Genomic DNA, 111,229 nt, shown 5'->3' on the forward strand with positions numbered 1-111,229 from the left:
GGATAGAGATCGGCCTCGCCGAGATGCTCGCCCCGGCCCGCGGCCTCGCGCGCCTGATGGGCCGAGGCGATGTCCATGTCCGGGCTGATCAGGCGCAGCGCGTCGAGGCCGTCGCCGCCCTGGGCGACGACGGAGCCGACGAGCGCGGAGACGGTGTGCCGCGGAACCTGCAACCAGTCCGCCCAAGAGGCCCAGTAACGGTCGTCTTTCGTGAGGGTCTCCCCCACGTCGAACACAATGGTCTCGATCATCGTCCGACACTACGGCGTACCGCCTGCCGCACACGGGCGCCACTCGGCGGGCGGCGCGGAGCGACCCGATCAAGCCCTCTTTCGCACCCCGGGCCCGCGCGCCGGCCGTGGCATCCGTCACTTGCGGAGACAGCCCATACCCTTGGGCGGCCCGGCCCTCATAGGCTGGGCGGCATGATGGTCCCCGTCGCGCTGTTGCTGCTGGGCGCCCTGACCGCAGTGCTCGCCCCCCGGATGCTCGCGCGGGCCGACTGGCCGGAGCGCGAACCCGTGGTCGCGCTGTGGATGTGGCAGTGCGTGGTGGCGGGTGTCCTGCTCTGCTGCGCGCTCTCGATGGCGCTGAGCGCGGCCGCCGCGTGGCAGGCCGTGCGCGGCCACCTCTTCGCCCCGGCGCCGCACGCCGTGGTCGACGCGTACGCCCTCCAGGCCCCGGGCCCCTGGGCGGCGGCCACCGCCGTGACGCTGGCCTGCGGCGGCGTGTGGACCGCGGTGATGCTGACGCGCGAGATCGCCCAGGCGCGGGCGCGCCGCGCCGGCCGCCGCGCCGAACTCCTCGTGCGCGCCCCGCTGTTGCCCGGCGAGGAGCCGGGCGCCGACCGTCTCGTCGTCCTGGAGGGCGAGCGCCCGGACGCCTGGTGGCTGCCGGGCCAGGCGCCCCAACTGGTCATCACCACGGCCGCCTTGCGCCGCCTGAAGGGCCGCCAGCTCGACGCGGTGCTCGCCCATGAGCAGGGCCACGCGCAGGCGCGGCACGACTGGCTGCTGCACTGCTCGGGCGCGCTGGCCGTCGGCTTCCCCCAGGTACGGGTCTTCGCGGCGTTCCGCGACGAGATGCACCGCCTGGTGGAGCTGGCCGCCGACGACGTGGCCTCGCGCCGCTTCGGGCGGCTGACGATCGCGCTCGCCCTGGTCGAACTGAACGAGGACCGCGGCGTCTTCGGCCCCTGCCCCACACCGCACGCGCACGTCCCGCAACGCGTCCACCGGCTGCTCTCCGCCCGCCCCCGGCTCACCGCGGGCCGCAGGCTCCGCCTGACGGCGACCGCGGCGCTGGTACCGGTGATCCCGGTCCTGGTCACGTTCGTGCCGGGGTTGCGCGCGCTGGGCTAGGGCGTTCCGGCAGGGCGCGAGGTTTCGCGGGCCGGTGCGGGGAGGACCGCGGGGTGAGGGCGGTCCGCCAGCCATCCGGCCTGGCTGACGCCGACCCCTGCCCTCTTGCCCGAGCCCGGCCGGGCTTTCACACTGCGGGGCACGGGTGCGGGAGGGGGAGAACGATGGTGGTACGACGACGACGGCGGGGCGGGCGGTCGAGGAAGCGCGCGCGTACGCAGGCGAAGACGTGGGGCGGGGCGGCGGCGGTGGTCGCCGGGCTGTGGGTGGCGGGGAACTGGGCGGCGGTGTGGCCCGTCCTCGTGGCGGTGCTCGCCGTCGCGGCGGCGGGGGCGGCCGGGTGGGGGCTGTGGCGCGCGCACCGTCTCGCGGTGGCGCGGGACCGGCGGTGGCGGGCGGAGGAGGCGGCCAGGGCGAGGGAGTTGTCGATGGCGGAGGTCGACGCGCTCTCCTGGCAGGACTTCGAGCGCTACATCGCCGATCTGTGCCGCCGGGACGGTTGTACGCAGGTCGTCGTCAGCGGCAGGAGCGGCGACCTGGGCGCAGATGTCATCGGCTGCCTCCCCGACGGCCGCAGACTCGTCGTCCAGTGCAAGAAGTACGCCCCGCACCGCAGCGTGTCCTCGCAGGACATGCAGAAGTTCGTCGGCACCGCACGCCCCGAGCACCACGCGGACGTCGCCCTGTTCGTCACCACCTGCCGTACGTTCACGAAGGCAGCGCTGGGCCTGGCGGTACGGCAGGACATCGTCGCCCTGCACCGGGACCTGCTGGGCTCGTGGGTCAGCGGCGCGCACCTGGAGACGCTGATCCCGTTGAGCGGACGCGGCGACGGCGTACCGAGAAGGCGTTCACCCGCCTGACGTCGATGGCGCCGGGGGGCTCCTCGATGTGCTGCCCGTCGGCCCGCCCTGGCCATCGGGCATGATCGGGGGGACGAGGGAACGGCGCCGGGGGCACGTTTTCCGGCCCACGGACGGGGGGCAGCTCGGCATGGAGTGGGGAACGCTGGTCGCCACACTGGGCGGCGGTCTGATCGCGATAGCGGGCACGGTCCTGGCCGACCGCCTGCGCACCCGCCAGGAACACCGCCGCTCCCTTCAGGCGCGCCGCCGGGACGTCTACACGGAGTTCATCACGGCGGCGGGCGAGGCCCACACCCAGCTGCGCCGCCTCGCGCAGAACGGTGCCGGGGCGACCGACCTGGAGGAAGCGAGCCGCTCGGCGCTGACGAACGCCCGCGTCTACGAGGTGCGCGAGCGGCTCTTCCTCGGCGCCAGCAGCCGCGTCGCGGGCACGGGTCAGACCATGTTCGAACGCCTCCGCGCCCTCCGCAAGGTGGTCGCCTCGGGCGCCGGCATCTCGACCCCCGCGTTCCACGACATCTACCACCCGTACCTGGACGCCGTCTGGGCCTACCGCAAGGCCGTGCGCGACGAGCTGGACGGCCACGCCCTCACCCCGGCCGACTTCGGCTGGTCCGCGTGGGACGGCCGCGAACGCTGTCCGCACTGCACGGAACGCGCGGCGGACACGGCACCCGGACGGCGCTGACCCCGCCCCGGTCACCGGGCACGGCTCCGCGGCAGCGGCGCGTACCCCGTGGCAGCCGGGGCAGGCGTTCCGAGATCGCCTCAGGACCACTCCGTCAGCGAGGATCGCCACATGTACCCCGCGCCACTGGACTCCCCGACCCGACCGGCCGCCCACCGGGCGGCGCTCGCCGCCGTCCTGTTCGGCATCCCCTCGTTGCTGCTCCTCGTCCTGGTGGAGCTGGAGTGGGGGCCGCTGATGTCGCTGGACAAGGACATCGCGCGCACCACGCACCGCTGGGCGGTGGCCGACCCGGGCGTCACCCGGGCGAGCCGCGTCCTCACCGACTGGGTGTGGGACCCCTGGACGATGCGCGCGCTGTGCGCGGTGGTGGCGGTCTGGCTCGCCGTGCGCGGCGCCGGGCGGCTCGCGCTCTGGCTCGCGGGCACCTGCCTGCTGGCCTCCGTGGTGCAGCAGTCGCTGAAGGCCGCGGTGGACCGGCCCCGCCCGGTGTGGTCGGACCCGGTGGACTCCGCGCACTACGCGGCGTTCCCCTCGGGCCACGCGATGACGGCCGCGGTCGTCTGCGGCCTGCTGCTGTGGCTGCTGCGGGTGTACGGCGTGGGCCGGGCGCCGTGGCGGGCGGCCGTGGCCCTCGCGGTGCTCTCCGTGGCGGGCGTGGGCCTGACCCGGGTCTGGCTGGGCGTGCACTGGACCACGGACGTCCTCGGCGGCTGGCTGCTCGGCGCGCTGACGGTGGCGCTGGCCGTCATGACGTACGAGCGCGGACCCGGCAGCCGGGCGAGGCAGGAACCCACGTGACGCCCGGGCCTCACCCAGCCGGGCCTCTCGTTTGACGCCGCCGCACGGCACGGTGACGTCCGCTGTATCCACCCGCCGGCCGCGGATCACCGCGTAGACCTCGCCGAGCCGGGGGCCATGGCCGGGCCACCACCCGCGTCGACGGCCGCCCGCCACCGCCCTCGCACCCCGTCAGGCATCTGGCCGCCCCTGACAGCACGCCCCCACGACCCCCTGGATCGCCATCAAGCCACTCCCCCACCGCCGCCCCCAGCGGCACTTGACCGCCCCTCGGCCGCTCCCGGAGGATTCCGGGCCATGACGATCAAGGGCGTCCTCTTCGATTTCTCCGGAACGTTGTTCCGCGTCGAACCCACCGGGGCCTGGCTGCGTGCCGCGCTCGACGACCTCGAAGTGCCACTCGGCGACCTGGAGTCGGCGCGGGCCGCCGACGCCCTGGAGCGGGCGGGCGCACTGCCGGGCGGTGTCCCGCCGGTTGCCGTGCCCGCGCACCTCGCCGAGTTGTGGGCTGTCCGCGATCACTCCGCCGAGCTGCACCGCGCCGCGTACACCGGGCTGGCCCGCGAGGTGTCCTTGCCCGATCCACGGCTGTACGACGCGTTGTACGCACGGCACATGAGCCCCCAGGCGTGGCGTCCCTACGACGACGCGGCGGAGGTGCTCGCCGGGCTGCGCGAGCGGGGCGTCAAGGTCGGGGTGGTCAGCAACGTCGGATGGGACCTGCGGCCCGTCTTCCGTGCCCACGGCCTCGACCCGTACGTCGACACGTACGTCCTGTCCTACGAACACGGCGTCCAGAAGCCCGACCCGCGCCTGTTCGCGGTGGCCCTGGAGGCGCTCGGGACCGACCCCCGCGACGCCCTGATGGTCGGCGACGACCGGCGGGCCGACGGTGGCGCGGCGGACCTCGGGTGCGCGGTGCACTTCGTCGACCATCTGCCGGCCGACCGGCGCCCGGCGGCGCTGCGGCCCGTGCTCGGCCTGCTCGACGAACCGCATGAGCCACCTGTGAGCAGGCAACACTCCCCCGCGGTGTTGCCTGCCCCAGGCCGGCCCGGCCCGTGCGGGACCGCATGAAGGCCCCGTCACCGGTCCCACTGAGTATATTGGCTCAGAGCCAGTCAACGCAGGAGTTACAGAATGTCCCCGCGCAGCCCATCGGTCAATGAAGAGCTGCGCAGGCGTTCCCGCGAGCGGCTGTTGCAGGCCACGGTGGAACTGGTGGCCGAGCGCGGCTACGAAGCCACGACCCTCGGCGACATCGCCGACCGGGCGGGCGCCGCCCGCGGCCTGGTCTCGTACTACTTCCCCGGCAAGCGCCAGCTCCTCCAGTCGGCCGTGCACCGGCTGATGCACCGCACCCTGGCGGCCGCCCTGGAGCGGGAGCCGGGCCCCGCCGGGGAGACGGCCGGCGCGGAGCGGCTGGCGCGGGCCATCGACGCGATCCTCGGCCTGGCCCGCGACGAACCGCTGCTCATGCGTACGCACATGGCGGGCATCCTCCAGGCGGAGGGGTTCGTGCAGTGCCCCGAGCAGCAGCGCCTCGCCGAACTGCTGCGCGACACCGTGGCGCGGTACGGATCGTGCGACGTCGACCAGGACTACCCCCTGCTGCGCGCTCTGCTGATGGGCGCGGTGTTCGCCCTGCTCATCCCGGGCGCGCCGATGCCACAGGCGACGCTGCGGGCCGAGCTCTTCCAGCGGTACGACCTGGCCTGGGAGCTGGGTGTCCCGCCGAGCGGCAAGCCGCCCGACGGGACACCGTCGACGCCCGTGTGCCGGCTGCCCCGGACCCCTCAGTCGCGTCGGTTGAAGTAGTCGGGCTGCGTCTGGACGTTCAGCTCGCCCAGGTGGACCCGCCGCGCGGGCTGGGTCCGCTTGTCGTTGATCTTCAGGACGTCGAGGCCCTTGGCGATGTCGTTGGAGTAGACCAGGCCGTTGTAGTAGTACGCCGACCAGGAGCCGGCCGTCGTGATCTTGTCGGTGGTGTGCGGGCCGCGCTCGAAGTACCCGATCTCCTTGGGCCTGGTCGAGTCGGTGAAGTCCCAGACGGAGACACCGCCCTGGTACCAGGACTGGACCATCAGGTCCTTGCCCCTGACGGGGATCAGCGAGCCGTTGTGGGCCACGCAGTTCTCGGTGGTGGCCTGGTGGCGCGGGATCTTGAAGTAGCTCTTGAAGACCAGCTTGCGCTTGTCCCCCTTGCCCCTGATGTCGTAGATGCCGTTGGCGCCGCGCTCGGGCCCGGTGGCCTCGTCGCAGGTGGCGCCTGAGCCGCCGCCCAGCTCGTCGGTGAAGACGACCTTGTCGGCCCGCTGGTTGAAGGTCGCCGAGTGCCAGAACGCGAAGTTCTCGTTGTCCTGCACCTGGTCGATGATCCTCGGCTTCTCCGGGTCCTCGATGGAGAAGAGGATGCCGTCGCCCATGCACGCGCCCGCGGCGAGATCCTCGGAGGGCAGCACGGTGATGTCGTGACAGCCGGTGGTCTTGGAGACGCCGGGGTTGGTGGGCCCGCCCGGGTTGCCGCCGCCGTCGGGGCCCTCACCGGGGAAGAACACGGGGAAGTCGATGACCGCGGCCTTCTCCGGGGCCCTGCGCGGCACCTTGATGATCGAGATCCCGTCGTGCGGCGGCCGGCAGTCGGGGAAGCTCGCGCTCGGGGAGTACGAGGAGACGTACACGTAGACGTTGCGCCGTTCCGGCACCAGCGTGTGCGTGTGGGAACCGCAGGCCGTCTCGACGGCCGAGACGTACCGGGGGTTCGCCTTGTCGCTGATGTCGAAGATCTTCATGCCCTCCCAGGAGGACTTCTCCGTGGCGGGCTGCGAGGTGCTGTTGCAGGAGTTGTCGCTCCGCGAGGAGTCGGTGGACAGGAAGAGCAGGTTCCCCGAGACGGAGATGTCGTTCTGGCCTCCCGGGCATAGGACCTGCGAGACCGTCCGCGGCTTTTGCGGGTCGCTGATGTCGAAGACGCGGAAGCCGTCGTAGTTGCCGGCGAACGCGTACTTCCCCTGGAAGGCGATGTCCGTGTTCGTGCCGGGCAGGGCGTCCTTGGGGACGTTGGCCACGTGTTCGATGTTGGCCGAGTGGACCACCTCGCCCGGCGCCGGTATCTCGCCGCGCTCGATGGCCTTCCGGGCCTTCTCGGCATCGCTCTTGGAGACGCTCTTCGGAGCGGCGGGCGTGTCACCGGGGTCGGGTGTGGCTCCCGCGGGCGCCGCGGTCAGCAGCGCGGCGAGGAGTCCGGCCGCCGCGGCGCCAATTCCTAGGCGTCTGCGTCGAGTTCGGGATGTGTGCAACAGGGCCACTGCGTCCTCCCTTGTCGCCGTTCACAGTTGAACGGTTCACGGACACCCGCAGTATCGTGCTCATCATGCACAGATCAATAGGGGGCAACAGGTCGTTCGTCCTGGAAGTCGCCGCGCGCCGGTGCCCCCTCCGTGCTGGTACGGACCCCAACCCGCCCGTGTGTCGCAGGAGGTCGCTGTGCTGCTCCACCGTCGTACACCCACCCTCACCGCACTCATGACGGCCGCCGTTCTCGCACTCGGCGCCTGCGACTCCGGCGGCGGTTCGGCGTCCGACGACGCCGGGCGCGAGGTGTCGGAGGGCCCCTCCGTGATCGTCCCCGGCAAGCCGGGCGAGGCGGCGGAGACCATGTCGGCGAAGGAGGCGGCCGAGCGCAGAGGCGACGACGACACCCCCAACGCGGCCGACTTCACCTACACGCAGATGATGATCACGCACCACGGCCAGGCACTGACGATGAGCGCGCTCGCCCCGAAACGGGCCGCGTCGCAGAAGGTGAAGCGGCTCGCCTCCCGCATCGGCGCCGCGCAGCGGCCGGAGATCGGCGCCATGAAGCGCTGGCTGAAGAGCCACGGCGGACCGCGCGGGGGCGCCGGGCACGAGCACGCCGGGCACGACCACGCGGCGATGCCGGGGATGGCCACGAAAGCGCAGCTCAAGCAGTTGCGGGCCGCGAAGGGCAAGGCGTTCGACCAGCTCTTCCTGAAGCTGATGATCACGCACCACAGCGGGGCCGTCACGATGGCCACGGAGGTCCTGTCCGAGGGCAACAACATCCAGGTCGAGGAGATGGCGAACGACGTCGTGGCGCAGCAGACGAGTGAGATCGGCCGGATGCGGCAGATGGGCTGAGCCTCGCGGGGGCCATGCCCCTGGTACCCATGCGCCTTCCCCTCGGCGCACGCTCCTGACAGCGGGCACCGCGGGTGCGATCCTGAAACCGTCGGGGTCACCTCGCGGAGGGAGCACCACCGTGCTGCACGTCGCCGTCGTAGGTTCGGGTCCCAGCGGGGTGTACGCCGCGCAGTCCCTCGTCCAGCAGGACCAGGTGCCGGGGGTGTGGGTCGACGTACTCGACCGGCTCCCCTGCCCGTACGGCCTCGTGCGCTACGGCGTCGCGCCGGACCACGAGAAGATCAAGTCCCTCCAGTCCAGCCTGCGTACGGTCCTCGAACACGAGCGGGTCCGCTTCCTCGGGGCCGTCGAGATCGGCCCCGGCACGCTGCCCCCGGCCCGGCTCCTCGGCCTGTACCACGCGGTGGTCTACTGCGTCGGCGCGGCGGCGGACCGCAGGCTCGGGGTGCCGGGCGAGGAGTTGCCGGGCAGTCACTCGGCGACCGAGTTCGTCTCCTGGTACAGCGCGCATCCCGACGTCCTGACGGACGGTTTCGAACAGGACGGTTTCGTACGGGGCGTGGAGTCGGCCGTCGTCATCGGTGTGGGCAACGTCGCGGTGGACGTCGCCCGCATCCTGGCGCGCGGCGTCACCGAGCTGCTGCCCACCGACATGCCGGACGCCGCGCTCGGCGTGCTCGCGGGGAGCCGGGTGCGCGAGGTGCACATGGTGGGGCGGCGCGGGCCCTCGCAGGCCCGGTTCACCACCAAGGAGCTGCGGGAGCTGGGCTCGCTCCCGGACACCGAAGTCCTGGTGGACCCGGCGGAGTTGGCGCTCGACCCCGCGTACGTCGACCCCTCGGGTCTGCCCGCCGCGAGCCGCCGCAACGTCGAGGTGCTGCGCGGCTGGGCCGAGCGTCCCGCGCGGGGCCTCCCCCGGCGCATCCGGCTGCGGTTCTTCCTGCGCCCGGTCGCCCTGACGGCGGGAGCCACGGGCCGTGTCGGCGGGGCGCGGTTCGAGCGCACGTTGCCGGACGGTCGGGGCGGGGTGGCGGGTTCGGGGCGGTACGAGGACATCCCGGCCCAGCTGGTCCTGCGCTCGGTCGGCTACCGCGGGGTGCCGCTCGACGGGCTGCCGTTCGACCCCGAGCGCGGCACGGTGCCGCACGCGGCCGGGCGGGTGCTGCGCGACGGGGTGCCCTCGCCGGGCGAGTACGTCGCCGGGTGGATCAAGCGGGGCCCGACCGGCGTCATCGGCACGAACCGCCCGTGCGCCAAGGAGACGGTGCGGTCACTGCTCGACGACGCCCCCGCTCTTGTACGGAAGGAGCTTCCGGGAGATCCGCTGGCCGGGCTGCGCGCGGTGGGGCTGCGGCCGGTGGAGTGGCCGGGGTGGCTGGCGATCGAGCGCGCGGAGGCGGAGCTGGGGCGTTCGCTCGGGCGGGGCGTGGTGAAGATCCCGGACTGGGCGGGGCTGCGGCGGGCGGCGCAGGGCGCGGGGCAGTAGGCGGGGCGGCGGTCCGGGGGGCCGGGCGTCGCGGTCAGGTGTCCGCGCCGAGCCTTTCCGCCTCACGGGTGGCGGCGGCGAGGACGCTGTCGAGGAGGCCGGGGAAGAGCGTGTCCAGGTCGTCGCGGCGCAGCACGCTCAGTTTGGCCGTGCCGCGGTAGATCTGCCGGATCACGCCGCTCTCGCGCAGCACCCGGAAGTGGTGCGTGCTGGTCGACTTGGTGACGGGCAGGGCGAAGTACGAGCAGGAGAGTTCGGCGCCGTCCTCCCGGGCGAGGTCCCGGACCACCCGCATCCGCATGGGGTCGGCGAGGGCGTGCAGCACCGCCTCCAGCCGGATGTCGGCCGGGTCGGGGTGGGCGAGCGTCCTGCCGCTCGTGGTGGCGGTCGTCATGACGGCTCCCCTTCGTCCGGTATTTCTCTCGCGCCTTGGCGTTCTCTCGCGCCCAATCTCTGGCACTTGACCTCTCGCGCCTGATCTCTCGCGCCTGATCTCTCGCGTCATTGTACGAGAACCACCGTAGTTTGACAGGCGCCGTACTACGAGGACTATCGTACGACGAGTACACCAGCCGCGAGGAATGGAGCCCGCCGTGAGCGCGCTGTTCGAGCCGTACACCCTGCGATCGCTGACGATCCCGAACCGGGTCTGGATGCCGCCGATGTGCCAGTACTCGGCCCCGCCGGAGGGCCCTCAGGCGGGCGCCCCCCAGGACTGGCACTTCGCGCACTACGCGGCGCGGGCCACCGGCGGCACGGGCCTGATCATCGTCGAGGCCACCGCCGTCAGCCCCGAGGGCCGCATCAGCCCTTACGACCTGGGCATCTGGAACGACACCCAGGTGGAGGCGTTCCGCCGGATCACGGCGTTCCTCAAGAGCCAGGGCACCGTCCCCGGCATCCAGATCGGGCACGCCGGACGCAAGGCGTCGACCGACCGCCCCTGGAAGGGCGGCGCCCCGGTGGGCCCGGAGGAGCACGGCTGGCAGAGCGTCGCGCCGAGCCCCGTCGCCTTCGACGAGCGCCACCCGGTGCCGGCCGAGCTGTCCGTCGAGCAGATCCGCGAGATCGTCGGCCAGTTCGCCGACGCCGCGCGGCGCGCGGTGGCCGCCGGCTTCGATGTGGCCGAGATCCACGGCGCGCACGGCTATCTGATCGGCGAGTTCCTCTCCCCGCACAGCAACAAGCGCACCGACGCGTACGGCGGGTCGTACGAGAACCGCACGCGCTTCGCCCTCGAAGTGGTCGACGCCATGCGTGCCGTGTGGCCCGAGGACAAGCCGCTGTTCTTCCGCATCTCGGCCACCGACTGGCTCGACGACGCGGGCTGGACGGCCGACGACACCGTCCGCTTCGCCTCCGAGCTGAAGGAGCACGGCGTCGACCTGCTCGACGTCTCCACGGGCGGCAACGCGGCGGGCGTGCGCATACCCGTCGGGCCCGGCTACCAGGTGCCGTTCGCCGCGCAGGTGAAGGCCGAGACGGAGCTGCCGGTCGCGGCCGTCGGTCTGATCACCGAGGTGGAGCAGGCCGAGAAGATCGTCGCCAACGGCGAGGCGGACGCCGTCCTGTTGGGGCGGGAGCTGCTGCGGGACCCGTCATGGGCACGGCGGGCGGGACGCGAGCTGGGCGCCGACGTGCACGTGCCCGAGCAGTACCACCGGTCCGTCTGAACACCCGCTTGGCACGCGTGCCACCGGGGGGCGTCTCGGCGAGTGACCGTTCACCACTTCGGTCACTCGGGGATGGCCGCCAGCGTGAAGGAGTGACCCGCCGGGTCGGAGTACGTGCGCGTGTCCCGCGGCCCGCTGTTGTTCTTGGTCTCCACCGGGCGCGCCCCGAGGCCCACCGCCTCCCGCTCCGCCTCGTCCATGTCGTGGCGGGCGACCATGATCCTCAGGTGCGCCTGCTGCGAGTCCTCCGGGCGGGGCCAGCTCGGCGGGATGTAGTCGCGCTCCCGGTGCACGGCGAGGCAGACCCCGGCCTCGTTCGTGATCTCCACGTAGTCGGGGTCCTTGCTCAACCGGACCTCCGCGCCGAGGAGTCCGGCATAGAACTCGGCCAGAGCCTCGGGCTCCGAACAGTCCAGTACGAGCACGGCGTTCTTGTGGACGGTCATGGTGTCCGGGTCCCCCGTGCCGCCCCCGCCAAACGGGGCGCGGGCGGCGTCGGTCAACCGGCGGTTTCCGTTCCGGTCCCAGGGGCACCCGGGCGGCCATGGAATGGTTGCAGAGGGCTGCCTGCGTCGACGAGGACCCGGAACTCTTCTTTCCCGTCGGTACGACAGGCCCAGCGTTGAGGGATCTCGCCGCCGCCAAGAGCGTCTGCGCCCGCTGCCCGGTGCGGGGCGAGTGTCTGTCGTGGGCGCTCAGGACCGGCCAGGCGGCCGGTGTGTGGGGCGGCACCTGCGAGGAGGAACGCGCGGTCCTGCGCGGGGAGACGCGCAGGACCGCACGGCGGCACGCCGCCGCGGGCGTCACGGGTGTCACGGTCGAAGCGCAACTACGCTGACCTCACCGCTTGCCGCGGCTCACCTCATCCACTGGTCCTCGTACGTCGCGTACGTCCCGTCGTGCTTCGCGAGGTGCACGAACTGATCCACGTACTCCTTGAACTCCTCGTCGCCGCGCGGCATCGCGTACGCCTTCTCGGAGAAGGTGAAGGGCTTGTCGGGGTGGAGGGCGCAGAGTTCGGGGTGGATCTTCGACTGGTAGAGCGTCTCGCTCGCGTCCGTCATCATGACGTCCGCCCGCCCGTCGATGATCTCCTGGAAGACCGTGGTGTTCTCCGGGTGGAGCCTGATCATCGCGTGCTTGATGTGCGCCCTGGCGAACTCCTCGTTCGTGCCACCGGGGTTGACGACGACCCGCACGCCCGCCTTGTCGATGTCCTTCAGCGTCCCCGCGCCGAACCTTTCCTTGTCCGCACAGCGCGCGATCGGCGTCTTGCCGTCCTCGCGCGTGGGTTCACTGAAATAGACCTGGCGGGCGCGTGGCAGTGTGATGGAGACGCCGCCGACCCCGATGTCGCAGCGGCGCGCGGCGACGTCCTTGGTGAGGTTCGCCCACGTCGTCGCGGTGAACTTCGGCTTGGTGCCAAGGCTCTTGGCGAGGTCGCGCGCCATCTCGATGTCCACGCCGCTGTACGTCCTGTCCGCGGGGTCCAGCTTCGTGAAGGGCGCGTAGTCACCGGTCGTGCAGACCTTCAGGACGCCCTTCCTCGGCACGGCGTCCAGGAGGGTGCCCGGGTGGTGGCGTTCCGGGCGCGCGCCCGCGCCGGGGGACGCGGGCGCGGCGGCGGTGACGGCCAGCAGACAGACGAGGGCGGACAGGGTGACGGCACGCTTCACGGAGGGCTCCTTTGCACGGTGGGCGACGGCTCCGGGCTGATGAACGAACGAGCGGCCGACCGGGCAGCCGGGCGGCTCGAAGGGATCACCTTCGCAGACCCCTCCCTCCGGCTGAACCCCCTTCTCACCCGGCGAGCGGCGCCAGCACGACCGGCGTCAGGTCCGGCCCCTCACCACCGGCCGCACCCGTGTCGTACGCGTCCTCGTCGAAGGGGTAGAGCGGCCGCTCCACCCGGTGGTGCCCGAGGCGCGGCAGGTCCTGGTCGACTCCGCCGGGGGTGAGGGCGAGCAGCCAGTCGGCCGCCATGTCGTACAGCTCCGGCTCCAGGTAGCCGATCTTCACGGCCACGATGTCGTACGTACGCGGGTCGATGCCCAGGCCGCCCTCCCGCGGGCCCATGAAGTCGGCCAGGGTGTGGAACGGCTTGCGGCGTTCGACGAGGATGACGGTGAGGCCACCGGTGCGGACGGCCGCCATGTCGGTCCCGCGGTCGTACGCGCCGCCCTCCGCGCGGTCCTTGCGGTCGGTGGCGCGCTGCAACGCGACGACAGTGCCGGTGAGTTCGTACGGGCCGCCGTGGCGCGGGTCGACCTTGCCGCCGACGCTCAGCGTGACCTCCGCGCCGATGCCCGCCTCGAAGCAGCGGGCGACGGCCACCGGGTCGGTGATGCCGGGGTGGACCGCGGTGACCTGCCCGGAGCGGATCGCGTCGTGTGCGAGCAGCTTGCCCAGCATGTACGCGAGGTCGCCCGCGCCGCCCGCCGTCGGGTTGTCGCCGGAGTCGCTGATCAGGAAGGGCCGCTTGTCCGAGGCCACCGCCCGCGCGACGCACTCCTCGGCGGTGCCCGTGGGGCCGACGAAGGCGAAGTCGCGGCGCGCGTCCCAGTAGCGGCGCGCGAGCTTCGCGGCCTCGGCGGCGGCGCGTGCGGCGTCGTCTCCGGTGACGACGACCGCGGCCCGGCAGCGGGGCTCGTCGGCCCAGGCGTAGCCGACCCACAGCGCGGCGTCGAGGATGCCGGGCAGCCGTTCGATGTCGGCGAGGGAGGCGTAGAGGGACGTGGCGGGTTCCAGGCGGGTGCTGGTCTTCTCGCCGGGCAGGAGGACGGGGATCTGCACCCAGGCGCGGTGCGGGCGCGTGCCGTCGAGGAGGCAGCGCACGAGGTTGCGGGCGGCGCGCTCCCGGGTCCCCCAGGCGTCCTCGTGCGGGGCGAGGCGGTGGGCGGTGAGCAGGTCGACGGGCTCGGCGAAGCGGCGGGAGACGTTGCCGTGCAGGTCCATGGCGGCGGAGATCATGGGACGCCCGGTGCCGTCCGGGGTGCCGACGGAGTCGAGGGCCGCGCGGACCGCTTCGGTGAGGTCGGCCTCGGCGTCGGTGAGGCCGACGACGCTCATCGCGCCGTGGATGTCGTAGACCAGGCCGTCGAGGGGACCCGCTTCCCTGATGCGCGTGACGAGTTCGTCCTTGAGGGTCAGGTACGACTGCGCCTCCACCGGGCCGCCGGGCAGCGCGGTCGCGTGCAGCAGCGGCACCCATGCGACGGTGGCGGCCAGGTCGGAGTCCGCCCCCGTCCAGGTGTAGCGGTCGAGGAGTTCCTGGCCGCGCGTCCTGCGGAAGTCGTCCGTGGTGGAACGGTGCGGGCAGAACGTGGAGGACTCGATGCCGATGCCGCCGATGCCGATGCGCAGGCGGCGGTTGACGGGGGTGCTCGTCATGCGGGTGCGCTCTCTTCCTGGGGAGCCGGGGCGGGGGCGGGGAGGGCCGCGGGGGTGGTCGGCAGGTGCTCGCGCAACGCGGTGAGGCCCGCGCCGAGCAGGCCCGCGTCGACGCCCGTGACCGTGGTGGTGATCTCCAGATCGGCGGTGGCGAGGGGCAGGCACCGTTCGTAGAGCACCCCGCGCACGGCGGCGACCAGGGGCTCGGCGGTGGCGAGGGCGCCGCCGAGCGCCACGGCCTGCGGGTTGAAGAAGTTGACGACGACGGACAGGACGGTGCCGATGTGCCGTCCCGCGGTACGGACGAGGGTGGTGGCCCGCGGGTCGCCGTCCGCGACGAGACGCAGCAGGCCGGTGGTGCCGTCCACCTCGACGCCCTGGAGGGCGAGTTCGCGGATGAGGGCGGCGCCGCTGGCCACGGTCTCCAGGCAGCCGATGTTGCCGCAGCTGCACGGGCGGTCGCCCGCGGCGTCGACGCGGACGTGGCTGATGTCGCCGGCACTGCCGTTGGCCCCGTCGTGCGGGCGCCCGGCGGAGATGACGCCGCTGCCGATGCCGCGCCCGGCCTTGACGACGACGAGGTGGTCGAGTTCGGGGCGGGCGACGCGGTGCTCGCCGACGGCCATCATCGTGGCGTCGTTGTCGACGGTGACGGGGAGGCCGAGGCGTTCGGCGAGCACGTCGCGCAGGGCGTGGCGGTGCCAGCCGGGCATGCGGGAAGGGCTGAGGACGCGGCCGGTGCCGGGCTGGACGGGGCCGGGGAAGGCGACACCGAGCGCCCGCACCGTACGGCCCTCCTCGCGCTGGCGGGCGACGAGCCGGTCGACCTGGCCGCAGAGCCAGTCGACGGCGGAGTCGGGGCCCGCGGTGATGTCGTGCGGCAGGTCGACGGCGTCGCTGACGGTGCCGCCGACGTCGACGACGCCGAGCCGCGCGTGGTGGCTGCCGAGGTCCGCGGCGACGGCCACGCCTCCGTGCGAGGCGACCCGCAGCAGCCTGGGCCTGCGGCCGCCGCGGGAGGCGCCCTCGCCGGACTCGGTGAGGAGCCCGGCGTCGACGAGTTCCTGCACCCGCAGGGAGACCGTCGAGGCGGCGAGGCCGAGTTCGCGTACGAGGTCGGCCCGTGAGGAGGCAGCCCCCGAGGAGACCAGGTGGAGGATGTGCTGTGCCGATCCTGGTTCGCCGAGTGGTGTTCCGGCCATGCCGCCCCCAGTTGCTCATCTGTCGTACGGGCTGCCCCGCACTGTTCTCTCGCCCTGTACGTCCGCGGTGGTATGCGGCGACGTTACTTCGGGATGTTCCTTTGAACTGCGCCCGAACACTAGGCCTTACCAAACCAAGTCCGCGACCCCCAGCGGGTTTTGGCGTTCATTCCGAAGGAAGCTATTGACTTGTTTTTCCGGGGCGGCCTAGCGTTCGGGCGCCGCCCCGTCGTTCTGGTGCACGGTGGCCGGCCCGTCCCCTTGGAGGCCCATCGCCATGCGCTCACTCAGGTCCGCGGCGGCAGCCCTGATCCTCCTCGCGGCCGTCCCCACCGCCCTCACCGGTTGCGTTCGTGAGGGCGGCCGCATCGACATGGGTCCCACCGGTGGCACTCCGGTCGAGGGCGGCACGGCGACGATGGCGCTCCCACCGGCCGCCACGCCCAACTGGATCTTCCCGATCAGCCCGCCGGGCTACGGCGGTTCGTACAACTACGGCATCCAGTCCCTGCTGTTCACACCCGTCTACGACGCCGTGCAGGACAAGGAGAAGGGCGAGCTGACGACGCACGGGCCCGGCACACTGGGCCTGGAGCCGAGGTACGGCGACGGCAACACGACCGTGACGGTGCCGCTGCGCAAGGGCGTGACGTGGTCCGACGGCACGCCGGTCACCGCCCGCGACCTGGAGTTCTGGTTCCGCCTCGTCAAGGCCAACAAGGCCGCGTGGTCCGCCTATTCGGTCGGCACGATGCCGGACAACATCAAGCGGTTCGAGACGCTCGACGACCACACCGTGCGGCTCCACCTGACCCGCGCCTACAACCCGGACTGGTTCACCGCCAACCAGCTCACCCTGATGCGGGCCCTCCCCCAGCACACCTGGGACGCGCGGACCGACGGCGGCGAGATCGGCGACTGGGACCGCACCCCCGAGGGCGCCACGGCGGTCTTCGCGCGGCTCACGAAGCACGCGAAGAGCCTCGGCTCGTACGGCTCCGACCCGCTCTGGCGGACGGTCAACGGCCCCTGGAAGCTGGCCGGCTGGCGCGACAGCGGGCAGGTCACGATCGTGCCGAACGAGAAGTACACCGGCCCGCGGTCCGAGCGCCCCCACCTGGACAAGGTGGTCTTCAAGCCCTTCACCACGGCCGACTCCGAGTACAACGTGCTGCGCTCCGGCGGCGTCGACTACGGCTACATCCCGCCGTCGGTGATGGCACAGAAGGAGAAGTTCGAGGCCAAGGGGTACCACGTCGATCCGTGGGAGGGCTGGGCGGCGACGTACATCGTCTACAACTTCAACTCCACGCGCGGCGGCCCGCTGATGGACCAGCTCTACATCCGGCAGGCCATGCAGCACCTCGTCGACCAGAAGGCCATGAGCGAGGTCATCTGGCAGGGCGGCGCGACCCCGACGCTCGGCCCGGTGCCCGTGACGCCGAAGAGCCAGTACCTCTCCGAGGCCATGGAGAAGAACCACTACCCGTACGACGTCGGCAAGGCCCGGCGCCTGCTGGCCACGCACGGCTGGCGCGTCGAGGACGGCACCGCCCGCTGCGTACGCTCCGGAACCGGCGAGGACCAGTGCGGGAAGGGCATCGGGAAGAACACCCCGCTCGAACTGACCCTGCTCTCCCAGTCCGGCTCGACCGAGACGACGAACATGATGCAGGAGCTGAAGTCGTCGCTGTCGAAGGCCGGCATAGAGCTGACGGTCCGTCAACAGCCGCTCAACTCCGTGCTCGGCAACTCCGTGCCCTGCACGGCGAAGGACCCCGGCTGCGACTGGGACATGTCCTTCTTCGGCACCGCCGGCAGCTGGTACTACCCCCTCAACCCCAGCGGCGAGCAGCTCTTCTCCACCGGAGCCTCCGCCAACTTCGGCAACTACAGCGACAAGAAGGCCGACCGCGTCATCCGGGCGGTGCAGTACTCCCCCGACATGAAGGCCGTGCACGAGTACGGCGAGTACCTGGCCGAGCAGCTTCCGGTGATGTGGATGCCCAATCCGGCCTACCAGGTCTCCGTCATCCGCAACGACCTGCGCGGCGTCTCGCAGAACCCGACCGTCACCTTCGCGCCCCAGCACTGGTACTACGTCAAGAAAGACGACGAGAAGCACGGTGAGAGGCAGGTCGAGAGGCACGTCGAGGGGCGCGTCGAGAAGAAGGGAGCCGAGAAGTGACCGGCTTCACCGGCTTTCTGGTCAAGCGCTTCCTCCAGGCGCTCGTCGTCCTCTTCCTGGTCTCCGTCATCGTCTTCGTGCTCCTGCACCTCCTGCCGGGCGGCCCGGCCCGCGCCATCCTCGGCCCCAAGGGCACGCCGCAGCAGATCGAGCACTTCAACCACCAGCAGGGGTACGACCGTTCGCTGCCAACGCAGTACGCGATGTACCTGAAGCGACTGCTCACCGGCGACCTCGGCGAGTCCTTCAAGCTCAACTCGCCCGTCCTGGACCTGCTGAAGCAGCGCCTGCCGAAGACCCTGCTCCTGACCGTCCTGTCCACCGCGCTCGCCGTCGCCATCGCCGTCCCGCTCGGCCTGCTCCAGGCCGTGCGGCGCGGCAAGCCTGCCGACTACGCGCTGACGGGCCTCGCCTTCCTGCTGTACGCGACGCCGGTGTTCTTCCTCGGCCTCGTCATGATCATCCTGTTCGCGCAGGTCATGCCGGTCCTCCCGGCGGAGGCGCCACAGGGGGAGACGATCGGTGAACTCCTCGGCGACCTCGCCGGGTTGGTGCTCCCGGTGGTCACGCTGGCCTTCGCCGTCATCGCGATGTTCAGCCGCTACATGCGCTCGGCGGTCCTCGACAACCTCACCGAGGAATACGTCCGCACCGCGCTGGCCAAGGGCCAGTCGAGCCGCCGCGTCGTGGTGCGGCACGTCCTGCGCAACGCGCTCATCCCGCTCGCGACGCTCCTCGGCCTCTACCTGCCGACGCTGTTCAGCGGCGCCCTCGTCGTCGAGTCGATGTTCAACTACCCCGGCATGGGGCTGCTGTTCTGGAACGCGGCGCAGGGCTCCGACTTCCCCGTCCTCCTCGGCGTGACCCTCGTCATCGGCGTCGCCACCGTCGTCGGCTCCCTGCTCACCGACATCCTGTACGCCGTCCTCGACCCCCGGATACGGAGCGTGGCATGAGCACCCCCGCCGCCCCTGTCGTCGCCCCCGGCCAGGAGGAGGCGGCGCGCGCCACGCCCTCCCTCGCCCGCCGCACCCTGCGGGTCTTCACCGGCAACAAGCTCGCCCTGACCGGCATGGTGATCCTGGCCCTGCTGCTCGCGTTCAGCTATCTCGGCCCGCTCCTGCACCCCACCGAGCAGATCCACACCGACCTGTCGCGGGCGAACCTCCCGCCCGGCAGCCCCGGCCACCTCCTCGGCACCACCGACCTCGGCTACGACATGGTCGGCCGCCTGATGGTGGCCGGCCGGACCTCGCTGGAGATCGGCCTGGCGGCGGGGCTGCTGGCCACCCTCTTCGGCACGGTCTACGGCGCGGTCTCCGGGTACTTCGGCGGCTGGGTCGACGCCGTGCTGATGCGGATCACGGACGCGGCGCTCGCCATCCCCGCGATGTTCCTGCTCGTCGTGGTCGCCGCCATCATCACGCCCAGCGAGGGCGTCCTCGTCGTGATCATCGCGGCGGTCGCCTGGCTCTCCCCCGCCCGCCTGGTGCGCGGCGAGGCCCTCTCGCTGCGCGACCGCGAGTACGTCCAGGCCATGCGGATGATGGGCGGCGGCGGCACCCGGGCCGTCTTCCGGCACATCGTGCCGAACGCCATCGGCACGGTCATCGTCAACTGCACGTTCCAGATCGCCGACGCCATCCTCTACGTCAGCTACCTCGCCTTCCTCGGCCTGAGCATCCCGCCGCCCTCGGCCGACTGGGGCTCCATGCTGTCCGCCGGCATCACCTACACCCAGAACGGCTACTGGTGGCTGATCTTCCCGCCGGGCATCGCGATCGTGCTGGTCGTCGCCGCGTTCAACTTCATCGGCGACGGGCTGCGGGACGCGTTCGAAGTCCGGCTGCGGAGCTGAGAGGAAGACCCCACCGATGACCACCACCGAGCCCCTCCTCACTCTCGACGGCCTGCGCGTCGACATCACCTCGCGCGAGCGCACCGTCCACGCCCTCGACGGCGTCTCGCTGACCCTCGCCCCCGGCGAGGCGCTGGGCATCGTCGGCGAGTCCGGCTGCGGCAAGACCATGACCGCGCTCGCCGTGCTGGGCCTGCTGCCGCCGGGCGGCGCCATCACCGGCGGACGCGTCCTGTTCGACGGCCGTGACCTCGCCACCGCTGCCGCGCCCGTGCTGCAGGACGTACGCGGCAACACCGTCGGCATGGTCTTCCAGGACCCGCTGACCTCCCTCAACCCGACCATGACGATCGGCACGCAGGTCGCCGAGCCGCTGCTCCTGCACCGCCCGGGCATCGGCCGCAAGGAGGCCCGGACCCGCGCCGAGGAGATGCTCCGCCTGGTCGGCATGCCACAGCCCGCCGAACGCATGAAGGCCTACCCGCACCAGCTCTCGGGCGGCATGCGCCAGCGCGTGGCGATCGCCATGGCCCTGGTCTGCGAGCCGAAGCTGCTCATCGCGGACGAGCCGACCACCGCCCTGGACGTCACCACCCAGCACCAGATCCTGGAACTCGTCGACGACCTGCGCGCCCGCCTCGGCATGGCGATGATCCTCGTCACCCACGACCTGGGCGTCATCGCCCACCGCGTCGACCGGGTCGCGGTGATGTACGCGGGCAAGGTCGTCGAACAGTCCGGCGTACGGGACCTCTTCGCCCGCCCGCGCCACCGCTACACCGAGGCCCTCTTCGCCGCGCTGCCCGAACGCGCGGCCGCGGCCGGCACGGAGCTGCACACCATCCCCGGCCTGCCGCCGAACCTCACGACGCGGCCCACGGGCTGCCGGTTCGCGCCGCGCTGCGCCTTCGCCACGGACCAGTGCCGCGCCGAGGAGCCGCCGCTCGCCCACGACGAGAAGCGGGGCGCCGAGCACCGGTTCGCGTGCTTCCACCCGGTGCCGGTGGAGGCCGCGGCCAAGGACGAGGTGGTGACCCCGCCGCCCGTGCCCCCGGCCGCCGCCCCCGGTGACGTACTCCTCGAACTCGACGCGCTCACCAAGGAGTTCCCGCTCAAGGGCGGCCCCTTCTCGCGCGGCCGCGGCACGGTCAGCGCGGTCGGCGGGGTGACTCTCACGGTCCGCAGGGGCGAGACCTTCGGCATGGTCGGCGAGTCCGGCTGCGGCAAGACCACGCTCGGGCGGATCGTCGCGGGACTGGAGGAGCCGACCTCCGGGACGGTGTACTTCGAGGGCGCCGATCCGTTGCGGATGTCACGGGCCGAACGGCGCGCGCACCGGCGCCGCGTCCAGCTGATGTTCCAGGACTCCACCGCCGCGATGGACCCGCGCATGCGGGTGGCCGACATCCTGCGGGAGCCGCTGGTCATCCAGGGCGCCGGCGGCCGCGCCGAGCAGGAGGAGCGGGTCGCCGGACTGCTCGACGCCGTCGGCCTGCCGCGCGGCGCGGTCCACCGCTACCCGCACGAGTTCTCCGGAGGGCAGCGCCAACGCCTGGGGCTCGCACGCGCGTTGACGCTCTCCCCCGATCTGGTCGTCGCCGACGAGCCGGTCTCCGCGCTGGACGTGTCGGTGCAGGCACAGATCCTGAACCTCATGCGGGACCTCCAGCGCGAGCACGGCCTGACGTACCTGTTCATCTCGCACGACCTGGCCGTGGTGCGCCACCTGGCCGACACGGTGGGGGTGATGTACCTCGGCAAACTGGTGGAGGCCGGGCCCGCGGAGAAGGTGTACGCGCAGCCGCTGCACCCGTACACGCGAGGGCTGCTGGAGACGGTGAACCTGGCCGACCCGGGGGCCGTCTCCACCGCCGGACGCGCGCCGCTCAGGGGCGAGGCGCCCTCCGCCGCGAAGCCCCCGTCCGGCTGCCGCTTCCGTACCCGCTGCCCCCTGGTCCAGGAGGTGTGCGCCACGACCGAGCCGCCGGTCAGCACCCCGAACGGCGAGGGGCACCAGGTGGCCTGTCACTTCCCGCCGGCCGCGCCTCGGCTAGCGTCGGCGAGGTGAGATTCGCCGACGCCCTTGCCCGCCGCCCGCTCGTGCTGGACGGCGGCCTCTCCAACGAGCTGGAGGCCGCCGGGCACGACCTGAGCGACGCCCTGTGGTCGGCGCGCCTGCTCGCCGACCGGCCCGACGCGATCGAGGCCGCCCATCGCGCGTACTACGAAGCGGGCGCCGACATCGCCATCACCGCGAGCTATCAGGCGACGTACGAGGGGTTCGCCCGGCACGGCATCGACACGCGCCGCACCTCGGAGCTGCTGCGCCTGAGCGTGGCCTTGGCGCGGCGCGCGGGCGGCGGACTGGGCCGCCAGGTGTGGGTGGCCGCGTCGGCGGGGCCGTACGGCGCGATGCTCGCCGACGGCTCCGAGTACCGGGGCCGATACGGGCTCTGCGTGGCCGAGCTGGAGCGTTTCCACCGGCCTCGGCTGGAGACCCTCGCCGCGGCGCGGCCGGACGTCCTCGCCCTGGAGACGGTCCCCGACACCGACGAGGCGCGGGCGCTGCTGCGCGCGGTGCGCGGCCTCGGCGTGCCCGCCTGGCTGTCGTACAGCGTCGCGGGGGACCGCACGCGCGCGGGTCAGCCACTCGACGAGGCGTTCGCCCTCGCCGCCGACGCCGACGAGGTGATCGCGGTCGGCGTGAACTGCTGCGATCCGCGGGACGCGGGGGCGGCGGTGGCGCTGGCCGCGCGGGTCACCGGCAAGCCGGTGGTCGTCTATCCGAACAGTGGCGAGCGATGGGACGCCGAGGCGCGGATGTGGCGCGGTCCCGCACGGTTCACGGCCGGTCAGGTGGCAGGTTGGCGGACTGCGGGGGCGCGGCTGGTCGGCGGCTGCTGCCGGGTGGGGCCGGAGACGATCGCGCGGGTCGCGTCGGAGCTGTCGGCGCCCGACCGGCCCGCGGGCCGGGACGTCTGAGCCCCGCGACAGAGCCGGGACACGGGCGTTCACCTGCGGGAACGCGACGCCGGAGGGTGACTGTCAGTGGTGGGGTGCAGACTGACGGATACCTGAGACAACGACGTCCGGAGGTGGCCGCCATGGCCGATGTTCTTCTGACCGTAGGCACCCGCAAAGGCCTCTTCATCGGCCGCAGGCGTGACGGCGCCGACGCCTGGGAGTTCGACGACAGCCCGTACTTCAACGCCCAGGCGGTGTACTCCGTCGCGATCGACACCCGGGGGCGCACGCCCCGCCTGCTGGTCGGCGGCGACAGCGCGCACTGGGGCCCGTCCGTCTTCCACTCCGACGACCTGGGCCGGTCGTGGACGGAGCCGTCGAAGCCCGCCGTGAAGTTCCCCAAGGAGACCGGGGCGTCGCTGGAGCGGGTGTGGCAGCTGCACCCCTCGGCCGCGGAGCCGGACGTGGTCTTCGCGGGCACGGAGCCTGCCGCGTTGTACCGCTCGGAGGACCGCGGCGAGAGCTTCACGCTGGTCCGCCCGCTCTGGGAGCACCCCACACGGTCCAAGTGGGTGCCGGGCGGTGGCGGCGAGGGACTGCACACCATCCTGACCGACGCCCGCGACGCCCGGGCGGTGACGGTCGCGGTGTCCACGGCGGGAGTGTTCCGCACGCTGGACGGCGGCGCGAGCTGGTCCCCTTCGAACAGCGGGGTCTCGGCGGTGTTCCTGCCGGAGCCCGACCCCGAGTTCGGGCAGTGCGTGCACAAGGTCGCGCGGGACGCGGCCGACCCGGACCGGCTCTATCTCCAGAACCACTGGGGGGTGTACCGCAGCGACGACGCGGGGGCGCACTGGGCGGACATCGGCGGCGGCCTGCCCTCCGACTTCGGTTTCGCCGTGGTCGCCCACCCGCACCGCGGCGGCACGGCGTACGTCTTCCCGATCGAGGCGGACAGCGACCGCGTCCCCGCGGGCCGCCGCTGCCGGGTGTACCGCACGGCCGACGCGGGCGCGAGCTGGGAGCCGCTGAGCGCGGGCCTGCCCCAGGGGGATCACTACGGCACGGTGCTGCGGGACGCCATGTGCAGCGACGGCAACGACCCGGCGGGCCTCTACTTCGGCAACCGCAACGGCGAGGTGTACGCCTCTGCGGACGACGGCGACAGCTGGCGGCTGCTCGCCTCGCACCTGCCGGACGTGCTGTGCGTGCGGGCCGCGGCCATCGGTTGATCGACACCGCCGGTACGGCAGTAGGGTGACGCCGTGGCACCACGACCCTTGCATGAGATCGTCGAACCCGGCTGGGCCAAGGCCCTGGAACCGGTGGCCGAACGGATCGCCGCGATGGGGGACTTCCTGCGCGCGGAGATCGCCGCGGGACGCACCTACCTCCCGGCGGGAGCGAACGTGCTGCGCGCGTTCCAGCAGCCCTTCGACGACGTCCGCGTCCTGATCGTCGGCCAGGACCCCTACCCCACGCCCGGTCACGCGGTGGGGCTGTCGTTCTCGGTCGCGCCCGAGGTGCGGCCGCTGCCGGGCAGCCTCATCAACATCTACCGCGAGATGAGCGACGACCTGGGGCTGCCCCCGCCGTCGAACGGCGACCTGACGCCGTGGACCCGGCAGGGCGTCCTGCTCCTCAACAGAGCGCTCACCACGGCCCCGCGCAAGCCCGCCGCGCACCGCGGCAAGGGCTGGGAAGAGGTCACCGAGCAGGCGATACGGGCGCTGGCGGCCCGCGGGAAGCCGCTGGTGTCGATCCTGTGGGGGCGTGACGCGCGCAATCTGCGGCCGCTGCTCGGACAGTTGCCGTCGGTGGAGTCCTCGCACCCCTCCCCCATGTCGGCCGACCGCGGCTTCTTCGGCTCGCGCCCCTTCAGCCGCGCCAATGAGCTGCTGGTCCAGCAGGGGGCGCAACCGGTGGACTGGCGGCTGCCGTGACCGAGCCGCGGCCGGTGTACGTCCTGGGGGTCGACTCGGGCGGCTCCGGGCTGCGGGTGGCGCTCGCCGTGCCGGACGGCGGTGTGCCGCGCCCCGTCCCGGCCGGGGAGCCGGTGCGCTCCGCGGAGCCGGTGCGCACGGGGCCACGCGGTATCGACGCCGCACATCTGCTGGGGCAACTGCTGCCCATGGCGCGGGCGTTGCTGGAGCGGGCGGGCGGCGGGCGGATCACGGCCGTCGCCGTCGGGGCCGCGGGCCTGGCGACGCTCGGCGAGGACTTGCGGGCCGAACTGCCGTCCGCGCTCGGCGAAGCGCTCGGCGTGCGGCGCGTGGCACTGGCCGCCGATGCCGTGACGGCTTACGCGGGCGCGCTCGGGGAGAGCCCCGGCGCGGTCGTCGCCGCGGGCACCGGCCTGATCGCGCTCGGCACGGACCTCACCGCCTGGCGGCGGGCCGACGGCTGGGGGCATCTGCTCGGGGACTGCGGCGGCGGCGCCTGGATCGGCCGGGCGGGGCTCGAAGCGGCGATGCGGGCGCACGACGGCAGGCGGGGCGGTTCACGGCCGCTCCTCGTGCGCGCTGAGCGGCTGTTCGGGCCGGTGGCGGGGCTGCCGGGCCGGCTCTATCCCCGGGCCGACCGGCCGGCGGTCCTCGCCTCGTTCGCACCGGAGGTGGCCGGCTGTGCGGCGGGGGACGCGGTGGCGGGCGCCATCCTGCGGGACGCGGCACGGCACATCGCGGAGGCCGCGGCGGCCGCCTACCCCGAGGACGCGGCGTGCGAAGTGGCGCTCACGGGCGGGCTGTTCAAGCTGGGCGAGCCGCTGCTCGTGCCGCTGCGCGAGGAGCTGGCGGCCCAACTGCCGCGGGCGCGGCAGGTCCCGGCGGCCGGTGACCCGCTGGACGGCGCGCTGCGCGTGGCCGCCGACATCGCTCTGGACCGGCTGCGGCTGCCGCAGGACGCGTGTCTGCTCTCCGTGCATTCTGCCCGCCCGGAAGGTGCATGAGGAAGGTGTCAGTTGACCTCTGCGTAATTCATCAGACAAAAACGGACTTATACCGCTCACCTGCACCCTCCCCGAACAGAGCGGCCGCGCGAGCCAGTAGCATGCGGGCGCATGAGCTCCTCCACTGGGCCCGCATCCGGCCTGCCCGTACGAATGCCGCGCCCCCGTCAGCCGGGCCGGCACCGCCGTCCGGAGCCCGTCGCGGCTCCTGAGGGCGCGCCCGCACTCGTCCTCGCCGTGCCGGGCGCCCCCAGCACCACCACGCGCGGCCTCGCCGAGGAAGTCGTGAGCATCGCCCGCTCCGAGCTGCCCGGCCTGGACGCCCGTATCGGTTACGTCGACGGTGAGGAGGACGCCACCGTCACGTCCTTCCCCGAGTTCCCCTCGCTCGGCTCCGTGCTCGTGCACGCGGCCGCCCAGCGTGCCGCCCGCGTCGAGCGTGCGCGTGCCGCCGCCGCCGAGGCCGGTGAGGCCGCTCCGGCCGCGCCGCAGGAGGGCCCCGTGGCGGTCGTCGTGCCGCTGCTCGCGGGCCCCGACAGCGCGCTGATGGACCGGATACGGCAGGCGGTCGTCGGCAGCGGTGCCGCGGCCGAGCTGGCCGATGTGCTCGGCCCGCACCCGCTGCTCGCCGAGGCGCTGCACGTGCGCCTGTCGGAGGCCGGGCTCGCCCGCGCCGACCGGGCGCGTCTGTTCACCGTCGCGACCGCGGCGGACGGCATCGTCCTCGCCACGGTCGGCGGCGAGGAGGCCGTCCAGGCCGCCGGGATCACCGGCATGCTGCTCGCCGCGCGCCTCGCGGTGCCGGTGATGGCCGCCGCGCTCGACCAGGAGGGTGCCATCGCGGCCACCGCCGAGCAGCTGCGCGGCTCCGGTTCGGCGCAGCTGGCGCTGGCGCCGTACGTGATCGGCCCCGAGCTGGACGCGGGTCTGCTCGACGCGGCGGCGAAGGAGGCCGGCTGTTCGGTCGCCGAGCCGCTCGGCCCGTACCCGGCGATCGGCAAGCTGGCGCTCTCGAAGTACACGACGGCGCTCGGCATCGCCCCGCAGCAGCCTTCGGGCGCGCCGGTGCACTGAGCCCCCGCGCACGTACGCCGATGGGCCCGCCCCGATGTGGGGGCGGGCCCATTCGCGTATGTGCGTGCGGATTCCGGCCTGAGCCCGTCGGTCAGCCGAAGATCACGCAGGAGGCGGCGGGCGCCTCGATGGAGCCGGACTTCCGGGGGAGCCCGGTGGCGTGGTCGACCGTGAACCAGGTGACGTCGCCGGAGCGCTCGTTGGCGGCGTACAGATGCCGCCCCGAGGGGTCGATGGCCAGGTCGCGCGGCCAGTGCCCGCCGCAGGAGACCGTGGCGGCGAGGCGGGGCGCGTCGCCGGCCTCGTCGAGCGCGAGGACTGAGATCACGTCCGCGCCGCGCGTGGCGGTCCACAGGAACCGGCCGTCGGGGGCGACGACGACCTCGGACGGGTAGACGTCGCCGTCCGGGACGTCGACGAGGACGGAGACCTCGCCGAGCGGCTTGAGCGTGCCGTCGGCGGCGTCCCAGGCGCAGACGGTGAGCGTGGGGGCGAGTTCGTTGAGGACGTACGCGCGGTCGCCGCGCGGGTGGAAGACGAGGTGGCGCGGCCCTGAGCCCGGGCGCAGCGCCACTTCGCGGTGGAGCGTCGGCCCGTCGTCGTCGAGCGCGCAGACGCGGACGGAATCCGTGCCGAGGTCGACGCTGACCGCCCAGCGGCCGCTGGGGTCGGCGAGGACCTGGTGGGCGTGCGGGCCCTGCTGGCGCTGCGGGTGGGGCCCCGACCCCGTGTGGCGCAGTTCGCCCGCGGGGGCCGCGAGGCCGCCGTCGGGGCGCAGCGGCACGGCGGTGACGCTGCCGGAGCGGTAGTTGGCGGTGAGCACGTGGCCGTCGTACAGGGCGAGGTGGGTGGGGGCCGAACCGACCGGCACGGGGCGCCCGAGGAGGTGCGGTTTGTCGCCGTCGAGGCGGTACGCGGCGAGGGCACCGTCCGACGTCTCGCTGACCGCGTAGAGGGTGTCGCCGGTGGGCGAGAGCGCGAGGTAGGACGGATCGGCGACGGTGTCCGTGGTGCTGAGGACGGTCAGCGCGCCGGTGTCCTCGTCGACGGCCGCGGTGAGGATGCCGAGCCCCCCGGCCGCGGTGAAGGACCCGATGTATGCCCGTCCGGCGCGGTTGTCGTCGCCCACTTCTGTCCCCTCTCGAACAGGGCGCCGCGTCCGTGGCGCCGCTCACGCGGCCGACGCTAGCAGTCGGTCTAGACCAGGTGGCGGCAGCGGCGGTCGAGTCGGCGAGCTGCGAACGGTACGTCACGATGTGTTGAGGTAGGCGAGGACGGCGAGGACGCGGCGGTTGCTGTCGTTGTCGTCGGTGATGCCGAGTTTGCCGAACATGGAGGTGGTGTATTTGCTGATGGCGCTGTCGCTGAGGAAGAGCCGTCGGCCGATGGCCTGGTTGGACCAGCCTTCGGCCATGAGGGCGAGCACGGACCGCTCGCGTTCGGTGAGGCCGCCGAGCCGCCTGTTCGAGGAGCCGCCGGCGAGCAGTCTGGCGATGACGGCCGGGTCCATGGCGGTTCCGCCGTCGGCCACGCGCTGGAGGGCGTCGATGAACTGGTCGGCGTCGAACACGCTCTCCTTGAGGAAGTACCCGGTGCCTCCGGCGCCGTCGGCCAGCAGTTCGCGGGCGTAGAGCTGTTCGACGTACTGGGACAGGATCAGGACCGGCAGTCCGGGCAGGTGGCGGCGGGCGGCGAGTGCCGCGCGCAGGCCCTCGTCCGACTGGGTCGGCGGCATGCGGACGTCGACGACGGCGACGTCCGGCCGCCAGGTCAGCAGCGCGTCGAGCGTCTCGGGCCCGGTGGCGGCGGTGGCCACCACCTCGTGGCCGTACGCCTCGATGAGACGGACCATGCCGTCCCGCAGGAGGTAGAGGTCCTCGGCCACGACTACGCGCACGGCACGACCATCCTCGCGCGCGTGGGGCCGCCTGCCGGGCTGGTGAGTTCCAGGGTGGCGTCGAAGACGGCGAGGCGGCGGCGCAGCCCGTCGAGCCCGCCGCCGGGGCGTACGGCGGCTCCGCCGCGGCCGTCGTCCGCCACGTCGACGACGAGGTCGGTGCCGTCCCGGGTGACGGAGATCTCCGCGCGTGTCGCGTGGGCGTGTTTGGCCGCGTTGGTGAGCAGTTCGGCGACCCCGAAGTAGACGGCGGACTCGATCGGCGGGTCCGGCCGCAGCCGCAGGTCGGCGCTGACGGTCGCTTCGAGCGGGCTGTCGAGGGCGAGGGCGCGCACGGCGTCGACGAGGCCGCGGTCGTTCAGTACGGGCGGGCGGATGCCCTGGACCAGTTCGCGCAGTTCGGTGAGGGAGGTGGCGGCACCGGTCCGCGCCTCCCGCATCAGCGTCCTGGCCCGCTCGGGGTCGGTTCCCATCAGCTTCTCGGCGGTGGCCAGGGCGAGCCCGAGCGACACCAGCCGGGCCTGGGCCCCGTCGTGCAGGTCCCGCTCGATGCGGCTGATCTCGGCGGCCTGGGCGACGGTCGTGTCGGCGCGCTGGGCGGTCAGCTCACCCACGCGGTCGGCCAGGGCCATGGCGGGCGACGGTCGCAGCAGGCGGACGGCCTGCGCTACGGCGGTCCGCCAGGCGTACGGGGCCGCGGCGACCCCGGCGGCCAGGCCGAGCACGCCGAGGAGGCGGGCCGGGAGCGCGGGATGGCCGAGCCCGAGGACCGCCGCCGTGCACGCGGCCGGGGGGACGGCCGCGGTGACGCCCACGGTGACCGGTGCGAGCACGGTGAAACGCAGGTCGCGCCAGGTGGCGGGGTCGGTCCACCGGAGCCGCCACCGCTGGTCCATGCGGGCGTCGCGGCGGGTGCGTTCGTAGCCGAAGCCGTTCCACCAGTAGCCGGTGGAGAGCTGGAGCACCGGCGCGGCCCGCAGGTAACCGGCCGGGATGACGGTGCCCGTCCACCGGGCGACCAGGTGGCGGACCATGCGGCAGGCCGGGCGGGAGAGGGCGAGGGTGCCGGCGCAGGCCGGTACGGCGGCCGCCACCCATGACCAGGGGTTCCCCGGGCCCCACCGGACCGCCAGGGCCACGGCGGCGGCCCACACGGCCGGGGCCGCCATGGCGACCACCGTCAGCGCGCAGGCCCGTACCAGCCCCACGCAGGCGCTCTCCGCCCACGACACCCACCGCCGCACGGCCATTGTCTCCACGTCCTTCACGTTCGCCGGATCGACCCCTGTCGGAGTCTGCCTGGCGCGCGACCGGCCCCGGAAGTGGGGCTGGACCCACTCCTCCGTGCACCCCGTCCTACGGCGCTTCTCCCTTGACCACCACGTGTGTCCCAGGTCACGCCGATAAGGCGGGAAGGCCCGGAACAACCGGATGTGGCCGGCCGTTCCCCTAGGTGTGGCTGCGGAGGGGACAGTGTCCCCGGGCCTCACCTATAGCCCATGGGGACGATCGTTCGGCTGAAGCCCCATGGAGCCTTTCGCCGAGAGGCGACCGCCCTCCGCAGGCCACCCGTGACGACCCCGGCTAGTCTCCCCCGTCCAGCCGGGGTCTTCTCATGTCGCCTCCGTGCCGACCCCTCGCCTCCGTGCCGACCTCTCGTTCCGTTTCCCCGGCCGCCTCCCTGGTCCGTTGGCCTGCTCGCACTTCGACGCGACCGGGCTACGGTGAGCCAATGGCCCAGCACATAAGACACCGGTTGAGCCAAGGGGCGGGTAGATGATGAGATGGGGCTGTCGATGGCGCTGCGGATTCCCGCGGCGCCTTTTTCATGTGGGCATGTCGAGCACGTCGCGGAAGGGCGGGGAAGCAGTGCTGAAGAGGATGTTCGTGGCTCCGGATGCGGGACGGGTGCGGTTGCGCTTCGCCTCGCGGGCCGTCCTCGGCATCGGGCTGGCGGTTGCGGTGTGCGGTCTGGCCGGGCACTCGCTCATGGCCGCGATCATCGGCGGCCTCGCCGCCCTCCTCGCCCTCTTCACCGTGACCGACGCGACGGTACGGGGGCAGGCGGTCACCACCGCGCTGCTGCCGGCCGTCGGTTTCCCCGTCCTCGCGCTGGCCGCGGGTCTGCACGACCTTCCCGTCGCGCGGGACATCGCGTTCCTCACCGTGATGGGCGTCGGGGTCTACGCGCGGCGGTGGGGGCCGCGCGGGCACTCCCTCGGCGTCTTCGCGTTCATGACCTTCTTCATCACGCAGTTCCTGCGTGCCGAGTGGCAGCAGCTGCCCGAGCTCTACGCCGCCGTCCTGCTCTCCCTCCTCGCCTCCTCGGCCGTGCGTTTCGGCCTGTGGTGCTACGAACGACGGCTGCCGACCGCGGTCCCGCCGGTCCCGCCGACCGGCCGCGGCCTGGCCCGGGCGACCACGCGGCAGGCGGTCCAGGCCACGCTCGGCGGCGCGTTCGCGCTCTCGCTGGGCCAGCTGGTCTCCGGTGAGCGGTGGTACTGGGCCGTGGGCGCCACCTGGTGGGTGTTCGTGAACACCACCTCGCGCGGCGAGACGCTCGTACGGGGCTTCCGCCGGCTGCTCGGCACGCTGCTCGGGATCGGCGCCGGGTTCGTGCTCGTCGTACCGCTGAACGGCGCGGCCGTGCCCAGCGCGGCGCTGGTCGCGGTCAGCGTCTTCGGCATCTTCTACACCGCCGCGGTGTCGTACACGTGGATGATGCTCTCGGTCACGGTGCTCGCCAGCTCCTTGTACGGCCTCATCGGGGTGCTGAACGGCGATCTGCTCGTGCTGCGGCTGGTGGAGACCGGCGTGGGCGCCCTGGGGGCGGTGCTCGCGGTGCTGCTCGTCCTGCCCATCACGACCCACGCCACGACCCACGGGTGGATCGAACGCGCGCTGCGCTGCGTGCACGCCTGCACCGCGGAGGCCGCCGCGCGACTCGCCGGGGCGACCGACGCCGACCCCGCCCACCGCGTCACCGAACTCGAGGCGCTGCTGGGGCGGGTACGTCTCTCCGTGGCGCCGCTCGTGCATCCGCTCTGCCCGCTGCGCGCCCGCAAGCAGCGCGCTCTCCAGGTCCTCGCCCTGCTCGACGCCTGCGCGCACGAGGTGCGCGGGCTGGCTGCCGTCGCGGCCGACCCGGAGGCGTCCCACGACGCCCGCCTGGCCGCCGCGTGCTGGCGCGTCGAGGCGGCGGTCGAGGCCCTGACGGCGCCCGGTGCGGCGTCGGGGGCGACGGCACCCGGCGACCTGCCGCAGGCCGCCGTCGCCGAACCCGCCCTCGCCCACCTGCACAGCCTGGAAAAGGCACTGGCCGCCCTCGCCACCCCCCTCCGGGGCACGGGACGCGCACCACTGATCGGCGCCTGACCGGCCCCGGCGCCATCCCGGAGGCGGTCAGGCACCACGTCCGCCGCGGAGCCGCCCGGCGACCAGGATGCTCCCGGGCCGTGCCTGGGCCGCGGGGCGGGGCAACCCGCCTCGCCGCGCGGCCCCTACTTGTTCGGGTCCCGGAAGCGGCCGAACGCCTTCGTGAGGGCGCTCAGCGGTGAGCTCTCCGCCTTGCCCGGGCCGGGCGCGAGCGGACGGGACACGGCGTCGCCGCCGGCCGTCTCCGCCAGCGCGGCCTGCGCCGCCTCGGCCGCCTCCCGGTACAGGTCACGCGATTTCGTCATGGCGTCGAGCGCCTCGGCGTACCGGGTGACCATGGCCCGGGCGTGCGCCAGCTCCTCGTCCGGGGTGAGCAGGTGCCAGCCCTGGCGCAGGCGGGTCAGAGCCTGCTCGGCTTCGGCGGGCAGCGGCCGGGGCAGGGCGGCGAACTCCTTGATCCTGTCGAGGAGTTCGGTCGGTTCCGAGCCGTCCAGGAAGACGCTGCGCACCGAGAAGCGCTCCGCGTCGTACTCCGGTGTCCGCGGCGCCGTCGGCAGGACCACGGCACCGCCGCGCGGCATCCGCACGCCCAGCTCCCGCTTCATCGCGAAGTCGGCGATCTGCGCCTGCTCGGGCGTGCCGCGGTGTTCGACCACCCGGTGCCGCAGGCTCGGCGGCAGGAAGACCGAGACCGGCTGCTGCCCCCGGGCGTCCGGAGTCATCGCCTCGTGCACGACGACGTGGATGAACCAGCTCTGCCGGGTGCACTCCCGCAGCCGGTGGCGCAGCTCGTCGTCGTCCTTCGGCAGGTGGTTCGCCGCCCGCAGGCGCAGGTCCTCCACCGTGTCGTGGTCCCAGGCGACCCGGTCGCTGTCGGGCCAGAACATGGTGGCGGGCGAGGGCCAGTGCGCCTGCCACGGCTGCTCCGCCTCGGCGGCGAGGACCCAGACGACGCCCTCACCGTCCTTGCGGCGCGTCTCGGGGGCGTACGTGGTGAGCTGGGCGCGGACCGTAACGCCGTCCGCCACCTGCCAGCGGGCCTCGAAGAGGCGGCGGGCCGCGGGGCCGGGGTCGGCGGACTCGTCCCGCGGGTGGAGGACGGTGGAGCGGGCCGCCTCGGCGGGGTCGAGGTCCAGGTGGTCGTCGAGCACCCCGGCCGCCTTGAGGGCGATCAGGTTGCGCCGGACGTCCTGCTCGGGCTCGGGCCCGAGGTGGCGCCCGCGCCCCAGCCACGCGGTGTCGGGGACGGTGATCGATGAGGTGCTGTTCTTGGCCATGGAATCGTTCTGTGGGCGGTCAGGGCCCGACCAGTATGGTCCGTGGAGCCGCCGGGCGAGGCGGTAACCCCGTGAAACGCCTGCTCGGGCCGGTTCCGGGGGGCGAACGGCATGACGCCCCGGTTGCCGCCGGCCCGGCCTCGACGGCCGGTGCGTTCTCACCCCTCGTTCGGGTCGTTCGGGACACGCTCCGGCGCCCTCCGGTCGTGCGTCGGCCGGTTCCTCGCGCAGGATGGAGGGATACACGCCGCCGGCCGCGCAGCCCCCGGGCGCGGCCAGGAGGGAGTGGGCGCGATGGGTACAGACGAGCCGTTGCGGAACGACGGGGCGACGGACGCCTCGGCGACCCTGCCTCCGGGCGGCCTGCTCGATCTGCTCAGTGTGTCGGCCGTGGTGCTGGACAGCAGTGGGCGGATCGTCTTCTGGAGCCCGCAGGCGGACGAGGTCTTCGGGTACACCGCCGAGGAGGCGCTCGGGCAGTACGCGGCCCAGCTGCTGGTCCACGAGGAGCACCGCGGTCTGGTCGCCAAGCTGTTCACCGAGGTGATGGGCACCGGGGCGAGCTGGGCCGGGGCGTTCCCGGTGCGGCACAAGGACGGCAGCACGCGGGTGGTGGAGTTCCGCAACATGCGGCTGCTGGACGACCTGGGCGATGTCTACGCCCTGGGGATCGCCGCCGATCAGTCCACGTTGCAGCAGGTGGAGACGGGCCTGGCGCTGTCCGAGCGCCTCGTGTACCAGTCCCCCATCGGGCTCGCGCTCCTCGACACCGACCTGCGCTACCTCCTGGTCAACCCCGCCCTGGAACGGATCAACGGAGTGCCGGCCGCCGACCACATCGGCCGCAGGCCGCGGGACATCCTGCCGTTCCTCGACGTCGACCGCATCGAGTCGGCGCTGCGGCAGGTGCTGAGCACCGGCACCCCCGTCACCGACGACTACGTCGTGGGCCGCACCCTGGCGTCACCGGGCACCGACCGCGCCTGGTCGGTGTCGTACTACCGGCTGGAAGGGCCGACGGGGCGGGTGATCGGTGTCGCCAACTCCGTCATCGACGTCTCGGAACGCCACCGGTCCGAGACCCAGGCGGAGCGGGCCCGCCGTCATCTGACACTGATCGCCACGGCGTCCGGCCGTATCGGCACCAGCCTGGACGTGGTGCAGACCGCCAACGAACTGGCGGAGGTCGCCGTCCCCGAGCTGGCGGACATGGCCGCGGTGGACGTGCTCGACTCCGTACTGGCCTTCCGCCGCCCCACGGAGTCCGAGGAGGGCGCGAAGGTCTTCCGCGCGCTCGCCGTGGCCTCCGCCTACCCGTCCGAGGCCACCGTGGCCATGGACCAGGTGGGCGACGTCGCCGAGTACGGGGCCGAACGGCTGGTCACCCGCTGCGTCCGCACGGGACAGCCCGTGCTCGTGACACACGCGGGGCCCGAGGACCTCCAGCGGATCGCCCGCGACCCGGAGGCGGCGCGGACCCTGGCCCGCGCCGGTGTGCACTCCTACGTCGCCGTGCCGCTCATCGCGCACAACGAGATCCTCGGCGCCTTCGACCTGCTGCGCGCGCGCAATCAGCGGCCCTTCGACGAGGACGACGTACTCCTCGCCAAGGAGCTGGCCGCCCGCGCCGCCGTGGCCATCGACAACGCGCGCCGGCACGAGAGCATCCGCAACTCCGCCGTGACCCTCCAGCGCAGCCTCCTGCCCAAGGTGCCCCCGCGGCTCGCGGGCCTGGACGTCGCCTCGCACTACCAGCCGGCCGAGGCCTCCAGCGAGGTGGGCGGCGACTGGTACGACATCATCCCGCTGGACGGCGACCGGACGGCCCTGGTCATAGGCGACGTCATGGGCAACGGCATCGACGCGGCCGCCGCCATGGGGCGGTTGCGCGCGGCGACCAGCGCCTTCGCCGACCTCGACCTGGAGCCCGACGAGGTCCTGCGCCACCTCGACAAGATCGCCCGGAGCCTGGAGCACTACATCGCCACGTGCGCCTACGTCATCTACACCCCGCACGAGCGGACCTGCTGCATCTCCAACGCCGGGCACCTGCCGCCCGTCCTCGCCCGTGAAGGCCGGCGCCCCGAACTGCTCGACGTGCCGACGGGGGCTCCGCTCGGCGTGGGCGGCATCCCGTTCAGCACGATGAGCTTCGAACTGAATCCGGGTGACCGGCTCCTCCTCTACACCGACGGCCTCGTCGAGACCCGCCATCACCCCATCGACGAGCGCCTGGACGCCTTGTTGCTCCTGCTCGACGAGCCGCGCCGTCCGCTCGGCGAGACCTGTGAATGGCTGCTGTCGTCCCTGCGGCACTCCGACGACCACGACGACGTCGCCCTCCTGGTCGCCGAAGCCCGCCCCTTGGACCCGCCCGGCACCGGCACCGGCCGGTAGTGGCTCGCTACGGGTGCAGCGCCGCCCACGTGTTGGGGCCGACGAAGCCGTCGGCGGTCAGGCCGACGCTCTGCTGGAAGTTCTTGACCGCGGCCAGGGTGGCGTCGCCGAAGATCTTGTCCATGGCGACGTTCTTGTAGCCGTACACCTTGTTCAGGACACACTGAAGGTGCCCGACGGCGTCGTTCGCGTGGCCCTTGCCGAGTTCGGGGTGGGTTCCGGTGTAGGGGCAGTGGCGCCACTCGCCGTTGGTGGCCTGCTTGATCTGTACGTCGGCGGCGGCCGTCCCGCCGTCCTTGCCGGACGGGCTGGCCCCGGCGAGCGCCACGGCGGGCCCGGCCAGCAGCGCGCAGCCGAGCAGGGTGGCGGCGAGCGTACGGACACGGATACGTCGGCTGGAGCGTGAAGTCACGGTGAACCTTCTCCCGAGCGGTGGTGGGACGTACAAGGGACGTACGGGGGCGTACGTGGGAAGGGGCGGGGCGGATCAGAACCAGGGGCAGCGGGGCAGCCCGGGGTAGGGGTGCTTCTGGGTCTGCACGACCTTGGCCGGCACCATGCCCCAGCCCTTGATGCCGGGCAGGCTCACGACCTCGTCGCTCTGCGTGTAGTACCAGACCTTGTTCCCGTCGGGGGCGGCGTCGCCCTCGGTCCAGCACACGAACCAGCTCGGCGAGAACTTGAGGCGGCCGGTGACCGGCGCGTTGAACGCGGGGCGGCCGAACGCGTCGGAGGCGAGGTTGTCGCAGTACAGGTCCAGGCTGAAATAGTTGCCCAGCGTGTCCTTGTGCGGCTGGTTCTGCCGCAGCGAACACGTGGCCGTGGCGTCGGCGGGGCCGGCCTGGGCGGCGGTCGGGGCGAGTGCCGCGGTCAGGGCCAGGCTCAGCGCGGCGCCCGCGAGGGCCGCGCGGCGCTTGCCGCGGGGTGGGGTGGGACGCATGCTCGTGCTCCATCCAGAGGTCCGGAGGGTCGGCGGTGTCAGTCGCTCATGACCAGGTGCACTGCTTCAGGCCCGGTACCGGGTGCGTGGCCGAGGAGAGTTCGGCGGCCGGGAGGTAGCCCCAGCCCTTGGCCGTCCTGCTGCCGGAGACCGTGTCGCCCTGCGTGTAGTACCAGATGTCCCCGCCCTGGTACGGGCTGCCGCGCTTCCAGCAGACGAACCAGCTGGGCGAGAAGTCGATCCGGCCGTTCACCATGCTGTCGGTGGTGGACTGCACGCGGACCGAACCGGTGGTGTGCGAGCACACCACGTCGCCGAGGAAGTGCATCCCGGTCCAGTCGGTGTGCCGGGCGTCGGCCCGCGACTGGCAGGCCGCCGCGGTGGCCTGCGTGGACGCGGTGGCCAACGAGGCCTGGGAGGCCGGTGACACGGTCATGGCCGCGGCGCAGACGAGGGCGCCGGCGAAGGCCGCACGCCATCCGCGGCTGCCCGGCCGGCGGCCGGCGGCGTCGGGTTCCCCGCCGCCAGGCCTGCCCGCGTGCCCATGCCCGTACCTGTGCCCGTGCCCGTTCCGATCGCGTGCGAGTTTGCTGACGGCCATGTCTGCTGTCCCCCCAGCGGCTTGGGTCCGTGTCGTGCGCTTGTTTCGGGTGGCTCGATCGGTTCTCTGCGTCTCCGAGCGTGCCGAGCGGCGCTGACATGACTCTGACGTCGTCCGGGCGACCGTGCCATCGTGGGAGACCGGCTGGTCCGGACCAGCCTCGCGGTCGTGTGACGGCGGCCGTGGCGGACGGCGTCGGATGAGGAGCGTACGCATGCGCGGCACAACGGTCTTGCCCGGCAAGGGTAACAACGGAGAGCCCGCCGGGGAGGGCATGCCCATGCATCGCCTGGAGGTGCCGATGCCCAACGCGCTGCCGTTCGCCATCGGCACGTTCGACACCATCGGGCCGATGTCGCGCGCGCCGTTCCCGCACCGGCACACCTTCCACGAGATCGTCCATGTCACGGGCGGCACCGGCAGACACGTCGTCGACCTCACGGGCTTCGCGCTGCGGCCGCCCAACCTGGGCTTCATCGCTCCCGGTCAGGTCCACCACTGGCAGGACGTCACCGGTCTGGAGGGCCATGTCATCCTCTTCACCGACGACTTCCTCCTGGACCACCCCGCCGACCGGGAGGTGTTGCGCGGGCTCACCCGGCGCTCGTGGCTGGACCTGTCCGGCGACGCGGCGGAGTGGACCGCGCGCCTCGTCGCCGAACTGGACGGCGAGTACCGCACGGGGGCGGAGGGGTTCCGCAGCGTGCTGCGGGCTCTGCTGCACGTGCTGGTGGTGCGCGCCGCGCGGCTGCCCGCGCATCAGCCGGTGGCCGCGCCGCCCCGGTCGCGGCCCGGCTCGGTGGCGGCGGAGTTCGTGACGCTCCTCGCGTCCCCGGAGGGCGCGCCGCCCTCGGTGCGCACGTGCGCGGAGCGCCTGGGCGTCTCGGTCAGCTATCTCAGCGAGGCCGTGAAGGCGTCCACCGGCCGCACGCCGGGCGAGCTGATCCGGCAGGCCCGGGTGCACGAGGCCAAACGGCTGCTGCTGCGCACGGAGTTGTCGGTGCGTCAGATCGCCGGGCGGGTCGGGTTCGGGGACCCGGCGTACTTCTGCCGCTTCTTCCGCAGGGAGACCGGGGCGAGCCCCGGGGACTTCCGCCGCGGCGGTGGCGATATTCACCACGACCACCGGCTCCCGTCCATCGCCCGGCACCGCTCCCCCGCATAGCTTCTTAGCCGATCCGGAACCCACCCCACCCTTCAGGAGGAGCGATGGACGACGAGATCGGCACCGGCGCCGGAGACGGCACCCGCGGCCCGGACGGCGACGGCAGCGGCGGGGCCGCGCGGCCGCGCGGGAAGGGGCCCAGCCGCAAGACCGTCCTGAGGGCGGCCGCCGCGGTCGGCATGGCCGTCCCGGTGAGCCTCATGGGGGTTCCCGCGCTGGCCCGCACCGCCGCCGAGCGGGGCGAGGCGCCGGCGGTGACCCCGTACTGCGACGACGGCGACGACCCGACGCCGCCGCAGATGGAAGGGCCGTACTTCAAGCCCAACTCCCCGCGCCGCACCTCGCTGATCCAGGCGGGCACGCCCGGGGTGCGGCTCACGGTCACCGGGTACGTCTTCGGGCGCGCCTGCCGTCCGATCCCCCAGGTCCTGATGGACTTCTGGCAGGCAGACACCTACGGGGCCTACGACAACGTCGGTTTCCGGTTCCGCGGGCACCAGTTCACGGACGCGTCCGGCGCCTTCCGGCTCACCACGGTCGTGCCGGGGCTCTACCCCGGGCGCACCCGCCATCTGCACGTGAAGGTGCAGGCTCCGGGGCGGCCGGTGCTCACCACCCAGCTGTACTTCCCCGGTGAGCCCCGCAACAACACGGACCCGATCTTCGACGCCCGGCTGCTCATGAACGTCCGTACCGTCGGAAACGCGAAGGAGGCCGCCTTCGACTTCGTCCTGAACGTGCCGCAGTAGAGGCCCCGTACAACCTTCCCGGACCGTCGAAGGTCACAGGATCGGCCAGGGGTGAACCAGCGGGTGACTCGCAGTGAACGGCGGGGAGCCATCGGTGGTCTCACGTCCCGAGCCGCTCAACTGGACCTTGACCGAGGGAAGTCGTATGTCGCGCGCCCGTCGCACCGCTCGTCTCACCATGCCCGTGATCGCCGCCTCCTTGCTGGTGGGCGGCGGTCTCTCCGCCCTCACGCTCGGGCAGGGCACCGCCCGTGCCGCCGCTCCCGCCGCCGACGCGTCCGCCGCCGGGCGCGCGGGGGTCGCGGCGAAGGCGACGGACGACTTCAACGGCGACGGGTACGGCGACCTGGTCGTCGGCGCCCCGGGCGGCACCGTCTCCGGGAAGGCCAAGGCCGGGTACGTGGTGGTGACGTACGGGGCTAAGGACGGCCTCGACCCGGCCCGCAAGAAGGTCATCAGCCGGTCCACGAGCGGGGTGCCCGGCGCGGCCACCGCCAAGCAGGCGTTCGGCAGGTCGTTCACCAAGGGCGACCTGGACCGCGACGGCTACACCGACCTGGTCGTCGGCGTCGACAGCGGGAGTTCGGCGGGCGCGGTCGTCCTGTGGGGCTCCGCGTCCGGCCTGACCGGCGGCACCAAGATCGCCACCCACGGTTTCAACCCGCAGGCCGGTGACTTCGACGGCGACGGCACCACCGACCTCGCCCTGTTCTCCGGGCCGGGCTACTACGGAGACGACCCGATCAGCCAGCAGGCGCGCCTCTGGAAGGGCCCCGTCGCGCGGACCGGCACCCCGGCCAAGACCCTCGACTTCCTGGACAAGTCGCAGTGGTGGGACTACGACAGCGACCAGCGCCCCGACCCGACCTGCGCCGACCGGGAGTGCATCGACGGCCCCAGGTCCGTGCAGGGCCCGGTCGTCCCCAAGGCCGTCGGCGACCTCAACGGCGACGGCCGCGCCGACATCGCCATGAACGACTACTACGGTGACGGCGAGTGGAGCAACAGCGTCCTGTACGGCACCCCGACCGGCTTCAAGCGCGGCCGGGCGCCGGGCTCGGCCGGCGAGCTGGCCATCGGCGACGTCAACGGCGACCACTACGACGACCTGGTGCTCAGTGACGACGACTACGACCCGGGGGTCAGGGTCGCCTTCGGCTCGGCCGACGGCCTCAAGGCGCAGACGCAGGGGTTCGACCAGAACCTGCCGGGCGTGCCCGGCGCCGAGGAGGACGGGGACCGGTTCGGCAGCTCGATCGCCGTCGGCGACGTGACGGGTGACGGGTACGCGGATATCGCGGTCGGTGCCATCGGCGAGGACGTCGGCAGCGTCGTCAACGCGGGCGCCGTCGTCCTGGTGCGCGGCAGCGCCGGTGGCGTCACCGGAGCCGGGGCCCAGGCCTTCCACCAGAACACGGCGGGCGTACCCGGCGCCGCCGAGAAGGGCGACTTGTTCGGTGCGGTCACCGCGCTGCTCGACGTCACCGGTGACGGCCGCGCCGACCTCGCCGCCTCCTCTGTCGAGGAGAATGCCCGGGCGGGCGCGGTGTGGTCGCTGCGCGGTACGTCCACGGGCCTGACCGCCACGCACTCCGTCGCCTTCGGACCGAAGGATGTCGCGGCTCCGAACACCGCGGCGCTCTTCGGCAGTGCGCTGCGCTGACCCCCGCCCCAGCGGGTGACGGCCCGGTCCGAGACCTCCCCTGCGGGTCTCGGGCCGGGCCGCGGTCCTGGTGCGCGGTCCGCTGCCAGGCGGTGTCGGACCGGGCAGATCGGGCGGGTCAGCTCCCGCGTGCCGACGGCGAAGTGGCAGCCAGGAGCCCCGCTCCGGTCCGCTTCAGGATCGCCAAGTCTGCCCGCACCCCGGGAAGTTCGGTGTGCCCGCGTCCGATCTCCGACAGAGCAACTGTCCGCTGCGGAGCCCCTCGACCGCAACGGACTTTCCGGCGTGGCGCCTCCCCGGCGGCCTGCCGAAGGTGCGGGCCGCGGCTCGACGCCGGGGTCCGCGGGCCCTTCGGACCGTCAGGCCAGCACCGCCCGCACCGTCTTGCCGCCCCGCCGTACGGTCACGACCTCCAGGCGGTGGGCCAGTTGGCAGACCAGGGCCAGGCCCCGGCCGTTCTCCCGTTCGCTGCTGGGTCTGCGTACGCGGGGGCGGACCGGGCTCGTGTCGTAGACCTCCACGGTCACCCGGTCACCGGAGACCTCCAGGCGCAGGCGGCAGCCGCCTCGCGCGTGCTGGACGGCGTTGGCGACCAGCTCCGAGACGACCAGCGCGGCGTCGTCCACGCGCTCGGCGGTCACCCCGTTCTTCCGGCGGTGGGGCCTGACCAGGAACGCGCAGGTCAGCCTCCGTGCCCGCCCCGCCGAAGCGGCCTCCTGCGGCAATGCGTACTCGACCCGTGCGGTGGGCCTATGGGCGCGCTGCTGCGCACGCATGGCAACTCACATCCCCTCCCTGGGACACAACCGGCGTACCCGCGACCGCTGCCGCCACCGGGGCCGCGGCGTGTCTTGCGCGACCGGTCCTGCCCCACGGTGATGCCCCCTCAGGCCGACCGCCAACCCGCCCGTGCCGTGCCGTCGACGTTGACGCTGACATCAGCTTCAAAGAACACTGGCCGGTGCCTCGCCCCGCTCCCTCCCGGCCCTCTCGCCCCCTTGAAAGGCCGCCCCATGCTCCAGGAACCCCGCCCCTTCAAGGACTACCAGGACGAGATCTACCTGGACGGTCTGCGCGGCGTCGTCCCCGCGTTCCCCATGACGTACGCCGGCTGGGAGGCCCGCGCGCACGCCGCGCTGCCGCCGTCGGTGCTCTCGTACGTGGCGGGCGGCGCGGGGGGCGAGCGGACGCAGGAGGCCAACGTCCGGGCGTTCGACCGCTGGGGGCTGATCCCGCGGATGTTCGTCGGCGCCTCGCGGCGCGACCTGTCCGTGGACCTGTTCGGCATGACGCTGCCCTCTCCGCTGTTCATGGCGCCCGTCGGGGTCCTCGGCATCTGCGCGCAGGACGGGCGCGGCGATCTCGCGACCGCGCGGGCGGCCGCGCGGACCGGGGTGCCGATGATCGCCTCGACGCTCTCCGCCGACCCCATGGAGTCGGTCGCCGCCGAACTCGGGGAGACGCCGGGCCTCTTCCAGCTGTACACGCCGACCGACCGCGCCCTGGCCGAGAGCCTGGTGCGCCGCGCGGAGAAGTCCGGGTTCAAGGCGATCGTCGTCACGCTGGACACCTGGATCACCGGCTGGCGCCCGCGCGACCTGAGCACCTCGAACTTCCCGCAGCTGCGCGGCCACTGCCTGGCCAACTACACCAGCGACCCCGTCTTCCGCGCCCAGCTGCCCGCCGCCCCCGAGCAGGACCCGCAGTCGGCGGTCATGAAGTGGGTACAGGTCTTCGGCAACCCGCTGACCTGGGACGACCTGCCCTGGCTCCGCTCCCTGACGTCGCTGCCGCTGATCGTGAAGGGCCTGTGCCACCCCGAGGACGTGCGCCGCGCCAGGGACGGCGGGGTGGACGGCATCTACTGCTCCAACCACGGCGGCCGCCAGGCCGACGGCGGACTGCCCGCGCTGGACGTCCTGCCCGCGGTCGTCGAGGCCGCCGACGGCCTGCCCGTCCTGTTCGACTCGGGGGTGCGCGGCGGCGCGGACATCGTCAAGGCGCTGGCGCTCGGCGCCACCGCGGTCGGCGTGGGCCGCCCGTACGTCTACGGCCTCGGCATGGGCGGGACCGACGGCGTCACGCACGTCCTGCGCTCCCTGCTCGCCGAGGCCGACCTGCTGATGGCGGTGGACGGCTATCCGACCCTCGCGGACCTCACACCGGAGGCACTCCAGCGGGTGCTGTAGCCCGCCTTCCCCGCCCTGTCCGCGTTGGACACCCCTACGCTCCTTGTGAGACATTGGTGTCTCATTCGAACTTGGAGTGTTCCACCATGTCCCCGCAGCGTGATGCACGACGCTGGGCCGTCCTCGCGATCCTCTCCGGCAGCCTGCTGCTGATCGCCATGGACACCACGATCCTGAACGTCGCCTTCCCGTCCCTCGTCACCGATCTGCGGCCCAGCTCCGTACAGCAGCTGTGGATCATCGACGTCTACGCCCTCGTGCTGTCCGGACTCCTGGTCACGGCCGGTGCCCTCGGCGACCGGTGGGGACGCAAACGACTGCTGATCATCGGCTTCGGCGTCTTCGCCCTCGCCTCCCTGCTCGCGGTCGTCGCGACCGCCCCCTGGCAGGTCATCGCCGCCCGTGCCCTGCTCGGCGCCGGCGGCGCGGCGATCATGCCCGCCACCCTGTCGATCCTGCGGCACGTCTTCACCGACGCCCGGGAGCGCGCCCTCGCCTACGCGGTGTGGTCCGCCGTCTTCGGTGGCGGCATGGCGCTCGGCCCCGTCGTCGGCGGACTCCTCGTCGAGCACGACGGCTGGCACTCCGCGTTCCTGATCAACATCCCCGTCGCCCTGGTCGTCATCGCGCTCGGCCTGTGGATTCTGCCCGAGTCGCACCAGCCCCGGGAGGGCCGCTGGGACTGGTGGGGCGTGGGCCAGTCCGTCCTCGGCATGCTCGCCCTGGCGGGCGGCATCAAGCAGCTCGGCAAGGGCGGCCCGGCCGACCCCGTGGCCTGGGCCCTGCTCGCCCTGGCCGTGGTGACGCTCACCGTCTTCGTCCGCCGCCAGCTGCGCCTGGAGCACCCGCTCCTCCAGGTACGCCTCTTCGTCTCCCGGCCGTTCGCCATCGCCGCGGCCTCGATCTTCCTCGGCATGATCGCGCTGGGCTCGGCCCTGTTCCTCATCACCCAGTGGTTCCAGTACGGGCAGGGCTACACACCCCTGGAGGCGGGCTTCCACCTGCTGCCCGCGCCGCTGGGCCTGGTCCTGACGTCGCTGGTCACCCCGGCGCTGATGCACCGGCTGCCGATCCGGCACGTCATGGGCGGCGGGCTGCTGATGATGACGGCGGGCCTCGCCCTGCCGTGGCTGCTCCAACGCTCGGGCCCGCTCGGATACGGCCAGCTCGCCGTGGCCCTGGCCGTGCTCGGCTGCGGCGTCGGCATCGCGACGACCGCCGCGTCCGTGACGCTGATGGCCGCCACCCCGGCCAAGGACGTCAGCGGTGCCGCGGCCATCGAGGAGACCTGCTACGAACTCGGCGCCGCCATGGGCGTGGCCGTCCTCGGCAGTGTCGCCACGGCGCTGTACCGCGTGAACCTGCCCGACCTCGGCCTCCCGGACGGCACCACCGCGTCCGTGAGCGACTCGATCGGCGAGGCCGCGCGGGTGGCGCAGGAGCTGACCGGACCGGCCGGCAACGCCCTGCTGTCCCGGGCCGCCGACGCGTTCACCTCCGGGATGACGCCGACGTTCCTGATGGCGGCGGCACTGCCGCTGGCCGCCGCGGCGCTCACCTGGGCGAAGATCCCGAAGGGCCTGCGCCCGACGGAGGACGCGCACTGACGCCGAAGCGGCGCCCCGGGGCCGAGCGGCTACAGTCACCAGCGATCAGCACCGCTCACCTGGGAGAACCTCGCACCATGGCCGTCGACGAACTCGACACCCGCATCCTGCGGCTGCTCCTCGAACAGCCGCGCACCAGCCTGCGCGAGTACGCGCGCGTCCTCGGCATCGCCCGCGGCACGCTCCAGGCGCGGCTGGACCGCATGGAGCGGGACGGCGTGATCACGGGCACGGGTCCGTTCCTCTCCCCGGCCGCGCTCGGCCACCCCGTGCTGGCCTTCGTCCACATCGAGGTGACGCAGGGGTACCTGGACGAGGTGGGGGACGCGCTCGCGGCCGTGCCCGAGATCATCGAGGCGCACTCGATCACGGGCGGCGGCGACCTGCTCACGCGCGTCGCGGCCCGCGACAACGGCCACCTGGAGGACGTCATCCAGCAGCTGATCAAGCTGCCGGGTGTCGTCCGCACCCGTACCGAGATGGCGCTGCGGGAGCGGGTGCCGCACCGCCTGCTCCCGCTCGTCGAGTCCGTCGGCAGGACGACCGCCGGACAGGGGTGACAGGGGTGACAGAGGTGACCTGGCGCTTTGGCATGCTGGGGCCATGACCATCTTCGGCAGGACCTCGGTCGTCCTCGACCTCGACGGCACGCTCGTGGACAGCGAGCCCAACTACTACGAAGCGTCGCGGGCGCTGCTCGCCGACCGTGCGGGCCGGGAGTACACCTGGGCCGACAACGAGCAGTACGTCGGCGTCAGTTCCGTCGAGACGCTCGCGCAGTGGAAGGCGGAGTACGGCATCGAGGCGTCGGCGGCGGAGCTTCTCGCCGACCTGGACCGCCGCTATCTGGCGCTGGCGCGCGCGAGCACGCCGGTCTACCCGGAGATGCGCAAGCTGGTCGAGCGGCTGCACGAGGCAGGCGTGCCCATGGCCGTGGCGTCCGGGTCCTCCCGCGCGGCCATCGAGGCGATCCTGGCCGGCACGGGCCTGGACGCCCAGCTGACCACGCTCGTCTCCGCCGAGGAGGTGCCGCGCGGCAAGCCCGCCCCGGACGTGTTCCTCGCGGCGGCCGCGCTGCTGGGCGCCGACCCCGCGGACTGCGTGGTCTTCGAGGACGCGGCCCCGGGCGCGGAGGCCGCGCGGGCGGCCGGCATGCGGTGCGTGGCCATCCCCTCCATACCGGCCCACGCCACCCACGAGGCCTTCGCCCACGCGGACCTGCTGTTCCCCGGCGGGCACGCCGAGTTCACCGCGCAGGCGGCCCTGGAACTCCTGGCGAGCCGGGCACAGGCATAGGGGGGCCCGGCCCGCGGTCAAGCGCAGGCACAGGAGGCCCGGCCCGCGGTCAGGCGGCCCCTGCCACCCGCTCGGGGGTGAGCAGCTCGGCCAGCCGCTCCGGGGGCAACAGCCCCTTCTCCAGCACCAGTTCGGCGACACCCCGCCCGGTGGCGAGCGCCTCCCGCGCGATCTCCGTGGCGGCCGTGTAGCCGATGTGCGGGTTGAGTGCGGTGACCAGCCCGATGGAGGTCTCCACGGAGTGGCGCAGCACCTCCGTGTTGGCGGTGATCCCCTCGACGCACCGCTCGGCAAGGGTCACGCAGGCCGCGCGCAGCGAGGTGATGCTCTTCGCCAGCGAGTGCAGGATGATCGGCTCGAAGGCGTTGAGCTGGAGCTGGCCCGCCTCGGCGGCCATGGTGATGGTGACGTCGTTGCCGATGACCTCGAAGCAGACCTGGTTGACGACTTCGGGGATCACCGGGTTGACCTTGCCCGGCATGATGCTCGAACCGGCCTGCACCGGCGGCAGGTTGATCTCGTTGAGCCCGGCGCGCGGCCCGGAGGACAGCAGCCGCAGGTCGTTGCAGCTCTTGGAGAGCTTGACGGCGATCCGCTTCAGGACGCCGGAGAGGTGCACGAAGGCGCCGCAGTCCTGGGTCGCCTCGACGAGGTTGGCGGCCGTCACGAGCGGCATGCCGGTGATCTCGGCGAGGTGGCGGCGGGCCGTCTCGGCGTATCCGGCGGGGGCGTTGAGCCCGGTGCCGATGGCGGTGGCGCCGAGGTTGATCTCGTGGATCAGCTCGACGGCCTCGGCGAGCCGCATGCGGTCCTCGTCGAGCATCACCGCGTACGCGGAGAACTCCTGGCCGAGCGTCATCGGCACCGCGTCCTGGAGCTGCGTACGCCCCATCTTCAGGACGTCGCGGAACTCCAGGGCCTTCGCCGCGAACGCGTCCTGCACGAGGGACATGGCGCGCAGCAGCCCGTGCACCGCGCTGATCGTCGCGACCTTGACGGCGGTCGGGTAGACGTCGTTGGTGGACTGGCTGAGGTTGACGTCCTCGTTGGGGTGCAGGTGGGCGTAGGCGCCCTTGGGGTGTCCGAGGAGTTCCAGCGCGCGGTTGGCGACGACCTCGTTGGCGTTCATGTTGGTGGAGGTGCCCGCGCCGCCCTGGATGACGTCGACGACGAACTGGTCGTGCAGGCGCCCCGCGCGGATCTCCCGGCAGGCGGCGGCGATCGCGTCGGCCTTGGCCTTGGGGAGCAGCCCCAGTTCCTCGTTGGCGCGCGCGGCGGCTTCCTTCACGGCGGCGAGGGCGTCGACGAGCTGCGGGTAGACGGAGATGGGGATGCCGGTGATGGGGAAGTTCTCCGTGGCGCGCAGGGAGTGGATGCCCCAGTAGGCGTCGGCGGGGACGTCGCGGTCACCGAGCAGATCGTGTTCGCGGCGCGTGGCGGGGGTGGGGGCGGCGGTCATGGTGCTGTTCTTTTCAGTCGTACGGGGAGGGGAAGTGAAAGCCCCTTCAGGGGCGCGGGACAGTGACATGTGCGGCTTCCGCCGCGCGGGCGCGACCAGCCACAAGCCGGCCCGCAGCCAAATCCGCTCAGACAGCCGCAACCTCGGCCACGGCCTCCGCCCCACCGACAACCCTCCGCAGAACCCCCACCCGCTCCTCCCGCCCGGAGGCGGAAAGCAGCGCCGCGAGCACCGCCGTACGCGCCTGACCGGCGCGCAGCGTACCGGTGAGCACCGCTCCGGCGGCCGCGAGGTCGACGGCTCCGCCATGGGTGTAGATCTCGGCGACGGGGCCCGCGGGGACGCGGGTGGTGAGGGCGACGAGTACACCCCGTTCGACGGCGCCGCGGACGGCGGTGACGAACTCGGGGGTCGCGTTGCCCGCTCCGGTGGCGACGAGCACGATGCCCCGCGCGCCGGCGGTGAGCGCCGCCTCCAGGAGCAGCGGGTCGGCGTCGACGTGGTGCATGACCATGTCGACGCGCGGCAGGGCGGCGTCGGCCGCGGGCAGCGGCAGCGGCTCGGGGCGCTCCGGGCGGTGCAGGACGGAGACCTTGCCGAAGCCGACCTTGCCGACCCGCGGCCCGGAGGGGTCGGCGAAGGCGTCGGCGGCGAGAGTCTGCGTCTTCACGGTGCCGCGCGCGGCGTGCACCTTGCCGTCGAAGACGACCAGAACCCCGAGGTCGCGCACGGTGGCGGCGGTGAGCAGGGCGTCGTACAGGTTTCCGGGTCCGTCGCCGTCCTCCGCGCCGAGGGGCTTCTGGGCGCCGGTGAGGACGACCGGGCGGGGGTCGTGGTGGTGGAGGTCGAGCAGGAGGGCGGTCTCCTCCAGGGTGTCCGTGCCGTGGGTGACGACGATGCCGTCGACGCCGGGGTCGGCGAGCACCTCGTGCACGGTGCGCAGCAGGGTGAGCTGCTGGGCGGAGGTCAGCCGCGGGCTGTTGACGTTGAACAGGTCGATGACCTCGGAGGTGATGCCGTGGGGTATCGCGGCCGTGGCGAGCACCTCGCGCCCGGGGGCGTCGGCGGCGAAACCGGTGCCCTGCCAGCGGCTGGCGATCGTTCCGCCGGTGCTGATGACGACGATCCGTCGCGCCTGCGTTTCCACGTCTGCGTACCTCCCGCGAATCCCGGGGCCCCGAAGCCCTCCGAGCGGCGGGCGGCCCCGCGCAACGATAGTTCGAACGGCGCGCAATGTGTTTGCCTGTTTCCGTGGGCGCGCGCCATTTCGGGGTGGATAATTGCGTCATGGACGAGATCGATCGGAATATCTTGCGTGAGCTGCAGAAGGACGGTCGGCTCACCAACCAGGAGCTGGCCCAGCGGGTCGGTCTGAGCGCGTCACCGTGCATGCGGCGGGTGCGCCAGCTGGAGCTGGACGGCGTGATCCAGGGGTACCGCGCGGTCGTGGACCCGGAGGCGGTCGGGCGGGGCTTCGAGGTGCTCGTCTCCATCGAGGTGCGGCGCGACCGCGAGACGGTCGAGGCGTTCGAGGCGGCGCTCCAGGACATCCCGGACGTGATCGAGGCGTACCGCCTGTTCGGCAGCCCCGGCTGCCTGCTGCGCATCGCGGTGGCGGACCTCGCGGCGTACGAGCGCCTGTGGATCGAGCGGCTCACGGCGCTGGCGGGGGTGACGGAGGTCAACTCGCAGATCATCATGAAGCGGATCAAGGAGCCCGAGGGCCTGCCGGTGGGCGGCTGACCGAGGCCGCCCCGATACCCCCGCTTCCCCTTTGGTCCAGACCTATTGACGCCAGGTCCGGTCCTTCCTACTGTGACGCTTCGCACCACGCACGCCTCCTCTCCCCCCTCGCAGCCAAGGAGCACAGCGTGATCGGTCGGACGTTACGCCTGCTGGGGGCCGCCCTGGCCCTGGCCTGTGCCGCACAACTGCCCGCCGCCGCGGCGGCCCCCTCCGCCCCCTCGGCCGACACCTGCGCGGTCAAGTCGAAGCCCGCCGGGAAGGTCCTCCAGGGCTACTGGGAGAACTGGGACGGCGCCGCCAACGGCGTGCACCCGCCCTTCGGCTGGACCCCCATCACCGACTCCCGCATCCGCGAGCACGGCTACAACGTGCTCAACGCGGCCTTCCCCGTGATCCGTTCCGACGGCACCGTCCTGTGGGAGGACGGCATGGACGCGACGGTGAAGGTCGCGACGCCCGCCGAGATGTGCGAGGCCAAGGCGGCCGGCGCGACGATCCTGATGTCCATCGGCGGCGCGACGGCCGGGATCGACCTCAGCTCCAGCAAGGTCGCCGACCGGTTCGTCGAGACGATCGTGCCGATCCTGAAGAAGTACAACTTCGACGGCATCGACATCGACATCGAGACCGGCCTCGTGGGCAGCGGCAACATCAACCAGCTCTCACCGTCGCAGTCCAACCTGATCCGCATCATCGACGGCGTGCTCGCCCGGATGCCCGCCAACTTCGGCCTGACCATGGCCCCCGAGACGGCTTACGTCACCGGCGGCAGCGTGGTCTACGGCTCGATCTGGGGCGCCTACCTCCCCGTCATCAAGAAGTATGCGGACAACGGCCGCCTGTGGTGGCTGAACATGCAGTACTACAACGGCAGCATGTACGGCTGCTCCGGCGACTCCTACTCCGCGGGCACCGTCCAGGGCTTCACCGCCCAGACGGACTGCCTCAACAAGGGCCTGGTCATCCAGGGCACCACCATCAAGGTCCCTTACGACAAGCAGGTCCCGGGGCTCCCGGCCCAGCCGGGTGCGGGAGGCGGCCACATGTCCCCGAGCCTGGTGGCCCAGGCATGGAACACGTACAACGGCGGCCTGAAGGGCCTCATGACGTGGTCGATCAACTGGGACGGCTCGAAGGGGTGGACGTTCGGAGACAACTTCAAGCGGTTGACGCGGAGTTGAGCCGCTCCCGGGGCCTTCCGGCGAGCGGTGCGGCCACTCCCGCCACGGCCCGCCGCGCGGCCTCGGCCAGCGTCCGCCGGTCGGTGCCGGTGAGCGGCTCGTGGAGCGTGAGCCGTACGGTCAGATCCGACGCGGCCGCCACCCTGCGCAGCGAGGCGGTGAAGTCCTCCTCGCCGAGGAAGGCGGCCGCGGTGACGGTGGCGCCGCCTTGCCGGTACTCGACCGTCACCGGGCGCACGGGCGCGGCCGCGTCCACCGCTGCCTGGAACGCGGCCCGTCGGAAGCCGCCGCCCCCGGCCGTGCACCACGTCGTCGCCTGAGGGAAGACGAGAACGGACGTGCCGCCCCGCAGGTCGCGCGACAAATCGCCGACGGCGTACGGGAGTCGGCGCGGGCTGCCCTCCCTGTCGATGAACCGTGTCCCCGCTCGCCGGGCCAAAGTGCCGATCAGCGGCCACCGGCCCACCTCGCGCTTGGCGAGGACGCTCACCGGCTCGACGGCGAGCAGGGCGACGACATCGAGCCAGGAGATGTGGTTGGCCACCACGAGAGTGCCCGCGCCACGGCCCCTCGCACTCAGCCGGCCGCCGCGCACCGCCTCCAAGCGCACCGCCTCCGTCCCCACCACCTCCAGCCGCACCCCGAGCGCGCCGAGCACCGCCCGCGCCTCGCCCCGCAGGACCCCGGGTTCGGCGAGCCGCCCGCCCCGCGCCACGGCCCGGCTCAGGGCGTACGCCAACGCGGCATACCGGCGGACGAGTTCACCGGACGGCACGCGCGGGTCCGGCCGGGCGGCGCAGCTCGCCGGGCAGCCGCGGTCGACCACCCAGGGGTGGCTCACGCGTCCGCCCCGAGGAAGTAGCGGCGGTGCCGTGCGCTGAGCCGCTCCGTGTCGAGGAGGACGAAGAAGTCCGCGACGTCGAACTGCGGATCGTGCGCGGGGGCTCCGCACATCCACGCGCCGAGGCGGAGGTAGCCGCGCAGCAGGGGCGGCAGGTCGGCGTAGGAGGGCCGCTCCGGGGCGACACCCGCGGGGGTCCACGGGCGGCGGGGGTGTACGCGCAGCTCGGGCGGCGCGGCGTGCTTGGCGGTGCCGAGCAGCCAGGCGCTGGACGCGGCCCGGCCGCCGTCGGCCAGTGGCACGGAGGCGCAGCCCGCGAGGTGGCGGTGGCCGGAGAGCAGGACGTAGCGGGCCAGCGCGGACCACATGAGGTTGATGACGGCGCCGGAGCGGTGGTCGGGGTGGACGCAGGAGCGGCCCGCCTCGACGGTCGAGGACCGCAGGGGCGCGAGGGCGCTCAGGTCGAACTCGCCGTCGGAGTAGGAGTGTTCGGTGCGACCGGGCGGCAGCAGCCGGTAGGTGCCGACGACGTCGCCGGTCGAGGTGTCGGTGACGATCAGGTGGTCGGCGAGATCGTCGTACGCGTCGATGTCGTGTCCGGGCAGGGGCGTGTCGAGCGCCGCGCCCAGCTCCTCGCCGAAGACGCGGTGGCGCAGGCGCTGGGCGGCCCTGATCTGTTCGGTGGTGTCCGCGAGGGAGGTGACGTACGAGCTGGTGACCGGCGAAGCGAGGGACGTCGAAGGCATGACACTTCCGTTCTCGGTTCGGTGGGGAGGGAGAGTCGAGCGGTGGCGCCACGGCACGTTCAGCACGGTGACGGCACCGGCTGAACTTCGCGCTTCAGGCGCGCGTCGGCCGTACGTCGGGCGCGCGTCCAGAACGGTCGGCGGGCCGCACTCCCCTCCGGCCGTTTCCGGCCTCTTGCGGCTTCCGCGGCGTCCGCCCCGGCCGGTTCCCATTGACCCGCCCCCAGGTCAGGCCGTACAAACGCCGCATGCCACCTCCCCTCCCGCTCGCCGGTATCACCGTCGTCAGCCTTGAGCAGGCCGTCGCCGCGCCCTTCGCCACCCGGCAGGTCGCCGATCTGGGCGCGCGCGTCATCAAGGTCGAGCGGCCCGGCGGCGGTGACTTCGCACGGCGGTACGACACCACGGTGCACGGCCAGGCCAGCTACTTCGTCTGGCTGAACCGCTCCAAGGAGTCCCTCACCCTCGACCTGAAGTCCGGGGAGGGCCGAGGCATCCTCGCCGAACTCATCGCGGGCGCGGACGTGTTCGTGCAGAACCTCGCCCCCGGCGCCGCCGCCCGCCTGGGTCTGGGCGCCGAAGAACTCCAGGCCCGCCACCCCTCCCTCATCCCCTGCACCGTCAGCGGATACGGCACCGACGGCCCCTGGGCGGACCGCAAGGCGTACGACCTGCTCGTGCAGTGCCAGACGGGGCTGCTCCAGCTCACCGGCACCCCGGACGAGGCGGTGCGCGTGGGCATCTCGGTGGCCGACATCGCGGGCGGCATGTACGCCTACAGCGGCATCCTCTCGGCGCTGTTCACCCGGGCGACGACCGGCCGCGCCCCGGCCGTCGAGGTCTCCCTCTTCGACGCGCTCGCCGAGTGGATGAGCCAGCCCGCCTACTACACGCGGTACGGCGGCACGCAGCCGCCCCGCGTCGGCGCCCGGCACGCGACGGTCGCGCCGTACGGCCCATTCACCGCCGCCGACGGCAAGGACGTCCTGCTGTCTGTGCAGAACGAACGCGAGTGGGCCGCCCTGTGCCGGGAGTTCCTCGGCCGCCCCGAGCTGGCCGCCGACCCGCGGTTCGCCACCGGCTCCGACCGCGTCGCGCACCGGGACGCCCTCGACGCGATCATCGCCGGACGCTTCGGTGAACTGGGCGGCGACGAGGCGATGAAGCTGCTCGACCGGGCCAACGTCGCCAACGCGGGGGTGAACTCGGTCCATGAGTTCCTCGGCCACCCCGTCCTGACGGAGCGCGGCCGCTGGCAGGACGTACGGGTGCCGGGGGCGCCGTCACCCGTACAGGCACTGCTGCCGCCCGCGGACCTCTCCGGGGTGAGCCCGCGGATGGACCCGGTGCCGGCGGCGGGCGAGCACACCGAGGCGATCCTCGCCGAGCTGGGGCGCGGCCCGGACGAGATCGCCCGGCTGCTCGCGGAGGGGGTCTGCCGGTGAGCGCCCTGGACACCCTCCCGCCGGACGAGCGGCTGGCCGTCACGACCGTACGGGAGTTCGTGGACCGCCGGGTCCGGCCCGTCGTCCGGGAGCTGGAGCACTCCGACACCTGTCCCGAAGCGCTCGTCGAGGGCATGAAGGAGCTGGGCCTCTTCGGGCTCGCCGTCCCCGAGGAGTACGGCGGCACCCCCCTCTCCGCCCCCTGCCACGTCCTGGTCACCGAGGAGCTGGCGCGCGGCTGGATGAGCCTGGCGGGCGCGCTGGGCGGCCACACGGTCGTCGCCGGGCTGCTCGCGCGCTTCGGCACCGACGCGCAGCGGCGCCGCTGGTTGCCCCGCATGGCCACCGGCGAGGTGCGGGCGACGATGGCGCTGACCGAGCCGGGCGGCGGCTCCGACCTCCAGGCGCTGCGCACGGTCGCGCGCCGCGCCGAGGACGGCACGGGGTATGTGATCAACGGCGGGAAGACCTGGATCACCAACGCCCGCCGCTCCCGGCTGATCGCGCTGCTCTGCAAGACCGACCCGCAGGCCGAGCCCCGCCATCGCGGCATCTCGGTCCTGCTCGTCGAGCACGGCCCCGGCCTGACCGTCTCACGCGACCTGCCGAAGCTCGGCTACAAGGGCGTGGAGAGCTGCGAGCTGTCCTTCGTCGACCACCGTGCCCCGGCGGAGGCGCTGCTCGGCGGCGTCGAGGGCCGGGGGTTCGGGCAGATGATGAAGGGCCTGGAGACCGGGCGGCTGCAGGTGGCCGCTCGCGCGCTCGGCGTGGGGCGCGCCGCGTTCGAGGACGCGCTGCGCTACGCCCAGCAGCGCGAGTCGTTCGGCGTGCCGATCTGGCGGCACCAGTCCATCGGCAACTACCTGGCGGACATGGCGACTTCCCTCTCCGCCGCCCGCCAGCTGACCCTGCACGCGGCCCGGGAGGCCGACGCGGGGCGGCGCGTCGACATGGAGGCCGGCATGGCCAAGCTGTTCGCGTCGGAGACGGCGATGCGGATCGCGCTGGACGCGGTCCGCATCCACGGCGGCAACGGCTACTCGACCGACTTCGACGTCGAACGCTACTTCCGCGACGCGCCGTTGATGATCGTCGGCGAGGGCACCAACGAGATCCAGCGCAATGTGATCGCCCGGCAACTGGTCGCGCGCGGCGGCCTGGACGTCTGAACCCCCTCAGCCGGCGACGCCGAGCCCCTCGATGACCACCGCGTTCGGCAGCGCGGCGAAGACCTTGCCCGGCACGATGAGCTTGCCGCGGCGGCTGCCGCTGCCGACAAGGACGTACGGCAGGTCGGCGACGGCGGCGTCGACGAGCAGCAGCCAGCCGGCGGGCAGCCCGATGGGCGTGATGCCGCCGTACTCCATGCCGGTCTCACCGGTCGCCGTGTCCATCGGCGCGAACGAGGCCTTGCGCGCCCCGAGTTGACGGCGGACGACGCCGTTGACGTCCACGCGGGTGCCCGACAGCACGACGCAGGCGGCCAACGTGGTCTCGCCGCCGCGCTTGCCCGCGACGACGACGCAGTTCGCGGACTGATCGAGCAGCTCGGGGCCGTAGTGCTCCAGGAACGTGGCGGTGTCGGCCCACCGCGGGTCGGTGTCGACGTGGATCAGCTCGTCGGCCGGGACGGGGCCGCTCCATCCGCGTACGGCTTCCGCGACGGGCGCGACCAGCAGGCCGAGGACCTCGGGGGCGGGGTGGACGACGTCGAAATCACCGAGAGGAGCGCGCATGGCGGCACGGTAACAGCCGTCAGTAGGAGGCCGCGTGGGCGGGCGGCACCGAGACCGACATCGTCATTTCGAGGGGCTCGGCGCCCTGGTTGCGGTAGGCGTGCGGGGCGTTGGCCTCGAAGGTGGCGGCCGTCCCCGCCGCGACGACGTGCTCGACGCCGTCCACGACGAGCGTCAGCTCGCCCCGCGAGACGTGCAGCAGCTCGACGGTGCCCGGCGGATGCGCGTCGGACTCGCTGCCCTCGCCCGGCATCAGGAGCCAGGACCACAGCTCGAAGGGGCCGCGGGCCTCGGCGCCGACCAGGAGCGTGGTGTTGCTGCCGGCTTCCGTGGACCACATGCGCACGGCCTGCTCGGGCGGTACGAGGCGGACGTGCGGGCCCTGTTCGCGGTCGAGGAGGGTGGTGATGCTGATGCCCAGCGCGTCCGCGAGCTTCACCGTGATGCCCACGCTGGGGTTGGTCCTGGCCTGCTCGATCTGGATGATCATGCCGCGGCTCACACCGGCCCGGGCCGCGAGGGCGTCGAGGGTGAAGCCTCTTTCGTTCCGCCACCGCTTGAGGTTGCGCGCGAGCGACTGGGTCAGCTGATCGAGGTCCGACACATTCCGTCCAATATTCTGGATGACGAAGTTCACTGTACTGAACTACCGTGCGGTCCACCCGATGGTTCCCGCCAGTTCACCACACTGTACTGCGAGGCCTCTCCAGGACCGCCTCGCAGTTACGCCTCCCCCATCTCCCCCAGCGCGATCAACTGCTCCGGCGTGACCCCCTCGGGGATGGGCACCGGCGCGGGCGTACGCAGCGGCGGCTGCCACCCCGACTCCGCGTCCCAGGTACGGACGACCCGCGCCGGCGCCCCCGCCACCACCGCGTGGTCGGGGACCTCCCCGCGCACCACCGCCCCCGCGGCGACGACGACGTTGCGCCCGATCCGCGCTCCCGGCAGGATCACCGCGCCCGTCCCCACCCAGCACCCGGGCCCGATCTCCACCGGGTCCATCCGCGGCCACTGCTTGCCGATGGGCGTGTGCGGATCGTCGTAGGAGTGGTTGGTGGAGGTCACGTAGACGTACGGCCCGAAGTAGCAGTCGTCGCCTATCGTCACCGTCGTGTCGGCGATGACGTGGCTGCCGCGGCCGAGCACGACGCCGTTGCCGATGCGCAGGATGGGGTCGGGGCCGAGGTCGAGGTCCGGCATCATGCCCGCGGTGAGCGTCACGTGCTCGCCGACGATGCAGTGGTCGCCGAGGCGTATCCACGGCTCGCCGAAGACCGTGCCCTGCGGGAAGGCGAGCTTCGTGCCCGCACCGATCGCACCGAACCGCAGCCGCCCCGGGTGCGCGGCGGTCACCGCGCCCGTGCGCTGCACCCACGCCCAGCCCGAGTGGACCGCGCGCTGCGCGAGACGGCGCGGCGCGGCGGCCAGGGATGAGAACGTGTTCCTGTTCTTCGGCACGCGCTCACGTTACTCAGAGCCTCCGGCCCCCGCAGGCCCAGGGCCTGTGATCTTCACCCCACCCGACCGCGCGCGCCGTGCCGTCCCGTACGGTGCCGTCAGGCGCGACACCACGGAAGAAGACGTACAGAAGCGGGGAGCGAGTCGATGGGCCACGAGGCACTCATCACCGGCATCGGCGGCAAGAGTCCGAAGATCGACCCTCAGGCGTTCACCGCGCCGACCTCGGTCGTGCTGGGCGAGGTGACGCTGCACGCCGGGGCCAGCGCCTGGTACGGCGCGGTGCTGCGCGCCGACTGCGGGCCCATCCTCGTGGGCGCCGACAGCAACATCCAGGACAACTGCAGCCTGCACGTCGACCCGGGCTTCCCCATCACGATCGGCGAGCGCGTCTCGGTCGGGCACAACGCCGTGCTGCACGGGTGCACCGTCGAGGACGACAGTCTGATCGGGATGGGCGCGACCGTCCTCAACGGCGCGGTGATCGGTGCCGGTTCCCTGGTCGCCGCGCAGGCCCTGGTGCCGCAGGGGATGCGGGTGCCCCCGGGCTCACTCGTCGCGGGCGTACCCGCCAAGGTGCGCAGGCAGCTCACCGACGAGGAGCGCGAGGGCATCTCGCTCAACGGCACGATGTACGTCGAACTGGCCGGGGCCCACCGCGACGCGCACGCCGCCGGGTGACCCCGTCCGCTCAGTCGCCGACGCCGACGGGCTGCGGCTCGGCCGCCACGGGCCCGGCGGCCGCGGCCTCGGCGGCCGCCTTCTTCGCCCGGCGCTTGACGAACAGCATGGAGCCTGCGCCGATCAGGACGGCGATGGCGAGCCCCAGGTAGGAGAAGCGCTTCAGCCAGTCCTCGGCGACCACGCCGATGTAATAGATGACGGCGGTGGTGCCGCCCGCCCAGACGATGCCGCCGAGGACGTTGGCGATCAGGAACTTCCAGTACGGCATGCGCAGGACGCCCGCGAGCGGCCCGGCGAAGATGCGCAGCAGGGCGACGAAGCGGCCGAAGAAGACCGCCCACATGCCCCACTTCTGGAAGGACCGCTCGCAGCTCGCGACGTTGGCCGCGCTGAAGTGCTTGGGGAACTTCCGCTCCAGCCAGGCCAGCAGTGGTCGGCCGCCCTTGCGGCCGATGGCGTACCCGATGGAGTCGCCGATGATGGCGCCCGCGGTGGCGCAGGCGCCCAGGATGACCGGGTCGATGTCACCGTGCTGGGAGGACAGGAGGGCCGCGGAGACCAGGACGATCTCACCGGGCAGCGGAATGCCCAGGCTCTCCAGGCCGATGACGACTCCCACCAGCGCGTAGATGCTGACGGCCGGTACCTGCTCCAGCCACTCCTGGACGTGCAACGCCGGTTCCTCCCGTAGTTCCAGTGCCTGCCCCCGGCATACGCGCCCTCGGACAGCGCACGCCCGCGCAGCCTACCGGTCCGGGATCACCTGGACGGCACGGCGCCACCCGCGCCCGGCCGCCGTCAGCTGGGGTCGTTGGGCCTGAGGGTCCACAGGACGGTCATCTCGCCGGTCACCGCGCCGTCCGCGCGGCGGATCTCGACGGCGACCGGGAACTCGGGGCGCTGTCCGGCGTCGAGTTCGGCGATCACGTCCCGCGCCGGGCGGCCGAGCGTCGCCGTGGCCGTCACGGGGCCCATGGCGAGCTTCTTGTACGCGATCTCGGCGCTGACGGCGAGCGGCACGGCGCGGGAGAGCTGCGCGCCGAACGCGGCGAGGACGATGGCCCCGCTCGCGGACTCGCCCAGCGTGAACATGGCGCCGGCGTGCGGGCCGCCGACGTGGTTGTGGTACTCGCTCTGGTCGGGCAGGGCCACGACGGCCTTGTCCGGCGCGGTCTCCCGGAACTCCAGGTTCAGGGTCCTGGCCATCGGCACCGTGGCGGCGAGCATCTCGCCGATCGACATCTTGTCTGCGCTCATGGCGGCGATGTTACCCACGAGTAGCGTCCCCTGGCCAGGCCCCTCCGCCAGGCGGATCACCGTCCCCTATCGTGGACGCCCATGTGGCATGGACAGCAGCCGCCCGGGGGCGAACAGAACCAGTCGGGCCGAGAGCCGAACCCGTACCGGCAGCCGGGGTACCAGCAGCCCAACCCCTATGCGCAGCAAACCCCTTGGGACGCGCCCACCATGCCCGGGCAGCCGCGCGGCGGCGCGCCCGAGCCCCCTCGCGGCGGCGGCAGGCGGACCAAGGTGATCGCCCTCACCGCGGCGGCGGCCGTCGTGGTGGCCGCGGGCGCCACTGGGGCCCTGCTCCTCGGCGGCGGCAAGGACGACACCGCGAAGCCGGGCCCGGCCGAGTCCAGTTCGGCGCCCGGCCCGTCCGTCTCCGGCTCCGCCGACCACCCGCGCGCGGGGGCCGAGCCCGGCCCGACCGTGCCGGGCTGGAAGGTCGTCGTGAACCCCAAGCGCGGCATCGCCTTCGACGTGCCTCCCGAGTGGTCCCTGGAATCGCGGGACTGGGCCGGCGGATACGTGGAGGACAAGGACGCCGACGACGAGTCGGCGCCGTTCCTCGTCGCCTACGCCGCCCCCGCCTACTTCAAGGAGCGGTGGTGCGGAAGCGACGAGGACAAGGACGGGACCAAGGACTACGTCCCGCTGGCCGCCGCGGGCACCCGCGGCAACAAGGGCGCCAAGAGCACCGAGCAGGTCGCGCGGAACGACGCGACCATGTGGGTCTACGGCGCTTACACCCAGCCCGACAAGAAGAAGGTCACCACCGGCCCCGTGGAGTCGTACACCACGAAGTCGGGCCTCAAGGGCAGCCTGGCGAGCGCCACTTCGACGGGTGCCGACCAGCAGGGCGCGTGCGACTCCGACGGCAAGGCCACGGTGTTCGCCTTCGAGGACTCCGCCGGGAAGATCGCCTCCTGGTCCTTCCACGGCGCGAAGGGCGTACGGGAGGAGCTGCCGGACGCGACCGTGCGGAAGATCCTCTCGACGGTGCGCGAGTACGAGATGCCCGAGAGCTGACCGGCCGCGCGGGGCCCCGTCCGGCCTCCGGGGTGATGTGATCTTGAACGGTCGCTCCCCGTATCGTGTGCGGCCATGTGGCCAGGACAGCAGCCGCCCGGGGGCGAGCAGAACCCGCGGGACCAGAGTCAGAACCCGTACCGGCAGCCGGGATACCAGGCACCGAACCCCTATCAGCAGCCGGGGTATCAGGCGCCCAACCCCTACCAGCAGCCGGTGGCCGCGCCTCAGGGGCAGCCTCAGGGGGGCGGCGGCAAAGGCACCGGCAGGGTCAAGGTCGTCTCCGTCGTCATGGCGGCCGCCGTGGTCGTCGCCGCGGGCGTGACCGGGTTCCTGGTCCTCGGCGGCGACAAGGACGACAGGGACGAGAAGGACACCCGGGCCGGCTCCCCCTCGCAGGCCGCCCCTGCGAGCCCGGGTGCCGCCCCGGACGACGGCGACGACAGCGAGCGCGGTACGGACAACGGCCTCAAGCCGACCATCAAGGGCTGGCACGTCGTGGTGAACCCCCGGTGGGGCACGGCCTTCGACGTACCGCCCGAGTGGGAGGTGCAGAACCCCGGGTCCGCGATCGCCTACGAGGACAACGAGACCGGCAAGCCGCTCATGACGATGTCGGCGCCCGCATACCTCAAGCCCACGTGGTGCGTCACCGACGACGACAAGGACGGCAGGAGCGAGGACCACGAACTCGCCGCCGTCGGCACCAAGGGCGCCAAGGGCGCGAAGAACACCGACCAGGTCGCGGTCAACCAGGTCGCCTGGTGGGTCTACGCCGCTTACACGCAGCCGGACAAGAAAAGCTTCACCTCCGACGAGAAGGCACAGCCGTACACCACCGCGTCCGGCATCAAGGGCAGCATCGCCCGCGCCGAGTCCAGGAACACGCCCCAGCGGGGCAAGTGCGCCTCCGACGGCAAGGCGATCACCTTCGGCTTCAAGAACGCCGCGGGCGACTACGTCGCGTGGAGCCTCTACGGAGCGCGCGGGGTGAAGGACGAGATATCCGAGGAGACGGTCATGAAGATCCTCAGCACGGTGCGCACCCACGGCGAGGCGACGGAATCCTGACGCTTTCCGCCCCTTTCTCCGTACGGTTCGCCGTACGTCGCACCCGCCGGCGGCGGACCGGTGCCGGCCCCGGCGGGGCTGCCCGTGGCACCCGGCCCCCGGCACCTCTATGGTTACTGGCCATGTGGCCAGAACAGCAGCCGCCCGGGGGCGAGCAGAACCCGCAGGACCAGAGTCAGAACCCGTACCAGCAGCCGGGGTACCAGGCACCGAACCCCTACCAGCAGCCGGGGTATCAGCAGCAGCCCACGGGCGGCTACCCGCAGCAGCCGCCCGCCGGTGGCCACCAGCAGCCGCACTCGGGCGGGTTCTCGCGGCCCGAGCAGCCGCAGTGGTCCGCTCCGACGCCGCCGCCCGTGCTGCCGCAGCCGGGTACCGGCGGTCAGGGCGGGGGCGGCGGCGACAAGACGAAGATCACCGCCATCGTCGCCTCGCTGGCCGTGCTGGTGGCGGCCGGTGTCACCGGCTTCCTGGTCCTCGGCGGTGACGAAGACGGCAAGGACGACAAGGCGGGTCCGGCGAAGCCCGCGAAGTCCGCGACGGAGAAGCCGGACCCGACGCCCACCACGGGCGGGAACGAGCGCGGCGAGGGCGGCGAGGACAAGCCGACGATCCCCGGCTGGCAGGTCGTGGTGAACCCCAAGTGGGGCACCGCCTTCGACGTCCCCGCCGACTGGAAGGTCGAGACGCCCGACACCTTCACCGGCTTCGACGACCGCAAGGACCAGGGCTCGAAGACGATCATCGGCATGTCCGCGCCCGCGGTCTACAAAGAGAAGTGGTGCACGTCGGACGACGACAAGGACGGCGAGCCCGAGGACACCTCGCTGGCCGTCGTCGGCACCAAGGGCCAGAACGGCGCCAAGAACACCAAGGACGTCGCGCGCAACGACTCGGCCTGGTGGGTCTTCGGCGGCTACACCGAGCAGACCAAGGCCGACAAGAAGAAGATCAAGATCAGCGACGTGGAGGAGTACACCACCAAGTCCGGCGTCAAGGGCAGCCTCGCGACATCGACGACGTCCGGCGCCGCCACGTCCGCCAAGTGCGACTCGGAGGGCAAGGCCACCACGTTCGCCTTCAAGAACGAGGCGGGCGAGTACGTGGCCTGGACCCTCTACGGCGCCAAGGGCGTCAAGGAAGAGGTCTCCGACGCCATGGTGAAGAAGATCCTGGCCACCGTGCGGTGGAGCGAGGCCGCGGCCGAGGAGTCCTGAGTCGCGGTTCTCCCCGGGGTCACGCGGCGCGTTCTGAGCCACGAGAACCACCGTTCGAGCCACGGGAACAAACGGTTTGGCAAGTGCCCCGGCCCCCGGTCATAGTCCCGGGGTGACGAAACCTGCCTCCGTGCCGCGTCGCCGCCCCAGTTGGGCGGGCCGCAACTACACGCTGCTGACCGCCGCCGCGATCGTGACGAACCTCGGGAGCCACGGGGCGTTGATCGCGGCGGCGTTCGCCGTCCTGGACGCCGGGGGCGACGGCGGGGACGTCGGGCTCGTCGCGGCCGCGCGGACACTGCCGCTCGTGCTGTTCCTGCTCATCGGCGGGGCCGTCGCCGACCGGCTGCCGCGCCACCATGTGATGGTCGCCGCCAACGCCCTCAACTGCGTGTCGCAGGCGGCGTTCGCCGTGCTCGTCATCGCGGGCGAGCCGCAGCTGTGGCAGATGATGCTGCTCACCGGTCTCGGTGGCGTCGGCCAGGCCTTCTTCGGCCCCGCGGCCGAGGGCATGCTGATGTCGTCGGTCAGCGGCGAACAGGTCAGCCGGGCCTTCGCGCTGTACCGGATGGCGATGCAGGGGGCGGGCCTCGGCGGCGCCGCGCTCGGCGGCCTGATGGTCGCGGCGATCGGCCCCGGCTGGGTCCTCGCGGTGGACGCGGCGGCGTTCGCCCTGGCGGGAGCGCTGCGTTCCTTCCTCGACGTCAGCCACATACCGGAACGCGCGCCCGGCGGCGGACTCCTCTCCGATCTGCGGGACGGCTGGCGGGAGTTCACCGGCCGCCCCTGGCTCTGGTCGATCGTGGCGCAGTTCTCGGTCGTGGTGGCGGTGGTCGGCGCCGCCGAGTCGGTGTTCGGCCCGCTGGTCGCCCGGGACGAGCTGGGCGGCGCGGGGCCGTGGGGCCTCGCGCTCGGCGCTTTCGGCGCGGGCACGGTGGGCGGCGCGATCCTGATGATGCGCTGGAAGCCGCGTCGGCTGCTGCTCGCGGGGACTCTCTGCGTCTTCCCGCTGGCCGCGCCCTCGGCGGCGCTGGCCGTGCCGCTGCCGGTGGCCGGGCTCGCCGCGGTGATGTTCGTCAGCGGCGTGGCGATCGAGGTGTTCGGCGTCTCCTGGATGACCGCGATGCACCAGGAGATCCCGGAGGAGAAGCTGTCGCGGGTCTCCGCCTACGACTGGTTCGGCTCGGTCGCGATGGTGCCGCTGGCCACGGCCCTGGCCGGCCCCGCGGAGTCCGCGTTCGGCCGCGGCCCGTCCCTGTGGGGCTGCGCGCTGCTCGTGGTGCTCGTGACGGCGGCGGTCCTGTTCGTCCCCGACGTACGCCATCTGACACGGCGTACGAAGGAGGTGACCGTCCTGCCCGCGCCCCGCGTGGCGGACCCGGTGGCCTCGACCGACGCGGAGACCCCCGCCGGGCGGCTCGGCTGAGGGCACGGTGTGCTCACCGGACACCCCGATTCAGCCGATGCTGAAGGCCCCGCCCGGCGGCTCCGGTGACGGCACGGCGTCCTCGTCACGCACGGCCTTCGCGTCCCCGACGAGACGCCGCAGCGCCGCGCCGTGCTCGACGCGGGCGGGGAAGGTGTCGGACGCCGCGCGCCGGGCGAGGGCCGCGATGTCGAGGGGTGCGTGCGAGGCGATGAGCACCGCGTTCCCGAAGCGGCGGCCGCGCAGCACGGACGGCTCGGCGATCAGCGCCAGCTCCTCGAAGACCTCGGCGAAGGTGGCGAGTTGGGAGCGGAGGAAGGCGAAGGGCGCGCCGTCGGCGAGGTTCGCCGCGTACACGCCGTCCGGGCGCAGCACGCGCTCGGCGGCCCTGGCGTAGGCGACGGCCGTGAGGTGGGCGGGGACGCGGGAGCCGCCGAAGACGTCGGCGACGAGGAGGTCGGCGCTGTCGTCGGGCGCCGCGTCGAGCCACTGCCGGGCGTCCGCGCCGTGCACGGTGATGCCCGAGTCGCGCTCCCACGGCAGCTGTTCGGCGACCAGCCGCAGCAGCCCCCGGTCGGCCTCGACGACGTCCTGCCGGGAGCCGGGGCGGGTGGCGGCGACATAGCGGGGCAGGGTGAGGGCGCCGCCGCCGAGGTGGGTGACGTCGAGGGGGCGGCCCGGCGCGGCCGCGGTGTCCAGGACGTGGGCGAGCCGGCGCGCGTACTCGAACTCCAGATGGGTCGGCGCGTCCAGGTCCACGTACGACTGCGGCGCCCCGTCGACGGTGAGCAGCCAGGCCCGCGCCCGGTCGACGTCGGGCATCAGCTTGGCGGTGCCGTGATCCACCTCGCGCGTCACCGGAGTCGCCTCGTCCGGAGGCTCGGCCCCCGCGCCCGTCTCGAACTCGTGCTCGTACTCGTCCACGGGCTCCATTGTGCCGCCCCCTCCCCGGCGGAGATCACCCCGTGTTCTCGCCGTGCGCCTGCTTCTGCGATGCTCCGGGGATGCGGAGAAGGAAGCTGCTCGACATGCTCGTGGGAGCGCTGCTTCTGGCCGTGGTCGGCGGTGTGGTCCTGGCCGCCACCGTGTGGCGGACAGCCGTGGACGACACGCTCAACGGCACCAGGACCCGCGGCTTCGCGGGCTGTGAGTACGTCATGCCCGAACGCCTGGTGCGCGCCGTCGACGGTGACGCCGGGACGGTGGCCGCGGGTGAGATGGACGTGCGCTGTGCGGAGCGCCCCGAGCGGTTCCGTCTCCGCCTCGCCCTCCAGGTACGGACACCCGCCGGCCACTGGCGCGCCGCCCCCGACGGCGCCGCCGAGCGCACGGACGATCTCGCGGAGCAGAGCTTCGACGAGGAGGGGGCGCGCGCTCCGGGGTCCGAGGGACAGCACTACATGACGGTCACCGACTGCGATCCCACCTATACCGTTCGCGTCACCTACGCCTTGCGGGTGACCCGGGGCGGCCACACCCGTACGACGGGCACTGTGTCGACCGCCCCGGTTTCCCTGCGCGAACGCTGCTGACCCCCGGCGGGGCCCGTCAGAGGACCTCCGTGACCGTGCCCGCGCCGATGGTGCGCCCGCCCTCGCGGATCGCGAAGCCGAGGCCGGTCTCCAGCGGCACGTCACGGCCCAGTTCGACCGTCATCGTGACCGTCTCGCCGGGTCGGGCCACGGCCGCCCCGCCGAGGTCGACGTCACCGACCACGTCCGCCGTGCGGATGTAGAACTGCGGCCGGTACCCCGTGGCGATCGGCGTCGTACGGCCGCCTTCGCTCGCCGACAGGACGTACACCTGTGCGGTGAAGCGCCGCTTCGGGCCGACGCTGCCGGGCGCCGCGACGACATGGCCGCGGCGTACGGCGTCGCGTGGCAGGCCGCGCAGCAGCAGCGCCACGTTGTCCCCGGCCTGCGCCTCCTCCATCGGCTTGCCGAAGGTCTCCAGGCCGGTGACCACCGTCTCGGTGTCCGCGCCGAGGACCTCCACGCGGTCGCCGAGACGAACGGTGCCGCGCTCGACGGCGCCGGTGACGACGGTGCCGCGTCCGGTGATGGTGAGCACGTTCTCGACGGGCAGCAGGAACGGCGCGTCGAGATAGCGCTCGGGCATCGGCACGTACGTGTCCACGGCGTCCAGCAGCGCCTCGACCGCGCCCGTCCACCGCGGGTCGCCCTCCAGCGCCCTGAGCCCGGAGACCCGTACGACCGGGACGGAGTCGCCCCCGTACCCGTGCCGGGAGAGCAGGTCGCGCACCTCCAGCTCCACGAGGTCGGTCAGCTCCTCGTCCCCGGCGTCGGCCTTGTTGAGCGCGACGACGATGTGGTCGACGCCGACCTGCCGGGCGAGCAGCACGTGCTCGGCGGTCTGCGGCATGATCCCGTCGAGCGCCGAGACGACGAGGATCGCCCCGTCGAGCTGGGCGGCGCCGGTCACCATGTTCTTGACGTAGTCGGCGTGGCCCGGCATGTCCACGTGCGCGTAGTGCCGGGTGTCCGTCTCGTACTCGACGTGCGCGATGTTGATGGTGATGCCGCGCTGCGCCTCCTCCGGCGCCCGGTCGATGCGGTCGAAGGGGACGAAGGTGCCGGTGCCGCGCTCGCTGAGGACCTTGGTGATGGCGGCGGTCAGCGTCGTCTTGCCGTGGTCGACGTGGCCCATGGTGCCGATGTTGAGGTGCGGTTTCGTGCGGACGTAAGCCGTCTTGGGCATGGTGGTTCCTTCTCCGGAACTCGAAGCTGTGGTCCGGACCCGCGGCGGGCGCGTGGTCGGGACGGGGACCCCGGAGCCGTACCGACCCTCCCCCTGCGGGGTCCGCCGGAGTCTCCGGGGAGGGTCAGCTTCGGGCGCCGTCGAAGGCGTCGGGGGCGTCAGGGGCGACGACGGCAGCCTTCGCAGCGCCCGCGACTGCGGGCGTGGCTGCGAGGAAGGCGTACCGGAACATGGCTCCGATCCTCGCCGACACGAGTCACCCGCGTCGAATGAATTTCGCCGAACGCGGCGAGGTGCGGCCTCAGTTGCCGCCCTCCGGCGGGCTCAGAGGTTTTTCGACGCCTCCCGCACGGACAGCGGTGCGAGCCGGTTCCGCTCACGCTCGACGAAGGCGCGTACCGCGTCCGGGTCGGTCTTGGCGTACTCGCGCAGGCACCAGCCGATCGCCTTGCGGACGAAGAAATCCGGATGCCCCGACTGGCGCAGGCAGTAGGCGAAGAGGCGTTCGGTATCCGTTGCCTCCTTGTGGCGCAGCTGGTGCAGGAGCGCCGTGCGGGCCACCCACAGGTCCTCGTCCTCGATCCACGCGTCCATGTCGGCGCGCAGCCGGGGGTCGGCGGCGACCAGCCCTCCGACGACGTGCGCGGCGAGCAGGTCGACGGTGTCCCACCAGGAGCGGGTGGTCACCAGATGGCGTACGACGGGCAGGAAACCGGACGAGCAGCGCCGCACGTGACGGCGCAGGTAGTCCACGGCGAAGTAGGCGTACTCGCGTTCGGGCAGTGCCCAGCAGCGCAGCGCGACGGCCGCGCAGTCCGTCTCGTCGGGGTGCGGTGTGCCGGTGAGGACGGCGCGGGACAGCTCGCGGCGCGCGGGCGAGGCCAGGCCGAGGAAGGGGGCGATGCCCTTCATGTACGCGCTCATCTGCTCGCCCCGCCGGGGATCGGCCGCCGAGGCGTACGTCACGACGAGCCGGTCGAGCACCGTGTCGGCCAGGGCACTTCTCGGGACTGTGACGCTCATGAGACGCACCATACGGCGATCAGACACATCAGCCGGTTAGTCTTCCCGGATGTTCGAGACCGTAACCGCCCGGCCACAGGGCCTCGCCGTGCGCTGCACCAGGGCGCTGCTCTCGCCGTGGTCACGTCTGTCGCTGCTCGTGGTGCTCCTCGCGGCGGCGGGGACGTGCGTGCTGCTGTTCGAGCCTCAGCGGCTCCTCTCCGACGGCTGGCCCGCGCAGTTGGGCGGCGCGACGGCGGTGGCCCTGTTCGCGGTGGCGTACGGGGCGTGCACCGCCGCGTTCGTGCCGCGGCCGCTGCTCAATCTCGCGGCGGGCGCGCTCTTCGGCTCGCAGGCGGGCCTCGCCGCCGCGATCGCCGGCACGGTGTTCGGCGCCGGGATCGCCTTCGGGCTCGGCAGGATGCTGGGCCAGGACGCGCTGCGGCCACTGCTGCGGGGGCGCTGGCTGAAGGCGGCGGACGGCCAGTTCAGCCGGCACGGCTTCCGGTCGATGCTGGCCGTGCGGCTCTTCCCGGGGGTGCCGTTCGCCGCCGCCAACTACTGCGCGGCGGTGTCCCGGATGGGCTGGCTGCCGTTCCTCCTCGCCACGGGCCTCGGGTCGATCCCGAACACGGCGGCGTACGTCATCGCGGGCGCCCGTGCCTCGACGCCCACGTCGCCCGTCTTCCTGATCGCGATGGGGTTCATCGCGGTGACGGGCCTGGCGGGGGCGGTGGTGGCGTGGTTCAAGCGGCACCATTTGCGCGGGGCCCGCTGACCGACCGGGGCCGTCCGGGACCCACAGGCAGGACCGGAGGCGACGGGACCGGGGTGACGGGACCGTCAGAGTGCTTCGAGGACCGTGGCGTTGGCGAGTCCGCCCGCCTCGCACATGGTCTGCAGCCCGTACCGGGCTCCGCGGGCGCGCATCGCGTGGACGAGCGTGGTCATCAGGCGGGTGCCGCTGGCGCCCAGCGGGTGGCCGAGCGCGAGGGCGCCGCCGTGCACGTTGACCTTCTTGTGGTCGGCGCCGGTCTCCCGCAGCCAGGCCAGGACGACGCTCGCGAAGGCTTCGTTGACCTCGAACAGGTCGATGTCGTCGAGGGTGAGTGACGCCTTGCGCAGCACCTTCTCGGTGGCGGGCAGGACGCCGGTGAGCATGAGGAGCGGGTCGGAGCCGGTGACGGCGAAGCTGTGCAGCCGGGCGAGCGGGCGCAGGCCGAGCCGGGCCGCGTGCTCGCTGGTGGTGATGAGGACGGCGGAGGCGCCGTCGTTGACGGGGCTGGAGTTGCCCGCCGTGACCGACCAGTCGATCTGCGGGAAGCGCTCGCCGAAGGCCGGGTCGTAGTAGGCGGGCTTGAGGCCGGCGAGGACCTCGGGTGTGGTGGCGGGGCGTACCGACTCGTCACGGGTCAGGCCCGCGATCGGCGCGGTCTCGGCGTCGAACAGGCCCGCGTCCCAGGCGCGCGCGGCCCGCTGGTGCGAGGTGGTGGCGAAGGCGTCCATGTCCGCGCGCCCGATGGACCACTTGGCGGCGATCAGCTCGGCGCTGATGCCCTGCGGGACCAGGCCCTCCGGGTAGCGCGCGGCGATGCCGGGGCCGAAGGGGTCGGCGCCCGCGGGCACGTTCGACCACATCGGTACGCGGCTCATCGACTCCACACCGCAGGCCACGACCATGTCGTACGCCCCCGACATGACGCCTTGCGCGGCGAAGTGCACGGCCTGCTGGGAGGAGCCGCACTGCCGGTCGACGGTGGTCGCGGGCACGGACTCGGGGAAGCCCGCCGACAGGACGGCGTAGCGGGTGGTGTTCATGGCCTGCTCGCCGACCTGGTCGACGGTGCCGCCGATCACGTCGTCGACCAGGGCGGGGTCGATGCCGCTGCGTTCGACGAGGGTGCGCAGGGTGTGGGCGAGGAGTTCGACGGGGTGGACGGCGGCGAGGGCGCCATTGGGCTTGCCCTTGCCGACGGGGGTGCGTACGGCTTCGACGATGACGGCGTCACGCATGGTGCGGGCCTCTTTCGCTACCGGGAGGGCTGCTGGGCTACTGCACTGCTGGGCCCTGGAGTGCCGGGGGCTACCAGTCAGTAGGAAATCTGGACTCACCATAGCCCTGCCAGTTGGAAAATCAAACCCTCTCTCGTCCGCCCTCTAGACTGCCCGCATGAAGCATCCGCGCCCCTGCTCCATCGCCGACGCCCTCGCTCTCGTCGGCGAGAAGTACTCGCTGCTCGTCCTGCGTGAGGTGTGCCTCGGCAACGAACGCTTCGACCAGCTCGTACGCAACATCGGCGCACCCCGCGACATCCTCGCGACGCGCCTTCGCCGGCTCGTGGAGGCGGGCATCCTGGAGAAGGTCGTCTACAGCGAGCGCCCGCAGCGCTTCCGGTACCGGCCCACCCCGGCCGGGCTCGAACTGGAGCCGGTCCTGATGACGCTCATGGCGTGGGGCGACCGTCATCTGCGCGGCGAGGGGGATCGGCCGATGATCCTGGAGCACTCCTGCGGCCAGGAACTGGTCCCGGTGGTGACGTGCTCGGCCTGCGGCGACGCGGTCCGCCACGAGGACCTCACCGCGCACCCCCAGAGCCCGGGCTGGACGACGACCGGCCCCTCGGCGGCGTAGGAGAGCGGCCGCGGTCCCCGGCTGTTCCCGCGGCGGCAAGGCGGCCCTCCCAGCAGCCCCGTAACCCAAGGCCGCTACGCTGCCCCACGACGAGGGGGGCGATCTCGGCGGTCTCCTCCCCTGTCCCGGCATTTCCGCCTCTTTCGTACGCCTGCTCACGCTCCCCGCACGCCTCAGCCACGCACCTCTACGACCTCGATGACCTCGATGACCTCGATGACCGCTGTGATCGCTCACGCGGTCTGATGATCAGTACTTGGACGGCGCAGTTCTCATGTCTTGGCTTGAATCCTTCATCCTCGGGCTCGTCCAGGGACTGACCGAGTTCCTCCCGATCTCCTCCAGCGCGCACCTGCGGCTGACGGCGGCGTTCGCCGGCTGGCACGACCCGGGCGCCGCGTTCACGGCGATCACGCAGATCGGCACCGAGACGGCCGTGCTGATCTACTTCCGCAAGGACATCGCGCGGATCGTGTCCGCGTGGTTCGGCTCGATCGCCGGGAAGGTGCCGCGCTCGGACCACGACGCGCAGATGGGCTGGCTGGTCATCGTCGGCTCGATCCCGATCGGCGTCCTCGGCGTGACCTTCAAGGACCAGATCGAGGGCCCCTTCCGCGACCTGCGGCTGATCGCCACCACGCTGATCGTGATGGGCATCGTCCTCGGCATCGCCGACCGCCTGGCGGCGCGCGACGAGACGGGCGGCAGGCACCGCGCCGTACGCCGCCGCAAGGGCCTCAAGGAGCTGGGCGTCAAGGACGGCCTGATCTTCGGCCTCTGCCAGGCGATGGCCCTGATCCCGGGAGTCTCCCGCTCCGGCGCCACGATCAGCGGCGGCCTCCTCATGGGCTACACACGCGAGGCAGCGGCCCGCTACTCGTTCCTGCTGGCCATCCCCGCCGTCCTCGCCTCCGGCGTCTTCGAGCTGAAGGACGCGGGCGAGGGGCACGTCTCCTGGGGGCCGACGATCTTCGCCACGATCATCGCGTTCGTGGTCGGATATGCGGTCATCGCGTGGTTCATGAAGTTCATCACCACCAAGAGCTTCATGCCGTTCGTCTACTACCGGATTTTGCTGGGCATCGTCCTCATCGCCCTGGTGGCGACGGGGACGCTGAGCCCGCACGCGGGGGAATCAGCGGGATAGGGGCAGGACGGTCGCGCCGGGGGGCGCGGTGGAACCGGGTGAGGTACGCCGAGCACGCCGCCCGGGCAGCGGCGGGCACAGCGCGGCAACGGGCTCCCGCGGTCACTGCTGGGGCCCTGCGGTGGGCGTGGGTCCAGCAGGCGGACTCTATGACGGCCAGCGACGCGGCCGAGCCCTCCTTGGCACCGCCATCGCGGCCGCCCGCCGACAGCGGCAACCGAGGGCGGGGCCTGGCCTGGCGTACTGCCCGGCCGCGTGGGCGGTCTCAGGACTGCGGACGACTGCCGTGGTTGGCCGCGTGCTTGCGGCGGGACTTCTTCTTGCGGCGTCGCTTCGAGGACATGGGGCCACCTCTTCCGGTAGGAACCAACACCACGGGCACAGCGGGAACCGCGCCGGTGGCTTTCTACCGTTTCATACGGATTTGGGGGCGGCGACCCGAGCGCAGGCGCGGCGGGCGATCACCCGGCGGAGGTGTGTGGTAGCTGACAGTTCCGATTGTCGTACTCATCCCCTAGGCTTGGCGCCATGCCCTTAACCTCACCGACCCATGGTTCCGTGCGCTCTTCCGTGGAGCTGAACGAGCGGATACGCGGCCTCTGGCTGCGCGCGGCCGGTCGCCTCACCCCCGAACAGCGCAGAGAGTACGAACAGTTGGTGACGGAGTGGGCGGCGGCCGTCCGTGCCGAGATGGTGAGGGCCGCCTGACGTAAGACGCCCCCCGCCCGTGGGTCGTCGCGGCTCAGGCCTCGTCCGTCTCCGGCACCGGTGAGACGGGTGCCCCGGCCGCCAGCAGCCTCTGGGCCAACTCCCGGCAGCGGCTACCAAGTTCCAGCGGTTCGAGGATCTCGAAGGCGTGCCCCAGCAGGAGGACGTGCATCAGCACGGCGTCGAGCCCGGCGGCGCCACTGAGCACCTCGCAGCGCTCACTCCCCCGCTCGCGCACGACGGCCGCCGACGCGGGCAGCTGCGCGCGCACCGTCTCGGCCGACGCGTGCACGAGGAAGCGCGCCCGGTGCGGATAGACCCGGCTCGCCACGCCCTCCTGCACGTACCGCGCCGCGTCGGGCGCCGCGCGCGGGCGAAAGCGCCACGTCCGTGCGGAGACAGCGGTCATCCGGTCGACGCGGAAGGTACGCCAGTCGTCGCGGTCGAGGTCGTACGCGAAGAGGTACCAGCGCCGGTCGGAGGCGACCAGCCGGTAGGGCTCGACCCGCCGCCGACGCACCTCGCCCCCTGAGGGATAGTCGAAACCGACCTCGACCTCGTCACGGCGGGCCCGGGCCAGCGTCATGAGCGCCTCGGGGACGACCGGCGTGCGGCCCGCGCCGAAGGACTCCACCGAGCCGGAGAGCGCACGCACCTCGTGCCGCAGCCGGGCGGGCAGCACTTGGTCGAGCTTGGTCAGCGCCCGCAGCGCCGCGTCGCCGACGACCGCGCCATCCGCGCCGACGAGCAGCAGGACCGCGGTGGCGATCGCTTCCTCGTCGTCGAGGAGCAGGGGCGGCAGTTCCTGTCCCGGGCCGAGCCGGTAACCGCCGCCGACGCCCTGCCCGGCATGCACCGGATACCCGAGCGCGCGCAGCCGCTCGACGTCACGCCGCACCGTGCGGGGCGTGACCCCGAGCCGCTCGGCGAGTTCGGGACCGCTCCAGGCCTGTCGCTGCTGCAGCAGCCCGAGCAGGGCGAGAACCCGCTCCGTCGTCCCCCGCTCCGCACCGCTCACCACGTCCATGCGCCCACCTTGGCAGAAGTGGCGGACCGATCCTGTCCGCCTCAGGTGCCACGGTGACCCCATGGACGCGAACGAACTCGACGTCAACCGAACGCTGCGCGAGCAGTGGGAGTGCCACTGGAACCATCAGCTCCGAGCCCGCCTCGACGGCCTCACCGGCGACGAGTACTTCTGGTCGCCGGTGCCCGACGCCTGGAGCGTGCGACCGCGCGGTAGTTCGACGGCTCCCGTACAGCTGGGGGCCGGGGACTTCATGCTGGACCACGCCACGCCCCAGCCGGCCCCCGCCGCCTTCGCCACCATCGCCTGGCGCCTGCATCACGTCATCGTCGGCGTGCTCGCCGCGCGCAACGCGGCACACTTCGGGGCGCCCCCGGCGTCGTACGACACCTGGGAGTACGCGGGCGACGCGGCCACCGCGCTCGACCAGCTCACGGCCCAGCTCGACGTCTGGCCGGCCGGAGTCCGCGGCCTCACCGACAGCGAACTCCTGGCCCCGGTCGGCGCGAAGGAGCCCTTCCCCGAGCTGCCCATGGCCGACCTCGTGCTGCACGTCCACCGCGAACTGATCCACCACCTGTCGGAGGTCTGCCTGCTGCGCGACCTCTACCTGCACACGGCACCCGGCACCTTCGGAAAGAGGCCCATGACCGCGCGGACGACCCACCTCGACCCCGACGGGCTCCACAGGAACCCCGCCTTCACGCAGGGCGTGATCACACCCGCCGCCCGGATGCTGCATGTCGGCGGCCAGCTCGGCAGCGACAGTGACGGAGAACTGCTCGACGGCATCGAGGCGCAGACCGCTCAGGCGATGCGCAACGTCCTGACCGTCCTCGCCGCTGCGGGCACCGGTCCCGAGCATGTCGCCAAGTTGACCATCTACCTCGTCCAGGGTGTTGACGCCCATGAGGCGTACGCGGCATCGCGGTCGGTGTGGGGCGATCACCGCACAGCCGTCACCGTCGTCTCCACCGCAGGACACGCGCGCCCGGGCGCGCTCGTGGAGATCGACGCGGTGGCGGTCGTCCCGGAGCAGGACGCCGGGCCGTCCTGACGAGCGGCATCCCCTGGCCACGGCCGGGGGGTGGCCGGCCTGGACGCCGATGGTCCGCTCCCGGTGGCGGGAGCGGACCGGCCGCCCGGCGTCACCGGCGGCGGAGGCCGCCCAGGAGCCGCTGTGCCTGTGCCCGTCGCCGCGGGTCGGCGGAGGCGCGACGCACCTGTGCGACCGTGCGTCGGCCCTGCGGGCTCTGGACGAACTGCTTGATCTTCGTCATCAGTCCTGGCATGTCGTTCGTTCTCCTCTGCCGAGAGTGGCTGGTGGACCGTGCACCTCTTCGTGTACCCGCTGAAGCGCCGTACGGACAGACGAGTTGAGCGAGCGCGTCGATGCGGGCGAACCGCTCCGTCCCTCCGGCTCCGTGCACGCCCCTTGGCTCCGCATCCCCCGTGCCCAACACTGAGCCGATGACGCAGCGCGTGGAACTCGCCGCCGTGATCGACCGGTTGGCCATCGATGCCCTCATCACCGAGTACGCGGTGACCGTCGACGACGGTGACTGGGACGCCTACCAGCAGCTTTTCGCACCCGGTGGACGCGCGGACTACCGCTCCGCGGGCGGCATCGAGGGAGACTCCGCCGAGGTGGCCGCATGGTTGGCCGAGACGATGCGGATGTTCCCCATGCGCCAGCACCTGATCGTCAACCGCCGCCTGGAGTTCGGCACGCTGGAGCAGGACATCGGCGACTCCGCCCGCGTGCGGGCCGACTACGTGAACCCCATGCGGTTCGCGGACCGCGCCGGCGAGGCGGCGTCCACGGCACCCGACTTCGTCTGCGGCGGCCGCTATGCCTTCGCGCTGCTGCGCACGCACGGCGGCTGGCGGCTGCGGGAGGTGGCTGTGCGGGAGAAGTGGCGCCGCGTCAGGGACCGGCGGCACGCGACGCCCACCAAGGACTGACTGACCCGGGGCACGCCACCACCCTTCGTCCCTGCCCACGCCACCCGAACAAACGCCCACTGTTCTAGATCGTCGGCGGCGCGCACACTGGAAGCACGTCCGGGCGTCGGGGACCTAGGGAGGCGCTGCATGGCTCAGTTCGGCGACGACCGGTGGGGGCGGCTCGGGCCCCGCGCCGAGCGGCTGCTCGCGTCACGGCGGTGGCGGGGCGGCGTCGCCGTCGTGGCGGGAGCGCTGCCCGCGCTCGCGTTCCCCGCGCCGTCGCTGTGGTGGTGCGCGTACGTCGCGCTGGTGCCGTGGATGCTCCTGACGCGCACGGCCCCGACCGGGCGGCGGGCCATGGCCGACGGCTGGCTCGGCGGACTCGGGTTCATGATCGCCGTACACCACTGGCTGCTGCCGAGCCTGCATGTGTTCACGGTCGTCATCGCCGCGCTGCTCGGCCTGCTGTGGGCGCCCTGGGGTTGGCTCGTACGACGGCTCCTCGGCGGCGTACCGACGCCGGGTCGGGCGGCGGTCGCGCTGGTGGCCCTGCCCTCGGGCTGGCTGATGGTCGAACTGGTCAGATCCTGGGAGGGTTTGGGCGGCCCCTGGGGTCTGCTCGGCTCCAGCCAGTGGCAGCTGTCCCCGGCCCTGCGGCTCGCCTCCGTGGGCGGGGTCTGGCTGGTCAGCGCGCTGGTGGTGGCCTTGAACGTGGGGGTCGCGCTGCTGATCGTCGCCTGGGCGCGGGGCAGGGGGCTTGCGGGGGATGCGGTGGACGCGGTGGACGCCGGTTCGGCGCCCGGAAGCGGTTCGGCGCCTGGAAGCGGTTCCGTGTTCGGACATGGCTCCGCGTTCCGGCACGGCGCCGCGTTCCGGCACGGCTCCCGCATGGTGGCCCCGAAGTCCGCCCTTCTCGCCACGTCTGCCCTCCGCACGTCCGCCCTCCCCGCACCGGCCCTCGCCGGGATCGCCGGGCTCGTCGCCGTCGCCCTCGTCACCATCGCCGCCTGGTCCTGGGCCCCGCAGCCGGAAGCCGCGGGCCGCGTCCGGGTCGCCGTCGTACAACCCGGTGTCATCAACGGCATCGCGGGCGCCGAGAAGCGGTTCGCCCGCGAGGAGGAGCTGACCCGCTCCCTCGCCGGGCGGGACCTGGACCTGGTCGTGTGGGGCGAGAGCAGCGTCGGCTTCGACCTGGCCGACCGGCCCGACGTCGCCCGCCGCATCGCCGCGCTCTCCCGCGAGGTCGGCGCGGACATCCTGGTGAACGTCGACGCGCGCCGCTCCGACCGGCCCGGCATCTTCAAGAGCTCCGTGCTCGTCGGCCCGGACGGGCCGACCGGCGACCGCTACGACAAGATGCGGCTCGTGCCCTTCGGCGAGTACATACCGGCGCGGTCCCTGCTCGGCTGGGCCACCTCCGTCGGCAAGGCCGCGGGCGAGGACCGCAGGCGCGGCGACCGCCAGGTGGTCATGGACGCCGGGCACGGCCTGCGGGTCGGGCCACTGGTCTGCTTCGAGTCGGCGTTCCCCGACATGAGCCGGCAGCTCACCCGGGACGGCGCCCGACTGCTCCTCGCCCAGTCCGCCACGTCGTCGTTCCAGGCCAGCTGGGCGCCCGAGCAGCACGCCTCGCTCGCGGCGGTGCGCGCCGCCGAGACGGGCCGCCCGATGGTGCACGCCACGCTCACCGGTGTCTCCGCGGTCCACGCCGCGGACGGTTCACGCGTCGGCACCCCGCTCGGCACCTCGGCGAGCGCCGCCGAGGTGTACGACGTACCGCTGGCCAAGGGCACCACCGCGTACGTCCGCTGGGGCGCCTGGCCCGTGCAGGGAGCGCTGCTCGTCCTCATGGCGCTGGGCGCGGCCGAGGGCGCGCGGGTTCTCAGGCGCCGCCCTGCCCCTGAGCGGCGAGGACCACGCGCTCGCACAGTTCATGGGTCGCCAGTGCGTCCCGGGCGCTGAGGACCTTGCCCGCGCGGACGGCGTCCAGGAAGGCGAGGACGACCTGTTCGATGCCGCGCTGCCGGGCCACCGGCACCCAGTCGCCGCGCCGCCGCACGCTGGGCTGGCCCTTGTGGTCGATGACGTCGGCGAGGTTGACCACCTGCCGCTTGGTGTCCTGCCCGGAGACCTCGAGGATCTCCTCGGTCGAACCGCTCAGCCGGTTCATCACGCCGAGCGCGGTGAAGCCGTCGCCCGCCAGTTGCAGCACGACGTGCTCCATCAGCCCGTCCACGACGCGGGCCCGCACACCGACGTGGTCGATCGGCCCGGGCGCCAGGAAGCGCAGGGTGTCCACGACGTGGATGAAGTCGTCGAGCACGAGGGTGCGCGGGTCCTCGGGCAGCCCGACGCGGTTCTTCTGCATCAGGATCAGCTCGCGCGGGTGGTCCGCGCACTGGGCGTAACCGGGCGCGTAACGGCGGTTGAAGCCGACGGCGAGGCTGACGCCGCGGTCCTCGGCGAGCTTCACGAGGCGCTGGGAGTCGGCGAGTTCGTACGCGATGGGCTTGTCGACGTACGTGGGGACGCCCGCCTCGACGAGCCGCGTGACGATCTCGGGATGCACGGCGGTCGGCGCGTGCACGAAGGCGGCGTCGAGGCCCTGGGCGAGCAGTGCGTCCAGGTCGGTGTGGCAGCGGGCGTCCGGGATGTGGTGGACGCCCGCGACCCGGGCGAGCGTCGCGGGGGTGCGGGTCTGGAGGTGCAGCTCGACCCCGGGCTGGGTGGTGAGGACGGGCAGATACGCCTTCTGCGCGATGTCACCGAGTCCGATGCAGCCGATCTTCACCACTGTCTCCCTACGTCTGCCGCTGATCCACCGCCGACCCGGCCGACCCCTGCGCGCGGCCGCGCGGAAGTCCCGGTCACCATTCCCGCAGCATACGGGGCCTGCGGAGGGCACCGGTCGGCTCCGGCGAGGAGCCGGGGGCTCGTGGGGGGGTGGGGGTGAGCCGGGAGGTGCGTGAGGCCCGTCCGGCGGAGGAGGTCCGCGGGGGCGGGCGGGCGCCGGGAAACCGCTGGGGGGCGACGCTCTACGGCCGCCTTCGCGTCGCGGGCGCGTGCGGGGGCACCCCTCCCGGCTGCCCTCGCCTCGCGGGCACCAGGGAGTGCCGTGCAGCGCGGGCACACACGCGGCCCAGCAGGCACGGGCAGGCGTCGGGAAATCACCGCAGGGGGACGCCCCCCGACCACCTTCGCGTCGCGGGCCCCGGGCAGGGCCATGCCGCTCGGGCATGGGCGAGCCGGGCGTGCGCCGGGAAACCGTCGCGGGGGATGCCCCCGGCCGCCTGCGTGTCGCGGGCCCTAGCCATGGCCATGTAGCGCGGGCATACACGGGGCCCAGCGGCCACGGGCGGGCGTCGGGAGACCACAGCGAGGGCACGCTTCCGCTGCCGCCTTCGCGTTGCGAGTGCGTGGGGGGGGGGACGCACCTCCCGGCTACCCTCGCGTAGCACGCCCCAGACAGGGCCATGCGGCGCGGGCACACACAGGGCCCAGCGGACCCGGGCGGGCGCCGGGAAACCGCCGCAGGCGCCCCCCCCCAGCCGCCCTCGCCTCGCGGGCCCCAGGCACAGCCGTGCAGCGCGGGCACCCATGGGACCCAGCGGCCACGGACAGGCGCCAGGAAACCGCCATGCGGGGGCGCCCCCAACCGCCCCCGCGTCACGGGCCCCAGGCAGAGCCGCGCAGCGCAGGCACACACGCTCGCCGGTCCACACAGGCCGCCCCGTCACCCGTGCGGGGCACCTCCCCCGTGTTTCGGCCCCAAGGGCCGCCGTCGACCCCAGAGTTGGGCGGGTGCACAGATCGACGACCACCACCGCCGCGCTTCTCGTCTCCGTGGCCGTCTCGGCCACCGCCTCCGGCTGCGTGAGCGTCGAGCGGTCGCCCCGGCCCGCCACCGCCCCGACCACCGCGTCACCGTCCGCGCCCCGCACGGACGGGCGAAGCCGGCCGCAGATCGAGCAGGCCCCGGCCCGCGATGCGCTGGTGAGCATGGGGCCGCCCCGACGGCCGGCCCCACAGAACCCCGCCCCTGTCACCCGCCCGTCCACCCCGGCGCCCCGCTCCGAGCAGCCGCAGCCGAAGCCGAAACCACCGCCGGTACGCAGGCCCCCCGCGGCCCGGCCCGACGCCCGCGCCACCCGTCCCGTCCCGCCCCTGCCGCCGCCCACCACGGACGTCTGCGCCCTCGGCGAGGCCTACGGAGGCTGGCGGCCGGGCAGCCCCGAGTCGGTCATCTGCCGGGACATGTACGGGCGTTGAGCCGGGCGGCGCGCGGCGGTGACACCCCCGTGGCCACCGCTGTGCGCCCCGGCGCGCTCCCCACCCCCGTCACTCCTCCTCGCCGCCCTCCCCACCTGCCGCTCCAGCCGCGCGATGGCCGCCTTGATGCCGTCGCCGTATCCGTCGTCCTCCAGTGCGCCGACCGCGCCGCGGGCCCGGCGCAGATGGCTGCGGGCCGCCTCGGGGCGGCCCAGCTTCAGGTAGTCCGCGGCGAGGTTGAGGTGCAGGGAGGGGTAGAAGCCGCGCACCGCGAGCGACCGGTGGTGTTCGTGCAACCGGGCGTCCGTAAGCTCGTCCGCCGCCGACAACGCCCGCAGGTCCCAGGCCAGTTCCGCCGAAGGGTCCTCCTGGGTGTCCGCCATGTAGTGCGCGAGGGTGCACCGGTGCAGTGGGTCGCCGTCCTCGCCGATCTCCCCCCACAGGCCGAGGAAGCGGCCTTGCGCCTCCTCGCGGTCGCCGCCGTGATGCAACATGACCGCCTGCCCGATCCGCGTCATCATCGCGTCTTCCGCCGTCTGCTCCTGCTGCTCCGTCACCGGGTCCTCCGTGGTCGTACGGCCATCGCCCCCATCCCTGACGACGCTAGCGGCCACCACTGACAATCGTGGTCAGGCACGTTCGGCGGAGGCGGCGCTCACGCGTACCGCTGGGCCGGCCCGGTGACGCTCCTGGCCACCTCGGCGCGGAGTCCGGGCGGCCCGAGCCCCTCCGCCTCCAGGCCGAGCCGGAGGATGTCGCCCGCGGCCACCGGCAGCTCCTCCACGTCGAGGTCCACCTCCGTCCAGCCGGCCGCGTCAGCCCCACCCGCGCCGTCCACGGCCCGCGCCTCCGCCGCGCCGAACATCGCGGTCAGCGGCCCGATCCCCGACCGGGACACCTTCAGCCGCGCGGTGCTCCGCAGCACCCGCGCCTCCGGACCACGCGACGCCTCACCCCCGTACTCCATCGCGTACACGAGCGAGACGACGAGCGCGTACGTCGGCTACGAGTTCATCGACGGCACGCGACGCACTCGGCGCCCTGGGCTGAGTCCGTCAGCCGAGGTTCGGGATACGCCAGTCGATCGGCTCGTGTCCCTGCGCCGCCACCGCTTCGTTGATCTGCGTGAAGGGGCGCGAGCCGAAGAACTTCTTCGCGGACAGCGGCGAGGGGTGGGCGCCCTTCACGACGACGTGGCGCTCCTCGTCGATGAGGGGGAGTTTCTTCTGGGCGTAGTTCCCCCACAGCACGAAGACGGCCGGGTCGGGGCGCTCGGCCACCGCGCGGATCACCGCGTCGGTGAACTTCTCCCAGCCCTTGCCCTTGTGGGAGTTGGCCTCACCGGCGCGGACCGTGAGCACCGCGTTCAGCAGGAGGACGCCCTGCTCGGCCCACGGCATCAGGTAGCCGTTGTCGGGCACGGGGTGGCCCAGCTCCGCCTGCATCTCCTTGTAGATGTTCCGCAGGGAGGGCGGCGTCTTCACGCCGGGGCGCACGGAGAAGCACAGGCCGTGGCCCTGACCCGCGCCGTGGTAGGGGTCCTGGCCGAGGACCAGGACCTTCACGCGCTCGTAGGGCGTCGCGTCGAGGGCGGCGAAGACCTCCTCGCGCGGGGGGTAGACGGGGCCCATCGCCCGCTCTTTCTCGACGAACTCGGTGAGCTCCTTGAAGTAGGGCTTCTGGAGCTCCTCGCCGAGGACTCCGCGCCAGGACGCGGGCAGCATGGCGATGTCGGTCACGTGAACAACCTCCGGTGTGCGGTCACTTCTCACGGAAGAACCTACCGGCGCCCACTGACAATCCGACCGGAACCCGTCTCCCCCGGCCCGACGCCCCTTGCCTACCAGCTCGTTTTGCGCTGGAGCTCCCACATCATCATGATCGCCGAGGGGTCGAGGGCGCGCTCGCCGCCCGCGATCTCCTCGCTGGCCATGATGTACTGCTTGCCCTGCCAGAGCGGGAGCAGCCTGACGTCGTCGACGAGGATCTCCTGGGCCCGTTCGAAGTCGTCGATCACCGCGCCCCGGTCGGTCTCCCTGCGCTCGCGCGGCAGCACCTCGTCGGTGATCTCCTTGGAGACGTACGGCGTGTTGAGCACGTTCTTCGGGCCGACGAACGGCGCGATGAAGTTGTCCGCGTCGGGGAAGTCCGGGAACCACCCTCGCCCGAAGACCGGGTACTCGCCGTTGCTGTAGCCGTCCTGGAACTCGGTCCACGGGCGGCTCTTGAGCGTTATCTCGAAGAGGCCGGACGCCTCCAGCTGCCGCTTGATCTCGGCGAACTCCAGCGCGGTGGCCGATCCGTAGCGGTCGGTGGTGTACCAGAGCGTGAGCGGGACGGGCGCGGTGATGCCCGCGTCGGTGAGGATCTTCCTGGCCTTGGCCGAGCTGGGGTTTCCGTAGTCGTCGAAGAACCCGGTGGCGTGGCCCGTGAGGCCCCTCGGCACCATCGAGTAGAGGGGTTCGACGGTGTCCTTGTAGACCTTGTGGGCGATGGCGGCACGGTCGACGACCTGCGCGAAGGCCCGGCGGACCGGGAGCTTGCGCGCCCAGGCGTCCTTGGTGTTGAACACCAGGTAGCGGATCTCGGTGCCCGCGCCCTCGACGAGTTCGATGTCCTGCTCGCGCCGGCCCCTGTTCTGCATGGCGACGACGTCCTCGGCGGCCAGACCGCGGAAGGTGACGTCGATCTGCTTCTTCTTGAGGGCGTCGACCATCGCCGACGACTTCTTGTAGTAGCGGATGGTGACGGCGTCGTTCTTGACGTCGGCCGCGCCCTCGTAGTGGCTGTTCTTGACCAGCTCCGCCTTCTCGCCCGCCGTGTAGGCCTTCAGGGAGTACGGCCCCGAGCCGGTGATCTGGTCCCCGGTGCGGAGCTTGTCCGCCGGGTAGTCACCGGGGTCGACGATCGACATGGCGGGCGTCGCCAGCACGAACGGGAAGGTCGCGTCCGCCTTCTTGAGGCGGAAGACGACGGTCCTGTCGCCCTTGGCCGTGACCGTGTCGAGGGAGCCGAGCAGCCCCGCGGGACCGCCCTTGACCACGCCCTTGGCCTCCAGGGTCCGCATCCGGTCGAAGGAGTACTTGACGGCCGCCGCGTCCAGTGTGTCGCCGTCGGAGAACTTCAGCCCTTCGCGCAGCTCACAGGTGAAGACCTTGTTGGACGCGTCGGAGAACTCGCAGGACTCGGCCGCGTCCGGCTCCGGCTCGGTGGCCCCCGAGGGGAAGCTGAGCAGGGTCTGGAAGACGTTCCGGTAGAGCTCCCAGGAACTGTCCCAGGCCTTGGCCGGGTCCAGGGTGCTGGGCGCGCTCATCGTGCCGACGGTGATCGGCTCTTCCTCGTCCGGCCCCTCGGAGGACAGCAGCCCACAGCCCGCGAGCAGGGACATGGACGCGAGCGCCGCCACCGGACGCATACCCCTCATACGCTTCGCAAGGGGAACTTCACTGAACACGCGCACGCTCCTCGATCGGCCATGCCATGGGATCGGCAGACAATATCGCAGTGCCCCGCCGGGCCAACCCACTGCGCCGACAGGGCACTTGATGCGTGCGTACGTCGCTTTTGGCGGCGTAGCCGATGGTTGTGCGGGCTTCGTCAGCCGACGCCCGCATTGAGGAAGATGCCGCCATCGACCACGAGTGTCTGGCCGGTGATCCAGTCGGACTGGGCCGAGGTGAGGAAGGCGGCCGCGCCGCCGATGTCCTCGGGCACGCCGAGCCTGCCGAGCGGGTAGGAGGCGGCGGCCTCCGCCTCACGGCCCTCGTAGAGCGCCTGGGCGAACTTGGTCTTGACGACCGCGGGCGCGATGGAGTTCACGCGCACCTTCGGCGCGAACTCGTGGGCCAGCTGGAGGCTGAGGTTGACCATGGCGGCCTTGCTCATCCCGTACGCCCCGATGAACGGCGAGGCGGAGACGCCGGCGACGGAGGCGATGTTGACGATCGCGCCGCCGTGCTCGCTCTGCCAGGCCTTCCAGGTCTGCTGGGCGAAGCCGAGCGCCGAGATGACGTTGGTCTCGTACACCTTGCGCGCCACACCGAGGTCGAGTTCGGCGATCGGCCCGAAGACCGGGTTCGTGCCGGCGTTGTTGATCAGGAAGTCGACCCTGCCGAAGGCCTCCATCATGCGTGCGACCGCGGTCGCCTGGTGGGCCTCGTCGTGGGCCTTGCCCGCGACGCCGATGACCCGGTCGGAGCCGAGCTTCTCGACGGCCTCATTGAGAGCGTCCTCGTTGCGTCCGGTGATGCAGACGCGGTCGCCGCGGGCGACCAGGGCCTCGGCGATGCCGTAGCCGATGCCGCGGCTCGCGCCCGTGACGAGCGCGGCCTTTCCGCTGTCCCGTACCGCGCCGTCCCGCACTGCGCTGTCCTGCGCTGCCATGATCTTCGCCTTCCGGGTCAGTTGAGCGGGCCGCCGGCCACGTACATGACCTGTCCGGAGACGAAGCCCGCGTCCTCGCCGGTGAAGAAGGCGATGGCGTTGGCGATGTCCTCGGGGCGGCCGACGCGCTGCACCGGGATCTGGGTGGCGGCCGCCGCCTGGAACTCCTCGAAGTCCATGCCGACGCGGTCGGCCGTGGCCTTGGTCATCTCCGTGACGATGAAGCCGGGGGCGACGGAGTTGGCGGTGACGCCGAACTTGCCGAGTTCCTTGGCGAGGGTCTTGGTGAAGCCCTGGAGTCCGGCCTTGGCCGCGGCGTAGTTGGCCTGGCCGCGGTTGCCGAGCGCGGAGGACGAGGAGAGGTTCACGATCCGGCCGAAGCCCGCATCCACCATGTGCTTCTGGCAGGCCTTCGACATCAGGAACGCACCGCGCAGGTGCACGTTCATGACGGTGTCCCAGTCGCCCGCGCTCATCTTGAACAGGAGGTTGTCGCGCAGCACACCGGCGTTGTTGACCAGGATCGTCGGCGCGCCGAGCTGCTCGGCGATGCGGGCGACCGCGGCCTCGACCTGGGCCTCGTCGGAGACGTCGCAGCCGACCGCGAGCGCCTTGCCGCCGGCGGCGGTGATCCGCTCGACGGTGTCCTTGCAGGCGGCCTCGTCGAGGTCGATGACGGCCACGGCACGGCCCTCGGCGGCGAGCCGTACGGCGGTCGCCGCACCGATGCCTCGCGCTCCTCCGGTCACGACCGCGACGCGCTGCTCAGTGGTGGACATGCTGGTTCTCCTCGCCTTGGGATGCGGCTCTGCGTAGTGCGGCTCCACGGTACGCCCCGCTGGTGAGCGACCGCTTAGTACCTTCAGCTGGACGAGACGCTAGAAGCCCTGGCACCGGGTGTCAACGGCCCACAGCCGAGCTGTGACGCGTTACCCCGCCGAACCTCACCTGACCAACAGGTCGAGGAGGCGGTCCACCTCGGCCCCGGGGTCGGCCGTCAGGCCGGTGTGCACGGGGCCCGGCTGCACCACCGTGGAGCGCGGCGCGATCAGCCACCGGAAGCGGCGGCCCGCGTCGTCCCGCTGGGCCTGGCCCGCGGCCTCGCCGCCCGCGCAGATCCGCTCGACGGCGCCGAGCGCGGCCCGGATTCCGTCGATGTCGGCCGCGGGGTCGAGCGCCCGCAGTCTGCCCTCGTCGAGGTGGGTGCGGGCGGCGACGAACTCCTTGGCGCGGCAGTAGACGACGACGCCCGCGTTGAACTGCTCGCCGCGCTCGACGCGCGGCACCACGCGCACCAGCGCGTACTCGAAGACGTCCCGCTGCGTCACGTGGTGGCACCCTTCTTCGGCCGCGGCTCGCCGAGGGCGATCCGTTCGTGGATGGTCCCCGCGCGCGGCAGCAGCACGGAGACGTAGGCACGGCGTACGTCGTCCGGGTCCGCGAAGCCCGGCTCGTCGAGGAGCCACGCGTCGGGCACCTCCGCGGTGACCTCGGTGAGCAGGTCCTCGGTGATGAGCGGGGCGAGTTCGGCGGCGGCCGTCGCCACGTCGGGGCCGCAGGGGGCCAGGACGTGGTCGGAGGCGTCGTACGGCTTGGCGGCCGCGGCCTGGGCGGTGCGCCAGTTGTGGTGCCAGATCATGCTGGCGCCGTGGTCGATGAGCCACAGGTCGCCGTGCCACAGGAGCAGGTTGGGGTTGCGCCAGGAGCGGTCGACGTTGTTGATCAGGGCGTCGAACCAGACGACGCGGCCCGCCTCGGCCGGGTCCACGGCGTGGGCGAGCGGATCGAAGCCGAGCGCGCCCGAGAGGAAGTCCATGCCGAGGTTGGGGCCGCCGCTGGACTTCAGGAGTTCCTGCACCTCCTGGTCGGGCTCGCCGAGGCCGATCACGGGGTCCAGCAGCATCTGGACGAGCCGCGGCATGCGCAGCCCCAGGCGGCGCGCCAACTCCCCGCAGATCACCTCGGCGACGAGCGTCTTGCGGCCCTGACCGGCGCCGGTGAATTTCATGACGTACGTCGCGAGGTCGTCGGCCTCGACGAGTCCCGGCAGCGAGCCGCCCTCACGCAGGGGCGTGATGTAGCGGGTCGCGGTGACCTCTTTCAGCATGTTCCCAGGCCACCTGTCCATTCAACCTAGCGATCCACGGCCAACCTTGGAGGCGTAGGAGTGGGAGTCACCCGCTCCGGCTCCGGCGTGAAGTGAGCATAGTAACCGAGGGTGATCGCGGGAAAGATGCGGGCAGCGGCCGACGCGGCTTTCGTCCCACTCGGGACGGGGGTGCCATGCTCCCACGAAAGAGTGGCCCGACGAATGGCGGTAATAGGTGGGGGCAGGCGACGCATATGGCCGACCTTGGAGAACTTCTGCAAGTAACCATGCACCGCCGCCACATGACTGCTCAGGCTCTCGCGGAGCGAACCGGTATTCGCACTCCACGTATCAGGGCCTTTATGGAGGACGGCGCCCAGGGGCCCGTTCTTCCCACCGAGGGGGAACTGGCCGAAATCGCTGTGGCCTTGCGGCTGCCGCTCACCGAGATTCTCGGCGCCACTCGTACTCCGGCCAAGATGACGGCCTGACTCCCGCGCCCGCCGTTCACGGCTACTCGCCGATACTCAGCGGCGCCTCGACTGGCCCATGACACACCACGGCGAGGTGCACAGCGCGGACGCTGTACACCTCGCCGTGCTGGCGCTGCTCAGTGGCCGGCCGCCGTGCCGCCCCCTCCGTAGGAACGACGGGCCGCATCGGCGGCCTTGTCGGTCTGGGCGTCGTACTTGTCGCCGGTACGCTCATCGACCGCGCGTTCCACGTTCTCGACACCCTTGTCGGCCTGATCCGGGTGGCCCTTGGCCAGCTCCTTGGCCTTGTTCGCCATATCGCCGAGCTTGCCCATAACCTGCCTCCTGCGGTGGTGCGGGTATTTCGTCGTACGCCGTAACGCGTACCCCTGACTCGCGGCCAAAACCGCCGCTTCGCCTTCCGCTCGGTGTCGCGTACACCGAAGGCGCCGGCAAGGGCAGCGCGAATGCGGTCGCGTCACGCGATCGCCCCGCTGCCGGTCCCTTGACGAGGACCGGCAGCGGGGCGATCTACGGGCCGGGTCAGCTGCCCGCGGGCGTGACGCCGAACATCAGGGTGCGGCGGGTCACGTCGTAATGGACTGTTCCGGTGTTCTCCAGCAGGTCCTGCAGAACGTCGGCGTCGTCGGCCTGCACGGTCAGGACCTCCTCCCACGCGCCCTCGTCCAGGACGAGCTGGAGGGTGAAGGTGCCGCGTGCGCCGGCTTCACCGGCCACCCAGCTGAACTGGTAGTGGCTGACCTGGCGGACCTTGATGCTGTCGTCGGTGAGCGGCTGCTTGACCCTGGGCATGTGTTCTCCTCGTCCAACAGATGATGCGGTACGTGGCTCGGACTCGGGCTCGGTGGCCGTCCGGGCGATCGGTTCCTTCTCCGTCATACGGCGGGAGTCGGCCGTCAGCGACCGGTGTCCCGGTCCCGGCCGGGGGTGTCCGCCTCGATGTGCTCCTTGCGGAGCCGGCCGCGGACCGTCTCTTCCTCGACGTGTTCCTCGGTGTTCAGACGCACCCGCTCCACCGGGACCGCCTCCGTCTCCACGACGGGACGCTCGGCGTGCAGGGTGACTTCGTGCTCGGCCTCGGAGATCTCGGGACCGGACAGGGCCTGGTCGGCGTTGGCGTCGGTGATCGGCTCGCGTTCGATGACGACCTCTTCGTGCCGCACCGGGACGGTCTGCTGGACCTCCTCCGTCACCACGTACTTGCGCAGACGGGCGCGGCCGGTCTCCCGGCGCTCGGTGCCGACGTGCATCCGCTCCTCGGAGCGGGTCATGGCCTCGTCCCCGGAGCGCGGCGTCGAGGTGTCACCGCGGGCCCAGCCGCCCTCTCCGGGCTGGTTGGCCTGGTGCCAGGCCTCTTCCCAGGCGATGCCGTAGTGCTCGTAGAGCCGGTGTTCCTCGGTCTCGGACAGGTGTCCGCCGGAATCGACGTCGACGTTGGGTGCGTCCTTGACGGTGTCCTTGGCGTACGGCACCTCAAGGTGATCCTCGACCACGGTGGCGTCCTGGATCGGCACGAACGACTCGCTGGTGCCGAAAAGGCCGGTCTTGACGCTGACCCACGCGGGGTGACCGGTGACGTCGTCGAGGAAGACGTGCTTGGCTTCGCCGATCTTGTTGCCATCGGCGTCGTGGACCGGGTGGTCCAGCACGGTCGGGATCTGCTCTCGGGTGATCATCGTGACCCTCCTTCTTCCTCGGTGTTGGGCTCCCCCTCCGACTCACCGCCACAGACCGGACGAAACATCGCGAGTGCCTGCAAACGGAATCTGTTTCCGTCCTGCCGGGTCCGGTTACCCATCTCGCATGGCACCGACCCCGGAATCACCTCAGCGACGGAACGAACCCAGCGGTGACAGCGGCACCGGCCACCACGACGACCGTGCGAACGGCACATCCGAGGCCACACGCGGATCGGAGAACATCGGTCCGAACCCGGAAGTGGAACGCAACGCGCCCGATGAGCCGACGGCCATGCCCAAGAGGTCGTGGTGGGTGCTGCTCAAGCGCACGGCGAAGGAGTTCCAGGACGACGAACTCGCCGACCGGGCCGCGAGCCTGACCTACTACGGCGTCCTGTCCCTCTTCCCGGCCCTGTTGGTGCTGGTGTCACTGCTCGGGATCGCGGGCAAGTCGGCCACGCAGCAGGTCATGGACAACTTGCAGAAGCTCGCCCCCGGCCCGGCGCGCGACATCATCTCCAATGCCGTTCAGCAACTGCAGGGCAACGGCGGGACCGGCTCGCTCATGGCGATCGTCGGTCTGGTGCTGGCGGTGTGGTCGGCCTCCGGCTACATCGCGGCGTTCATCCGCACCTCCAACGCCGTCTACGACATGCCGGAGGGCCGCCCGGTGTGGAAGGTGCTGCCCCTGCGCCTGGCGTTGACGGTCATCCTGATGGTGCTGGCGGTCATCAGTGCGCTGATCGTGGTGTTCACCGGTCCCCTCGCGCAGCGGGCGGGCTCCGCGCTGGGGATCGGGGACGGCGCCATGACCGCGTGGTCGATCGCGAAGTGGCCGGTCCTGGTCCTGCTCGTCATCATCATGATCGCGATCCTGTACTGGGCCGCCCCCAACGCCCGGGGCCGCGGCTTCAAATGGGTGACCCCCGGCAGCCTGCTCGCCCTGCTGATCTGGATGATCGCCTCGGCCGGCTTCGCGCTGTACGTGGCCAACTTCGCCTCGTACAACAAGACCTACGGCACCCTCGCCGGCGTCATCATCTTCCTGGTGTGGCTGTGGATCACCAACCTGGCGATCCTGCTGGGCCTGGAGTTCGACGCGGAGATGGCCCGTCAGCGGGCCATAGAGGGCGGCCATCCGGAGAACGAGGAGCCGTACGTCGAACCGCGTGACACCACCAAGTGGACCGAGGAGGACCGCCGACGCCTGGAGTGACCCCCTCAGCACCGCGAGGCAACCGTTCCCGGCTGGGCCCCGACGCGCACGAGGTCCGCGGGCGTTTGAACGCGGCGGCGCGCGGGGCCGTACCACCGGGCATGACGACTTCCGAGGAACCCTTCTCCGGGCCCCGCCGCCGCACCGTCGTGGCCACGATCGGTGGCGTGGGGCTCGCCGCCGCCCTGACCGCGTGCGGCGGCGACAGTGACAGCGGCGACGGCGGCAACGACTCCACCGCCCCGGCGGGCGCGCGGTCGTCCGGTGGCGGCGACGGGGCCACCGGAGCGGTGCTCGCCAGGACGGCGGACATCCCCGTGGGCGGCGGCAAGATCTTCAAGGACGAGGGGGTGGTGGTCACCCAGCCCACCAAGGGCGAGTTCAAGGCGTTCTCGAACCTCTGCACCCACAAGCAGTGCCCGGTGACGAGCGTCGAAGGGGGCACCATCAACTGCCCCTGCCACGGGAGCAAGTTCTCCATCGCCGACGGCAGTGTCGAGCAGAAGCCGGCGACCAGCCCGCTGCCGGCCGCCGAGATCTCCGTGGACGGTGACTCGATCACGCTTGCCTGAGAGGTCCGGTCGCCGAGCCGGACCCGACGACCAGCGCCACCAGCCGCTCCATGTTCTCCCTGGGGGCCGGGGAACCTCCCCGCCCGGTCATCAGGAGTTGGTGGGCGGTACCGGCGAGCGCGAGCGCGGCGGCCACGGTGTCCGTGGCCGCCGCGAGCCGTCCGTGCCGGACCCCGACGTCCAGGCGGGCGGCGACGGAGGGCCGCGTCCGCGCGCGTCATGGCGAGGCTCACGACCGGCCGGTGGAAGCCCCCCACGCCTACGTCCCGCGCGGCCCCCGCCACACGCCCAGCACGTCCCGCGTACGCGTGACGGTGGCGACGAGCGCCAGGGTGTTGCGGACCATCGCGGGCGTGTACTCGGCGGGGACTCCCGCGATGGCGTCGGCGGGCACGACGGCGGTGTAGCCGAGGTTCACCGCGTCGAACACGGCGTTGGGTATCGCGACGTTGGCGGAGACGCCGGTGACCACGAGGGCGCGGCAGCCGAGGTTGCGCAGCAGCGGGTCGACGTCGGTGCCCGCGAGCGGCGAGAGGCCGTGCAGGCGGCGTACGACAAGGTCCTCCTCGGCCACTTCGAGGGGCGGCGCGATCCGCACGGCTTTCGTCCCGCAGAGCTGCCGTACGGGAAGCCGTTCGGCGGCGCGGAAGATCCGGGCGTTGCTGTTGGCCCCCCGCCCGTCGGGGCGCCGCTCGGCGACCGCGTGCAGGACCTGGACGCCGCTGTGATGGGCCGCGGACACCAGCCGCGCCACGTTCGCCAGGGCACCGGACGACCTGGCCTCCTCGGCGAGTTCGGGCAGCGCGCTCTCGGTGCCGACGACGCCCTGCTGGCACTCGACGGTCAGCAGAACGGTGGTGGCCGGGTCGAGGATCTCCCTGAGCTGTTCGTACGACGGCATGGCTCCCCCTGTCGTGAGCGCCCGGGCAGTCGGTCCCCGACGGCGGCCGCTGCCCGGAGTCCGCGCGAGGCTAACGGCCATTGCGCCACGAAGGAAGAGCCCTCATTCTTTGCTGACGCCTCGTCAATTGCGGGCGTGGGGGGGCTCATCACTCGGGAGGACACATGGCCGTGACACAGCGCCGGGGCCGCAGGATCATGATGACGCCGGACGAACTCGACGCCTTCCTCGCCACGGAACGCACCTGCCGGGTGGCGACGGTCTCCGCCGACGGCGCCCCGCACGCCAGCCCCCTCTGGTTCGTCTGGGACGGCACATCACTGTGGATGTACTCGATCACCCGCAGCAAGCGCTGGGCCGATCTGCGCCGGGATCAGCGGATCGCGGTGGTGGTCGACGCGGGCGAGGAGTACGGCGAGCTGCGCGGCGCCGAGCTGTCCGGCACCGTGGAGTTCGTCGGGGAGGCGCCGCGCACGGGTGAGCCGTGCCCCGAACTCGAGACCCCTGAGCGGTTGTTCGCCCGCAAGCTGTTCGGCCTGGACGCGATGCCGCACGACGGCCGCCACGCGTGGCTCCGGCTCACACCGGACGCGATCGCGTCCTGGGACTTCCGCAAGCTGGCGGGCTGACCACGGAGGCCGGAAAGGCGGCTACGGGATGCCTCTCCGGGCCGACGCCCGCTCAAGAGAGGGACTGGTCCTAGCCCAGCCCCGCCCCGGCCGCCCGCAGCGCCTCCACCGCGGCCCTGATCGACGGGCGCCGGTCCGCGTCCGCCCGCCACACCACGTACACGTGGCGCCGCACCCGGTGCCGTACCGGAACCGCGCGCACGCCGACCGGCATCGGGTCGCGGCCCAACCGGGGGGCCACGCAGACGCCGAGGCCGGCCGCGACCAGGGCGAGCTGGGTGTGGTGCTCCTGGGCGCGGTGCGCGACGCGCGGTTCGATGCCCTTGCCGCGCAGCGTCAACAGCAGCCACTCGTGGCAGAACTCGCCCTCCCCCCAAGTGATCCACTCGTCGTCGGCGAACTCCTCCAGGTCCACTTCGGACCGGTCGGCGAGGGGGTGCGCGGCAGGCATGGCGACGTCGGCGGGGTCGTCGAGGAGAGGCGCCTTGACCAGGCCGTCCGGAATCGGCAGCGGCTTGTTGTACCAGTCCAGGACGACCGCCATGTCGATGTCACCGCGCACCACCGCCGCCACCGCGGGCGCCGGTTCCACTTCGTGGCAGCCGACCCGCAGCCCCGGGTGCCCGGCGCGCAGCGCGGCGAGCGCGGCGGGCAGCAGGCCGCGCATGGCCGTGGGGAACGCCGAGATCCGCAGCTCGCCGACCGCCTTGCCGCGCTGCTCCTCCAGGTCGGCCTGGGCGCGTTCGACCTGCGAGAGAATCCGCGCGGCGTGTTCGGCGAGCAGCCGCCCCGCGTCGGTCAGGCGTACGCCCCGGCCGTTCTTGGCCAGGAGCTGCTGGCCGACCTCCCGCTCCAGCTTCGCCATCTGCTGGGACACCGCGGAGGTCGTGACGTGCAGGCCGGCGGCGGCTCCGCCGACCGAGCCGTGCCGGGCGAGGGCGTCGAGCGTGCGCAGGCGCTCCAGGTTCAGCATGGGCAGACTCCCGGGTCGGCGAGGGGTTGGGGCAGAACGCCGGGGGAACTCCCGCGCTCGGCATGTAAGCGGCCCGGACCTGTGAGCAGGCCCCCCCATGGAAGCAGCCCCCGACGTGTAAGGCAGTCCCCACATGTAAGCAGCGCTAAGCGATACCGGGCAACAAATATCGCTTGTGCTACGAGATCATCGAGGCCCATCGTGGAACCCATGAGTACCCCGCCCCCACGCTCCGGCACGGCCACCACCACCCCCGCGCCCCACCGTTCCACCGCCCCACCGACTGCCGCCACGGACCGCCCCGCGAACCACCCCACGGACCGCCCGGCGAACCGCCCCGGCCTCGACTGGCGCGTCCGCTTCGGCATCCTCTCGCTGATCTGGGGCTTCAGTTTCCTGCTGATCAAGGTCGGCACGGACGCGTACGCGCCCTTCCAAGTCACCCTGGGGCGACTGGTGTTCGGCACGGCCGTGGTCGCCGCCGTCCTCGTCGTGAAGCGGGAGCGGCTGCCGCGCGGGGCGCGGACCTGGCTGCACCTGGCGGTGGCGGCGCTGTTCCTCAACGCCCTGCCGTTCTCCCTCTTCGCGTACGCCGAGCTGACCATCCCCTCGACGCTCGCCGGGATCTGCAACGCGACGTCACCGCTGTGGGGTATGGCCCTCTCGCTCGTGGCGCTCTCCGAGGACCGCCCGACCCGCCGCCGCGTCGCGGGCCTCGGCATCGGCTTCTTCGGGGTGCTGACGGTGCTGGGCGCCTGGCAGGGTTTCAACGGCCTCGACGTCACCGGCACGGTACTGGCGCTGCTGGCCTCGCTCAGCTATCCGATCGGCTGGATCTACGTACGCCGCACGCTGGCCGGCGCGGGGCATTCGAACCTCTCGCTGACCGGCGCCCAGTTGTTGCTGGCGACCGCCGAACTGGCCGTGGTGACCCCGCTGTTCACGTCGCTGCCGACGAGCTTCCCCGTCGTGCCGCTGCTCGCGGTCGTGGCGCTCGGGGCCCTCGGCACGGGGCTCGCCTTCCTGTTGCAGTACAGCTTGGTCTCCGAGGTCGGGCCGACCACCGCCCAGATGGTCACGTACTTCGTCCCGGTCATCGCGACCGCCGCGGGGGTCGCCGTGCTCGGCGAGTCCCTCAGCTGGTCGACGCCGGTCGGCGCGGTGATCGTCCTGGCGGGCGCGGCGCTCACCCAGTCCCGGCCCCGGTCCCGACGCTGACCCCCAGCCCGCCCCTGCCCCGGCCCTTACGCCTCCCTCACCCGTAACGCCGCGCCGGGGCAGGTCCGACAGCCGAGGCGACCGCGTCGGCCACCGGCACGATGTCCTCGTCGGCGAGTGCAGCGATGGTGATCCGCACCCCGGGCGGCGCGCTCAGCCGGAACCGCGCGCCCGGGGCGACCGCCCACCCGGCGTGCAGCAGCCGGGCCACCGCCCCGGTCTCGTCCGGAACCGGCACCCAGACGTTCATGCCGCTGCGCCCGTGCGCCGGCACGCCCCGCTCGGCGAGCGCCGCGATCAACGCGTCCCGCCGACGCGCGTACGACGCCGCCACCACGGCGGGATCGACCGCCCCGCTCTCCCAGAGCCGCACCACGGCCCGCTGGAGCAGCCGGCTGACCCAGCCGGGGCCGAGCCGCTGGCGCCCCTGCACCCGGTCGACGGTGACGGGATCACCGGTGAGCACGGCCAGCCGCAGGTCGGGCCCGTACGCCTTGGCGGTCGAGCGCACCAGGGCCCAGCTGTGGGTCACCCCGGCGAGCGGGTGCAGCGGCAGGTCGACGATGCCGTGGCCGTGGTCGTCCTCGATGAGCAGCGTCCCCTTGTGCCCGGCGAGCACCTTCCGCAGGGCACGCGCGCGTGGGGCGCTGAGGGCGGCGCCGGTGGGGTTCTGCGCGCGGTCGGTCACGACGATCGCGCGGGCGCCTTCGGAGAGGGCCCGCTCCACCTCGGCGGGCAGCGGCCCCTCGTCGTCGACTCCGAAGGGGACCGCCCGCAGCCCCATGGCCGAGACGAGGTCGAACAGACTGCCCCACCCCGGGTCCTCGACGGCCACGGCGTCACCGGGCCTGAGGTGGGCGGCGAGCACCCGCTCCATGGCGTCGAGGGCTCCGGAGGCGACGGCGACGGGCCCGGGCGGCACGCCCTCCGCCTCGAAGGCCCTGCGTACGTGCCGTTCGAGTGCGGGGTCGACGGCGCCTTCTCCGTAGAGGACCGGTTTCTCGTCGCCCTGCGCCGCGGCCGCCGTGAACGCCTCGGTGAGCGCGGGCAGCAGGTGCGTGTCGGGATTGCCCTTGGAGACGTTCCGCACCCCGGGCGGGGCATCCACGCGGATCAGCTCGCGGGCGGTCGTGGCGGGCTTCGGCCGCACCCGGCTGCCGCGCCGCCCGGCCGTCTCGATGACCCCGCGCTCCCGCAGCGTGCGATAGGCGGCCGCGACGGTATTGGGATTCACCCCGAGCCGTGACGCCAACTCCCGCATGGGCGGCAGCAGTTGGCCGGGCTCCAGGCCGCCGTCACCGACGGCACGCTCCACACTGGCGGCGATATCGGCTGCGCGTCGACCTTCGATCCGATACTCTCCTAGCACAAAACAAAGTATGCACTAGTACAAACTAAACGGCAACACCGCGATGCCGCATCCCCCGCCACCGAGCGCGGCGCGGCCCACGGACCACCAAGGAGAGGCCATGCAGACGACGCCGTCCACCACGGACACCGCCGCACCGGGGAGCGCCGCACCGGAGGGCGCCGCCTACGCACCGACCGACCGCACCGTTCCCACCCGCGCCCGGCAGCGGGCTTCGTACGACCGCGAGACGGTGCACGCGATACTCGACGAGGCCTACGTCTGCCACCTCGGTTTCGTGCGCGACGGCTCCCCCGTCGTACTGCCGACCCTCTACGGCCGCGTCGGCGAGCGCCTGTACGTGCACGGTTCGACGGGGTCCCGGCCCCTGCACATGGCCGGCGCCGCCCGGGACGGCCAGGAGGACCCGGGCCTCGAGGTCTGCCTGACCGTCACCCACGTCGACGGCCTCGTCCTGGCCCGCTCCGCCTTCCACCACTCGATCAACTACCGCTCCGTGGTGGTCCATGGCACCGCCCACCAGGTCACCGACCCGGAGGAGAAGCGGACCGCCCTGGACGCGCTCGTCGACCACGTCGTGCCGGGCCGCTCCGCCGACTCGCGCCCCGCCAACGCCAAGGAGCTGGCGGCCACCGCCGTGCTCCGCCTCGATCTGAACGAGGTGTCAGCGAAGGCCCGCACCGGCGGCCCGAACGACGAGCCCGAGGACATGGGCCTCCCCCACTGGTCGGGGATCGTCCCGCTGCGCAAGGGCCACGACGCCCTGATCCCCGCCGCCGATCTCGCGCCCGGCATCGAGATCCCGGACTACCTGGTGGAGCTGTAGTGCTGATCCACCCCTGGGACGCCGCCCGCACCGACGGCGAGTGGCAACAGTGGCTGGCCGCCCACGACTTCGGCCAGCTCGCGGTGAACGGCCTGCCGGGCGAGCCCCCGCACGTCCAGCCGACGCACTTCACGTACGAGGCCGGTCATGGCGAGCACGGCAGGGTGCTGACCCACCTGGCCCGGCCGAACCCCCTGTGGCAGGCCGTCGAGAGCGACCCCGAGGTGCTCCTGAGCGTGGTCGACGACTACGTGTTCGTGCCGGGCCCCTGGCAGGCCGCCCCGGAAGGCCCGCCCGAGCACGGCGTGCCCACCAGCCTCTACGCCGCCGTCCAGCTCCGCTGCACCGCTCGCGTGGTCGACGACCCGGCGGAGAAGGCCGAGATCCTGAACCGCCAGGTCGCGCACTTCCAGCCGGAGGGCGGCTCCGCGCGGGCGGCGGTCGGCGAGGCGCCGTACGGCCGCATGCTCTCGGGCATCCGCGCGCTGTGCCTCGACGTCATCGACGTACGGGCGAAGTTCAAGTACGCGGTCCACAAGCCGGCGGAGGTCCGGGAGCGCATCGCGGCCGGGCTCGCGGAGCGGGGAGGGCCCGGCGACGCGGCCGCCCTGGCGCACCACTTGCGCCGCCGCGAGGCCTAGCCGGAACCTCGCGGGTCCGCCCGCCGCCCCGATCCCCGTGGGCGGCGGGCGGACCCGCGACGGTCACACCGGCGCCGCTTCCCTGCGCGCCGCCACCACGCTCCGCGTCTCGGCGACCGCGAGCCCCGTCACCGCGGCCAGCATCAGCACCGTGCCCGCGACCGTCGCCACCGTCAGCTCCTCGCCCAGCAGCGCGACCGCGATGACGGCGGCGCTGACCGGCTCCAGGAGCGTGATCACGGAGACGGTGGCGGACCGCACGACGGCCGCCCCGGCGAAGTACAGCGTGTACGCGACCGCTGTCGGCACCGCCGCGATGTAGAGCAGATGGGCGCCCACGCGCGCGGGCTCGGCGGTGTGCGGCACCAGGCCCTCGGCCGTGGCGAGAGGCAGCAGGCAGAGCGCGACGACGGCGAACGACCAGACGGTGGTGTCGGACGAGTCGGTACCGCCGTCCTGGCCCCACCACCGCGTGACCAGCGTCATCGCGGCGTACGCGGCCGCGGAGAGGAGCCCCCAGGCCACGCCCGCCGACCGGACGGTCGCACCGCCGCCGCCGAGGACGAGCACCACGAGCCCGGCCAGCGCGCCCACGACGGCGACGACCCCGCCGCGTCCGAGCCGCTCCCCCAGGGCGAGCCGTGCGCCGAGGGCGATGAGGACGGGCCCCGACCCCATGGTGACGACCGTGCCGACCGCCAGGCCGGTGCTCTGGACGGCCGCGAAGTACGCCGTCTGGAAGACCGTGAGAGCGACGCCCGTCACGACGATCCGGCGGACCCTGCGGCTCAGCGGCGCGTGTGCGCGTGCGGGCGCGTGGCGCGGCCGGGCGAGGCGGGCGGCGAGCAGCAGCAGGAAGCCGCCCGCGCACCGCCAGAAGGAGAGGCTGACCGGCCCCATGTCGCTGTCCCGGAAGACGAGCGCGGCGGCGGCACCGGCGGTGCCCCAGGCGGTTCCGGCGACGATCAGATAGAAGAGGCCGCGCCCGACGGACAGGCCGAGGACGGCGTTCGACACGCCGGACACGGGGGCCGTGTGAGAGGTGTGAGAGGTGTGACAACTGTTGGACGTGTTGGACACGTGAGTTCTCCGCAGCAGAGAAGGAATGTCTGGCTCCGTCTGCGGGCAGCACCGTTCCGCCCGGCCACTTGCCTGGCCCGGGCGCGATCCGTGAATGCCCCGCGCTAGGCGGCGGGGGGCGGAAGAACGAGTGCTCGTGCGTACATGATCAGAACCCTAGGTCGCGCCGCCGCCGCGCGACAACTCCCTTTCGGCATCCGGGACGCCGCCCTTCACGGAGGGCTCGACGGGCGCCGAGGACTGGGCGATGAACGCGCCCGCCAGGACCACCGCGCCGCCGACGATCTGCGGCGCGGAGAGGTGCTCGCCCAGAATCACCCAGGCCAGCGCGGTCGCGATGACGGCCTCCAGGCAGGCCACGACACCGGCCACCTGCGGCGAGAGCCTGCGTACGGACAGCACCCCGGTGACGTAGGCGACGACGGTCGCGACGAGCACGATCCAGGCGAGCAGGACCCAGGCGGGCACCGTCGAGCCGTCCAGATCCGCGCGGCCCGCGAGCACCGACCAGTCCATGCCCCACGGGCGTGCCACGACGGTCAGCACGGCGGTCCCCACGAGCAGGCCGTACGCGATGACGCCGAGGGGGTCGGGGGCGTCGTCGCCGGCGTCGCTGCCCTGGTCGGACAGGACGAAGTAGCCGACCTGGCAGCAGGCGGCACCGAGCGCGAGCAGCAGCCCCACGGCGTCGAAGCTCAGCCCCGACCACACCTCGACGACGCAGGCGAGCCCGCCGACCGCGAGCACCACGCCGAGCGCGGCCGCGCGCGTGACAGGCCGCCGCTGCACGAAGCGGACCCAGCCGAGGACCAGGGCGGGGGCGAGGTACTCGATGAGGAGCGCGACCCCGACGGGGATGCGGGAGAGCGCGGCGAAGTAGCAGGCCTGGACGCCCGCCACGGCGAGCAGACCGAATCCGGCGAGCAGCGCGGGCCTGCGCCGCGGCAGTGCGCGGTGGCGCCAGGCCACGGGCAGCATCACCAGGGCGGCGCCCGCCACCCGCAGCCACACCACGTGCAGGGGGTCCAGGCCCGCTTCGATCAGCGGTTTCGCCGCGACGCCGGAGCCGCCGAAGGCGAGCGCCGACACGAGGGCGAGGCCGAGCCCCAGGCCGCGGCCGGAAGCCCTGCCGCCGTCACCGCCGTGGCTCCCCTTGCCCCCACGCAGCGGCTGGCTCTCCTGGATTCCCCGAGACGCTTGCACCGGCACATCATGGCAGGAGGTGTCATGACCGTCACCCCGCCTGACGCCTGTCTCAACCGGCGGACGCCGGGGCTTCTAGGTGTGTCGGGGCTCCTACGTCTGTCGGCGCCCCTAGGTGCGCCGGAACCCCTGGGTGTACGGACGGCATCCCTCCTCGACGCGCCGGAGCAGCACCTCGACGTCGACCCCGGCGCGCCCCAGGACCTCGACGGCCCGGCACTCCGGGTCGGCGGTGAGCCCGGCGAGCAGATCCATGCCGAGGGCTCGCGGCTCCTCGCGTGACTCGGCGCGCTCCAGCGCCACGTCCATCGCGGAGAGAGCGGCGGGCGACCAGCCCGCCTCCTTCACGGACCCCACCACGGGCACGGCGCCCGAGTCCTCGACGGTGCCCTGCCATTGCAGGCCGTACCCGATGCTGCGCTGTACGAGGTAGCCGAGGAGGCGCACGACCTGCGCGCCGTTCTCGAAGACGGCGCGTACTGCGGGATCGGTTTCCAGCAGGGAGTGCAGCAGGTGCGCGGTGTCTATCTGCCGGTCCCCGTCCCGCACGGCGCGACGGCGCGCGCCGGCCACCACCGAGGCCAGCTCCGCGCTGAGTCGCGAGTCGAGTTCTGCTCGGGTCGGGCCGGGTTCGGCCCCCGGCGGGGTACGGCTTTGCACGTCTCCCACCACATCAACCGCCAGTGGCATATGCATCGGCGGCGGGAAGCATCTTCGGGTCCGACGCAGGTTGGGCGCCCGCGTTTGGGTTGTCCTCCTTACGGATGAGATCCGACCGGCCGGCCCCGAGGGGGGCGCCCCCTCGTCCGCCGTCCCCAGGGCAACCCCCGCGCGGTGTCACATGTCTCATAAGCATGGAGAGCAGGTGCTGGATGGTCGCCCTGCCGGCAGTGGACGGCAGGCAGTACGTGTACCGGGTGTACGCCCCCGACGACGCGCTGCCCGCCGACCTGTTCTGGGACGCCTGGCACTGCCACGACGAGAGCCCGTTCCCCAGGGCGTCGGACCATTTCGACGCGGCGGTGATCCGCCGGGTCGGCTGACCCGCCGGCCCGGCGAGGGAATGCCTTCCTCTCCCGGCGCGGCGGAGCCTACGGTTTGTGGGTCACCCAGAGCAGTTCCGCCGGCCAGCGGCGGGCCCAGTCGGGCGGGTCGGTTTCGTTGTAGCCGTTGGGTGTGCCGCGTTCGGGCCGCGGCTCGATGAGGTCGTCGATGACGAGACCCGCGCCGCGCAGGACCTTGACCCAGTCGCCGTAGGTGAGCTGATAACTGGTCGCGCCGTCGCCCTCGGCGATGGTGTGCAGCCCGAAGTAGTCCTTCTGCAGCGTCGTGGTCACGCGGTCGGCGGCTTCGTCGTAGCATGCCTCGAACCACGGACTGGCGACGTTGAACACCAGGCGCCCGCCCCGGCTCAGGACGCGTGCGGCCTGCGGGACGGCCAGGTGCGGGGGCGCCCAGCTGAGCCCACCGAAGTCGCAGAACACCAGGTCGAAGCTGTCGGCGGCGAAGGGGAGCTGTTCGGCGGCGCCTTGCACCAGCGGGTAGCGGGCCGCTCCCATCGCCCGGGTCGCTGCGGCGAGTTGGGCTTCGGACAGGTCGAGCCCGACCACGGTGGCCCCCTCGGCGGCGAGCGCCCTGGACCACTGGCCGGCGCCGCAGCCGAGTTCGAGGACGCGCTTGCCGGTGACGTCGCCCAAGGCGCACAGGTGCGCGTCGGGGATGGAGTACATGCCCCACAGCCGGGGTGTGGCGCCGATGCGCGGGTCGTGCCTGTGCTGGTAGGGGCCGCTGATCTGGTTCCAGAGCCGCCGGTTGGCGGGGATGCTGTCCACGTGCCGACTCCAGCATTGTCTGCCGGGGCGGTCAACACGATGAGGATGGGCCACGCTCCGCCACCTCACCGGACGCGCGCGACCCACTCACCCCTTCTGCCTCACGTGACTCACGCAGGGCTTCACTGACTCACGCGTAGCCTCACGTGACTCACGCAGGGCTTCACTGACTCACGCGTAGCCTCGGGACTCACGCGCAGCCTCGCGTGACTCACGCAGAGCGCTCGCGGGCCGCGAGCCGCGAGCGCGTGCCGATGACGACCGTGGCGTACAGCTCCTCGTCCTCGACCACCCGCGCCGTCAGACCCGCCCGTTCGACGGCGGCCACGGCGGCGGGCACCTGCCCCTCGCTCGTCTCGAACAGGAGGTGGCCGCCGGGCGCCAGCCAGCGCGGCGCCCCGGCGGTCACCCTGCGCAGCACGTCGAGCCCGTCGCTGCCGCCGTCGAGCGCCACCCGCGCCTCGTGGACACGGGCCTCGGCGGGCAGCAGGCCGACGTCGCGGGTGGGTACGTAGGGGACGTTGGCCAGCAGGACACCGACGCGGCCGCGGAGGTCGCCGGGCAGTGGGTCGTAGAGGTCGCCCTCGTACACCTCTCCCCCGGCGGCCGCGACATTGCGCCGGGCGCAGCGGACCGCCGCGGGGTCGATGTCGGCGGCGTGCAGCTCGACCCGGTCGAGGCCGGCGGCGAGCGCGGCGCCGAGCGCGCCCGATCCGCAGCACAGGTCGACGACGACGGCTTCGCGCCCCGCGAGGGCGGCGGCCTGGGCGACGAGGAACTCGGTGCGGCGGCGCGGCACGAACACCCCGGGGTCGACGGCGATCCGCAGACCGCGGAACTCGGCCCAGCCGACGACGTGTTCCAGGGGCAGGCCGCCCGCCCTGCGCTCGACCATGGCGGAGACCTCGGCCGGGGTTCGGGCGGTGGAGAGGATCAGCTCCGCCTCGTCCTCGGCGAAGACACAGCCCGCGGCGCGCAGCGCCGTGACGACGGCGGCGCCTTGGGCGGAAGAGGCGGGGAAGACGGGAGAAGCGGGAGCGGGTGTGGCTGAGAAAGACGGAACCGACATGCGAGGAAAACCTTCCGAGGATGTCCCGGCGGGGCTCCCTCGGGTCACCTATGCCGGGTGAACCGCGTGGTCGCGAGGAGGAAGCACCCGACCTGCTGCTGCGGTAATGGGTCTCACCTCCAAGGTTCGTCGCCTGCGGGCGTCGCAGGACGGAGGAACACTATCCCACCCTCCGGAGCCCGGCGGCACCGGGCCCCTGACGGTTCAACAGGGTTGAACGTGCGAGCCGAAGGCAGCGCGGAAGCACGGATGGAGGCACCCGCCGGGAAGGTCCGGGCGCGGCTCACCGACTTCTCCTCGTACGGCTCCTCGTACGGCGAGTGGAACGCCCCAAGGGCCCGCCCGCGAGGTGGCCCCACAGATGAGGCGCCCCACACGTGTGGTGCGGAGCGCCTCATCTGTGACAGGGGCCGGCGGCCCCCGCCCCCTCAGTCCTCATCGGCGAGGATCAGGTACAGCTTCTTGCGGGCGTCGTTGATGACGGAGACCGCCTTCTCGCGCTGCTCCTTGCTGCCGGTCTTCCAGACCTGGCCGAACGCCTCCATCAGACCGAAGCCGGCCTGCCGGATCTCGTTCAGCGTGTCCCAGTCGACCCCGCGCCCGGCCTCTTCCCAGGGAGCCTCGGGCCCCTCCTCTGCGGCCTCGCGGCCTGCGTCGGTGAGCGAGAAGAGCTTCTTGCCGCCCTCGCTCGCGCTGCTGATGAGCCCCTCGTCCTCCAGGAGCTGGAGGGTCGGGTAGACCGAACCGGGGCTGGGCTTCCACGCCCCGCCGCTGCGCTCGGCGATCTCCTGGATCATCTCGTAGCCATGCATGGGGCGGTCCTTCAGGAGGGCCAGGATCGAGGCGCGTACGTCACCGCGCCGCGCCCGCCCCCGCGGGCCGCCCCGCCCGCCGCGACCACCCCAGGGGCCGCCTGGCCCACCGGGCCCCCCGAAGCCGGGGCCGAACGGGCCGAACGCCGCGCGCCGCCCCTCGAATCCACCGAAGCCGCCGAAGCCCTCCCGGCCGCCTCCTTCCCGGCCGGGGCGGCCGCCGTGGCGCCCCCGCCCCTGCTCGTGCTCGTGCTCGAAGCCACCATGGCCAAAACCGTGGGAACGCATACGGATCACTCCTCTATCTACTCGGCGATCAATCACGTATCGATCGCGATGGCTCAACGATATATCGGAAGCGATCGCCTGGCAACCCTCCCCCCACCCCAAGGACCGGTAGCCGCCGGCCATGGCCGCCGACCGGAGGAGCGGGTCGCACACCCGCGACGCTCGCCCGCCCGCCGCTGCCACGACCGGCGTCACCACCACCGAGACCTGGAATCGAATGACGGAACAATTTTCCGCTCTTCATTCTTATTTCTTTTTCAGGCCGCTTTCCGATTTCGTCACCCCATCCTCTAGGCTCGCCCCCCGCAGCGCCTTGCAGGGAATCTTTCGATGGAGAGGGCCTAGTGACAGACAGCGCGTACGTTCAGCGCATGGCGGATTATCCGATCGCCATCGTGGGCCTAGGAAGTATTTTCCCGCAGGCCGATGACATCAGTGAATTCTGGAGCAATGTCACCTTCGGCCGGGACGCTGTCACCGATGTTCCCCCGGCCTGGTGGGACCCGGCGGAGCACTTCGATCCGAATCCGCTGGCCGAGGACAAGACGTACGCGCGGCGCGGCGGCTTCATCTCTCCGCAGGCCTTCGATCCGCGCGCGTTCGGCATGACCCCGAAGTCGCTCGACTCCGTCGGCCTGGTCCAGTTGCTGAGCCTGGCGGTGGCCCGGGGCACGCTGGCCGACGCCGCGCGCGGGCGTGAGGGCTGGTATCCGCCCGACCGCACCGGAGTCATCCTGGGGATGGCCGGCGTGTCCACCACGCTGATCCCGTTGGCGGCCCGGCTGTACGCCCCCGCCGTCTCCCAGAACCTGCGGGATCTCGGCCACGGCGAAGACGCCATCCGGGCTTTCAACGAGACTTTCCTGGCTTCCCTCCCGTCCTGGACGGAAGACAGTTTTCCCGGCACGCTGGGGAATGTGGTGGCGGGCCGCATCGCCAATCGTCTTGATTTGCGGGCGGCGAATCACACCGTGGACGCGGCGTGCGCCAGTTCCCTGGCGGCGGTGCGCGCCGCCGTCGATGAACTCCTCACCCACCGCGCCGATGTAATGATCACCGGCGGCTGCGACGCCGACAATTCCATTGTGTCGTTCCTCTGCTTCAGCAAGACACCCGCCCTGTCACCCAGCGGGCGCGTGCGGCCGTTCGACACCGCGGCCGACGGGACGCTCCTCGGCGAGGGCCTCGGAATGCTGGCGCTCAAGCGGCTGCCGGACGCGGAGCGGGACGGCGACCGTGTGTACGCCGTACTGAAAGGCCTGGGCAGCGCCAGCGACGGCCGCGGCAAGAGCATCTACGCCCCCTGTGGCGACGGCCAGTTGACGGCCCTGCGGCGGGCGTACGCCGACGCGGACTGCCCGCCCTCCACCGTGGAGCTCATCGAGGCCCACGGCACGGGCACCGCCACCGGCGACGAGGTCGAACTGACCGCGCTCACCCGGCTCCTGGCCGACTCCGCCCCCCGCCGCAGCGTCGCCGTGGGCAGCGTGAAGTCGCAGATCGGACACACCAAGGCCGCCGCCGGAGCCGCCGGGCTCATCAAGGCGGCGCTCGCCCTGCACCAGCGGGTCCTGCCGGGCACCCTGCATGTGGAACACCCGCGCGAACCGGCCGACCACCCGGACAGCCCCCTGTACATCAACACCACCTCCCGCCCCTGGATTCGCGACCCGGCCCGGCCGGTGCGCCGCGCCGGGGTGTCGGCCTTCGGGTTCGGCGGCATCAACTACCACGCCGTGCTGGAGGAACACGCGTCCACCCGTACGGGACGACCGCAGGTCCTGCACCGGACGCCGCGCGCGTATCTGTGGCACGCGCCCGACCCGCAGCGGCTGCTGGAGCGCCTGGAGCGCGGCGATGCTCCCGACGACGAGGCCGTCCCCGCCGACCACGCGCGCCTGGGATTCGTCGCCGTCGACGACGCCCACTGCGACGCGCTGAGGGCGCAGGCCGCGCGGGCGCTGAAGAAGGTCCTCGCGGGCGAGGCGTGGGCGGGCGGCCCGGACCTGCACTACCGGCGGCACGCCGAGCCGCACGTCAAGGTCGGCGCTCTCTTCGCGGGGCAGGGCAGTCAGTACGTGAACATGGGGCGGGCCTCGGTGATGGCGGTGCCGCCGCTGCGCGAGGCGTTCGACGAGGCGAACATGGTCTCCCCTCCCCAGGACACCCTCGCCCGCGCCGTCTTCCCGCCGCCGGGAGACGACACGGACGCGGAGGCCATGCTGTGCCGTACCGCGTACGCCCAGCCGGCCATCGGCGCGCTCTCCCGGGGCCAGTACGGCTTCCTCGCCGAGCTGGGGTTCGCCCCCGACGGCGTGCTCGGGCACAGCTTCGGCGAGCTGACCGCGTTGTGGGCCGCCCGTGTCCTGGACGACGCCGGGTTCACCGCGCTCGCCCATGCGCGCGGCCGCGCCCTACGCCCCGCGGACGGGTGCGAGGACCCGGGCGCCATGGCCGCCGTACGCACCGGGGAGCCCGAGCTGGAGGCGCTGCTCGCGGAGCACCCGGGGCTGCGCGTCTGCAACCGCAACGCTCCGGACGAGCACGTCGTCGGCGGCACCACCGACGACGTGCGCCGGTTCCTCGACGCGTGCCGCGGCGCGGGCGTCGCCGCCCGGTGGCTGCCGGTGGCCGCCGCCTTCCACACGCCGCTCGTCGAACACGCCCTCGCCCCCTTCGCCGAGGCCTGCCGGACGGTGGACTTCGCCGAGCCGAGGATCACCGTCTACGCCAATACGGCGGGCGCCCAGTACGGACCCGACGCCGCGCGCAACCGCGACACGCTGACGCGTCAGTTGCTCGCTCCCGTCGACTTCTGTGCCCGGGTGCGGCAGATGTACGACGACGGCACCCGGGTCTTCGTGGAGTTCGGGCCGCGCCAGGTGCTCAGCCGCCTGACCGAGCGCATCCTCCACGGTCGCGAGGCCCACGTCATCAGCTGCGACTCCGGCGACCCGGCCGACGGCACGACGCTGCTCACGGCGGCCGTACGCCTGGCCGTCCTGGGCCTGCCGCTGTCGCACATCAACCGCTACGCGGCACCGGCTCCCGCACAGCCACCGCTGTCCGCCGCGGCCCGCGAACTCAACGGGCCGCGCTTCGCCGAACTCACCTGTCGCCCCCGCTATGAACGTGCGCTCTCCCGGCTGGCGGCCCCTCCTCCGCAGCCGGCCCCCGCCACGGCGGACGAGCCGACCGTGCCCACACCGGCAGCGGCAGCAACGGCCGACGACGAGCTGGAAAGAGCGGCGGTCGCGCATCTGCGGGCGCACACGCAGTTCATGGAGACCCAGCTGGCCACCACCCGCCGGCTGTGCGACCTCATGGGCATGCAGGCCGCCCGGCCCACCGCCGACCCCGGCCTGAGCGAGGGCCTTCAGTCCGTCGCCCGCCACGGCCTGGCCCTGACCGAGGCCCATACGCGGGCCGCGGACGTCATCACCGAACTGCTGCGCGGCGAGCCCCTGCCCGTCGAGCCGTCCCCGACCACCGCCGACCCCGCACCAGTGGCGCCGCCACCCGCGTACGAGAGCACGTCCGCATCCGACCTCCCCGCACCGGAGAGCGGCGCCGTCTACGTCCCGGCCCAAGAAGGGCCGCGGTACGGCGAATCCGGCGCGGGCGGTACGTCACACCCGTCCGGCGACCGTTCCGCCCTGGGCGCCCTGCTGTTCGACGCCGAGGACGAGAGCCGGGACGGAGGCCATGGAGGAGGTCAGGGCGGAAGCCAGGGCGGAGGCCTGGAGAGGCCCGTCGAGATGCCCTCCAGTGAGGAGGAGATCCTTGAGCGCTGCCGGGCGGTCATGGCGGAGAAGACGGGCCACGATCCGAGCATGCTCGACTCCGGGCTCCTCCTCCAGGAGGACCTGGGCCTGGACTCGCTGAAGATGGTCGAACTCGGGGCGGAACTGTGGCGCCTGTACCCGTCGATCAAACGCGAGGACCTGTTCCGCTTCACCGAGGCCCGCACCCTCGGCGAGCTGGCCGCCATGTTCGCCGAGGAACTGCACTCCGACCGCTCGCCCCTGCGGCACACGGGCAGCGGCTCACTGGACCGCACGTACGTCACGATGGTCCCGCTCGCCGAGCCGGACCGCGTCGTCGATGCCTTCGCCCCCTCGCCGCGGGCCCTCGTACTCGACGACGGCGGCGAGTTGTCGGCGCAGCTGAGCGACACGCTCGTACGCCACGGCTGGGACGTGCGTCGCCTCGCCCTGCCGGACGCCGGTGTCGCGGATGGCGGTGTCGCGGACGGCGGCCACGGCCTGGCGGACTGGAGCGAGGACTCACTTGAAGAGGGTGTGCGCCTGGCCCTCGGCGATCCGTCCCGCCTCGATCTGTGTCTGCTCCCGGTGAGCCGCTCGGCGCCCGCCGACGAGACGGCACTTGTCGCCCGGCTGAGGCACGCCATCCTGGTGGCCAAGCGCACCCAGTACGCGTTGCGGGCCACGGCGCAGGGCGAGCGGCGCGGCGCGTTCGTGACCGTCACGCAGCTCGACGGGGCGCTCGGCTACGCCGGGTCCCAGGGCGACACCACGGCGGCACTCGCCGCGGGGCTGAGCGGCCTGGTGAAGAGCCTGGCCCTGGAGGCGACCCCCGTCTTCTGCCGGGCGCTCGACTTCGCACCGGACCTGGCGCCCCATGACCTCGCCGAAGCCTTCGTCGGTGAACTGACCGACCCCGCCACCGCCGTCCGCGAAGTGGGGCACGGTCACCCCAGGGGGCGTGTCACGCCCCGTCTGACCTCCCGCCCCGACAGCCTGCTGCCCGCCCCCGAGGCCACCCACGAACTGAGCGACGACGACGTGCTGCTGGTCACGGGCGGCGGCCAGGGCATCACCGCATGGTGTGCGACCGCGCTCGCCCGCCGCCACCGCTGCACCTACCTCCTGCTCGGCCGTACGCCGCTCACGGAGCCCGAGCCGCTCTGGGCGCTCGACGTGGACGGCGAGGAGGAGTTGCGCCGGTCCTTCCGCGCCCACACGGCGACGCACGGGACGGACGGCGACGCCGCGACGGACAGTGACGCCGCGACGGACGACGACGTCGAGCGGCAGGTGCGGCGGGTGCTCTCCGCGCGGGCGGTGCACGACACCCTGCGGACGCTGCGCGAGCACGGGGCGCGGGCCGAGTACGTGACCGCCGACCTGCTCGACCCCGACGGCGTCGCCAAGGCGCTGGCGCCGTACGCCCCCCGCGTCACCGGGGTGCTGCACGGCGCGGGCGTGCTGGGCGACCGCCCCCTGTCGCAGATGCGGGCCAACGGCATCGCCCCCGTCGTCGACACCAAGCTGCTCGGCCTGCGCCACATCCTGACGGCGCTCGACCCGGACCGGCTGCGGCACCTGGTCGTCTTCTCCTCCGTCAGCGGGCTGAGCGGCAACGTACGGCAGAGCGACTACGCCCTGGCCAACGAATCCGTGACCCGCTTCGCCTGCGCGTTCAAGACCACCCACCCCACGTGCCGCGTCACTCCCGTCGCCTGGGGCCCGTGGCGGGGTGGCATGGCCGACCGGGTCCACCACTTGTTCGAGGAGATGGGCGTCCCGGTCCTCACCCGGGAGCAGGGCACCTCGTACTTCCTGGAGCAGATGGACCCGCGCCACACCGCCGACGGCGTCACCCTCATCGGCCCGGTGAAACCCCTGCTCAACGTCGCCACCCCGCTGCCCGCCGCCGGAGTGACCGTACGGCGCCGGATCACCGGGCTCGCCGAGGAACCGGTGCTGGTCGACCACCGCGTCGGGGGGCACCCGCTGCTGCCCATGACGGCCGTCGTCGGGTGGTCCCTGCACACGGTGGAGAACATCTGCGGCGGCTGGCGGCCCGTCGTCGAGTGCCATGACGTCGTCATCAACCGGGGCGTGTACTTCGACGGGGGGCAGCCCGCGCACGTGGACCTGACCCTCACCCCGCGGCCGGACGCCTCCAGCGTCGCGGTGTCGACCCACCCGGACACCGCGTCCGGCGGGGCGGCACCCCGCTTCTCGGGGGTGTTCACCTGCGCCGACGCCCCGCCGACAGCACCGACCGTCGCGTTGCCACCCCTCCCCGACGACATCCGGATCGACGGCGACCGGACCAACCCGGCCTACAGCGACGGCACCCTGTTCCACGGGCCGTCCCTGACCGGTCTGCGCACGGTCGTCGAGCACGGAGAAGACCGCCTGGTCGTGCTCGCCCGCATGGCGGAACCCGCGCTCGCCCGGGGCAGCTTCAGCGGTCGGCTGTTCACGCCCGGCCTGGCCGACCTGCTGCTCCAGGCGGCCGGCGTCATGTGGTCCGCTCTGCCCACGCCCGGCGGCTGCTTCGCCCCGGTGGGCGTGGAACGCGTCGAGTTGTACGCGCCCCTGCCCGACGACGAGCCCTTCGTGATCGTCGCGCGCAGCGAGGAACTCAACGCACTGGACGGCTTCTGCACCATGACCGCCTGCGACACCCGCGGCACGGTCCTCCAGCGCTGGACACGCCTGCGCATGCTGCGCCTCCCCGAGGCACGAGTCGCCCGCATGCTGGCCTCTCCCGCACGGCAGGCGGGGGCGTCCCATGTCTGACCCGCGCCCGGCCCCGGCTTCCCCTGCCCCGACCTTGCCTGCCCCGGCCTCCCCCGGCCCGGCCTTCCCCGCCCCGGACGGCATCGGCTTCACCGGCCACCCGTTGTGGACACCACCGGAAGCCCCCACCGCCTCACCGGCGGCGGCCGCCACGCACCCCGTGACCACGCGTCCGCACACGCTCCCGGCCGCTGCCCCCGGCACCCTCACGGCGGACCCCGCGTCGTGGCGCGACGACCTCGCGCGGCAGCTGCAGCACGCGCACGCCGCGGTGCTCCGGGCCCATCACGCGGTGGTGGAGCGTCGCAGGCCCGCACCCCCCGCGCCGCCGCCCCGGTCGGCACCATCCCCTCGCGGACGTGCCCAGGCGGTGCTGGCCTCGGCCCTGGACGAGTTGCGGCGGCGTGCGGCGGAGCCCGTCGGCCAAGCCGTCCACCGGCTCGTCTGGCACCAGGCGGTGCTCGCTCCCCCCGCCGCCCCGACGGTCCGGACCGTCGCTGCCGACCTGGCGGCGGGCCTCGTCTGCCACGTCCACGACGGCGGCCGCGCGATCGCCGAACTGTCGGTGCCGGCCGGCGACGTCGACCTCGCCGTGCCCACCGGAGCGCCGTACCCGCCCGACGTACGGCCCCTGGCGCGGACCACGGTCGACCGGTGCGACGCCGGGCAACTGGACGCTCTGGCCTCGGGAGAGGTCTCCGCCGTGTTCGGGGAGGCCTTCGACCAGTCACACGTGGAGGCCCGCCACAGGGTCGCGGCGGGCAGTGAACGCGTTCTGGACGCGGTGACACACCTGGACGCCCGCGGCGGCCCCCTGCGCCAGGGCCTGCTCACCGCGGAGTTCACGGCGTGCGGCGGCGCCATGGGCCCGGCACAGCTGTGGGACGCCTGTTACGAGGCGGTGCGGGTCCTCGTGCTGCACCGGGGCCTGCATCTCGCCGTACCCGCCGCTCATGTCGCCCCGCTGCCGGGGAGGCCCACCCTGCTCCAGGCCGACGTCCGGGTCCCCGCGGGCACGCCCTTGCGGATGACGGTGCGGGTACGGGAGTCGGTGCTGCGCCCTCGCCCCGCGCTCGTGGCCGACGCCGACGTCACGACGTCCGCCGGGCAACCGGTCGCGCGCGTACGGGCCGTGGGGATGGCGGTGCTGGGCGCCGCGCCCGACGGGGGCACCGCCGTGGCCGGTGCCGCCGCGTGCCGTCTGTCGTCGGCGCGCCGCCCCGTCCTGCTCGGCGAACCGGGCATGGCCGAGATCGCGGAGGGCGACACCCCGGCCCGGCCCGGCTCCCCGTCCGCCGCGGCGCCACCGGCCACGAAGGTCCGCCCGCGCCTGCCCCGCGGCGACATGCTGATGGTCGACCGCGTGGTGTGGACCGCGCCCGGGGGCGGGGCCGACGGCAGGGGGGCGACGGGCGCCGCGGAGTACGACATGCCCGTGGACCCCTGGTACTGCCGCGAGAGCGGTACAGCACCGCCCCCGCCCCTGGCCCTGATGGAGATGGCCCTCCAGCCGGCCCACCTGCTCGGGGCCTTCGAGGGCGCGACCGCGCGCTTCCCCGACCAGGACTTCGTGTGCCGCAACCTCGAAGGGCGGGCCCGGCTCCTGCGCCCGGTCGACGCGCGCGGCTCCACCGTCGGCCAGCGGGCGACGCTGCGGTCCAGCACCCTGCTGCCCGGCGCCGTCCTCCAGTCGTACGAGGTCGAACTCGCCGCCCACGGCGAGAACTTCCATATTGCCGAGACCACCCAGGGATACTTCACCAGGGACCTGCTTGACCGGCAGCGGGGGCTGGACGGCGGTGCGGCGTCCCGGCCGTGGCTGCACCGGCACCCCGTACCCGACCGGGACCTGCTGCGCCTCGACGCCCGTGACGACGCCCGGCTGGGCACGGGCCGCATGTGCCTGCTGGAGGACGTCACCATCGCGGCGGACGGCGGCCGTCACGGCCGGGGCTACGTACTGTCCACCACATCGGTGCGCGACGACGACTGGTACTTCGCACAGCACTTCGCCCACGACCCCGTGATGCCGGAATCCACGGGTGTCCAGATGCTCTACGAGGCCCTGCACGCCTTCGCGCTGCACACACCGGTCACCGCGGGTCTGCGGGGACCGCGGCTGCGCGTCGCCGTCGGCGAGGAGCTGCGCTGGTCCTGCCGCGGCCAGATCCTGCGCCACCACGAACAGGTCCAGGCGGAGCTGCACATCACGGCCGTCAACCGTGACGCCGACCGGGTCCTGCTGCGCGCGGACGGCGACCTGTGGCGCGACGGCCTGCGGATCTGCCACCTCGAAAACATCGCGGTGGTCGCCGAGGGGGCCACCGCCGAGGAGAACCGTCCATGAACCTTCTTCCGGCACGTCCTCCGGCACAGCCCGTGACAGATCCTCCGGCCCGGCTTCGGGGGCAAGATCCCTACGCCATCCTCGCGGACCTGGAGAACCCGGTCTACGTCATCGGTGACAGCGGCACCGTCCGGCTGTCCGCGCGGCCGCCCGCCGGAGGTCAGGCCCTGCTCGCGGCCGCCGCCCCGCTGCCCCCGGGCCGCCTGGGCCCGGCCGCCTTCCGCGCCCACCACGGCGTACAGGCCAACTACATGGCCGGGGCCATGGCCGGTGGCATCGCAGGGACGGAGCTGGTGCGGGCCCTGGCCCGGGCCGGGTACCTGGCCTCGTTCGGGGCCGCAGGGCTCTCCGCCGGCCGCCTGGACGCGGCGCTCGGCACCCTGGCCCGTGACCTGCCCGGCACCCCGTACGCCTGCAACCTGATCCACACTCCGTCCGCGCCGCGCCTGGAGGGCCTGTG

The 111,229-nt window shown here is 72.7% G+C and carries 107 protein-coding genes and 1 pseudogene (2 of these 108 cut by a window edge); 57 read left to right on the forward strand and 51 right to left on the reverse strand.

Annotated elements, in window-relative coordinates:
- Nucleotides 1-251, reverse strand: partial view of an HAD family hydrolase gene (locus tag J2N69_RS04290; RefSeq protein ID WP_230899539.1) — the beginning only. The gene continues 391 nt to the left of window position 1, outside the view; only the first 251 of its 642 coding nucleotides appear in the window; the start codon lies at nt 249-251; the stop codon falls past the left edge of the window.
- Nucleotides 252-425: 174 nt separating this feature from the next.
- On the opposite strand from J2N69_RS04290, the gene J2N69_RS04295 reads away from it, so the two are divergent.
- From J2N69_RS04295 to J2N69_RS04320, 6 genes are all read left to right on the forward strand, one after another.
- Nucleotides 426-1,361: a M56 family metallopeptidase gene (locus J2N69_RS04295; RefSeq protein ID WP_230899540.1), complete on the forward strand. Its 936-nt coding sequence runs from the start codon at nt 426-428 to the stop codon at nt 1,359-1,361.
- Nucleotides 1,362-1,525: 164 nt separating this feature from the next.
- Nucleotides 1,526-2,224 (forward strand): restriction endonuclease, encoded by a 699-nt coding sequence (locus tag J2N69_RS04300; protein WP_230899541.1) that lies wholly within the window; start codon nt 1,526-1,528, stop codon nt 2,222-2,224.
- Between the two features lie 130 nt (nt 2,225-2,354).
- Nucleotides 2,355-2,915, forward strand: coding sequence for a CchlQ (locus J2N69_RS04305; protein ID WP_230899542.1), 561 nt, complete (start codon nt 2,355-2,357; stop codon nt 2,913-2,915).
- A gap of 111 nt (nt 2,916-3,026) precedes the next feature.
- The gene (locus J2N69_RS04310; RefSeq protein WP_230899543.1) at nt 3,027-3,716 is read left to right on the forward strand and encodes a phosphatase PAP2 family protein; all 690 of its coding nucleotides are present in this window, start codon (nt 3,027-3,029) and stop codon (nt 3,714-3,716) included.
- Nucleotides 3,717-4,013: 297 nt separating this feature from the next.
- Complete coding sequence (locus J2N69_RS04315) at nt 4,014-4,793, forward strand: HAD family hydrolase (RefSeq protein WP_230899544.1); 780 nt, start codon at nt 4,014-4,016, stop codon at nt 4,791-4,793.
- Nucleotides 4,794-4,856: 63 nt separating this feature from the next.
- Nucleotides 4,857-5,534 (forward strand): TetR/AcrR family transcriptional regulator, encoded by a 678-nt coding sequence (locus J2N69_RS04320; protein ID WP_230899545.1) that lies wholly within the window; start codon nt 4,857-4,859, stop codon nt 5,532-5,534.
- Here J2N69_RS04320 and J2N69_RS04325 read toward each other — a convergent pair.
- Nucleotides 5,513-7,024, reverse strand: a complete 1,512-nt coding sequence (locus tag J2N69_RS04325; RefSeq protein WP_230899546.1) for an LVIVD repeat-containing protein — start codon at nt 7,022-7,024, stop codon at nt 5,513-5,515. The genes J2N69_RS04320 and J2N69_RS04325 overlap by 22 nt on opposite strands.
- Before the next feature lie 217 nt (nt 7,025-7,241).
- Between J2N69_RS04325 and J2N69_RS04330 the strand changes: the two genes are divergently transcribed.
- Nucleotides 7,242-7,877, forward strand: a complete 636-nt coding sequence (locus J2N69_RS04330) for a DUF305 domain-containing protein (RefSeq protein WP_230904573.1) — start codon at nt 7,242-7,244, stop codon at nt 7,875-7,877.
- A gap of 121 nt (nt 7,878-7,998) precedes the next feature.
- Nucleotides 7,999-9,366: an FAD-dependent oxidoreductase gene (locus J2N69_RS04335; RefSeq protein ID WP_230899547.1), complete on the forward strand. Its 1,368-nt coding sequence runs from the start codon at nt 7,999-8,001 to the stop codon at nt 9,364-9,366.
- A gap of 34 nt (nt 9,367-9,400) precedes the next feature.
- Here the strand turns inward: J2N69_RS04335 and J2N69_RS04340 are convergent, their stop codons facing one another.
- Nucleotides 9,401-9,760, reverse strand: coding sequence for an ArsR/SmtB family transcription factor (locus tag J2N69_RS04340; RefSeq protein ID WP_230899548.1), 360 nt, complete (start codon nt 9,758-9,760; stop codon nt 9,401-9,403).
- A 199-nt stretch (nt 9,761-9,959) separates the two neighbouring features.
- Between J2N69_RS04340 and J2N69_RS04345 the strand changes: the two genes are divergently transcribed.
- A complete protein-coding gene (locus J2N69_RS04345) occupies nt 9,960-11,039 on the forward strand; it encodes an NADH:flavin oxidoreductase/NADH oxidase (protein ID WP_230899549.1) in 1,080 nt (359 codons plus the stop codon).
- Between the two features lie 62 nt (nt 11,040-11,101).
- On the opposite strand, the gene J2N69_RS04350 is transcribed toward J2N69_RS04345, so the two are convergent.
- Complete coding sequence (locus tag J2N69_RS04350; protein ID WP_230899550.1) at nt 11,102-11,485, reverse strand: VOC family protein; 384 nt, start codon at nt 11,483-11,485, stop codon at nt 11,102-11,104.
- Between the two features lie 98 nt (nt 11,486-11,583).
- Between J2N69_RS04350 and J2N69_RS04355 the strand changes: the two genes are divergently transcribed.
- On the forward strand, nt 11,584-11,877 hold the full coding sequence (locus J2N69_RS04355; protein WP_230899551.1) for a WhiB family transcriptional regulator: 294 nt from the start codon (nt 11,584-11,586) through the stop codon (nt 11,875-11,877).
- A gap of 19 nt (nt 11,878-11,896) precedes the next feature.
- On the opposite strand, the gene J2N69_RS04360 is transcribed toward J2N69_RS04355, so the two are convergent.
- The 3 genes from J2N69_RS04360 to J2N69_RS04370 form a co-directional block, all read right to left on the reverse strand.
- Nucleotides 11,897-12,715, reverse strand: a complete 819-nt coding sequence (locus J2N69_RS04360) for a transporter substrate-binding domain-containing protein (protein WP_230899552.1) — start codon at nt 12,713-12,715, stop codon at nt 11,897-11,899.
- 124 nt (nt 12,716-12,839) lie between these two features.
- Nucleotides 12,840-14,429, reverse strand: a complete 1,590-nt coding sequence (locus tag J2N69_RS04365) for a M81 family metallopeptidase (RefSeq protein ID WP_230899553.1) — start codon at nt 14,427-14,429, stop codon at nt 12,840-12,842.
- The gene (locus J2N69_RS04370) at nt 14,426-15,631 is read right to left on the reverse strand and encodes an ROK family transcriptional regulator (RefSeq protein ID WP_230899554.1); all 1,206 of its coding nucleotides are present in this window, start codon (nt 15,629-15,631) and stop codon (nt 14,426-14,428) included. The genes J2N69_RS04365 and J2N69_RS04370 overlap by 4 nt, the downstream gene beginning before the upstream one ends.
- Nucleotides 15,632-15,908: 277 nt before the next feature.
- On the opposite strand from J2N69_RS04370, the gene J2N69_RS04375 reads away from it, so the two are divergent.
- The 9 genes from J2N69_RS04375 (at nt 15,909) to J2N69_RS04415 (ending at nt 26,662) form a co-directional block, all read left to right on the forward strand.
- The gene (locus J2N69_RS04375) at nt 15,909-17,819 is read left to right on the forward strand and encodes a peptide ABC transporter substrate-binding protein (RefSeq protein ID WP_230899555.1); all 1,911 of its coding nucleotides are present in this window, start codon (nt 15,909-15,911) and stop codon (nt 17,817-17,819) included.
- The gene (locus J2N69_RS04380) at nt 17,816-18,775 is read left to right on the forward strand and encodes an ABC transporter permease (protein WP_230899556.1); all 960 of its coding nucleotides are present in this window, start codon (nt 17,816-17,818) and stop codon (nt 18,773-18,775) included. Before J2N69_RS04375 ends, J2N69_RS04380 begins: the two co-directional genes overlap by 4 nt.
- On the forward strand, nt 18,772-19,677 hold the full coding sequence (locus J2N69_RS04385) for an ABC transporter permease (protein ID WP_230899557.1): 906 nt from the start codon (nt 18,772-18,774) through the stop codon (nt 19,675-19,677). Before J2N69_RS04380 ends, J2N69_RS04385 begins: the two co-directional genes overlap by 4 nt.
- 16 nt (nt 19,678-19,693) lie before the next feature.
- Complete coding sequence (locus tag J2N69_RS04390; protein WP_230899558.1) at nt 19,694-21,745, forward strand: ABC transporter ATP-binding protein; 2,052 nt, start codon at nt 19,694-19,696, stop codon at nt 21,743-21,745.
- Nucleotides 21,742-22,659, forward strand: coding sequence for a homocysteine S-methyltransferase (gene mmuM, locus J2N69_RS04395; RefSeq protein ID WP_230899559.1), 918 nt, complete (start codon nt 21,742-21,744; stop codon nt 22,657-22,659). The genes J2N69_RS04390 and mmuM overlap by 4 nt, the downstream gene beginning before the upstream one ends.
- A gap of 122 nt (nt 22,660-22,781) precedes the next feature.
- Nucleotides 22,782-23,873, forward strand: a complete 1,092-nt coding sequence (locus tag J2N69_RS04400; protein ID WP_230899560.1) for a WD40/YVTN/BNR-like repeat-containing protein — start codon at nt 22,782-22,784, stop codon at nt 23,871-23,873.
- 33 nt (nt 23,874-23,906) lie between these two features.
- Nucleotides 23,907-24,584 (forward strand): uracil-DNA glycosylase, encoded by a 678-nt coding sequence (locus tag J2N69_RS04405; protein WP_230899561.1) that lies wholly within the window; start codon nt 23,907-23,909, stop codon nt 24,582-24,584.
- A complete protein-coding gene (locus J2N69_RS04410) occupies nt 24,581-25,588 on the forward strand; it encodes an N-acetylglucosamine kinase (protein ID WP_230899562.1) in 1,008 nt (335 codons plus the stop codon). The genes J2N69_RS04405 and J2N69_RS04410 overlap by 4 nt, the downstream gene beginning before the upstream one ends.
- Before the next feature lie 111 nt (nt 25,589-25,699).
- A complete protein-coding gene (locus tag J2N69_RS04415) occupies nt 25,700-26,662 on the forward strand; it encodes a sirohydrochlorin chelatase (protein WP_230899563.1) in 963 nt (320 codons plus the stop codon).
- 91 nt (nt 26,663-26,753) lie between these two features.
- On the opposite strand, the gene J2N69_RS04420 is transcribed toward J2N69_RS04415, so the two are convergent.
- The 3 genes from J2N69_RS04420 to J2N69_RS04430 form a co-directional block, all read right to left on the reverse strand.
- Complete coding sequence (locus J2N69_RS04420) at nt 26,754-27,791, reverse strand: lactonase family protein (protein WP_230899564.1); 1,038 nt, start codon at nt 27,789-27,791, stop codon at nt 26,754-26,756.
- Nucleotides 27,792-27,911: 120 nt separating this feature from the next.
- Nucleotides 27,912-28,559: a response regulator transcription factor gene (locus J2N69_RS04425; RefSeq protein ID WP_230899565.1), complete on the reverse strand. Its 648-nt coding sequence runs from the start codon at nt 28,557-28,559 to the stop codon at nt 27,912-27,914.
- Entirely contained in the window at nt 28,550-29,809 is a 1,260-nt protein-coding gene (locus J2N69_RS04430; RefSeq protein ID WP_230904574.1) for a sensor histidine kinase, read from the reverse strand. Before J2N69_RS04430 ends, J2N69_RS04425 begins: the two co-directional genes overlap by 10 nt.
- Before the next feature lie 619 nt (nt 29,810-30,428).
- On the opposite strand from J2N69_RS04430, the gene J2N69_RS04435 reads away from it, so the two are divergent.
- Nucleotides 30,429-31,934, forward strand: coding sequence for an FUSC family protein (locus J2N69_RS04435; RefSeq protein ID WP_230904575.1), 1,506 nt, complete (start codon nt 30,429-30,431; stop codon nt 31,932-31,934).
- A gap of 125 nt (nt 31,935-32,059) precedes the next feature.
- Here J2N69_RS04435 and J2N69_RS04440 read toward each other — a convergent pair whose 3' ends face one another.
- Entirely contained in the window at nt 32,060-33,211 is a 1,152-nt protein-coding gene (locus J2N69_RS04440) for a hypothetical protein (RefSeq protein WP_230899566.1), read from the reverse strand.
- 294 nt (nt 33,212-33,505) lie between these two features.
- Between J2N69_RS04440 and J2N69_RS04445 the strand changes: the two genes are divergently transcribed.
- A complete protein-coding gene (locus tag J2N69_RS04445; protein WP_230899567.1) occupies nt 33,506-35,608 on the forward strand; it encodes a SpoIIE family protein phosphatase in 2,103 nt (700 codons plus the stop codon).
- A 7-nt stretch (nt 35,609-35,615) separates the two neighbouring features.
- Here the strand turns inward: J2N69_RS04445 and J2N69_RS04450 are convergent, their stop codons facing one another.
- From J2N69_RS04450 to J2N69_RS04460, 3 genes are all read right to left on the reverse strand, one after another.
- The gene (locus tag J2N69_RS04450; protein WP_230899568.1) at nt 35,616-36,020 is read right to left on the reverse strand and encodes a peptidoglycan-binding domain-containing protein; all 405 of its coding nucleotides are present in this window, start codon (nt 36,018-36,020) and stop codon (nt 35,616-35,618) included.
- A 75-nt stretch (nt 36,021-36,095) separates the two neighbouring features.
- Nucleotides 36,096-36,548: a hypothetical protein gene (locus J2N69_RS04455; RefSeq protein WP_230899569.1), complete on the reverse strand. Its 453-nt coding sequence runs from the start codon at nt 36,546-36,548 to the stop codon at nt 36,096-36,098.
- 46 nt (nt 36,549-36,594) lie between these two features.
- Nucleotides 36,595-36,984 carry a hypothetical protein gene (locus J2N69_RS04460; RefSeq protein ID WP_127910812.1) on the reverse strand — a complete coding sequence of 130 codons (390 nt, stop codon included), beginning with the start codon at nt 36,982-36,984 and terminating at the stop codon, nt 36,595-36,597.
- Nucleotides 36,985-37,363: 379 nt separating this feature from the next.
- Here J2N69_RS04460 and J2N69_RS04465 point away from each other — a divergent pair, with 379 nt between their 5' ends.
- From J2N69_RS04465 to J2N69_RS04475, 3 genes and pseudogenes are all read left to right on the forward strand, one after another.
- Nucleotides 37,364-38,314 (forward strand): helix-turn-helix transcriptional regulator, encoded by a 951-nt coding sequence (locus J2N69_RS04465; RefSeq protein ID WP_230899570.1) that lies wholly within the window; start codon nt 37,364-37,366, stop codon nt 38,312-38,314.
- 44 nt (nt 38,315-38,358) lie between these two features.
- Nucleotides 38,359-39,060: pseudogene (locus J2N69_RS04470) on the forward strand (dioxygenase family protein); the annotation flags it as partial.
- 148 nt (nt 39,061-39,208) lie between these two features.
- Nucleotides 39,209-40,726, forward strand: a complete 1,518-nt coding sequence (locus J2N69_RS04475) for an FG-GAP-like repeat-containing protein (protein ID WP_230899571.1) — start codon at nt 39,209-39,211, stop codon at nt 40,724-40,726.
- A gap of 359 nt (nt 40,727-41,085) precedes the next feature.
- On the opposite strand, the gene J2N69_RS04480 is transcribed toward J2N69_RS04475, so the two are convergent.
- Nucleotides 41,086-41,502 carry an ATP-binding protein gene (locus J2N69_RS04480; protein WP_230899572.1) on the reverse strand — a complete coding sequence of 139 codons (417 nt, stop codon included), beginning with the start codon at nt 41,500-41,502 and terminating at the stop codon, nt 41,086-41,088.
- A 237-nt stretch (nt 41,503-41,739) separates the two neighbouring features.
- On the opposite strand from J2N69_RS04480, the gene J2N69_RS04485 reads away from it, so the two are divergent.
- The 4 genes from J2N69_RS04485 (at nt 41,740) to J2N69_RS04500 (ending at nt 45,818) form a co-directional block, all read left to right on the forward strand.
- Complete coding sequence (locus tag J2N69_RS04485) at nt 41,740-42,915, forward strand: alpha-hydroxy-acid oxidizing protein (RefSeq protein WP_230899573.1); 1,176 nt, start codon at nt 41,740-41,742, stop codon at nt 42,913-42,915.
- 86 nt (nt 42,916-43,001) lie between these two features.
- A complete protein-coding gene (locus J2N69_RS04490) occupies nt 43,002-44,522 on the forward strand; it encodes an MFS transporter (protein ID WP_230899574.1) in 1,521 nt (506 codons plus the stop codon).
- Nucleotides 44,523-44,599: 77 nt separating this feature from the next.
- Entirely contained in the window at nt 44,600-45,082 is a 483-nt protein-coding gene (locus tag J2N69_RS04495; RefSeq protein ID WP_230899575.1) for an Lrp/AsnC family transcriptional regulator, read from the forward strand.
- A 43-nt stretch (nt 45,083-45,125) separates the two neighbouring features.
- A complete protein-coding gene (locus tag J2N69_RS04500) occupies nt 45,126-45,818 on the forward strand; it encodes an HAD family hydrolase (RefSeq protein ID WP_230899576.1) in 693 nt (230 codons plus the stop codon).
- Nucleotides 45,819-45,867: 49 nt separating this feature from the next.
- Here J2N69_RS04500 and aspA read toward each other — a convergent pair whose 3' ends face one another.
- Both aspA and J2N69_RS04510 read right to left on the reverse strand, forming a co-directional pair.
- Nucleotides 45,868-47,277, reverse strand: coding sequence for an aspartate ammonia-lyase (aspA, locus tag J2N69_RS04505; RefSeq protein ID WP_205038958.1), 1,410 nt, complete (start codon nt 47,275-47,277; stop codon nt 45,868-45,870).
- Between the two features lie 127 nt (nt 47,278-47,404).
- Nucleotides 47,405-48,424 carry an asparaginase gene (locus tag J2N69_RS04510; RefSeq protein WP_230899577.1) on the reverse strand — a complete coding sequence of 340 codons (1,020 nt, stop codon included), beginning with the start codon at nt 48,422-48,424 and terminating at the stop codon, nt 47,405-47,407.
- Between the two features lie 140 nt (nt 48,425-48,564).
- On the opposite strand from J2N69_RS04510, the gene J2N69_RS04515 reads away from it, so the two are divergent.
- Nucleotides 48,565-49,020 (forward strand): Lrp/AsnC family transcriptional regulator, encoded by a 456-nt coding sequence (locus J2N69_RS04515; protein WP_230899578.1) that lies wholly within the window; start codon nt 48,565-48,567, stop codon nt 49,018-49,020.
- A 170-nt stretch (nt 49,021-49,190) separates the two neighbouring features.
- Nucleotides 49,191-50,204 carry a chitinase gene (locus J2N69_RS04520; protein ID WP_408056876.1) on the forward strand — a complete coding sequence of 338 codons (1,014 nt, stop codon included), beginning with the start codon at nt 49,191-49,193 and terminating at the stop codon, nt 50,202-50,204.
- Here the strand turns inward: J2N69_RS04520 and J2N69_RS04525 are convergent.
- On the reverse strand, nt 50,182-51,045 hold the full coding sequence (locus J2N69_RS04525; protein ID WP_230899579.1) for a lysophospholipid acyltransferase family protein: 864 nt from the start codon (nt 51,043-51,045) through the stop codon (nt 50,182-50,184). The two genes, J2N69_RS04520 and J2N69_RS04525, sit on opposite strands and share 23 nt — an antisense overlap.
- Nucleotides 51,042-51,791 (reverse strand): GNAT family N-acetyltransferase, encoded by a 750-nt coding sequence (locus J2N69_RS04530; protein ID WP_230899580.1) that lies wholly within the window; start codon nt 51,789-51,791, stop codon nt 51,042-51,044. Before J2N69_RS04530 ends, J2N69_RS04525 begins: the two co-directional genes overlap by 4 nt.
- A gap of 248 nt (nt 51,792-52,039) precedes the next feature.
- Here J2N69_RS04530 and J2N69_RS04535 point away from each other — a divergent pair, with 248 nt between their 5' ends.
- A complete protein-coding gene (locus J2N69_RS04535; RefSeq protein WP_230899581.1) occupies nt 52,040-53,236 on the forward strand; it encodes a CaiB/BaiF CoA transferase family protein in 1,197 nt (398 codons plus the stop codon).
- On the forward strand, nt 53,233-54,405 hold the full coding sequence (locus J2N69_RS04540; RefSeq protein ID WP_230899582.1) for an acyl-CoA dehydrogenase family protein: 1,173 nt from the start codon (nt 53,233-53,235) through the stop codon (nt 54,403-54,405). The genes J2N69_RS04535 and J2N69_RS04540 overlap by 4 nt, the downstream gene beginning before the upstream one ends.
- A gap of 6 nt (nt 54,406-54,411) precedes the next feature.
- Here the strand turns inward: J2N69_RS04540 and J2N69_RS04545 are convergent, their stop codons facing one another.
- The 3 genes from J2N69_RS04545 to J2N69_RS04555 form a co-directional block, all read right to left on the reverse strand.
- The gene (locus J2N69_RS04545; RefSeq protein ID WP_230899583.1) at nt 54,412-54,972 is read right to left on the reverse strand and encodes a YbaK/EbsC family protein; all 561 of its coding nucleotides are present in this window, start codon (nt 54,970-54,972) and stop codon (nt 54,412-54,414) included.
- Nucleotides 54,973-54,991: 19 nt separating this feature from the next.
- Nucleotides 54,992-55,576: a helix-turn-helix domain-containing protein gene (locus J2N69_RS04550; RefSeq protein ID WP_230899584.1), complete on the reverse strand. Its 585-nt coding sequence runs from the start codon at nt 55,574-55,576 to the stop codon at nt 54,992-54,994.
- Nucleotides 55,577-55,695: 119 nt separating this feature from the next.
- A complete protein-coding gene (locus J2N69_RS04555) occupies nt 55,696-56,433 on the reverse strand; it encodes an acyltransferase (protein WP_230899585.1) in 738 nt (245 codons plus the stop codon).
- A gap of 147 nt (nt 56,434-56,580) precedes the next feature.
- Between J2N69_RS04555 and J2N69_RS04560 the strand changes: the two genes are divergently transcribed.
- Entirely contained in the window at nt 56,581-57,114 is a 534-nt protein-coding gene (locus J2N69_RS04560; protein ID WP_230899586.1) for a gamma carbonic anhydrase family protein, read from the forward strand.
- A 10-nt stretch (nt 57,115-57,124) separates the two neighbouring features.
- On the opposite strand, the gene J2N69_RS04565 is transcribed toward J2N69_RS04560, so the two are convergent.
- Both J2N69_RS04565 and J2N69_RS04570 read right to left on the reverse strand, forming a co-directional pair.
- On the reverse strand, nt 57,125-57,790 hold the full coding sequence (locus J2N69_RS04565; protein WP_230899587.1) for a DedA family protein: 666 nt from the start codon (nt 57,788-57,790) through the stop codon (nt 57,125-57,127).
- A 125-nt stretch (nt 57,791-57,915) separates the two neighbouring features.
- A complete protein-coding gene (locus J2N69_RS04570) occupies nt 57,916-58,359 on the reverse strand; it encodes a DUF4442 domain-containing protein (RefSeq protein ID WP_230904578.1) in 444 nt (147 codons plus the stop codon).
- 96 nt (nt 58,360-58,455) lie between these two features.
- Between J2N69_RS04570 and J2N69_RS04575 the strand changes: the two genes are divergently transcribed.
- The 4 genes from J2N69_RS04575 to J2N69_RS04590 all read left to right on the forward strand — a co-directional run bounded on the left by J2N69_RS04575 (nt 58,456) and on the right by J2N69_RS04590 (nt 63,144).
- Nucleotides 58,456-59,430 carry a DUF8017 domain-containing protein gene (locus J2N69_RS04575; protein ID WP_230899588.1) on the forward strand — a complete coding sequence of 325 codons (975 nt, stop codon included), beginning with the start codon at nt 58,456-58,458 and terminating at the stop codon, nt 59,428-59,430.
- Nucleotides 59,431-59,505: 75 nt separating this feature from the next.
- Entirely contained in the window at nt 59,506-60,501 is a 996-nt protein-coding gene (locus J2N69_RS04580; RefSeq protein WP_230899589.1) for a DUF8017 domain-containing protein, read from the forward strand.
- 122 nt (nt 60,502-60,623) lie between these two features.
- Nucleotides 60,624-61,718, forward strand: coding sequence for a DUF8017 domain-containing protein (locus J2N69_RS04585; protein WP_230899590.1), 1,095 nt, complete (start codon nt 60,624-60,626; stop codon nt 61,716-61,718).
- A 112-nt stretch (nt 61,719-61,830) separates the two neighbouring features.
- A complete protein-coding gene (locus J2N69_RS04590) occupies nt 61,831-63,144 on the forward strand; it encodes an MFS transporter (protein ID WP_230899591.1) in 1,314 nt (437 codons plus the stop codon).
- Between the two features lie 30 nt (nt 63,145-63,174).
- Here J2N69_RS04590 and J2N69_RS04595 read toward each other — a convergent pair whose 3' ends face one another.
- A complete protein-coding gene (locus J2N69_RS04595) occupies nt 63,175-63,966 on the reverse strand; it encodes a spermidine synthase (protein ID WP_230904579.1) in 792 nt (263 codons plus the stop codon).
- Between the two features lie 182 nt (nt 63,967-64,148).
- Between J2N69_RS04595 and J2N69_RS04600 the strand changes: the two genes are divergently transcribed.
- Nucleotides 64,149-64,676: a hypothetical protein gene (locus J2N69_RS04600; RefSeq protein ID WP_230899592.1), complete on the forward strand. Its 528-nt coding sequence runs from the start codon at nt 64,149-64,151 to the stop codon at nt 64,674-64,676.
- 16 nt (nt 64,677-64,692) lie between these two features.
- Here J2N69_RS04600 and tuf read toward each other — a convergent pair whose 3' ends face one another.
- Nucleotides 64,693-65,862, reverse strand: coding sequence for an elongation factor Tu (tuf, locus tag J2N69_RS04605; RefSeq protein ID WP_230899593.1), 1,170 nt, complete (start codon nt 65,860-65,862; stop codon nt 64,693-64,695).
- 324 nt (nt 65,863-66,186) lie between these two features.
- Nucleotides 66,187-66,885 (reverse strand): DNA alkylation repair protein, encoded by a 699-nt coding sequence (locus J2N69_RS04610; RefSeq protein ID WP_230899594.1) that lies wholly within the window; start codon nt 66,883-66,885, stop codon nt 66,187-66,189.
- 49 nt (nt 66,886-66,934) lie between these two features.
- Between J2N69_RS04610 and J2N69_RS04615 the strand changes: the two genes are divergently transcribed.
- On the forward strand, nt 66,935-67,642 hold the full coding sequence (locus J2N69_RS04615; RefSeq protein ID WP_230899595.1) for a TVP38/TMEM64 family protein: 708 nt from the start codon (nt 66,935-66,937) through the stop codon (nt 67,640-67,642).
- Nucleotides 67,643-67,707: 65 nt separating this feature from the next.
- On the opposite strand, the gene J2N69_RS04620 is transcribed toward J2N69_RS04615, so the two are convergent.
- A complete protein-coding gene (locus J2N69_RS04620) occupies nt 67,708-68,877 on the reverse strand; it encodes a thiolase family protein (protein WP_230899596.1) in 1,170 nt (389 codons plus the stop codon).
- A 157-nt stretch (nt 68,878-69,034) separates the two neighbouring features.
- Between J2N69_RS04620 and J2N69_RS04625 the strand changes: the two genes are divergently transcribed.
- The 3 genes from J2N69_RS04625 to J2N69_RS04635 all read left to right on the forward strand — a co-directional run bounded on the left by J2N69_RS04625 (nt 69,035) and on the right by J2N69_RS04635 (nt 71,351).
- On the forward strand, nt 69,035-69,496 hold the full coding sequence (locus J2N69_RS04625) for a winged helix-turn-helix transcriptional regulator (RefSeq protein ID WP_230899597.1): 462 nt from the start codon (nt 69,035-69,037) through the stop codon (nt 69,494-69,496).
- 274 nt (nt 69,497-69,770) lie between these two features.
- Nucleotides 69,771-70,643 carry an undecaprenyl-diphosphate phosphatase gene (locus J2N69_RS04630; RefSeq protein WP_230899598.1) on the forward strand — a complete coding sequence of 291 codons (873 nt, stop codon included), beginning with the start codon at nt 69,771-69,773 and terminating at the stop codon, nt 70,641-70,643.
- A gap of 558 nt (nt 70,644-71,201) precedes the next feature.
- A complete protein-coding gene (locus tag J2N69_RS04635; RefSeq protein WP_408056670.1) occupies nt 71,202-71,351 on the forward strand; it encodes a hypothetical protein in 150 nt (49 codons plus the stop codon).
- 34 nt (nt 71,352-71,385) lie between these two features.
- On the opposite strand, the gene J2N69_RS04640 is transcribed toward J2N69_RS04635, so the two are convergent.
- On the reverse strand, nt 71,386-72,378 hold the full coding sequence (locus J2N69_RS04640) for a helix-turn-helix transcriptional regulator (protein ID WP_230899600.1): 993 nt from the start codon (nt 72,376-72,378) through the stop codon (nt 71,386-71,388).
- 61 nt (nt 72,379-72,439) lie between these two features.
- Here J2N69_RS04640 and J2N69_RS36500 point away from each other — a divergent pair, with 61 nt between their 5' ends.
- Entirely contained in the window at nt 72,440-73,435 is a 996-nt protein-coding gene (locus J2N69_RS36500; RefSeq protein ID WP_330166795.1) for a Rid family hydrolase, read from the forward strand.
- Nucleotides 73,436-73,526: 91 nt separating this feature from the next.
- Here J2N69_RS36500 and J2N69_RS04655 read toward each other — a convergent pair whose 3' ends face one another.
- The gene (locus J2N69_RS04655) at nt 73,527-73,670 is read right to left on the reverse strand and encodes a hypothetical protein (RefSeq protein WP_230899601.1); all 144 of its coding nucleotides are present in this window, start codon (nt 73,668-73,670) and stop codon (nt 73,527-73,529) included.
- 178 nt (nt 73,671-73,848) lie between these two features.
- Between J2N69_RS04655 and J2N69_RS04660 the strand changes: the two genes are divergently transcribed.
- A complete protein-coding gene (locus tag J2N69_RS04660; RefSeq protein ID WP_230899602.1) occupies nt 73,849-74,343 on the forward strand; it encodes a nuclear transport factor 2 family protein in 495 nt (164 codons plus the stop codon).
- Nucleotides 74,344-74,472: 129 nt separating this feature from the next.
- Nucleotides 74,473-76,287, forward strand: a complete 1,815-nt coding sequence (gene lnt / locus J2N69_RS04665; RefSeq protein ID WP_230899603.1) for an apolipoprotein N-acyltransferase — start codon at nt 74,473-74,475, stop codon at nt 76,285-76,287.
- Here the strand turns inward: lnt and J2N69_RS04670 are convergent.
- Nucleotides 76,208-77,116, reverse strand: a complete 909-nt coding sequence (locus J2N69_RS04670) for a Gfo/Idh/MocA family protein (protein ID WP_230899604.1) — start codon at nt 77,114-77,116, stop codon at nt 76,208-76,210. The genes lnt and J2N69_RS04670 overlap by 80 nt on opposite strands.
- Before the next feature lie 1,010 nt (nt 77,117-78,126).
- Here J2N69_RS04670 and J2N69_RS04675 point away from each other — a divergent pair.
- Nucleotides 78,127-78,594: a hypothetical protein gene (locus tag J2N69_RS04675; RefSeq protein WP_230899605.1), complete on the forward strand. Its 468-nt coding sequence runs from the start codon at nt 78,127-78,129 to the stop codon at nt 78,592-78,594.
- Here J2N69_RS04675 and J2N69_RS04680 read toward each other — a convergent pair.
- From J2N69_RS04680 to J2N69_RS04715, 8 genes are all read right to left on the reverse strand, one after another.
- Nucleotides 78,531-79,151 (reverse strand): hypothetical protein, encoded by a 621-nt coding sequence (locus J2N69_RS04680; protein ID WP_230899606.1) that lies wholly within the window; start codon nt 79,149-79,151, stop codon nt 78,531-78,533. The two genes, J2N69_RS04675 and J2N69_RS04680, sit on opposite strands and share 64 nt — an antisense overlap.
- Before the next feature lie 98 nt (nt 79,152-79,249).
- Nucleotides 79,250-79,561 carry a WCX domain-containing protein gene (locus J2N69_RS04685; RefSeq protein WP_230904581.1) on the reverse strand — a complete coding sequence of 104 codons (312 nt, stop codon included), beginning with the start codon at nt 79,559-79,561 and terminating at the stop codon, nt 79,250-79,252.
- 88 nt (nt 79,562-79,649) lie between these two features.
- Nucleotides 79,650-80,333: a uracil-DNA glycosylase gene (locus J2N69_RS04690; protein ID WP_230899607.1), complete on the reverse strand. Its 684-nt coding sequence runs from the start codon at nt 80,331-80,333 to the stop codon at nt 79,650-79,652.
- Between the two features lie 101 nt (nt 80,334-80,434).
- On the reverse strand, nt 80,435-82,018 hold the full coding sequence (locus J2N69_RS04695; protein WP_230899608.1) for an ABC transporter substrate-binding protein: 1,584 nt from the start codon (nt 82,016-82,018) through the stop codon (nt 80,435-80,437).
- A gap of 173 nt (nt 82,019-82,191) precedes the next feature.
- The gene (locus J2N69_RS04700) at nt 82,192-82,977 is read right to left on the reverse strand and encodes an SDR family oxidoreductase (RefSeq protein WP_230899609.1); all 786 of its coding nucleotides are present in this window, start codon (nt 82,975-82,977) and stop codon (nt 82,192-82,194) included.
- Between the two features lie 17 nt (nt 82,978-82,994).
- Nucleotides 82,995-83,756: a 3-oxoacyl-ACP reductase FabG gene (gene fabG, locus J2N69_RS04705; RefSeq protein WP_230899610.1), complete on the reverse strand. Its 762-nt coding sequence runs from the start codon at nt 83,754-83,756 to the stop codon at nt 82,995-82,997.
- Between the two features lie 165 nt (nt 83,757-83,921).
- A complete protein-coding gene (locus J2N69_RS04710) occupies nt 83,922-84,305 on the reverse strand; it encodes a DUF3037 domain-containing protein (RefSeq protein WP_230899611.1) in 384 nt (127 codons plus the stop codon).
- Nucleotides 84,302-85,084, reverse strand: a complete 783-nt coding sequence (locus J2N69_RS04715) for a HipA family kinase (RefSeq protein ID WP_230899612.1) — start codon at nt 85,082-85,084, stop codon at nt 84,302-84,304. The genes J2N69_RS04710 and J2N69_RS04715 overlap by 4 nt, the downstream gene beginning before the upstream one ends.
- Before the next feature lie 236 nt (nt 85,085-85,320).
- On the opposite strand from J2N69_RS04715, the gene J2N69_RS04720 reads away from it, so the two are divergent.
- Nucleotides 85,321-85,557 (forward strand): helix-turn-helix domain-containing protein, encoded by a 237-nt coding sequence (locus J2N69_RS04720; protein ID WP_230899613.1) that lies wholly within the window; start codon nt 85,321-85,323, stop codon nt 85,555-85,557.
- A gap of 119 nt (nt 85,558-85,676) precedes the next feature.
- Here the strand turns inward: J2N69_RS04720 and J2N69_RS04725 are convergent, their stop codons facing one another.
- From J2N69_RS04725 to J2N69_RS04735, 3 genes are all read right to left on the reverse strand, one after another.
- Nucleotides 85,677-85,874 carry an antitoxin gene (locus J2N69_RS04725; protein WP_127911976.1) on the reverse strand — a complete coding sequence of 66 codons (198 nt, stop codon included), beginning with the start codon at nt 85,872-85,874 and terminating at the stop codon, nt 85,677-85,679.
- Nucleotides 85,875-86,082: 208 nt separating this feature from the next.
- The gene (locus J2N69_RS04730; RefSeq protein WP_230899614.1) at nt 86,083-86,352 is read right to left on the reverse strand and encodes a hypothetical protein; all 270 of its coding nucleotides are present in this window, start codon (nt 86,350-86,352) and stop codon (nt 86,083-86,085) included.
- 104 nt (nt 86,353-86,456) lie between these two features.
- Nucleotides 86,457-87,236 (reverse strand): DUF2382 domain-containing protein, encoded by a 780-nt coding sequence (locus tag J2N69_RS04735; protein WP_230899615.1) that lies wholly within the window; start codon nt 87,234-87,236, stop codon nt 86,457-86,459.
- 127 nt (nt 87,237-87,363) lie between these two features.
- On the opposite strand from J2N69_RS04735, the gene J2N69_RS04740 reads away from it, so the two are divergent.
- The gene (locus J2N69_RS04740; protein ID WP_230899616.1) at nt 87,364-88,455 is read left to right on the forward strand and encodes a YihY/virulence factor BrkB family protein; all 1,092 of its coding nucleotides are present in this window, start codon (nt 87,364-87,366) and stop codon (nt 88,453-88,455) included.
- Between the two features lie 101 nt (nt 88,456-88,556).
- Nucleotides 88,557-89,027: a Rieske (2Fe-2S) protein gene (locus J2N69_RS04745; protein ID WP_230899617.1), complete on the forward strand. Its 471-nt coding sequence runs from the start codon at nt 88,557-88,559 to the stop codon at nt 89,025-89,027.
- A 259-nt stretch (nt 89,028-89,286) separates the two neighbouring features.
- Here the strand turns inward: J2N69_RS04745 and J2N69_RS04750 are convergent, their stop codons facing one another.
- Complete coding sequence (locus J2N69_RS04750) at nt 89,287-89,928, reverse strand: cysteine hydrolase family protein (RefSeq protein ID WP_230899618.1); 642 nt, start codon at nt 89,926-89,928, stop codon at nt 89,287-89,289.
- A 164-nt stretch (nt 89,929-90,092) separates the two neighbouring features.
- On the opposite strand from J2N69_RS04750, the gene J2N69_RS04755 reads away from it, so the two are divergent.
- On the forward strand, nt 90,093-90,557 hold the full coding sequence (locus J2N69_RS04755) for a pyridoxamine 5'-phosphate oxidase family protein (RefSeq protein WP_230899619.1): 465 nt from the start codon (nt 90,093-90,095) through the stop codon (nt 90,555-90,557).
- Nucleotides 90,558-90,627: 70 nt separating this feature from the next.
- Here the strand turns inward: J2N69_RS04755 and J2N69_RS04760 are convergent, their stop codons facing one another.
- Nucleotides 90,628-91,530: a LysR family transcriptional regulator gene (locus tag J2N69_RS04760; protein ID WP_230899620.1), complete on the reverse strand. Its 903-nt coding sequence runs from the start codon at nt 91,528-91,530 to the stop codon at nt 90,628-90,630.
- 210 nt (nt 91,531-91,740) lie between these two features.
- Here J2N69_RS04760 and J2N69_RS04765 point away from each other — a divergent pair, with 210 nt between their 5' ends.
- Nucleotides 91,741-92,748: a DMT family transporter gene (locus tag J2N69_RS04765; protein ID WP_230899621.1), complete on the forward strand. Its 1,008-nt coding sequence runs from the start codon at nt 91,741-91,743 to the stop codon at nt 92,746-92,748.
- A 37-nt stretch (nt 92,749-92,785) separates the two neighbouring features.
- On the opposite strand, the gene J2N69_RS04770 is transcribed toward J2N69_RS04765, so the two are convergent.
- Nucleotides 92,786-94,117 (reverse strand): aminotransferase class I/II-fold pyridoxal phosphate-dependent enzyme, encoded by a 1,332-nt coding sequence (locus J2N69_RS04770; RefSeq protein WP_230899622.1) that lies wholly within the window; start codon nt 94,115-94,117, stop codon nt 92,786-92,788.
- A 100-nt stretch (nt 94,118-94,217) separates the two neighbouring features.
- Between J2N69_RS04770 and J2N69_RS04775 the strand changes: the two genes are divergently transcribed.
- Nucleotides 94,218-94,943: a pyridoxamine 5'-phosphate oxidase family protein gene (locus J2N69_RS04775; RefSeq protein ID WP_230899623.1), complete on the forward strand. Its 726-nt coding sequence runs from the start codon at nt 94,218-94,220 to the stop codon at nt 94,941-94,943.
- Nucleotides 94,943-95,584: an FMN-binding negative transcriptional regulator gene (locus J2N69_RS04780; protein ID WP_230899624.1), complete on the forward strand. Its 642-nt coding sequence runs from the start codon at nt 94,943-94,945 to the stop codon at nt 95,582-95,584. The genes J2N69_RS04775 and J2N69_RS04780 overlap by 1 nt, the downstream gene beginning before the upstream one ends.
- 63 nt (nt 95,585-95,647) lie before the next feature.
- On the opposite strand, the gene J2N69_RS04785 is transcribed toward J2N69_RS04780, so the two are convergent.
- The 3 genes from J2N69_RS04785 to J2N69_RS04795 all read right to left on the reverse strand — a co-directional run bounded on the left by J2N69_RS04785 (nt 95,648) and on the right by J2N69_RS04795 (nt 98,527).
- Nucleotides 95,648-96,601, reverse strand: coding sequence for a DMT family transporter (locus J2N69_RS04785; protein WP_230899625.1), 954 nt, complete (start codon nt 96,599-96,601; stop codon nt 95,648-95,650).
- Nucleotides 96,602-96,820: 219 nt separating this feature from the next.
- Nucleotides 96,821-97,831, reverse strand: a complete 1,011-nt coding sequence (locus J2N69_RS04790) for an EamA family transporter (RefSeq protein WP_230904582.1) — start codon at nt 97,829-97,831, stop codon at nt 96,821-96,823.
- A 147-nt stretch (nt 97,832-97,978) separates the two neighbouring features.
- Nucleotides 97,979-98,527, reverse strand: coding sequence for a Clp protease N-terminal domain-containing protein (locus tag J2N69_RS04795; protein WP_230899626.1), 549 nt, complete (start codon nt 98,525-98,527; stop codon nt 97,979-97,981).
- A gap of 194 nt (nt 98,528-98,721) precedes the next feature.
- Here J2N69_RS04795 and J2N69_RS04800 point away from each other — a divergent pair, with 194 nt between their 5' ends.
- Nucleotides 98,722-98,910 (forward strand): hypothetical protein, encoded by a 189-nt coding sequence (locus tag J2N69_RS04800; protein ID WP_127913177.1) that lies wholly within the window; start codon nt 98,722-98,724, stop codon nt 98,908-98,910.
- A gap of 48 nt (nt 98,911-98,958) precedes the next feature.
- On the opposite strand, the gene J2N69_RS04805 is transcribed toward J2N69_RS04800, so the two are convergent.
- From J2N69_RS04805 to J2N69_RS04815, 3 genes are all read right to left on the reverse strand, one after another.
- On the reverse strand, nt 98,959-99,699 hold the full coding sequence (locus tag J2N69_RS04805) for a class I SAM-dependent methyltransferase (protein ID WP_230899627.1): 741 nt from the start codon (nt 99,697-99,699) through the stop codon (nt 98,959-98,961).
- Nucleotides 99,700-99,910: 211 nt separating this feature from the next.
- Nucleotides 99,911-100,768 (reverse strand): putative protein N(5)-glutamine methyltransferase, encoded by an 858-nt coding sequence (locus tag J2N69_RS04810; protein WP_230899628.1) that lies wholly within the window; start codon nt 100,766-100,768, stop codon nt 99,911-99,913.
- A 428-nt stretch (nt 100,769-101,196) separates the two neighbouring features.
- On the reverse strand, nt 101,197-101,868 hold the full coding sequence (locus J2N69_RS04815) for a PadR family transcriptional regulator (protein ID WP_230899629.1): 672 nt from the start codon (nt 101,866-101,868) through the stop codon (nt 101,197-101,199).
- 371 nt (nt 101,869-102,239) lie between these two features.
- Here J2N69_RS04815 and J2N69_RS04820 point away from each other — a divergent pair, with 371 nt between their 5' ends.
- The 3 genes in view from J2N69_RS04820 to J2N69_RS04830 are tightly spaced (each overlapping or abutting the next) and all read left to right on the forward strand, a layout consistent with a single transcriptional unit that may run on beyond the window.
- Nucleotides 102,240-108,422, forward strand: a complete 6,183-nt coding sequence (locus tag J2N69_RS04820; protein WP_230899630.1) for a type I polyketide synthase — start codon at nt 102,240-102,242, stop codon at nt 108,420-108,422.
- Complete coding sequence (locus J2N69_RS04825; protein WP_230899631.1) at nt 108,415-110,769, forward strand: hotdog family protein; 2,355 nt, start codon at nt 108,415-108,417, stop codon at nt 110,767-110,769. Before J2N69_RS04820 ends, J2N69_RS04825 begins: the two co-directional genes overlap by 8 nt.
- Nucleotides 110,766-111,229: the 5' portion of a PfaD family polyunsaturated fatty acid/polyketide biosynthesis protein gene (locus J2N69_RS04830; protein ID WP_408056671.1), read on the forward strand. Its footprint extends 1,207 nt past the window's final position; 464 of the gene's 1,671 nt are visible here — the first part of the coding sequence; it begins with the start codon at nt 110,766-110,768; its stop codon lies off the right edge, out of view. Before J2N69_RS04825 ends, J2N69_RS04830 begins: the two co-directional genes overlap by 4 nt.

The sequence above is a fragment of the Streptomyces huasconensis genome (assembly GCF_021028635.1).
Classification (GTDB): domain Bacteria; phylum Actinomycetota; class Actinomycetes; order Streptomycetales; family Streptomycetaceae; genus Streptomyces; species Streptomyces huasconensis.

Bases quoted from the DNA above. Each gene is read 5' to 3' on its own strand.
- J2N69_RS04295 (WP_230899540.1), top strand. From the start codon at position 426: ATGATGGTCCCCGTCGCGCTGTTGCTGCTGGGCGCCCTGACCGCAGTG.
- J2N69_RS04300 (WP_230899541.1), top strand. From the start codon at position 1,526: ATGGTGGTACGACGACGACGGCGGGGCGGGCGGTCGAGGAAGCGCGCG.
- J2N69_RS04305 (WP_230899542.1), top strand. From the start codon at position 2,355: ATGGAGTGGGGAACGCTGGTCGCCACACTGGGCGGCGGTCTGATCGCG.
- J2N69_RS04310 (WP_230899543.1), top strand. From the start codon at position 3,027: ATGTACCCCGCGCCACTGGACTCCCCGACCCGACCGGCCGCCCACCGG.
- J2N69_RS04315 (WP_230899544.1), top strand. From the start codon at position 4,014: ATGACGATCAAGGGCGTCCTCTTCGATTTCTCCGGAACGTTGTTCCGC.
- J2N69_RS04320 (WP_230899545.1), top strand. From the start codon at position 4,857: ATGTCCCCGCGCAGCCCATCGGTCAATGAAGAGCTGCGCAGGCGTTCC.
- J2N69_RS04330 (WP_230904573.1), top strand. From the start codon at position 7,242: ATGACGGCCGCCGTTCTCGCACTCGGCGCCTGCGACTCCGGCGGCGGT.
- J2N69_RS04340 (WP_230899548.1), bottom strand. From the start codon at position 9,760: ATGACGACCGCCACCACGAGCGGCAGGACGCTCGCCCACCCCGACCCG.
- J2N69_RS04350 (WP_230899550.1), bottom strand. From the start codon at position 11,485: ATGACCGTCCACAAGAACGCCGTGCTCGTACTGGACTGTTCGGAGCCC.
- J2N69_RS04355 (WP_230899551.1), top strand. From the start codon at position 11,584: ATGGAATGGTTGCAGAGGGCTGCCTGCGTCGACGAGGACCCGGAACTC.
- J2N69_RS04365 (WP_230899553.1), bottom strand. From the start codon at position 14,429: ATGACGAGCACCCCCGTCAACCGCCGCCTGCGCATCGGCATCGGCGGC.
- J2N69_RS04370 (WP_230899554.1), bottom strand. From the start codon at position 15,631: ATGGCCGGAACACCACTCGGCGAACCAGGATCGGCACAGCACATCCTC.
- J2N69_RS04375 (WP_230899555.1), top strand. From the start codon at position 15,909: ATGCGCTCACTCAGGTCCGCGGCGGCAGCCCTGATCCTCCTCGCGGCC.
- J2N69_RS04385 (WP_230899557.1), top strand. From the start codon at position 18,772: ATGAGCACCCCCGCCGCCCCTGTCGTCGCCCCCGGCCAGGAGGAGGCG.
- J2N69_RS04390 (WP_230899558.1), top strand. From the start codon at position 19,694: ATGACCACCACCGAGCCCCTCCTCACTCTCGACGGCCTGCGCGTCGAC.
- J2N69_RS04400 (WP_230899560.1), top strand. From the start codon at position 22,782: ATGGCCGATGTTCTTCTGACCGTAGGCACCCGCAAAGGCCTCTTCATC.
- J2N69_RS04415 (WP_230899563.1), top strand. From the start codon at position 25,700: ATGAGCTCCTCCACTGGGCCCGCATCCGGCCTGCCCGTACGAATGCCG.
- J2N69_RS04430 (WP_230904574.1), bottom strand. From the start codon at position 29,809: ATGGCCGTGCGGCGGTGGGTGTCGTGGGCGGAGAGCGCCTGCGTGGGG.
- J2N69_RS04440 (WP_230899566.1), bottom strand. From the start codon at position 33,211: ATGGCCAAGAACAGCACCTCATCGATCACCGTCCCCGACACCGCGTGG.
- J2N69_RS04445 (WP_230899567.1), top strand. From the start codon at position 33,506: ATGGGTACAGACGAGCCGTTGCGGAACGACGGGGCGACGGACGCCTCG.
- J2N69_RS04455 (WP_230899569.1), bottom strand. From the start codon at position 36,548: ATGCGTCCCACCCCACCCCGCGGCAAGCGCCGCGCGGCCCTCGCGGGC.
- J2N69_RS04460 (WP_127910812.1), bottom strand. From the start codon at position 36,984: ATGACCGTGTCACCGGCCTCCCAGGCCTCGTTGGCCACCGCGTCCACG.
- J2N69_RS04465 (WP_230899570.1), top strand. From the start codon at position 37,364: ATGCGCGGCACAACGGTCTTGCCCGGCAAGGGTAACAACGGAGAGCCC.
- J2N69_RS04475 (WP_230899571.1), top strand. From the start codon at position 39,209: ATGTCGCGCGCCCGTCGCACCGCTCGTCTCACCATGCCCGTGATCGCC.
- J2N69_RS04480 (WP_230899572.1), bottom strand. From the start codon at position 41,502: ATGCGTGCGCAGCAGCGCGCCCATAGGCCCACCGCACGGGTCGAGTAC.
- J2N69_RS04485 (WP_230899573.1), top strand. From the start codon at position 41,740: ATGCTCCAGGAACCCCGCCCCTTCAAGGACTACCAGGACGAGATCTAC.
- J2N69_RS04490 (WP_230899574.1), top strand. From the start codon at position 43,002: ATGTCCCCGCAGCGTGATGCACGACGCTGGGCCGTCCTCGCGATCCTC.
- J2N69_RS04495 (WP_230899575.1), top strand. From the start codon at position 44,600: ATGGCCGTCGACGAACTCGACACCCGCATCCTGCGGCTGCTCCTCGAA.
- J2N69_RS04500 (WP_230899576.1), top strand. From the start codon at position 45,126: ATGACCATCTTCGGCAGGACCTCGGTCGTCCTCGACCTCGACGGCACG.
- aspA (WP_205038958.1), bottom strand. From the start codon at position 47,277: ATGACCGCCGCCCCCACCCCCGCCACGCGCCGCGAACACGATCTGCTC.
- J2N69_RS04515 (WP_230899578.1), top strand. From the start codon at position 48,565: ATGGACGAGATCGATCGGAATATCTTGCGTGAGCTGCAGAAGGACGGT.
- J2N69_RS04530 (WP_230899580.1), bottom strand. From the start codon at position 51,791: ATGCCTTCGACGTCCCTCGCTTCGCCGGTCACCAGCTCGTACGTCACC.
- J2N69_RS04535 (WP_230899581.1), top strand. From the start codon at position 52,040: ATGCCACCTCCCCTCCCGCTCGCCGGTATCACCGTCGTCAGCCTTGAG.
- J2N69_RS04545 (WP_230899583.1), bottom strand. From the start codon at position 54,972: ATGCGCGCTCCTCTCGGTGATTTCGACGTCGTCCACCCCGCCCCCGAG.
- J2N69_RS04560 (WP_230899586.1), top strand. From the start codon at position 56,581: ATGGGCCACGAGGCACTCATCACCGGCATCGGCGGCAAGAGTCCGAAG.
- J2N69_RS04570 (WP_230904578.1), bottom strand. From the start codon at position 58,359: ATGTCGATCGGCGAGATGCTCGCCGCCACGGTGCCGATGGCCAGGACC.
- J2N69_RS04575 (WP_230899588.1), top strand. From the start codon at position 58,456: ATGTGGCATGGACAGCAGCCGCCCGGGGGCGAACAGAACCAGTCGGGC.
- J2N69_RS04580 (WP_230899589.1), top strand. From the start codon at position 59,506: ATGTGGCCAGGACAGCAGCCGCCCGGGGGCGAGCAGAACCCGCGGGAC.
- J2N69_RS04585 (WP_230899590.1), top strand. From the start codon at position 60,624: ATGTGGCCAGAACAGCAGCCGCCCGGGGGCGAGCAGAACCCGCAGGAC.
- J2N69_RS04595 (WP_230904579.1), bottom strand. From the start codon at position 63,966: ATGCCCGACGTCGACCGGGCGCGGGCCTGGCTGCTCACCGTCGACGGG.
- J2N69_RS04600 (WP_230899592.1), top strand. From the start codon at position 64,149: ATGCGGAGAAGGAAGCTGCTCGACATGCTCGTGGGAGCGCTGCTTCTG.
- tuf (WP_230899593.1), bottom strand. From the start codon at position 65,862: ATGCCCAAGACGGCTTACGTCCGCACGAAACCGCACCTCAACATCGGC.
- J2N69_RS04610 (WP_230899594.1), bottom strand. From the start codon at position 66,885: ATGAGCGTCACAGTCCCGAGAAGTGCCCTGGCCGACACGGTGCTCGAC.
- J2N69_RS04615 (WP_230899595.1), top strand. From the start codon at position 66,935: ATGTTCGAGACCGTAACCGCCCGGCCACAGGGCCTCGCCGTGCGCTGC.
- J2N69_RS04620 (WP_230899596.1), bottom strand. From the start codon at position 68,877: ATGCGTGACGCCGTCATCGTCGAAGCCGTACGCACCCCCGTCGGCAAG.
- J2N69_RS04625 (WP_230899597.1), top strand. From the start codon at position 69,035: ATGAAGCATCCGCGCCCCTGCTCCATCGCCGACGCCCTCGCTCTCGTC.
- J2N69_RS04630 (WP_230899598.1), top strand. From the start codon at position 69,771: ATGTCTTGGCTTGAATCCTTCATCCTCGGGCTCGTCCAGGGACTGACC.
- J2N69_RS04640 (WP_230899600.1), bottom strand. From the start codon at position 72,378: ATGGACGTGGTGAGCGGTGCGGAGCGGGGGACGACGGAGCGGGTTCTC.
- J2N69_RS36500 (WP_330166795.1), top strand. From the start codon at position 72,440: ATGGACGCGAACGAACTCGACGTCAACCGAACGCTGCGCGAGCAGTGG.
- J2N69_RS04655 (WP_230899601.1), bottom strand. From the start codon at position 73,670: ATGCCAGGACTGATGACGAAGATCAAGCAGTTCGTCCAGAGCCCGCAG.
- J2N69_RS04660 (WP_230899602.1), top strand. From the start codon at position 73,849: ATGACGCAGCGCGTGGAACTCGCCGCCGTGATCGACCGGTTGGCCATC.
- lnt (WP_230899603.1), top strand. From the start codon at position 74,473: ATGGCTCAGTTCGGCGACGACCGGTGGGGGCGGCTCGGGCCCCGCGCC.
- J2N69_RS04685 (WP_230904581.1), bottom strand. From the start codon at position 79,561: ATGGAGTACGGGGGTGAGGCGTCGCGTGGTCCGGAGGCGCGGGTGCTG.
- J2N69_RS04695 (WP_230899608.1), bottom strand. From the start codon at position 82,018: ATGAGGGGTATGCGTCCGGTGGCGGCGCTCGCGTCCATGTCCCTGCTC.
- J2N69_RS04700 (WP_230899609.1), bottom strand. From the start codon at position 82,977: ATGGCAGCGCAGGACAGCGCAGTGCGGGACGGCGCGGTACGGGACAGC.
- fabG (WP_230899610.1), bottom strand. From the start codon at position 83,756: ATGTCCACCACTGAGCAGCGCGTCGCGGTCGTGACCGGAGGAGCGCGA.
- J2N69_RS04715 (WP_230899612.1), bottom strand. From the start codon at position 85,084: ATGCTGAAAGAGGTCACCGCGACCCGCTACATCACGCCCCTGCGTGAG.
- J2N69_RS04720 (WP_230899613.1), top strand. From the start codon at position 85,321: ATGGCCGACCTTGGAGAACTTCTGCAAGTAACCATGCACCGCCGCCAC.
- J2N69_RS04725 (WP_127911976.1), bottom strand. From the start codon at position 85,874: ATGGGCAAGCTCGGCGATATGGCGAACAAGGCCAAGGAGCTGGCCAAG.
- J2N69_RS04730 (WP_230899614.1), bottom strand. From the start codon at position 86,352: ATGCCCAGGGTCAAGCAGCCGCTCACCGACGACAGCATCAAGGTCCGC.
- J2N69_RS04735 (WP_230899615.1), bottom strand. From the start codon at position 87,236: ATGATCACCCGAGAGCAGATCCCGACCGTGCTGGACCACCCGGTCCAC.
- J2N69_RS04740 (WP_230899616.1), top strand. From the start codon at position 87,364: ATGGCACCGACCCCGGAATCACCTCAGCGACGGAACGAACCCAGCGGT.
- J2N69_RS04745 (WP_230899617.1), top strand. From the start codon at position 88,557: ATGACGACTTCCGAGGAACCCTTCTCCGGGCCCCGCCGCCGCACCGTC.
- J2N69_RS04750 (WP_230899618.1), bottom strand. From the start codon at position 89,928: ATGCCGTCGTACGAACAGCTCAGGGAGATCCTCGACCCGGCCACCACC.
- J2N69_RS04755 (WP_230899619.1), top strand. From the start codon at position 90,093: ATGGCCGTGACACAGCGCCGGGGCCGCAGGATCATGATGACGCCGGAC.
- J2N69_RS04760 (WP_230899620.1), bottom strand. From the start codon at position 91,530: ATGCTGAACCTGGAGCGCCTGCGCACGCTCGACGCCCTCGCCCGGCAC.
- J2N69_RS04765 (WP_230899621.1), top strand. From the start codon at position 91,741: ATGAGTACCCCGCCCCCACGCTCCGGCACGGCCACCACCACCCCCGCG.
- J2N69_RS04775 (WP_230899623.1), top strand. From the start codon at position 94,218: ATGCAGACGACGCCGTCCACCACGGACACCGCCGCACCGGGGAGCGCC.
- J2N69_RS04800 (WP_127913177.1), top strand. From the start codon at position 98,722: ATGGAGAGCAGGTGCTGGATGGTCGCCCTGCCGGCAGTGGACGGCAGG.
- J2N69_RS04810 (WP_230899628.1), bottom strand. From the start codon at position 100,768: ATGTCGGTTCCGTCTTTCTCAGCCACACCCGCTCCCGCTTCTCCCGTC.
- J2N69_RS04815 (WP_230899629.1), bottom strand. From the start codon at position 101,868: ATGCGTTCCCACGGTTTTGGCCATGGTGGCTTCGAGCACGAGCACGAG.
- J2N69_RS04820 (WP_230899630.1), top strand. From the start codon at position 102,240: ATGGCGGATTATCCGATCGCCATCGTGGGCCTAGGAAGTATTTTCCCG.
- J2N69_RS04825 (WP_230899631.1), top strand. From the start codon at position 108,415: ATGTCTGACCCGCGCCCGGCCCCGGCTTCCCCTGCCCCGACCTTGCCT.